This is a genomic window from Wolbachia endosymbiont (group A) of Opomyza germinationis (assembly GCF_964264765.1).
In the GTDB taxonomy this organism is placed as follows: domain Bacteria; phylum Pseudomonadota; class Alphaproteobacteria; order Rickettsiales; family Anaplasmataceae; genus Wolbachia; species Wolbachia pipientis.
The window spans coordinates 461,371-576,713 of sequence record NZ_OZ183482.1 but is presented as its reverse complement, the minus strand read 5'-3'; the positions used below and the strand labels follow the sequence as shown (position 1 = coordinate 576,713).

Here is a 115,343-nt window from a genome sequence, read left to right as displayed (position 1 = left end):
TTATTAACTAAATTTATCCGTATTAGTGAGGAAAAAAGTGGAAAGGCAGTAAAAATGGAAGTGGCAAAGGGTTTAGTTAAGGAAGGAGTTTCTGCTCATGTTATCTCTCGAACAACCAATTTATCTGTTGATGAATATGATAATGATGAGAAAAAAATTTCCATTCCGTATAAAGTAGGTCAAAGAATAAAAGAATGGAGGTTGAGAAGAGGATACACTCAGGAAGATTTAGCAAGTAAAGTGGGCATAATAAATCAAAGAATATATGAATATGAACAAGGACGAGCTGGTGTTTCACTTGAAATGTTAGATGAAATAGCAAAGGTACTATTAATTAATATTACAGATCTGCTTCCAGAAACAAGAGAAAATGAGAATAGTGAAGCAGAGCTATCAAGGTTAATAGAAGAATATAAAAAGATTAAAAGCCAAGAACTACGTCATGTACTAATAAAATCTCTGTTTGAAAGCATACAAGTTTGCAAAGAGAAAGTGAAGAAAGTAGAAAAGATGAAAATTGCAAAGAATTTAGTTAAGGAAGGAATTTCTATCAATATTATTTTAAAAACAGTGGGCATCTCTTTAGACGAAATTCAACAAATTTAAAATAAAAAATCAGTATCTATTAATATATTTACTTTTTAATGAAAAAATAAGTAAAAAAGATTGAAAAATTGATTTGACTTCACTCAAAAGCTATGGCTCTATGCCAATGCTGATAAAAAACAGCAGTAAATATCTAAAAAAAGTTTGTTGTTAGTGAAAGGTAAATTATATGAATAATAATAAGAATAAAGAAGAAATAGAATTCAGAATATTAGAAAGCAAAGGCAAAGCACTACTTGATCGTGAAATAATGGAAACGTTTCTAAGTGCAGTACATGAAAGACCACAGGCTCAAGAAATTGCTAAAAATCTGGTGAATACTTATACGGGAGTAGGAAGGATTTTAGGTAGAGAAATGGATGACCTGAAAGTTATAGAAGGAGTAACTGATTCTGCAGTAGCAATGATTATGTGTGTTAAGGAAACACTAGAAAGGGTACTGAGAGAAAAGCTCAAGAGTGAGCCAATAATGGACTTACAAGGGCTAGTAGAGTACTTAAACGTAAGTATAGGACACTCAGAAAGGGAATGTGTAAAAATACTGTACTTGAATAAAAGGCGCCAATTAATCGGAGAAGAATCCTATATTGGTGAAATGGAAAAAGCACCAGTATACATAAAGGAAATTACAAGAAAAGCATTAATAAAGAATGCAACATTAGTAATAATGTCACACAACCACCCTGGGGGAAGTTTAGAACCTTCAGAAGAAGATCAAGCAGTAACGAAGAGCTTAGCAGCAGCGTGTAGTACTGTAAGTGTTAGATTATTTGATCATATTATCATTACAAGTGGGGGTTATTTTAGCTTTAGAGAAAACGGATTGTTATAGCAGAAAGTATTTGCAAATCTACCCACTATAATTTATAATGAGTAATATAATGTATAATAACAAAGTTTATTGTACACTTAAAAAGTATTTTTAATATGAGGTTTATATGACTAGTAAAGATCAGAATAAAAAGACTAATGTTAATCACAAGAAAATATTTGGTGCTCTTGAAAGCGTTGATATAGAGCAGTCTAAATTTGTGAGTAAAATTAATAGCCAGAAGGAGATAAAACTGGAAGATACAATGCCTTTCCCTAGCAGAAACGTTCGCGAAAACAAAATCAACTATGGAAAAGGACTTGATTATATATATGGTACAAAACCTGTAAGTGATCAAGAAGATAAAAATCCATTTGCCTCAGCTTTGCAAAAAATAAAGCCAAATACAGAGAAGCTGAGCTGGTTTAAGAGTTCTATAGTAGAGGCAAAAAACGTAAATGAATTGCACAAAGTTATAGACAAAGTACTAGCTTCTGGAGCAAGGCTAAATGCATGTAATGATGGAGAATGGAGCTTCGCGGAATATGTGATACTGGGCACACATTTTCATAAATTTGATAAGGCTGATCGTAAAAAGCTAATACGTAAATTAATGCTAAGTGGTGCAGAGTTTCATGATACTCTACTGCAGAATAAACTGATAGGTGAAATCTATAATGAGCTACAGCCAGAAGTTCAGCCACAGATAGATAAGCAACTAGAAGAGCTAGAGGAAGCTGGCGAAAATGCTGTGCAAGAAGGAGAATTAATAGATGTTGAGATAGATAATACAACATCGTATATAGAATTTTCTGGGAATAGTAAGGTAGAGGTAGCCAAAATACTGGAAGCAAACAGAAAGTTAGGAAGTAATATCTTAAAAATTGGTAATGATGCAGTTGAAGTTAAAAGTGAGAAGGGAGGTATAAGAAACTATACCGATATTTCAGATGGCAGCTCTATCATGTTAGAATTTCCTACAAGCATTGGTAAGCTAAATATTATATTGTACCACGATGTAAAAAAATATGATCAAGTACAAGTCAGAGTAGAAAACAAGGAAATGTGGGCTGAACTACAACAAAGAGGGGAAGAATTTGGAAAAAATTGCCTTTTTGCTGGAGTAAAACTTAAAGAAGCAGTAGAAAAGGGAAGTTTTATGAGATGTGGCATATGGAATAGCAAGCAGCTTATGAAGGAGGTTGATAGCCCAGGTGAAAAGCTGTCTTCATGGGTAGATAAAGTACGTGAAAAAAGTAAAGAAACTTGTAGGAAGCTTTAATTATGGCTAACTTTGAGGTTCCAGAGTTTACTGGAGCCTTAACAAAATTGAGCTATAGTAGAAAATATTATATGTAAGGTTCTTTGCGTGGAAAAAAGTCTAGACTATGAAGTAGGGAAAAAAGTAAAAAATTGGAGGTTAGAGCGAGGGTATACTCAGAAGGATTTAGCGAGGAAAATTGGTGTAAAGTACTGGGTGATACTGCAATATGAGAAAGGGAATCGTAGAGTTCCAATTGAAAGGTTATATGCTATAGCTGAGGCACTATCAATCAGTATTACCGATCTTATTCCTATATCAAAAAGCTGTCTTGAAGATGAGGGAGAGGAAATATTAGATCTAGTAAGAGAATATAAAAAGATTAATGATCAGGAGTTGCGTAGGATGTTTTGTTTGCTAACCAAATTTGTCCAAGTTAGTGAGAAAAGTAGTAGAAAATCGGAAAAAATAAAAATTGCAAAGGATCTAGTTAAAGCAGGAATTTCTATTGATATTGTTTCACAAGCAATTGGCCTCTCTGCTGATGAATGTGTTGAAGAAAAGGTTGGTTCTATCTACTACCAAATAGGAAAGAAGATAAAAGAATGGAGGCTAGTGAGAGAGTATACTCAAAAAGATTTAGGAGAGAAAATGAGTACAACACGTCACGAAATAAGCAACTATGAACAAGGAAGGACTGCTGTTCCACTTGATAAATTATATGAAATGGCAGAAGCGTTATCGATTAATATTACAGATCTACTAATAGAGAAAAATGAAGGTAGTAAAGTGGAAAATGAGCTGCTTGATTTGATTAAAGAATACAAAGAAATTGAGAGCCAAGAACTACGTAATGCATTAATAAAATCTTTGTTTGAAGGGATGCATATTTGCGAAGAAAAAGTGAGGAAAGCGGAAAGGATCAAAGTTGCAAAGGATTTAGTAAAAGGGGGAATTTCTATTGATATTATTTTGCAAATAGTTGGTTTATCCGCTGATCAAATTGCATGAAAATTTATTTCTAAGTAAGGTATATATGTTTGTTTCTGTAAGAGATGTTAGTTCTATACACTACAAAATAGGGCAAAAAATAGAAGATTGTAGATTAATGCAAAGGTGTACTCAAGCAGAGTTAGCAAGTAAAATCGGATTAGCATATAAAGAAGTAACCAATTATGAAAATGGGTATATTCCTATTACGATTGAAGTACTATATGTAATAGCAAGAGTATTGTCAGTTAATGTTGTAGATCTATTACCTAAACCAATAACAGTAAGAGAGTATGAAGATGAAGACGAAGAAATATTCTATCTAACGAAAATATATGAGAATCAAAAGTTAGGCAAAATAGTACCTTCATTAGTCAGGTTTGTTCATATTAGCGAAAAAATTGATCAAGAAGAAGCAAGGTTGGAAATAGCAAAAAATCTAGTTAAAGAAGGAGTGTCAGTTGACATAATTTCCCAAGCAACCGGCTTATCTATTTACGAGTATGATAATACAGAGAAAGAAGTCTGCACTGATTCTATATACTACAGAGTAGGGCAAAGAATAAGAGAATGGAGATTGATAAGAAGGTATACTCAGGAAGATTTAGCAAACAAAGTTGGTTTAACACTCAAGGAAATACACGAGTATGAAATAGGATACACTGCAATATCATTTGACAAATTATATCAAATAGCAGAAGGATTATCAGTGAATATTAAAGTTCTGCTGCCTAAAACAAATGAAGATAGTGAACTACTTAATTTACTAAGAAAAACTGAAGAGCAAGAATTAGTGAAGAAATTTTTATCTAGGGATATGAAGAATAGCAAAGAGAAAGTTAAAAAAACAGAAAAGATCAAGGTTGCGAAAAATCTAGTGAAGGCGGGTGTTTCTACTGATGTTATTTTGCGAGCAAGTGGCCTAACTGCTGATGAGTGTGAAAATTGAATTGTGTTAAAAACAGTTAGGAGTAAAAAATAATATATTAAGATATAAGTAAAGATAGTTATATATTTAATACATCTATCCCAAACCCTTGTTTAGCTCTGCAGGATTTGACGTATCAAGATACAATATCACAGAATTTATCGACTACTTTTTGATTATCCTCTATCATTGCATTTGCCTCCTTCTGTAGAAATTTAATATTTTTAGGTGTTACATTATCCATCTCAGCAGACGCTATTGTCAGGTGTGATTGTATTCTTATATACTTGTCGTCCATTACATTACTCATCTGATAATTTACTACATCAAGGCTCGAAGCAAACATCACATCTAGTAACGGCTTTATCCAAGCTATTTTCCCTAATTTCCTGTACTTGATTCGATTAGATAGCCGACCTGTGCCAATTGACACCAGAATGATCTCTTCATTAGGGAAAAGTTTTTTACTGTTTGCGTATGCACATGTCGCTGGATTATTTGCAAAAACCCCTCCATCCACTAATACTCTGTCTATCTGGTCAATTTTTAGATGTTTTGGTATGAAATAAGTAGGTGCAGCCGTTGCAGCTCTGAGTGCATCTTTCAGCTTAATATTACCTTCTTTCCAGCTTTTAAAGAAAAATGGGCAGTTATTCTGAATATCGTAACTCGTAATCAACACATTACTTAAAGTGTTTTTTAGAATATCCTCTCCAAAATATTTATCCAGTACAGATTCAATATTTTTATGTGGATATTGTGCGCAGTTAAACCAAGATAGTATTGATCGCCTAAAAAATGAAGACTTAAAAATATATGGTCCATATTCCCGATAGAACTCGACTAAATCATTAGCAGAATATTGAGGTTTATCTTTTTTACATAATCCTGCTACAACAATCCCACCGGTTGAAGTACCTGTCATTAAGTCAAAGATCTGGAAAATAGGCTTCCTTGCTCTCTTTTCTATTTCTGCTAGAATAATGGCTGGTATTATCCCTCTAATGCCACCTCCATCTACAGATAAAATGTACTTTGTCACTGTAAAATTTATTTGTGTTTGTGAATAGCTTCAAGTTCATTGACTTCTTCAGTGAGGTTTTTCACTCTCTCTTCAAGTCGATAGACTATTTCGATTAGTCCTTGGTTTTTTTCTATAAATTTATCATGGATGTGTACACGTAAGTCAAGTTTTGCCAACCACCATATGAATCCTACAGTCTGTAGAACTATTGTTATTATTACCGCTATTGGGATTTTTTGCTTTTTCATGTGAAAATATTAACTTGTTATGGATAGTTTTGGAAATTTATATGCAGATTATAGAAAACTTACAGCTTTAGTGATTACTTTTTGTTGATTCGTATCGGTCCTCTGCTTCTGCAAGTAGCTTAATGATTTCATCATAAGGTTTGTCCTTATTATGCCGTGATCTTAATACAGCAATTTTCCTTGGTGTTTTTCCATCTGTATCTCTAATGGTAGGGTCTGAACCTTTGTCTAATAAAAATCTAATTATCTCCAATTTGCCTTCATATGTAGCTGCATGTAAAGGTGTCCATCTTTCATATTTCGTAGCATTTATATCAACTCCTTTTTCTACTAGGAATTTTACAACCTCTGCACATCCCTCTTCTGCAGCATAATGTAGTGCTGTTAATTTAGGGATCTGCACATTAATATCTAATAGATTTTCTACTAAGAATTTTACAGTCTCTAAGTTACAATTTTGAGAAGCAATGCGTAACATCGTTTTATAATTATCTGCAGCTCTTGCCTTCATGTAGGAATAGGTAGCAATAATACATACTATTACTGTTATAAGCCACCAAAAATGCAGCTTGTTTTTTGTATCTTGACCCAATTTATCCATATTCAACATCTTTTTAATATTAAATAGATCATTTACTCATTTTTTATTAACATTACTTACTCAAAGATGCTGACAACATAGTAAGGTAACCTGAGCTATTTAAAGTATGCTCCGCTCTGTTAACTATCCATTCACCATCTACCGCTTGATTAAAAGCTATAAGATTAAGTTTAGCTTCTGCAAATAACTCTGGATTACCAGGTATAGTGATATCCAATACTGCATTATTTCGCTTTAGTTGTTTTAACTTAGCATTTGCTGCACTTAGTGCTGATTCTGCATTTGAGTACATTTCTAACATAATATAACTTGGCTCGCCGCTACCAACTGTTTCTTTAATAGTTTCACCCTTTTCATAGCTATGCCACTTTGCCACTACTGAATTATACTTATCACGTACGGTAAAATGCACTTTCCAGTTAATTGTATCTTGAGGTCTAATAGTCGTTGTTCCTAAAGCTTTTCCTGTGGCTGATTTTGCCATATTCTTTGAAATAAACAATATATACCCACCAGCTAATTTTGCCATTGCTTCACGCTCTGTTGCGATCTTTGTTAACAGACTTATATCACTTTCATCTGCCTGATTAATATGGGGTATTAATACATTCTTAAATTCCTCAGCGACTTTGTATCCATATCCATGTTTTTGGGCTATTTCTTTTACTAAGTTTTCTATGGTAATTTGGCGCCATTCTTTTGATACTTTTGCCTTCAAAGATATTCTTAAATTTGTTGCATGAGCTTTGATTAGTAGAGTCTTAGGTGGAGCCTGTATAGTCACTTCGTTGACTGTATACATACCCATTGGAAAGATTCCAAATTCCTTATAACCTAGTGCTATGTTCAATTCATTCGGAATATCTATGTCTTCATCCCTGTAATCAACACACACTTCAACTACATCATCTATTATTCCTGATTCATCTGTAAGGTGCAATGATATAACTCTATCTTTAATTGATTCACATTTATCTATTATAAAATCTGGCTGCATTTATTCCCAGACCTTTAATTTTGACTTTTGTATTGTTTTCTGAATAGTAGGAAGCTTTATCTTTAATCTTGCAGGCAAAAAGCTTCCGTATTCTGCAAGGCCTGGATTTTCAAGCAATACTTCCTCCACTGCTCCACTACTATACCCATAATGCTTCCAGCAAATCAGGTCTAGCATTTCTCCTTCTTTGGTTAAGTAATATATAGTCATCTATAGCTCTTCAAACTCAAACTAAATTCAACTTTTCTTGGTAGTCCATTAGGTAAAAAATACATCTGCTTTTCTTCTAACCTGGTAATTACGAACTGTCCTAAAATATTACCTAAACTATCTACTAAAACATGTGGTTTTTCAGCTTCTTTCATATTCTTTAATTGATTTAGCCCATTGAGATTATGTAGATAAATCGTTCCTTCTAAATCTATATCTTCTATACCTTGACCGATATTTTGTAATAGTGGCATATTTTCAATACACTCAATTGTGCTCCAACGATTTTCTCTATTATACTTTAAACTTGTTGGAGCAAATTTATACGGGCCAAGAGACAACATTTTAATAAACAGGGTCTATGGTATCAAACAGAACATCACGTGATTTTTCTCTTATCCTTTTTATTACTTCATCAGCAAGGTTACGAACATCTTGATTTGGTGCTGCTTGTACACTTATGTTGAAATAATTATGTTGAGTTTGGTTAAAAGTTTTATTTTCATATTTGCTTTTTACGTACTCTTTCAGATTGAGATCTTTCTCATCTACTATAGATTTCTTTTCTGCAATAGCATGTTTAATTTTAACATTATTCCAGCTATTTTTAGAAATTCCTTTCATCACACTATTATTTGATAAAGGATTCCCATTATTAAAAACACTATTTTTAGAAAGTACATTGCTAGCTTCTCCATCAACTAACGAAATAACAGTTTTTCTTCTCTCAAATTCTTTTATTGGACTATTTTCTGACACTTTCCCAAATACGCTACTAACTGTATCTCCCATCCATGAAAAAGCCTCTCCTATCGGTTTTATGATTGATTTCCAAAAACTAGCAAAGAATTCCTTCACTTTTTGCCAGTTAGTTATCACAAGTGCTGCACCTGTGATAAGTCCAGTAATTAAAAGTCCTATAGGATTACTCATTACAGCAAGTGTTATTGCTCTTAGTCCTGTTATTACTGCAGGAAAAACTGTAGCTGATAAAAATGAAAATACTCCGATTAGATTTGCTTTCAGACCAAAAATCGCACTTCCTAGCAATGTAAATACATATCCTAGTCCTACTGATGCAATTTTTAAACCTATCAAAGCTGCTACGGTACCCATAATTGCTGTAGTTAAAGTTGGATATTTTTCTGCAAACTCTGCTATATATCTAGTTTTTTCTTGTAAAAATTCAGCTATAGATTTTAAAGTAGGCAGCATCACTGAGCCCAGGTTCATACCAACTTCAGCTATTGCATTTCGAAGAAGTCGTAATTTATTAGCTGTAGTGTCTGCACGATTTTTGAATTCTTCTTGTAGAGAGCTCTTGTACTTTTCTGTATTAGCCAATAACTTTATTGCATCCTCATACTTATTAAAACTTCCAGCTAATAATGCAATATCATCTTGATATTCCTGACCGAAAAGTTTCATAAGGATTGTAGAACGTTCCTGGTTATCCATTTTCTTTAGAGTTTGAAAAAAATAGAGTAATGCTTCTTCGCCGTTTTCGCTTATTCTTTGTACTATTTCTTCTGCAGTTATTCCCATTTGCTCTAATGCTGCTTTAAAATCCCCTCCTTGTTCTTCAGCAGTCTGAAGTTTACTAAGTAGAGCATTTATAGCAGTTGCAGCTTTTTCAGGTGTTTTACCTAAGCTAATGAAAGCATTTGCTAAACTACTTGTTTTCTCGATATCCAAACCAAACTGCTTTGCAGTACCACCAACTATTGCTAGAGTTTCAACCATATCTCTTGCTTTAGCAGCAGTGTTATCTGATAAGTGGTTGATCACATTACCAACATGTTCCATTTTACTAACATCAATTCCATAAACGTTAGAGAGTTTAGCTATAGAATCACCTGCTTGCTCTGCAGACATATCAAATGCTGTAGACATTTTTGCCACTGCTTCTGTAAACATAAAAAGATCTTCTTTCTTGATACCAAGTTGACCACCACTTGCAGCTATTTGTGCCAGTTCTGCGGCTGATAATGGTATAGTGCGTGACATCTCTTTTAACTTCTTTGCAAATTTAGTTGCTTCATCCGTTCCTTTTTTAAAATCTACCACTTTTGTAACATCAGCCATAGCACTTTCAAAGTCAATCGCAACTTTAACTGGAGCTGCAAGCGTTAGCCCTAGCCCAATAGTTTCTATAATTTGTGACTTAAAATGTGCTTTGCTTGCTAAAAAACTTTGGTGACTACGTATTGCAGATCCAAGCTTACCATACTTACCTTTTAATACTTCAATAGAAGAGCCAAGTTTATGTTGGTCACTTACTAAGTACTTAATATTTCTTCCACTTTTTCTTACTTCTTCATTGAATGAATGCAAAGCATCTCTCTTTCTTAAGTACGCCTCTTTTGCTTTTGTTGCAGAAAACTTAGCTTTATCAAACTCAACTTTTAAGGTTTTGCTTGGTTTCTCTATTGCTTTCATTTGTTTAGCTAAAGATTTTACTTGATCTTCAAAGCCCTTCCACGACCTCCTGCTGGTCAAAACATCATGACCTAACTGTTTAAACTTTGATACTGACTTTAAAGATGAATCAAGCTTTCTTATATTCTCACCAAGATTAGAGAGTTGACTACTACTGCCCTTTATTACAGTATTAAAACTGCCATCAAGCACTGCACCTATTTTTATCGATAATACTGACATTTGAACTCCCTAGCTAATTTACTCCATGACATGAACTCATTAATCTCCATTTCAAGTAAGTGCTCAACTCCACCACCTATGATAGAGCCAAGCACTAGTATTTCTAATCTCAAGTTTTTTGGACAATCGGTGAAAAAAAATCCTTTAATACCTCTTGTACTTTCACATAATCAGCAATATCTAGCTCTTCAATTGATTCTTTTGCAACTGATGTCAAATTGGCAGTCAAAGTTACTTCCTTACTTAGATCACTACCATTAAGTCTCTCAATAGCTAGATAATCTCTAACTTTTGGACGTCTAACGGTAAGTTCTGAGACAGAAATACCATCAACTGTGATTGGGTTGTTTAGTGTTATAGTTTGCATAAAATTCTCCTATAAAAAATAAAATCTTGTAAAATGTTTTTGATCAACATCTAAAAAATAGAATTCTAAAAATCTTCATATTCCAAGCACCGTTTGAAGTAGTGCCATTTGATCAACACCATTTATCTTTCTAATCATATTTTCAGCATCGATCTCTATCAGTTCATTACCACCTATCGTAAGTTTATAATAATGGGCAGCTACAGTACACTTCAGCGTTGCTTTTTCAGCAGGTTTCCAGTTACCAAAATCAAATTCTTTAAAAATGCCTCTTAAATTGATTATTACTGCTTCAATATCATTACTTCCACTACCTTGCATTCCACCTCTGAGTGTCAAAGAAACTGAATTTCCATTTATCAACCCAAATAGCCGAAAGAGTTCTGTATCGTATTCAGAAAAAGTAAAGTCTGCTTCTAACTTTTCCATACCCATGTCAATATTTATTGGAATATCCATACCACCAGCTCTATATTCATCTGTTTTAATGGTGAGCTTCGGCAAGGTTATTTCATCAATTTTTCCTGCATAACCACGACCATCAACGAATACATTAAAATTTCTCAGTATTTTGGGTAACACTTTGCTTTCTCCTAACTTATATTTACAAGATGAGACCTGAATATTATTTGCTCAGCAGGATATGGCGGTGTAAACTCAAAGTCAAAATACACTTTTCCATTTGCAATATTTGCTGGTGTGTTTAATTCTGGAGTTGCATAACATTTTCCGCTGATAATTGCTCCTTGCGCTTTTAAATTGGCCAAATAAGAATTCACCCCCTCAATCACATCATCTATATAAGTTTTGGTAATATTGCGATCAACTGCCCATAGATGAGCTCGCAGCAGACTATCGTTGATTAAATCTGCAGTCCTTCTCACTGACAAAAAAGCCCATTTTGAGTCATTTGAACATGTCCTATTTCCCCAAAGTCTGTAGCCGTTTTGATGAATTATCGTTGTTACTTCATTTTCATTTAAATGGTTTGCTCTACAATTTGCATAACCTAAGCTAAAATCAATAGGCCTGCTTGTTCCAACAATACCATTTATCTCTTTATTTGAAGGCGAATGCCAAAATCCTTGCTCGCTGTCTATCTTAGCTATTAACCCAGCTACAAATGGACTCGATGGCAAGATTTCTTCTTTTCCTTCAATAAATACCTTAACCCAAGGATCAACTACGTAAACTCTTGAGCTGCCTACACTTTTTCTCCATTTAATTGCTTCTTCATCATTAGTATTTGGTCCATCTGCTACTATTATAGCTCTTAATTTTTCTGCTATAGAAATTAATGCTGCAACCACTGCATCTTCTGGTAATTGATGAGTAAACTGAGGTGCAATTAATATTCTTGGAGCAACATGAACTATACTTTCACTGCTGAGAAATGCCTCTATCCCTTGATATTCTCCAGTCTCTTTATCAACTCCACCGATTATACTTTGAATAGTTTCACTTTCTTTGAGCTTTGGATCGCTGTTTTCACTTTCTTTAACTCGAATAACTACTACTGTTGCACCAATCTGGGAAAATATTCCATTTATTGCAGAAGGTAAACTGCCACTCTTTCCGAGCTTTGCTGTTTCCTTTAAGCTTCCTGCAACTAACACTGGTTTATTTAGCGGAAATTTTTGCTCATCTGCTTCAGGTGCAGTACCAATTACACCTATCACTGATGATTTAGCTGTACGTACTGTCTTTGCTCCTGAGGTTACCTCAATAACATTTACGCCATGTAAAAATTCTTCAGCCATTTCTTTGTATTTTTTTCCTGAAATCATCGAGCAAAGTCTGTAGCTCTACTTCACTTTTAGCTTCTGCAATTTTCTTCTTGGTAATGTCTTCCAACTCTTCACATTTAATTATTTCTTTTACTGCTTTTTTTGCTTTTTCTTCAATTATTCTTGCCATTTCAATAACTGTAATACCACGGACTTTTGCTAATGGTTCTATAATTTCTGTATCCTTTTTACTTATAGACTCTGGTGCTGCTAGAATGCTTTTTGCTGCTTTTTCTTGTATTTGATACGATTTAGCTTTTTGGTGAGAATTTCCAGCGTATTCGTTAGTATAGTTATTAAAATAAAAACGCACACTATCAAGTGCAGAAAGTTTCGCATTTTCCAATAATTCCAGCTCAATATCTTCCTTATTCCTTTCAACAATTTTCTCTCCTTCTGTTAAACAATAACTTTTTTGCCAGTCAAAATTCTTTGGTGCTTCATACCAATCATTTCCAGTTGGCTTGTTTTCAAGTGTTGTTGTTTCAATCTGCTTGTGGTTTTCAAAACGTATATAAATAGTCACAAATTCCTCCTTATTGCCATATTTGATCAGTTTGTTCTAATCCTGGACATTGCCAAGCTTTTAGCGTTCTCTCTACATCTATTTCAAGCCCCGTGGTTAGAAAATTGCTACGTATGTTATAAATCCCCCACTGAATAAATTGACCATAGTTGTGTACATAATTTGATGCAAGCATACCTTGACTAACTTGTGTTCTGGAATACAGATAAGATGATGTGTAAAGTAATATTGCAACTGTTTTTCCTGCTGGAATCTCCACATTACCAGATCCGGCTAACTTGCTATCAGAACTCGTGTATTGGTAAACATTTTTCCATACTATTTTTGAAATACTTGATTTATTAGAATTAGTATTATCAGGAGTTCCCACAAATAATCCTGCTCCCCCATACTCCGTACTCGAATACGATGATCCAACAAATTCCATTGTCTTATTTATGTTCACATTGGTTGTATTTTTTACAAATACTACTCCAAGTGCAGCATACGGGTAATAGTATATCTCATCATAACTACCCGAAAAACTTTTTGTGCATGACTCTCCGTAAATAAATGTTCCTTTACTTCCCTCTATAAAACTTAGTTGTCTTGGCCGATAAAAACTAACGTAATCTGTATCGTATGTATGGCTACCTGCTAGTAATTGCAACATATAGTCGGTTTTTGTTATATCACTACTCCACTTTCCAAGCTCTGTCGTAAAAGTTCCGTGGCCAAAATAATTATTTTTTCTGCCAAGTACACCAAATAAGAAAGGTAATGACCCTGGTTCAACCATGTTGCGCTTTCTTATTTCATTTATAAGAGACGCTTTTAACTGTTCATCCCGAGTTTTTACCTCATTAAGGATGTTTTCAATTCGAGTTTCTATTTCCCTAATAATTGATGAGCCACTTGGCACATCATTAACAGTACGGAAGTTATTCACTAAACCTTTAAGACCATCTTTATGACTGTTACTAATGCTATTTATTGCTGCAATATTGGCATTCTTTCTCGTATCAAGTAGCGATAAATTTGTTGTTCCTTTTTCATCAATTCTCTTTAATAACTGCTTCTCTGATTCAGAGATCACTGCTAAAGAACTAGCTTTTTTATTATCCAGATCAGTTAAGTGTTTTTTTGCACTATCAAGAAGTTCTTTTAGCTTACCATCTGTCATCTGTACAATTTCAGAAACTGCACTTTTGTCGATTATTGATTCCAATGCTTTAGCAAGATATGCTAATTGATCTGGTGTACTGTTTTCTGCTAAATCCTTAAGCCTCTTTTGTAGTGCATCAATTATCTCTTTTACCTCAGTCATCTGCACAATGTCAGCAATAGCTTTTTTATCTGCTATCAATTCCAGCGATTTTGCAAGATATGCCAGTTGATCAGGTGTGCTATTTGCTGCTAAATCCTTTATCCTTTGGTATATTGCTTCTTTCATTTCCAAAAATTTAAAAAAGTCTCAAAATTAAACCGCTCAAAATTACTCTTAAGTTGATTATGCTCATCTTCTCTTTCGGTAATATCTTCATCTATTTTCTTAATTGTGGTACGGATACGAACAACATCCTGCACAGCAATATTTTCTGGATGTGGTAGTGTATATCCTCGTTTGCTTTGGTCATTTGGCATTGATTCAAGTAATAATCACTCGCAAATTTTTGACTTTAGGACGATAGACAACTGTTCCACTTAAAACCAATTTTATCCTTGTCTCATTGCCATTAAAGTTTGTCAGTATGTGGACTCTCTCTACCCAATTTTCTCCAATTGGTTTTCCTGATGTTAAATTTACTAATTGCCAATCCACATTTTTTTGCACATATGCTTTTACATCTGCAGTGCCAGGTATTAGCGCATCATATGTTATGGTGATCTTAGTGTTAGCTCCTGCTGTAATGCTTCTAGTTACATAATCTGCACTCTTAGAAAGATTACCCATAACTAGCTGTAACCCAGGATATAGCACTGGACTTTTCTCTCGCCCTCCTTTTAGGCTTGCTTTTACCGTTAATTCCCCATTTATTCTTTCACGCAGTGCAAGCGGCAAATTATCAGACAAAAAGTTTTCTCTTCCCTCTTCATCTGTTAAGATAAATTCTACATTGGTATCAAATGCTACTTTTTCGACGTTTGTCAAAACAATTAAATCTGAAGTATTGGTTGCTGTAACTTTGCCAAGATCAATAACATGAGAATTTTCGCTAAATTTTGCAGCTAGTAGTCGAAACGTTAAATCTAAATTTTGATGTGGAGTCCAGGTACTTGCATTGCTAGATGAAAGTAATACTCCTACTTGATATGGCTGACTTGTTACCCAACGGCTATTTACTGCATCATATTTGCCAAGTTCTGCTATTTTGACTGCAGTACCCTGATCATCAGTAAGCAGTACTATTGCATACTCCTCTCCTGCATGGCAAAACACTGGTGGCCATTCTATACGTGTTGCTGTGCCATCTACTTTTATATCTTTCGGCTCAATATAACTTTCAGCAATGACAGTCTGCGAGGGCATTCCCACTGCTGTTTCTCTAATCTGCACAACAACACGTTTTTTGCTGCTATTTACGAACCATAGCTCCACGCCTCCTATGTGTCTGCTCTCATTTAGCGTAAATGTTTGGGCTAAAGGATCAACTCGTCTTGCTGCGATCACTCTTCTTCTTTCCTCTATGGTAATTGTTTTTTTACCAGTATACGTTGCTTCTCCATAACTTCCTTTATCACCGAAGAACTGCACTAACTTAGTCCCAGCAGGAATGTTTCTTGGTACAGTAAATCTTCCTTTTATTTTTCCTCTGTTATCAGCAATAAATGTTGCGATCATGTTTTTCTTTCAAATATTTTCTATGCTTGAGGTTGAATGCTTATGCCATCAAATTTTACTTCCTTAAGCTTTTCACCAGTTGCAAAACCTTCAATCTCAAAATTTTGAGTTGCTTCTCGCATAAATTCAGTTTCGTATGAGGTACTTGACAGCAGCTCTGTTGTTTCTTTAACATTAAACACTCTGGTTACTGGACTTTTCCAATTCGTGGTAACCTCCGTCCAGTGATCTATATTTTTATTTAGAGTAATTTGTGCCGGGACTGGATCAAAAGCTTGATATGGATTGATCTTTTCTCCTTTAGTCTGTAAAAGCTGCTCCAGTACCGGTTCAAGTTCATATGGCAACAAATAAGTTTTTTCTCCTCCATCAATATCAGCAATCGTTACATCTATTGGTAAAATTAGTTCCTTATTTACTATTGCTGCAGACTGCAAAATTCCTTGATCGCGCATATCATCATCAAAGAATGAATCAACAAATACTCCTTTTTTGGTGGTAGGTTCTCTTGAATTTGCATCATTGCGTAGACGTTCCTCTGCAACCAGCGCATAAAGATCATTTATTCCTTTTTTCATTGCTTCAAGCTCATTCATCGGTACAGCATGAATAGCATTATTCACTATTTTTACCCCTTCGCCTTTTTTCCACGTCTGATGAATGTAGCAGAGCAAAAGTTGTCCACTAGGCGCTCTAGGCATTGATGGTCGCCAAGGGTGAGAAATTCCTTTTATTCTTCTTACCACTCCTTTGCTATCGATAGTAATTAAATCATAGCGGGGCATTTTCCAGGTGTAATCAATCAGAACCAAGCTGTTATCAACTGCTCCTTTTACTTTGCATCCCTGTTCACTTATATCTTCAGGGCTTACATGAGTACGACAGCGGTAGGTTATTTGATAACTACTTCCAGGAGCTGGTTCTTTACCTGGTAATGACCAATCAACGTTTCCTGCGTTTAATTTGTAATCTATACTATTTTCATAAATAACATTGCCTCGTTTAACTTGAATAATCTCAAGTACTGCAGAGTCAGGTATCGGATCAATAGCTCCAGAGTATGAACCATGAGTAACAGTAATGGTTTTCTGAACAGTTATATCTACTTTTTTAATTTCACTTATTGGAAAATCATTAACCTTCAGTTCCATTACTCTTTGGCTATTTGGCTGAAAAGTATGTGGTTCTGATTCAACTGATTTTATATCCGGATCTTCATCAAAAGAAACACGAATACTGTGAGGAAGTTCAATCTCATAGCCATCAACATGAGCTTTGCCCTCATTAATCACAAATATTTCTTTTTTACCTTTTTTTACCCCTTCTTCTCCCTTTTCTTCTTTGTGGAGGAACATCACTTCAAGGCCATTTACAACGTAGGAACCATTTGCCTCTTTGTCATAACGAGCAAGAGCAGTAGTTACTATGTTTGCTTGTGGTGGCGGTGAATACTGAACAAGAACTCCGTTTTCAATGTTATAGATTGGATAAAACTCTCCTTCAGAAAAACGTGGAGAAAGACCTTCTGCTTGATAACCCCAAATGGTGGAAACTTTAAGCCTTGCAGCTCCTACTTCCTGATAGTTTCTTGTACCAATAGCAGGATCACGAAGATTTTCGTCCTCAAGTTCTGTAATGGTAGATTCTACGTAATAAACACCTATACGCACTGTGGTACTCAGTGGAATAACAAATTCTTCTTTTTCAACTTTTCTAACTGCACCGCGCAGATAGATTTTTCCTCCCTCAAGTGTAGCTTTACCAGTTTTTGCATCTATAATACAATTGCTTCCTGTTATAACATCACCATCGCGGAATATCGCATCTCCTATGCCTTTGAGCCTCAAAAGGGCATAATCTTGAATCTCATTTAATTCTGCAGACTGTAGACCTCTTCCTGCAAGGAACAAACTTTTTTCGTACTCTTTGTCAGGATTAAAGCGGTTATAATAGGCGTTTAAAGTCATTTTATTCTAAAAGGTTACAACAAATGAAAAAGTTTCCCGAGTTGCAGATGTTCTGATAAGTGGTACAGTGTGTTCTAAAACTAATAAGATCCCTGGGTCTTCTATATCTTGTGGTTCAAAATACCTCTGTCCTATAGGTAATTCTTCTTTTACTTTAGTACCAACCATAACCCCTAATTCCCGTATAACTTGATTTGCTGCGTTTGTGAAATCGAAAGTAAATTTGAGATAGAGATACCGTCTTGCATGTCAATAAAAATGAGCTTAGATTTTGTTGATTCTTCTGATCTAAGTGTTTTTCTTTCAAAAAATAGACTATTGCCATATGTCAAAATGTTACAACAAAGGAAAAAGTTTCTCTTGTAGCTGCGGTTCTGATAAGTGGCACAGTGTGCTCTAAAACCAATAAAATCCCAGGATTTTCAATATCTTTAGGTTCAAAATATCTTTGCCCTGGTGGTAAAGCTTCTTTTACTTTGGTGCCAACCATAACTCCTAGCTCTTTGATTACTTGATTTGCTGCATCCGTGAAATCGAAGGTAAATTTAAGATATAAATTATTGGTTGGCATATTTGAAGATTTAAACCTTCCCGAAGGAGTTATAAGTTCTCCATTTTCATCACCTGTGCAAAAAAGGACTTCATCAACAATGCGTCTTCCAAGTTCATTAAGCAGCTTTGTAGAAGTAATAGGCTCTGCTGGTGTATTTTGAGTATACTCTACGGTAACTGTGCTACCTGCTGCAATAGAGCTATTTTCAAGACATTTAACAATACCAGTGTTACTATCAACTGTGTAGTCCTTGCTTGGTTTATAGACTGCCAACTCTTTAGAGATCTTTACCTCTTTAATAGGGTTATGATCAAGCGTTAATTCACCATTTGCGAAGATTTTTTCTACCTTGTGGCTACTTTCCCAGTTTGAATCACCTGTTCCCCAAGCAAGATATATAGATTGCTCTTTGATGCTTAGTGCAATAGCAGCTCTGCCTGATTGTGTGAGTATTGACATACAAATTTTACATTTAATCTCTATCAAACAAGGAAGCTTTTCATAGATAACCTTGTTTTGCGGTTTTTTATATGATCAGGATCAAAAGCCTTTTTTGAGCTTAAAACACCAAAAACCATATGGAGTAACTTACGCATTGCAGCTCCCACAACGGCCATATTATGCTTGCCTTTCTCTTTTAGCCTCTCACAAAAAGTCATAATGATAGGGTTGTGATTTTTAGCTACTATAGCAGGAAAATATATTGCCTTACGTAATGTTTGTGAACCGGCTTTGCTTAATCTGGGCTTGGCATATACAGAGGAACCTGACGTTATATTTTGTGGTATAGTTCCTGCATATGCTGCTAATTGCCTGGCATTTATAAAAGCTTTTATATCAGGAATTTCAGCTAAAATAGCTATTGCTGTTTCCTCTCCTATTCCTGGAATAGTTAATAGGAGTTGAAAATCTTCCAGCAATTCTTTGTGTTGTCTTAATAGTTCACGTATGGAGTTTTTTATTGTTTCTATTGATTGTTCTATGTTCATTGCAAGGTTTTCCCAAGCATTTACAACTTCTTCATGCAGTCTCTCTTTCTTTTCTAAATGATTATTTACGAATGTTAACTCATCTTTTAATGCATCTGAACAACGATAAAGATGCTTTAATTTTTTCTTCTCAGGAGAAGGTGGCGTCCAACGAGAAGGTTCCTGTCTTTGGCAATAATCTACTATAATTTCTGCGTCAGTCTGATCATTCTTTTGCCGTACAAGCTTACTCCTTGCATAAGATTTTATGCAATAAGGATTTACAATGCTAACAAAATATCCAGCATTGTGCAGAAATTCAGCCAAAGCTTCGCTATAACAACCAGTGGATTCCATGCAAGCTTTTACTTCTTCTACGTTATGTTTTTGTAGCAAGTTCAGCAGGCCTTGAAACCCAGTATTATCGTTTTTAAATTTCCTTTTTCTAGTTTCACGTTTTCCTTTTTTACTTATGAATGAGAGAGAAACATCAAAGTGTTCTTTTGAAACATCTATTCCTAAAAAGTTGTTGATCATATATCACTCCATATGTTACCATTAAAATGAAAAGTAAGGCTAACCTTGTGAATACAGAATTAGAACCATTTAGGTCTTTCTAAGATACCGTCCAGCCTTAACTTTTGAGAAGGGATTCTTAACTCTATCACAGATTTTATATCTAAGATTATTAACAAAATTTTCCCTTCTCCATCCAATGCTTAAGCTTAAAACACTAGATGCTTTTTTCAAGATACAAGATTATTAGTTGGTACATTTGAGGGCCTAAACCTTCCAGATGGAGTTATAAGTTCACCGTTTTCATCACCTGTGCAGAATAGCACTTCGTCTGCAGTACGTCTGCCAAGTTCATTGAGCAGCTTTTCAGAAGTTATCAGCTCTGGTGGTGTGCTTTCACTATACTCTACAGTAACTTTATCACTTACTGGAATAGAGCTATTTTCCGTAAGTTTTATTACACCAGTACTGCCATTAACTGTATAGTCAATACTTGGCTGATAAGTTGTTTGCCCTGTAAAAACCTTCACATCTTTAATAGGTTGACGATCAAAAATAGGTTGATGATCAAATTTTATTTCACCCTTAACGAAAGTTTTTTCTACTTTGTGGCTACTTCCAGAGCTTGAATCACCACTTCCCCAAGCAAGATGGATAGATTGCTTTTTGATGCTGGCTGCTATTGCTGCTCTTCCTGACTGTGTGAGTATTGACATTTTTAATTAAGCCCCCTATATTATATATGTACGGTGAGTTCAAAATTCGTCCGCAAAAATCAAAATATTTTTTTATATCAGAAAAATTTTTTAGGAGAATAGCTCAGCTCCACAGCTAAACTTTCCAACGCCGCGAGCAAATGGTCCGCTAGGAATGTCAAGCCATTTATCTTCTTTTGAACCAGTAGCCATTCCCTTAACCAGCTTCCGTGTTTGTAACAGCTCTTGAACTATACGCTCCATTCTATCTCTTCCTATACTGTGAAACTCCTCAGGTAGTCTATGCCGCTGTTTATACACTCCTGTACTTCCTGTATGGGTAAATGGATGTCCAGAAATTGCTGCTCGTGTAATTGCAGTTATAAGATGCTGCTTTGAATCTTTTTCGTTCATATTTTTTATTCTTAATCTTTCAGTTATGTCCTCTAACAATCCTGTTTCTTCATTTCTTAAATAAGTGCGTAAAGTGCGATCAGCCAAACCGTTTGCTTTAACAATTGCTCCATAAAATAATGCGTTCTGTCTTACAGATTCTCCTATTGATTTAAAAATTGTCGGTTTAGCTGCATCTTCTACAGACCAAAAAGCGTATGAACACCTAACACCATTAACAAGAGCAGATGTACCTCTAATGGCATCACGTGCTTGCTCAACAGTCGATATAGGTTTTTCACTTTTTGGCTTTCTCATATGATGGGCAGTAATTATTGATGCTCCAGTGCTACCTGCTAAATCAGATAATAAAGACATCAAATAATCGCCTACGGCTGGGTCAGTATTTAAATCAGCATGCACAAATGATGCAAGTGGATCAAATACGATTAATTTTAAGTCTTTTATTTTATTAAGTTGTTTTGTTATAGATTCAAATTCAGGAGAAGTCTCTATAACTTTACCTGAAACACTCTTTATGATTGTAAGTGATCCACTAACATTTGGTAATGGTACAATAAAGAGCCTATCTTTATATTTTAATCTTTCGCATTGCGAATCAAGACGCTCTAAACGACGATGTATTTCACTCATATCATCTTCTGCTGAGAAAATTACCACAGATCCATGTTCAGTAACTAAAGGACCAAAACCACATGGCTGATCTTTTCTACTCGCAACTTTCAGTGCTAAATCAAGCAGAAGCATACCTTTACCAGTATCTCCCATTGCAGCTAGAATAGATGTCACTCCTAAAGGAAATAACCCTTCAACAAGAAACTTTTGCTCTGGTACTGGACCTATAAAACGTTCCACACTCCATTCTTGAATATTAAGAAATTGCTTAACGATGATTTTTTTCGAGTTATTTTCAATGAATTCAGGAATATTCATCTTTTCTTCTATACCATCAGCTGAATCCCATCCTTTTGGTTTATTCTCCGGTATTTCAAGAAGAGTAAGTGATAAAACACCAAGAAAAGTAAGCTTTTTCACAACTTTCTCAGCATATTGTTTACCTGGCTCATCATTGTCTGGCCAAATAATAACATGCTTACCCTTAAGTGGTGACCAGTCTGTTTTTTCTATTGGTGCATTTGCTCCTAACATTGCAGTTGTGGCAGTTATACCTTGCTCTATCAGAGCATCTGCACACTTTTCACCTTCAACTAAAATCACCTTATCAGATTTCATGATACCTGGAATATTATATAAAGGCCTGGTCTCTGGTAGAGTAAAACTAGACCTTTTTACATCAAAAGGAAGATATCTTTTTCCTGAATCAGTGTTATAACGATAAACTGTAACAATCACTTGATCACTTTCATCGTAATAGTTCCATGATGCCGTTGGTTGCCCCAGAGTGTTATTTTTTTCCGAATAACCAATCCACTTAGCAATATCTTCTATCGTATCAGTAAATTGATTTTTTCCAGTAACAGCAGCCCAAAGATCAAAAATATCTCCTCCTTCTCCGGTAGAAAAATCATGCCATAATCCGGCTTTACTGCCAGTTAACTCCACTATCATACTTTTTCCTTGATTGCCTTTTAGATCACCTACATAGAACTTATCACCACGAAAAGTTCCTCTTGGCAGTAAATAAGAAAGACATGACCTTATATTTGATAGGAGTTGAGTTTTTAACTGTTCTTTCTCCCCTAATAATTTATAACGTCCATTTCTTTGTGAACAATAAATATCCATACCTACCTGAAGAATTTTTATGTTCTAGCTATAACGTTAGCAGATTTCCAACATCCATTAATCTTATTGATGAATTTTGTTGGTATAGATCTACCGTTTCTAAGTTCATATACTACTTGCAAGATATTTGTACGTTTATTGGGTTGAAATATTACTATTCCAGATGTATAAAAACTTCTTAGAGCGTTAGCACCAACGAGAGCTTGAAATGGATTCTTTTCCAATATAGAGACAGGTACTTTTTTGGTGTGATTTGTGATGATTATTCCAGCCATAGGATTAATCTTGGAACGTAGTTTTTCTATTGCATGCTGCAGACCATGGTTAACGGAATTATAAGGAGAATCAATCACAACTAAATCAAACTTTTCCTCTACCATATTTTTTATTTTTTCTATACCTTCTTCATTTAAGGTCAAATTCATCTTGTTCGTCACAATTAAGTTTTCTGTTGCTAAATGAGGAAGTTTGTTGAGTTGTTGTATACGTTCTCTAATGTAATCATATTCCATTTCGTTTTGTAGATAGAATATTTTTAGCGGTCTTGTAGGCTTCATGCCAAGAAATGATCTTCCTGCTGCCAGATGTACTAATAGAGAAAGAAGAAAATGACTTTTGCCAATCTTTGGAGTACCACCTATGACCAAAAGACCACCTGGTGTCAAAATTCTTGGGCCTATTATATCTTGTGGCATTGGTGATTTGTCATTTAAGTAATGGTTTACAGAAAATGCTTTTCCTTCGTTTTGTTTTTCTTGTAATATGGAACTTCTTTCATCTTTACTGTTCAACCATGTTTCAGCAGAATCTATATTACCTTTAACTAAAGTCCAAAGGTCTATTATATTTCCTTTCTTTTCTTCGATCAGGTTGTACCAATTTCCTGCATTTTCTCCTTCCATTTCAACTATTATCTTATTTCCATTTCTACTGCCAATATAGAATTTATTTTGGTAAGATTTGCCTTCAGGTAACAAATAAGATAAACAATCTTTGATATTATTAATTAATAATGATTTTATTTTTAAAGCATTTTTAGATGAAAAATCCATAAAATTCTCCTTGTTTATTCCAAATTTGTTCAACATATTTTTTAGACGTTTAAAGTCAAGATTAGCCAGCTCACAAACAGTTTCAAAAGATCGTGAGCGAATCCATTGACAAGCCTCTTTTTTAAGTTTAGGGTTTTTTCCTGCTGCATCCTGAATAGCTCTAGTAATAACAGCAGCCCACAACTTTCCTTCGTCATACTTCAAAATGGCAACCAATCATCTTGAAAACTTTTTTGTAATTCTGGAGTAATAACTGTAGTAATCCTATTCCTATCTCCGTACGTATTATTAGTTTCAACGCCTACTTTTGCTGTAAACTCTAAATCGTTGAAATCAGCTATAGAGTTTATTCTTCTAGCAGTAACTGCTTTCTCTGAAGTGTCATTTGCATGAATATTTCTGGATGATTCCAAAATACTACGCAGCATAGAACGTCCAGATTCTCCCCAGATGTCTTCTTCACCTTCTGCTTTGCCATTTTTGATACCTATAATCTGAAAAATCTTGCGTTTTGCATATGGGCCTTCAGTGACGGTAAATTCTACATTTAAATAGATACTGCCAGTAGTGTAGTTTTTAGTGAACCAATTTTCATAACCTCCAGGCTTTATTGCCATTTTTACCTTGACTATTGTACCTTTTGGTATTAAACTGCTTTGCAGTTTCGCGTTATTAAAATCAGTTAAAAAATCTTGTAGCATACGCTCTCCTATAAGTTGACTTTAAAGTGAAAATTAGCTATTCCATTAGCTGCCAATGACCATTTATCTTATCGACAAGTTTATTTTGCACGCGTTCACCATTACGAAGCTCAAATACTATCTGGCGTACACTACTTTCTTCATCATGAGCAAACATCACCATACCAGTACTGTAAAATCCACGTAAAGATCCAGCACCACTTAGGCCTTGAAATGGATCTTCTTCGAGCATCTTTTTTGATAATTTTTTTGTATGATGAGTAAGTACAATACAAGCATCTGGATTGATAGCACTGCGTAGCTTTTCAAGAGTCTTTTGCAGAAAAAACAGCATAGCACTATTGTCATTTTCATTTCCATATTCACTGCTAAAGATGTTACGTAATGGATCTATGGCCAAAACATCAGGTTTAAAGCGTTCATTTACAATCTCCTTAATTTCACTTATTTCATCATGATTAAATGATAAGTGCACTTTTGGCGTAATGATTAAGTTGTTAGCAGCTACATTCAAAAGTTCATTATCAAGTTGTTGCAAACGTTCTTTCATATATTCATATTCAATTTCAGTTTGCATGTAGAAGATTTTCAAAGGTCTATTTGGTGTCATACCGAGAAATGATCTACCAGCAGCCATGTAAACAAGCCAAGAGATCAAAAAGTCACTCTTGCCGATTTTAGGTGGGCCACCCAGTACCAATAAGCCTCTTTTTGTTAAAATTCTTGGTGAGATTATATCTTCTGGTATTGGCGATTGATCATCCAAGTATTCTTTCACACTGAAAAAAGGAATTTTTTGACCAATAGTTAAAAAGTTTTGTAGCATATAATAACCTCCTATATGTTGTGCGTGATAGGTTGAATTGCAAAAGCTTTGGTTTTAATCTTTGTAAGAAGTTTTCCTAGATGCGGTTCTTCAACCATATTCAGGCATCCACTTCGATCTTTAGCAGGATATCCCCAAGAATTAATTGTCTGACAGACAAATGAACGAACCTCTGTACCATCATCTTTCTTGATTCCAACCATACTGATTACTTCGTCAACTATCCCAGGAATTTCACTTGCAGTTTTAGCTCCTTCACATTGAGGTAGCCAAGTTGAGCGATTGAAATCATCAAGGTATTGCCCAAGAGTTCCAACTGTAATGATGTCTTTATTTGGAATATGTTGAAACTGATTGAGCCAAGCCATCATCTCTTGAGCAAGTAACCCGTAAGCAGCTCTCATATCTTGTTTTCCTGATCTTTCAGAAAAAGCTTCAGGTTGCATTTTTGACCATAATATACATAAACGCGAGGCTACTGTAATACTATCGATAAAAATACATCGATACTTGAGAAACTCTGAAGAAAGCTCTTTGTATTTACTGGATACATGCTCATAGTGTCTTTGGCTATATGCTGAGTCAGATTTTAACGCAGGATTAGGACCACCTATGAGACATGCAATATCTCTTGCCTCATTCCAAGTACGAATACTTACAGAATCCCCTTGCCAATCTTGAACAGCAAGTAAACCTGCCTCAAAATCAAGACAAAGTGTTGGTTCATTTATGGTCTTTAAGAGACTAGTTTTACCTATACCATAAGGACCAAAGATGACCATTTTTATACCTGTTTGAACTTTTAGCCGTTCATTGCTGTTCATTATTTTCATTTTTCTCCCAGTACCTAAATATATATGTACGATGACCTAGGCAATTCGTCCGCAATTTGCAAAAAAAAATTTTTGAGCAAATATAATCGAGAGCTTATAACTTCTCTAAAACTGAGAATTTATTGCGTATTCGTTCTAGTGTGCGATAGATAGTTGTCTTTGGTATTTTGGTTATTACAGAAACTTCAGTAATAGTAAATACCTTAAGTAATTGACATAAATTACTATCTTTTTCAGACAAAGTTGAAATTATATTATTTATATCAGTGCGAATTATCGCTTCGATTTCCGAGTTCCTATGATCTGGAATATCGTCGTTTATATCATCAAAAGTTATATTACGTTTTAGACATAACTGATTGCGTAACATATTGCGAGCACAATAATTAGCTAATCTAGCAACGAAAGTACTAAAACTACTTCTTTTCTCATCGTGCCGGTTAAGATATTGCCAAACCTGACAAAAAAGCTCTTGTTCTATATCTTCGAGACTTTCGTTAATAAAACAGCTTTTGGATTTAAGGCGCGAAGCTTGAAATCTCACATGTTTAACAATTGTAGAATCGATTCCTTGATAAGAATTCTTCATAAAAACTCCAAAAGTTTCATGAATAGAGATTTTTACCAAGACTTTGTATGACTAATTTATTATAAAAAAGTAGTAATAATTTTTTTATCTAAAAGAATAAAATCTTTAAAAATTAAAATAAGATTTAAACGTTTTGATACACTACTGAAGCTACTTTTTCATAGGTAAAAAACTACCAATTTCGTACCTAATTTCTGAGTTACTAATTAGTATTTCAGAAAGCAGTGATCGTTAAGTTATTGATAATATTGTCTTTTTTATGTTCTATTCCTAAAAGCCGTTTCTAAAGTTAAGTGGCTAAAATCGGCCAGTAAAGAGGGTTTGCGGATTACTGAAGTCTTATATATATTATATATATATTTAAATACAGGTAAAATATAATATATGATAATATAATAATATAAATATTGGCGTAATATAAGTTATGTAAAATAGTTATTAAGATAAGTAAAGATGAAAAAAACTCAAATGGCAGGATATGAAATTTTTTTTAATTTTTTTTCAAAATTGCGGACGAATTTGCGAGTCATCGTACATATATATTATACAGGGCATTGAACTTTAATTACACAAAGGAGTTTTTGTACGTCAATCTTAACGCTAGATCTCGGCAAGCAAACAGGCTGGGCAATTCTAACAGATGGAATAATTGAAAGTGGGAGCAAAAGCTTTCATGGTAGTCGTTTCAGCGGAGGTGGAATGTGTTTCTTAAACTTTTGCAATTGGCTCAATTCTTTGAAAGACATTTCTGCAGTGTACTTTGAGGAGGTGAGAAGACATTTAGGAACTGATGCAGCCCATTGCTACGGTGGGTTTCTTGCAGTGCTGTCTGCTTGGTGTGAAGAGAACAATATTCCCTACCAAGGTGTTAATGTTAAAACTATAAAACGCTTTATAGCAGGCAAAGGTAATGCAAGTAAGAGTGAAGTTATTGAAGCTGTAAAGGAAAAAGGGGTTTTGCCTAAAGATGATAATGAATCTGATGCTTTAGCATTAATGTTCTATGTTATGGATTTCAGTAAAGATATTAATAAGATGAAAAATCCATAAAAAGTGGGTCCTTTCGGCCATAATGGCGGGTTTGGTGGGTCAGACCCCAGGCCTTCTCTAGCGTCAGAGATATTTTAATTATTAACTTTTTAATTAGTATAGCAATTATATGAATTTAGCAATCCACTATTATCCTACTCGAAACCTAGTTGAATATGATCGTAATCCACGTAAAAATGACGATGTAGTCAACAGAATGTGTGCTTCTATTCGGGAATTTGGCTTTCGTATTCCAATAGTTGCAAAAAGCGATGGAACTGTGGTTGATGGTCATTTAAGACTTAAAGCAGCAAGAAAACTTGGTATGGAGAGTATTCCAGTGGTCTTAAGTGATAATCTAAATGAACCACAAACCAAAGCTTTTCGATTACTGGCAAATCAATCAGCTAATTGGGCAAAGTGGGACGATGATCTTTTGAGAATGGAAATTCAAGAGTTAGAAGATTTGCAGTTTGATCTTAAAATGACTGGATTTGAATTGGAAAAAGTTCAAAACTTTCTTGATGATTTAGATGGTGAAAAAGAAGATCTTTCTGACTTAGTTGTTGATGACAAAAAGGTAGAAATAACAAAGCCAGGTGATCTTTGGATTTTAGGTGATCATCGAATCTATTGTGGTGATAGCTCTGTAGTTGAATCATATAAAGCGCTGTTAGATGATAAAATGGCAGACATTACTGTTTGTGATCCTCCATATAACGTTGATTATGGTAATAGCCAAGACAAAAAGATATTAAATGATAATCAAGGTGAAAAGTACGAACTTTTTCTCTATGACATCTGTTCCCATATTTTAGCATATACGAAAGGAGCAATTTACATCTGCATATCATCATCAGAGTTTTCAACGTTGCAAAAAGCATTTGAGGAGGCAGGAGGAAAATGGTCAACATTTATCATTTGGGCAAAGAATCACTTTACGCTAGGCAGATCAGATTATCAAAGACAATACGAAGCAATGCTCTATGGATGGAAAAGCGGCAATAAACGTGAGTGGCATGGAGGAAGAAATCAAAGTGATCTGTGGTTTTATGATAAGCCAACGCACAATACACTACATCCAACGATGAAGCCAGTAGAATTAATGGAAAGAGCAATAGTTAATAGCAGTAGACCAGGAGATATAGTACTTGATCCATTTAGTGGTTCTGGTAGCACATTGATTGCATGTGAGAGAACAGGAAGAATTTGCAGAACAATAGAGCTAGATTCAAAGTTTGTAGATGTAACGATAAAACGTTGGCAAGTATACACGGGAAGAGATGCCATTTTAGCCGGTACTGGTAAAACCTTTTCAGAGACTCAAGAAGAAAATTCGTAAAAAATAGGCAAAAAAAAGTGAAAAAAATAACACAAACAGAATGGGCAAGAGAGATAGGAGTATCAAAGCAATATGTCTGTTATTTAGTAAAGAAAGGGATAGTTGAGTTGGAGGATGGTTTGATCAATAGAGAACAAGCAAATGAAGCAGTAGCGGCAATAAGAGATCCAAGTCAGCCACTTAGGAGGAAAAATCCAGAAAACGAAAATACAAGTAACCTTTCCACGATGTTGCTAAAAACTCGAATAAAAAATGAAATGGAACGAGGTAAACTTCTTGAGGCGAAAGCTAAGGCTGAGATTGGTGAACTTGTAGCAGTAGAGGAAGTAAAGCGCGATGCATTTAATGTAGCAAGAGTTGTACGTAATAATTTGCTTAATATTCCAAATAGAGTTTCAGCACTACTTGCATCACTGAGTGACACTGAAAAGATTCATATGGCGCTAACCGAAGAGATTACAAACTCATTACAAGAATTATCTAATATTAAGTTTTAAATAATGTCTGCTAACTTAAGTTTAGAATTAATAAAGTGTCTTATTAATCAACCAGGAGTGGATGTAAATGTTAGAGGATTAAATGGGAAAACCCCACTACATTATGCAGTAGAAATTAACGAGCTTAGTATGGTTGCTCTCTTACTAAATAGGAAAAATATTAATCCACTGATCACTGATGATGATGGTAAAAGTGCGCTCTCTTGTGCAAGAGAAGAAATATTACAAGCACTAATCAATCACAAATACGGATCAGAGGAAGATAGTTTGCTTCACTTAGCTGCGATGTTGAATGAAGCAAATGCTGTAAGGTTTTTACTCAACAAAGGAGTTAATGTTAATGAGCAGAATGCTTTACTACATACACCGTTACATTTAGCGGCAGGAGCTGGGCATGAAGGGATAGTAGAAATTTTAATTAGAGAAGGAAATGCGGATAAAGATGTTCTTGACGTGAGAAATCATGCAGCAATGCATTATGCAGTAAACAACAAGAAGCTAGAAGTAGTAAAATTACTTTCAAATCTTGGTGCGAATGTCAATATAGCTGGTAGCGGCAGAAATGCAATGAAATTATCTTCTTTGCACGTAGCTATAAGTAGCAGTAATTACGACGAAAGAGACTTATGTTTAGATATTGTAAGATGCTTAATAAATGTTCCTAATGCTGGGGTCAACTTACAAGATTATGAAAATAAAACGCCACTACATTATGCTGAAAGACTTAAAACAATAGAAGTTTTACTAACGCGAGAAGATATAGATCCTTTGATTAAAGATGATAATGGCAAGACACCGTTTTGTTATGCGAAAGAAGAGAACAAATCTGAAATAGTAAAAGCTTTAATAAGTAATAGGTATGGAGTAGAGAAGAACAATTTACTTCACTTAGCAGCAAAAAAAGGATATGAGGAGATTCTGGGGGCGATTTTAAAAGAAGGAGTTGAAGTAGATGTTTTAAACGATCAAGGAGAATCAGCAGTATATCTTGCAGCAATAAATAGGCATTTTAATATAGTAAAATTACTGCTAAAGAAAAGAGCAGATGCTACAGATGTTTTTGAGTACGCAATAACAACAAATAATGTAAAACTGATAAAGTTACTAAGCAAAGAAAAAGATATAGTTTTATTTGGAAAAAATGACAACTTTCCAACGTTTCATTTATTGAGCAATAAATATTTTGAAGAAAGGAAAATAGCAGACAAAAAAATAAAGAAATATACCAATATCATCTGTGTCACTATAACAATATGCGCAATAGCGATAGTAGGAATTTACCCTAACATTATAGCTGCGGTAATGGTGGGAATAGTTGCACTCATAGCTGCAATAATGATGAGTAATTTAACTCAGAAATACGTAGAAGAAGCGCTTGAAAAGAAAATGTTTACTGAACTCGAAAGTGAGAAAACAAGTGAGAGCGTAAGTCCTATTTTAAGTGATGTTGAAGTATCATCTAATGATGGTGAAGAGCTAGAGGTATGATATACGCCACATCTTTTTCTGAAGGTTTAAGACCAGATCCGCAGCTTAAAGTGTCAGAGTGGGCAAATGAGTATCGAGTTTTAGCAGCAACTGCAGCATCAGAGCCAGGGAAATGGAGAACGGAAAGAACTCCTTATTTAAAAGAAATCATGGATTCACTTTCTCCGTCCTCACCAGCAGAAAAAGTAGTATTCATGAAAGGAGCGCAGATTGGGGGAACAGAAGCTGGTAACAATTGGATTGGCTATATCATCGATCAAACACCAGGACCAATGCTAGTAGTACAGCCAACAGTTGAAATGGGAAAGCGTTGGTCAAAAGGAAGATTTGCGCCACTGATTGAAAGTACACCATGTTTAAAAAGTAAAGTAAAAGACCCAAGATCAAGAGATTCAGGCAATACTGTACAAAGTAAGGAGTTTCCAGGTGGAATTGTAGTAATAACCGGAGCAAACAGCAGTGTGGGACTTCGCTCTATGCCAGTAAAGTATCTCTTTCTTGATGAAATAGATGCATATCCAGGAGATTCAGGAGGTGAAGGAGATCCAGTACTGCTCAGTATTGCACGAACTAATACATTTGCACGGCGAAAGATTTTTTTAGTATCAACACCAACGATTCATGGAATAAGCAGAATTGAGAAAGAATTTGAAGCAACAGATAAGAGATATTTTTTTGTACCATGTCCATATTGTAATTACTATCAAGTTCTGAAATGGTCACAAATTAAATGGGAAGATAATGACTCAAGAACAGCACATTATGTCTGCACTGAATGTAGCGGCAAAATAGAAAATCATCAAAAAACAGAGATGCTTGAGCGTGGAGAATGGAGGCCTACTAATAGAGTAAAAGGTGAGAAAAAAGGATTTCATCTTTCAAGTCTTTATAGTCCAGTTGGGTGGTATAGTTGGCAACAAGCAGTAGAGGATTTTCTCCATGCAAAGGAAAGTGAACAATTACTGAAGGTTTGGATAAATACCACTTTAGGAGAAACCTGGGTAGATAAAGGAGAAGTACCAGACTGGAAGCAATTATTTAACAGGAGAGAATTTTTTCAGATTGGCACAGTACCAAAAGGCGAAGTAGTTTTGACAGCAGGAGTTGATGTTCAAAAAGACCGCTTAGAAGTAGAAGTTGTAGCATGGGGAAAAAGCCGTGAAAATTGGTCAATAGACTACCGAGTATTTGAAGGAGATACAGGAGGTGGAGAAGTATGGGGAAAACTCTCTGAGCTCTTAAATCATCATTTTATCGGTGAAAATGGGCTTGAATACATGATAAGCATGATGGCAATTGATGCTGGGTATGCAACGCAGGAAGTTTATAACTGGGTGAGAAGTCATCAAGGGTCGGGAAGAGTAATGGCAGTAAAAGGTGTAAATAAAGCGCTAGTACCACTTAGCAGCCCAAGTAGAGTAGATATAACAGTTGGTGGTCAAAAGCTAAAAAGAGGAATAAAGCTCTGGCCAGTGGGAGTATCGATTTTAAAGTCAGAACTTTTTCAATTACTTAATGTTTTAAAGGACGGTGAAGAAGCTCCAGCAGGATACTGTCATTTTCCCGAGTATGCACCTGAATATTTTAAGCAGCTAACGGCAGAGCAATTAGTCAGCAAAGTAGTAAAAGGTTATACCAAACAAGAGTGGCAAAAGGTAAGAGAAAGAAATGAAGTATTAGACTGTAGGATTTATGCAAGAGCAGCATCTATTGCGCTTGGAATCGATCGTTGGCCAGAGAGTAAATGGAATAGTTTAAGTGAAAAACCAGAAAGTAAAAAATCAAAGAAAATAGTGAAAAGCAAATGGATCAGCGAGTAGTAAATGTATAACGAAGATTATCTAATTCAAGTCGAAGAAGCGATAAAGAAACTACAAAACGGAGAGCGAGTAGTATCAATTGCATATGGTGACCATGTTGTAAGATATGCTGAAGTAGATATAAATGATTTACTAAGCTTAAGACAACGTATTAAGGCTGAATTGAAAATTGCAGGTATGAAGCCAAAGAGAAAAATTGTTTTTTCAACAAATAAAGGGGTTGACAAAATTATGTAAAAATGTTATAGTTTAGAGTTGATATCTTACAGTGAATAATATGGATCAAAGTCAAGGAAGGCTTAATGTTAATGTAAATTTTGAGGGGGAATTTGCTCAGTATCTTACAGAAATGGCAAAAGTTCAAAATAGAACTATTGAAGAAATTGTAAAAGATCTAGTAGAAGAAGAACTTGAGGTAAGTAAACTATCTGAAGGTGACGAAATGGATGAAGGAGAAATAGCTCTACTTGAACTTGCTGCTAAACGTAATGTTCCTGGAGCAAAAATAATTAGACATGAAGATATCAAGTGGGAATAATTTACCAAATTGGTTATTTAGAAGGTGTAGATACCGAAGATCTTCCTTCTCTTCCGAAAACAATACGGTTAAGGGTGCAAAAAGCTATAGAAAAACGTCTCACAATTATTCCTGATAAAGTAGGTGAGGCTTTATCGCATAAATGGGTAGGCTACTTTAGGTTGCGTGTTGGCGATTATCGAGTCATATACTTAATAGATAACTCAGAGCACATGGTCAAAATTGCAGCAATAGGACATCGAAAAGAAATTTATAAACGTAGTCCAGAGTAATGACTCTCTACATACAATCTGTTGACCAAATTCTCTAGCAACTTGCTATAATTTTTCAATGTCAAATTGTGCAACAACTTGTTGCATAATCAAAGAGGCAAAATGTTATTAAAATCATTCAAACAACTATTTAACAAACCAAAGATAAAAAGCTCAGCCTGGGATGCTGCAGGCTCAGGAAGAAGATTTTTTCACTTTCAACCAGAGTTAGGAAGTATAAACAATTTGCTGTCTCAAAACCTTGAAACTTTACGTAGTAGATCACGTGATATGGTGAGAAAAAATCCATATGCAGCAAATATTATTGATACAATAGTAAGTAACTCTATTGGAACAGGAATAAAACCGCAATCAAAAGCAAGGGATGGGGAATTTCGAAAGAGGGTGCAAGAATTATGGCTAAGATGGACAGATGAAGCAGACAGTAACGGAGTAAGTGATTTTTATGGATTACAAGCTCTAGTATGCAGAAGTATGATAGAGGGAGGAGAATGTTTTGTACGTTTAAGAACGAGAAAGCTGGAAGATAGATTTTCTGTGCCATTACAACTGCAAGTACTTGAGTCTGAACATTTAAATAATAAAACAAATCAAACTTTAGGAAATGGTAATGTAATAAGAAACGGGATTGAGTTTAACAAGCTTGGGCAAAGAGAAGCATATTACCTATTTAAAGAACACCCTGGTGAAGGCTCATTTGGTGAATCAGTGAGAGTGCCAGCAAATGATGTTTTACATATTTATAGACCATTAAGACCTGGGCAAATTAGAGGAGAGCCATGGCTTTCGAGTATACTGCTAAAGCTCTATGAACTTGATCAATATGATGATGCAGAATTAGTGAGAAAAAAGACAGCAGCGATGTTTGCAGGGTTTATTACAAGGCTCGATCCTGAAGCAAATATTTTAGGAGAAGGTGAAAGTAATGAGCAAGGAGTAGCACTATCAGGTTTAGAGCCAGGAACAATGCAGCTTTTAGACCCAGGAGAAGACATAAAATTTTCAGAGCCATCTGATGTAGGAGGAAGTTATGAAGCATTCATGAGACAGCAGCTGAGGGCAATAGCAATAGGCACAGGGATAACATATGAGCAACTAACAGGAGATTTAACGGGCGTTAATTATTCATCCATTCGAGCAGGATTAATAGAGTTTCGTCGTAGATGTGCTATGCTGCAACACAACATTATGGTATTTCAATTTTGCAGACCAGTATGGAGTAGATGGCTAGAATTAGCAGTACTCTGTGGAGAACTGAGTATAGATAAAAAAGTAGCAAAAGCAGCGAAAGAAGAAGTAAAATGGATACCACAGGGATTTGATTGGGTGGATCCTTTAAAAGACCAGCAAGCACAACAAATGGCAGTAAGAAATGGATTTAAGAGTCGATCAGAAGTGGTTTCAGAGCTAGGTTATGATGTAGAAGAAATAGACCAAGAAATTGCAGAAGATCAAAGACGTGCTAGTTCCTTGGGTTTAAGTTTTGATTCCGACGTTACTACTAATCAAGAGATAATATGAAAAACCAAGCGATATGGCTAAACAGATGTGTAATGGTAGAACCAAGGAGTTTTGAATTACTGTCACTACAAACAGGAAAGCAGCCTATCTTTAAAAATATAAAACATGCGGTAAGAAATAGTGAAAGAGGAATAATACCAATACATGGAATCTTGACGAAAAAGTCAGAAGTTTTTGATGATGTATTGGGGATGACATCGTATGAGAAGATAAGTGAAGAGATAGAAGAAGCTTTAATAGATAAAGAAGTAGAAACAATAATTTTGGACATAGACAGCCCCGGAGGAGAAGTAAACGGTTTATTCGACCTTTCCGACTTTATTTACCAAGCAAGGAGAAAAAAGAGGATTGTGGCAATAGCAAATGATGATGCGTATTCTGCGGCGTATGCAATTGCATCAAGTGCTGAAAAAGTATTGGTAACTAGAACTTCAGGAGTTGGAAGCATAGGAGTAATAGCAAGTCATATAGATCAAAGTGGGTTTGATGAAAAACAGGGAATAAAATATACGACAGTATTTGCAGGAAGTAGAAAAAATGATTTAAATCCACATGAGCCAATAACTTCTGAGAGTTTAGAAAGCCTAAAAAGCGAAGTGAATCGTTTATATGGAATGCTGGTTGAGCTAATAGCACGCAATAGAAACCTTTCTGTAGAGGCAATAAAATCAACAGAAGCAGGGCTATATTTTGGCGAGAAAGCAGTAGAAATAGGTCTTGCAGATGGAATTACAATTCTTTCAGAGTTTAAATCTATTAATAAAAAAGGGGATATTACTATGAATGAAAAAACTACAAATGACCTAGAAACTGACAATTTAACTAAGTATCGTACTGAAGTTCTTGAATTAATACGTTTATGTAACTTATCACGAATGCCAGAAAAGATAGGAGAATTTATTGAGCAAAGCGTAAGTGTTGAGCAAGCTAGGGAAGTTTTAATGGAGTTACTTGCAGAGCGAACGAAGAAGACAGAAATACTAAGTGCAATACCACAGAATTCAGGAGAAGAGTTGATGATGCAGGTAGCGAAAAGTCGTGCGCAATCAAACATTTAAAGTATGTGTATAACCGCCGTGTATAACAACCACAAATATGGCGGTAAAAAAATAAAAAAAGGAGAGAAAAAGACATGATAAGTATAACTGAAGGAAATAATTTAGGCGATCTTCTGAAATATGAAGTGTCCAACCTATATTCAAGAGATCAAATAACAGTAGCCAAGGGACAAAATCTAAAGCTGGGAAAAGTAGTTGGTTATGATACTAAAGATGGTTTTATTAAAGCTTTAAATCCAACTGCCACAGATGGGACACAAACGGCTATAGGAGTGATAGCAAGCGATGTAAACGCAAAGGAAAATAGTAAAGGAGTAATTATTGCTCGTGGTGCAATACTAGCAGATCATGCAGTTGTATGGCCAGCAAATATCATTGAAGAGCAGAAAACTGCAGCAATAAAGCACCTTGAAGGACGAGGGATCATTATCCGCAAGGGAGCTTAAAAAAACTATTAAAAATACAAAAGGGGGAAAAGAAAAAATGCAAAATCCATTTACAAATACAGCATTTAGCATGACGGCACTAACAAATGCGATAAATATATTGCCGATAAATTATGGACGAGTTGAAAATTTAAATTTGTTTCCAAGTAGGTCAGTAAGATTTAGACATATTACTATAGAGGAGCAAAATGGAGTATTAAGTTTACTACCAACGCAGTTACCAGGAGCACCAGCAACAGTAGGAAAACGTGGAAAACGAAAAATAAGAACTTTTACCATTCCACATATACCACATGATGACGTAGTGTTGCCTGAGGAAGTACAGGGAATAAGGGCATTTGGGTCAGAAAGTGAACTGAAAGCATTGGCAGATGTAATAACTGATCATTTGCAGCTAATGAGAAATAAACACGCAATAACGTTAGAACATTTGAGAATGGGAGCGCTGAAGGGAATCATTCTTGATGCTGATGGGTCGGAGTTATTAAACCTTTACAACGAATTTGAAATTACACCAAAAGTAGTAAATTTTGCATTGGGGACTGCGACAACCGATGTAAAGCGTAAGTGTCTGGAAGTATTGCGCCATGTTGAGGACAATTTAAGTGGTGAATATATGACGGGGATTCATGCACTGGTAAGTCCAGAGTTTTTTGATGCACTAATTTCGCATAGTAAAGTGAAAGAGGCATATGAAAGATGGCAAGAAGGAGCAGCGCTGAGGAATGACATGAGATCAGGATTTACGTTCTGTGGAATAACATTTGAAGAGTATAGAGGGCAAGCAACCGACCCTGAAGGAACCGTAAGAAGATTTATAGAAAGAGAAAGTGGAAACTGTTTTCCACTAGGAACAGCGAGCACATTTACAACGTATTTTGCACCAGCAGACTTTAATGAGACAGTAAATACTCTTGGACAGCCACTTTACGCGAAACAAGAGCCAAGAAGATTTGATAGAGGGACCGATTTACATACTCAGTCAAATTCTCTGCCAATGTGCCATAGACCGGGAGTATTAGTAAAAGTCGTTGTAACATAACAACACAGGTAGAGCAACTATAAAGTGGTGAGGCAGAAGAATGCTTTACCTGTGTGCCCCTTCTTAGCATGTAAAGGTTAGTATATAGCAGAAAAATATGCAAGAAAATATTAAGAGATTATTGCAAGATTGTTTTGCCCATTTAGGAAAAGTAGCTTTGTATGAATCAAAGGATAAGTCATATATGGTACAAGTACTAAAGCAACAGCCAGATAAATTATACGAGATTGGTGAAGGACAATTTGTAGGAGAAATTTTATTGTTGGAAGTAAGTGTGTTTGATGTATTAAAGCCAATGGTAGATACCGTCTTGCAAGTCAACAAAAAAATTACAAAAATTGTTCAAGCTGTATCATAAAATTAAAAAATACTTCCAATTCACATTTTGTGTAACGGTACACAGATTATAGTTAGTGAATATGTTGATAAGTAAATTTCCGCTTTTTTGTACGTATAAAATTAATTTACTTATCAACATATTCACTAACCAGTTACAAAATTTGTGTAAGATACTATTTTACATAATTGGAGCGTTTTTTGATTTTAAAGCACTAAACTTTCAGCCAAACTCCTAGCTCTGTAGTTTTTGATATGATCTGGATCAAAAGCCTTCTTTGACCTTAAAACACCAAAAACAATATGGAGTAACTTACGCATTGCAGCTCCCACAATGGCCATGTTATGCTTGCCTTTCTCTTTTAACCTTTTGCAAAAAGTCATAATAGTAGGATTATGATTCTTAGCTACTATGGCAGGAAAGTACATTGCCTTACATAATGTTCGTGAACCGGATTTACTTAATCTGGGCTTGGCATGTACAGACGTACCTGACGTTATATTTCGTGGTATAGCTCCAGCATATGCTGCCAATTGCCTGGCATCCTTGAAAGCTTTTATGTTAGGAACTTCAGCCAAAATAGCTACTGCTGATTCTTCTCCTATTCCTGGAATGGTCAATAGAAGTTGAAAATTTTCCAACAATTCTTTGTGTTTATTTAATAGTTCACGTAAGGAGTTTTTTATTCTTTCTATTTTTTGTTTTATGTTCATTGCAAGGTCTTCCCAAGCATTTGCAACTTCTTTAGGCAGTCTCTCTTTTTTTTCTAAGTGGTTATTTACTAATGTCAATTCATCTTTTAACGCAGCCGAGCAACGATAAAGATGCTTTAATTTCTTTAACTCAGGAGAAGGTGGTGCCCAACGAATAGGTTCCTGTCTTTGGCAATAATCGGCAATTATCTCTGCATCAGTCTGATCATTCTTTTGTCGTATAAGCTTACTTTTTGCATAAAATCTTATACAAGCTGGATTAACAACACTCACAAAATGTCCAGTATTGTGTAGAAATTCAGCTAAGGCTTCACTATAACAACCAGTAGCTTCCATGCAGGCTTTTACTTGTTCTACATTATGCTTTTGTAGAAAGCTCAGTAAACCTTGAAACCCATGATCATTATTCTTGAAACTCCTTTTCCTGGTTTCACGTTTTCCTTTGTTGCTTATGAATGAAAGAGAAACATCAAAGCGATCTTTTGATATGTCTATACCCAAAAAGTTGTTGATCATATATAACTCCATACGTTACTATTAAAATGAAAAGTAAGGCTAACCTTGTGGATACAGAATTATAACCATTTAGGTCTTTCTACGATACCGTTCAGCCTATACTTTTGAGAAGGGAACTCTTGTCTACCACACAGATTTTATATCTAAGGAGATATTCAAAGTTCTTCCCTTCTCCACCTAATGCTTAAGCTTAAAACATCAGATGCTTTTGACAAGATACAAGGAGATATCTTTATTATTGATAAGCGTAAGTACAAAGTATATTCACCACCACTTAGGGACAATTCGGGAATGCTATGGAAAATTCAAGCGTCAGGGGTGTAGATGCGTATTAACATCGAAGTCACCGGTAGTATTATACAAAGTATAGATGCTGAAAGGAAAAAAGTGGAAAAAGCAACGGTGAGGGCACTAAACAAAACAGCACTATGGGTAAGGTCACAAACTGTCAAACAAGTTAGCGAAGAAAAACAAATACCAAAAAAAGCAATGAGAAAAAAGTTAAGTGTGGATAAAGCAAATAGAAAGCGCTTATGGTCAGTAGTAAAGCTCAGTTCGCAGTGGATAGGAGTAGCAAAACTTGGGAGTATAAAACAGACAAAGATAGGAGCAAAAGTAGGAAGCCGTACGTATGAAGGAGCATTTATAGCAACAATGAAAAATGGTCATATAGGAATCTTCAGACGAAGGTATACCACGTCTTTGCCAATAGATGAAATTAAAATAAATACCCATGCTCGGGAAACAATGAAAGAGTTAGTCTCTAATGAAGTAGAGAGAGTATTTGAGAAGTATTTTGACCATGAACTTAATTTTATTTAAGAGCGTATGTTTTGGAGAGATCTACATCAGAAGATTTGTAAAACGCTAAAAGAAGAAATCCCAGCAATACAAACGTGCGAAGTGTATCCAGCAATACGTAGGGAAATAATAGCGCCAGCAGCATTTGTAGAGCTTGCAAGTTTAGAACCAGGGAAAGATCCGGGGACTGAGGAATTAGCGTTGAGGGCAAGATTTGAGGTAAGAGTGGTAGTTGATGGAACAGTTGAGGATTCTCAGGTAGTGGTAAGGTCACTGGCAGCGGAAATTGCAAGGGTAGTGAATAAGAATACTTGGGACGTGGAAAATGTTTCAGCAGGTGAATTTATATCAGCAGGAGGGGATGATTTTAAACCAGAGTTGGATGCATATTTGGTGTGGTTGGTCGAATGGGTTCACGAGCTACATACAGGTCAATCAATGTGGTTAGAAACTGGTATCATACCACATACAATAAGTGTTGGCGAAAATGTTAGAGCATAATTTTGCAATTTCAGAGCTGAATAGGAAGTTAGCGAACATTATTCGTATAGGTCTAGTTAAAGAAGTAGATTATGAAAAAGCAAGAGTGCGGGTAAAAATAGGGGAATTTTTAACGGATTGGCTTCCGTGGGTAACGGCAAGAGCAGGAGAAGATAGAAGTTGGTTTGCGCCGAATATTGATGAGCAAGTAATAGTATTATCGCCATATGGAGAGTTGTCATTAGGGGTAGTATTACCAGCAATATATCAGGAGAAATATCCCCCTCCGGAGAATAAAAAGGAAATAAATAGTGTAAAATTTCAAGATGGGACAAAGTTATCATATGAGCAAGAAAAGCACCATCTTAAGATAGATGTAGTGGATAAAATAACGTTGAAAGTAGGAGAATCAAGTATGAAGATTACCAAGAGAGGCATAAAACTCAAAGCAAAGAGAATCGACCTTAATTAAGTATGGCTAAAGCTGTGGTTTGTATAGGGGATTATTGCAGTGGAATACCAGCACATGTTTGTATGAGTGGAAGCAGCGATGTTTTTGTAAACGGTAGATCTGTGTGTCGAAAAGGAGATATCTTAACTCTAGGGGAGAAACTAACTCAGGGATCAAATAGCGTATTTGTTAATGATATTGGCATAACAAGAACAGGTGACTTGGTATCGTGTGGTTTTCATGTGATGGGTGATAGCAAAAATGTATTTGCAGAATGAGAGGCATGAATGCTAGCACGGGAAAGGAATTGGAAGGATTAAACCATCTAAAGCAATCGATAGTTGACATACTGACCACGCCGATAGGATCACGTGTTATGCGAAGGGATTATGGGTCAAGACTACTTGAATTAGTAGATAAGCCAATTAATAGGGATTTAACTTTGGAAATCTATGCAGCAGTAGCAGAAGCTCTACAAAAGTTGGAGCAAAGATTTAAGTTAGAAAAAGTAAAAATTACAGAAGTGAAAGAAGGAAAGGTCAATATTTCATTAGATGGTATTTATCTACCAAATGGGAAAAATATTCATTTTGATGGGATTATGGTATAGAGATGGAGCAGCCAAATATTATCGAACCACTGAACTTTGAAGAGATTTTTTCCCGGATGAAAGAAGAATTAGTAAGTCGTGATGAAAGTTTTACGGCATTAGTAGAAAGTGACCCAGCAATAAAGATTTTAGAGGTAGCAGCATGGCGAGAACTTTTGCTGAGAGAAAGAATAAACGAAGCGGCAAGGAGCAACTTACTGAAGTTTGCAAGGGGGGAAGAACTTGATAATTTAGCTGAGTTTTATGGAGCAGAGAGGCAAGATGGAGAAGAAGATGAACGATTTAGAAAAAGAATCAAGGCAAAAATAAAAGGCTGGTCAACTGGAGGAAGTAAAGAACATTATCGATATCATGCACTCTCAGCAGATAGAAGAGTAAAGGATGCGCTGGTTGAATCAAAAGTGCCAGGGAGTGTAGAGATCTCGATTTTATCCACGGAGTTATCCACAAATGGCATAGCATCTGAAGAACTACTTGATATTGTAAGAAAGCGAGTCACCAGGGATGATATAAGGGTATTGACAGATACGATAACAGTAGTTGGTTGCAATATTATTGAAATAGATATCCACAGCAAAATTAGCATTAAAAGACCGGATATTATTGAAACGGTGAAGAAGAAATTTATCGAAAAATTTGAAGCAACGAAAAGATTGGGATGGAAGGTGACAAAATCATGGATCATAGCAAATCTATTTGTAGAAGGGGTAGAAAACGTGGAATTAATAGAGCCAAGAAAAGATGTTGTGGTACTGGGGAATGAGTGCGTTTGTTTAGGCAAGCTAGAAATCGAATTAATGGGCAAAAGCTAATGTTACTTCCACCTAATAGCACAAAAGAAGAAAGAGCCATAGTAGAGGCTATCGATTACAAAGTTGATCCAAGCAGGATAAAAGGATTTAAGTTTAATTCTAAAGATGAAATACTACCGTGGATAATAGAAGAATATGGATTGGGGGAAATTCTGCGTTGGGTAAAAGACAAAGGAAAGGCGATAAGAGAAGGAATAAAATTTCAAAGACTGCGTGGCACACCTGCCTCACTGAAAATAGCATTAAAGTGGGCAAATATAGAAGATATTACGATCATTGAAGAGCCACCCGGTAAACACTTTTTTGAGTTGCAGGTAGGGATAAGAGATGTTCCGAACGACTTCTTCGTGGATGCAGTAGTAGAACTAGCAAAACTATCATTGCCAGCAAGATCGAGGCTAATGAGGCTTTTCAATGACCACTATAATATTGGAAGATTTATTTTAGATGAAAGCTTTTTTGGCAGCTTATTATCAGACTACTCTGGTACAAAGATCGAAAAAGATGGACCAGTGTTATCATTTGGGAGAGTAAATTTTTTCAGGTCTAGTGGTCCAGTTGTTAGGATTATAGAGAACTATCTACGCAATCATTATGAACAAGCTTTGAGCAATGATATATATCGCCTAGATGTAGCAATACTTGGAGAAACCGAGCCTCATACTAAGAACTATAACGGTATTTATGAAAGGAATCATGTGTGGTATAACTTCAAAGCGCTATATCCGCTACCACAGAGCTTATTACCGGCAATTAAGTTTGCTAAGGCACAAATAGTATTATCAGATAGCTGGAACTTAGGGGAAATAAACGCATGTTTTCCGGTTACTAGTATAGAAGAGGAAGGGGATAAATTTTTATTGGGAAGTAGCAAACTATCTGAACAACTGTGGAATTTAAAATATAAACCAGTTTTAGAAAGGTTTAGCGTTACTCACCACTACAAGGTAGAAGATTTTACCAACCAGAAAGTTATAAGATTTGGTTTAGCAGAACACAATGTTCATTTTGAAAGCGATTTAGATTCAGAGCAAAAGGATTCAATACATGAGTTAGAAAGGTACATTTTAGTGTTTTACCCAGGTGTACTAACATGGCACGAACATCGACATTTGAACAGAAGTTGGGAAGAAAAACAGGTCGTATGTTTAATGAGTTAAATACATATACTTATATCTTCATACACTACATTAATATTCGGTAAAAATGTGTGTTTTTTGAAAAAAAGAAGTTGCTTTTCCATGCCAAAACAGCTATAAATTAGGTAGGTGTAGGTAAACAAAAAAGATTTACCAAACGCTAGAAGTTAGGAAGTTTTATAGTGAGGTACATCATGTGGATTAGTCAAGAAGAAAGGGATGATTTTAATGAATTATTTCAAGAGTTGCTTGCAGGCAAATTGTCTAAAAAGCATATAAATAGAAAAAATGAAAACGGTGAAACAATGTTGCACCGAGCAGCAAAAATGTCGACGAGAAAAAAAGTAAACTGGCTGATATGGGAAGGAGCAGATGTAGATGCAAGAGATAACGAAGGTTATACACCACTGCACTCAGCAGCGCTTGGAATGCGTCTGGAAAACGTAAAAGAATTAATAGAAGCCAGAGCAGATATAAACGCAACCGAAGAAGATGGAAATACGGCACTACATCTAGCGTGTATGGTAGGTGGAAAAAAGATAGTAGAAGAGTTAATAAAAGCAGGGGCAGAAATAAACCTGGTAAGTATATCAGGATTTAGCCCAATGTATTACGCAAGTGATGAAGAGACAAGGGAGGTATTAAAGAAAAAAGGAGGAAAAATAGTGAACAAACAGAGGGAGTTAATGGAAAAAATAAGTAAGGTATCGGAAAAGCAGGTGGTAAATGGTGGAAAGAAGCTAAATGATGTGGAGGAAAGGGCTGTAGATGTTTGCAGACTTTTTGTGAGGAAATAAGAGGCTAAATATATGGAAAAAATAGAAGAGAAAAGCTGGCAACAGCAGGAGAGGAATTGCTATTATTTAACAGATTAAATATATAGATTTATATCTTAATATAATATGCTGAAAAAATGTGTATATTTTGTAAAAAAAACTTGCTTTTTATGCCAAAACAGCCCTAAGTGAAAAAGTAGCTGGTAAACAAACAAAGTTTGCTAAGCGCTAAAGTGAGCCAAATTGGAGCCACTTTATATTGCATTAATAGCTGAGGAACTTATGGTAAAATTTAGTAAGAAAGAAAGAGAAGAATTTAATAAGTCGTGGAAAGAAGTATTAGATAACTCAATAGAAAATATTAACAAAAAAGACACAAAAGGAAGGACGATACTACATTACGCGGTGGGAATGCCAGATCCGAAAAAAGTGAAATTATTAATCAAAAAGGGAGCAGATGTAGATGCAGCAGATGCCGGGAAATATAGACCACTACACCTAGCAGTGATGGGGCAACGTCTAGAAAATACAAAAGAGCTGATAAAGGCAGGAGTCGATGTAAACGCAGTGGAACGAAGTAGCAAATTTGCCGCGTTACACCTTGCGTGCATGGTAGCAGAGATAAAAATAGTAGAAGAGCTAGTAAAAGCGGGAGGGAATGTGGAACAAAAAGATAAATTTGGCAAGACCCCAATGGATTATGTGAGAAATAATAAAGAGATAAAAGAAGTGTTAGAGAACGTAAAAATGGCAAATAAACAGAGGGAATTTATAGAAAGAATAAGAGTTGTATCGGAAAGTACAGCAGCAGGTGTGATAGTAGCAAAAGAAGAGGTGAAAGAGCTAGAAACTATGGATGAAAAAGTGCTATGAGCCGCAACTTTTTTTTAAATTCAGAAGCTAGGATGGAAGGAATAGAAAAGAAAGTATTGAATTTAGAGAAAAAAGCGTTGGAAGAGCTGAGAAAAATATGGAGGAAGGTCTTTGTGGAAGAAGCGCCTAGAAACTCAAAGAAATATTTGATACCAAGATTGGCGTATAGGTTGCAGGAGAAAGCGTATGGAGAAATATCAAGAAAAGGAGCAAAAAGACTAAAATACCTGGCAGATCGGCTAGAACAGGGAAAAAGGATAAGTAGCGATAAACTGCCAGCAGTAGGAACGGAGTTGATATTAGAAAGAGGTGAAGAAACGCATGCAGTGATGGTAACAGATAAGGGTTTAATCTACAGAGAAGAATTTTTTACGTCATTATCAGCGGTAGCCGGAAAAATAATGGGAATGAGCTACAACGGTCCTTTATTATTTGGGATGCGTGATAAAAAGGTAAGTTGAGAATGCTAAAAGAGGTAAGGTGTGCGATATATACGAGAAAATCAAATGAAGACGGGCTAGAGCAGAAGTTTAATAGTCTTGATGCACAGCGAGTAGCATGTAAAAAATATATAAAAAGCCGAGAAGGGTGGGTAGCATTAGCCAAAAGGTATGATGATGGAGGCTATTCAGGAAGTAATTTAAATAGACCAGCGATAAAGGAATTATTTGAAGATGTAAAAGCCGGAGAGGTAGACTGCGTGGTAGTATACACGTTGGACAGGTTATCAAGGGAAACGAAGGATTGCATAGAAGTAACGTCATTTTTTAGAAGGCACCGGATAAGTTTTGTAGCAGTGACGCAAATATTTGATAACAACACACCAATGGGAAAATTTGTACAAACAGTGTTATCAGGAGCGGCACAGCTAGAAAGAGAAATGATAGTAGAGAGAGTAAAAAATAAAATAGCAACATCGAAAGAGGAAGGATTATGGATGGGAGGGAATGTGCCACTAGGGTATGATGTAAAAGAGAAGGAATTAATAATAAATGAAAAAGAAGCAAAAGTAATAAAGCATATATTTGAGAGATATATGGAGCTGAGATCAATGGCAGAATTGGCAAGAGAGTTAAACAGAGAAGGATATCGAACGAAAGCAAAATCAGATATCTTTAAAAAGGCCACAGTGAGGAGAATAATAACAAATCCGATATATATGGGAAAAATACGGCATTATGAGAAGCAGTATAAAGGAAAGCATGAGGCAATAATAGAAGAAGAAAAATGGCAAAAGGCACAGGAATTAATAAAGAATCAGCCATATCGAGGCAAAAAATATGAAGAGGCGCTACTAAAGGGGATGATAAGATGCAGATGCTGCAAAGTAAACATGACGCTGACATACTCAAAAAAAGAAAATAAAAGGTATCGATATTATATATGCAATAACCATTTAAGAGGAAAAGGTTGCAAGTCGATGAACCGAACAGTAGTAGCCGGAGAAGTGGAAAAAGAAGTAATGAAGAGAGCGGAATGCTTATATGAGAATTGGGAAAAAGGGGCAAAAAAAGAAAAATGGGAAAATTTAAGTTTTGGAAAACAGAAAGAAGCAGTGAAGAAATTAATAAAAACAGTGTGGGTAAGAGAAGATGGAATAGAGGTGTGTTCTGAGTCAGAGGAAAAATTTATACCAATGAATTTAAAGAAGAAAGGAAACAAATGCACAGTAGTGGAACCAGAAGGAAAAACAAACAATGCGCTACTGAAAGCAGTGGTAAGAGCCCATCTTTGGAAACGTCAACTAGAGGAAGGAAAATATAGAAGTGTGAAAGAGCTGAGCATTAAAATTAATATAGGTACAAGACGTATACAACAAATTTTAAGATTAAATTATTTAGCACCAAAGATCAAAGAAGACATAGTAAATGGGAGACAACCGAGTAATTTGCGGTTAGTTGATTTAAGGGAAATACCGATGCTATGGAGTGAGCAAATGGAAAAATTTTACAAATTAGCGTCTTAAAAATCACACAATTAATACGTTATTAACGCAACTAACTTATAAAACAAACATTATACGAAGGGAAATACTATGCCAGTAAAGAAAAAAGAGCGTACTGATAAATTATGTGGATTAACAGAAAAAGAGAAAGGTAAGTTTGATACTCTGAAGCAAGAAATAGAAAATCTAGGGAAAAAAAAAGTCCTTTATGTTCTGGAGAAGGACGAAAAATGAGAATAGCATTGCTGAAAAATTTAATGATGATACATTACAGAAAATTTTAACAACAAAAATACCTTATAGTGAAGAAGGGAGGAAAGGAGTATTTACGCTACCGTGTTATGCTATATCTCTTAAGAATAATCAAGCTTTTGAGACGTTTTTACAAGAAGCAGCAAAACGAAAATTTTTAAAAGATCTTCTGAATGACGAATTAACCGGAGAAATTCTGGGTGTTCAAAAAACAACCTACACGGTACTAGCATACTGTATTTCAGAGAAAAATAGCAAAGCTGTTAGGGCAGTTTTAGAAGTTTCTAAAGAAAACGGTATTTTGAAAGAAATCCTCGACCAGAAAATGATAAAAGAAAAAGCAAATAGCCAGAAGATAAGCTATACACTAATTGATTATGCTAATAAACAAAATTGTAAAGAAATTGTAGCAACTCTCAAGGAATTTAAAGAAAGTCTTAATATAGAAGTTAAACCTGTAAGTGGTAATGCTGAAACTAGCTGTGAAGATATCAATAAAGACTGTGAAGATCTTGAAATACATGAACCTATGCTTGCAAGCAGTGAAGAAGCTAAAAATATTTTAACAAAAGATGATATAGATCAGACACAAAGTTCCAGTATTTCTACAACCACTTTTACTGAAGTTGTGAAAAGAGATCAAACGCAATCGTGCTCTCACAGAATCAAGAGAGAAGTTGACAGATAATTTAACATGGGAAAGTAAAGCTACAGCTCAATTGCGTGGAGATATTAATAAAGATAGCGAGCTAATATTTGAAACCAGTGAGAAAGCTCAAAATGCTTTAACAGAAGAAGAGCCTGATATCCCATCTCCAACTGAACTATATTTTGATAGTAAAGGAAATTCTGTAGACGAAAAATCATCAAAAAAGGCAATTCAACCAATTGTAGCTGGTGTTGTTGGTGCAGTGTTATTGGCAAGCGGTGTTGCATTGTATATCATGAAAATGCCTGTAATAGCAGCGGTTGTGGGAATAGCTGGATTGGTGTGTCTGAGCTTTGCGTTGTATAATGTGCTAAAGCCCAGCACAAAGCTAGAAAAAGTGGAAAGTGTGGAGCAGCCTATTCAGTCTTCTTTGAATCTAGCATAAAAGGCTATGCTCAAAAAATCATAAACAACAAGATAACTTCTTTAGAAGATTTCTTAAACTATTAACTAAGAATTACCTCCGTTAGTCCTGCTGCTATTTTTAACAATAACTTGACGTGTATAACCTATAGAAACATCCTCCCTTTTTTGCTTATATCAATTCATACAGTCCTTTTTCTTGGTATAGAGAGTTGAGATACCGATACATCTGTCACTTTTGTATTTATACTGCTTAACATATTTACAACTTCCGTACTTCCTCCTTCTCTAGCGAGATCTAAAGGCGTTTCACGTCCATTGTTTTTAGTATGAATGCTAGCTCCTTTGTCAATTAAAAACTTTACAGTTTCCAAATTACCATTAAAGGCAGCATAGTGTAGGAGTGTCCAACCCTCTTTATCAATATCATTAACCTTTCCTCCTCCTTTATTTAGAAGAAGTTCCATAATGCCTTTATATCCATCATCTTTACCATAATGAATTAAATCTATAGGCTTTTGACCATAAGCGTTTTCAGCACGAACATTAGCCCCATTAGCAACCAAAAGTTTTGCTATTTCCAACTCACCACCAAAGGCAGCATAGTGTAGAGGTGTCCAACCGCTGTTATTGGTATCGTTAACGCTTATCCCTTCATTTAAGAAAAACTCTACGATATTTTTGTTCCCTTTCTTAACAGCAATGTGTATAGCTTTTTTACTACTAATTTCTCTAGCATGAATATCAGCCCCATTTCTAATAAGCTCTTTAACCTTATCAAGGTTATTTTGTTCTACAGCATAAAATAGCTTGCTATTTAAATCTTTCTCTGCTGCAGTAAGTTTAGATGTGTGCATAAACCCTCCTAAAAATATTATTATTAAAATAAAAAAAATAAAGTAAAACCTTTTTGAAGCAGTAAAAACCATACCAACGTTTTTGTCTACAAAGCTTAGTACTATCCAATTTGTGCTCCATTTTTTCTTGTATATCGTACTTGATCTGCCCATTTACCATTTTGTAATTTTTCTTCCTGGACAATTCTTGAAGATGGAGCAGGCTTTTCGAAGTACCCACGTTCAATAGCATCATAAACTGAGTGATAACCAAGTGAGCAATTTTTTCCTATTTCTTCTCCACAATCTTTTAATTTTTTCAACATCCCTTGATCTCTTGCTTCTACCCTAATCCTGTTTTCATTTTGCTTATCAGAATACAATCTAACTTCTAATTCTCCAAAAGAGGTACAGAAAATCAATGCTATATTACTATTGGCTGTAAGGTCTGTGTAATGCCTTTTACCATTTTGCGTTATAATTTCCACCTCACTTTCACCAATCTTTACTATATTTCTTTCATATCCTGCATTTTCATGAGTTAACCATAAACTTCTCGCTCCATCGGTGATCTTTGCAATATCTATTTTGCTCTCCTCCGAATATTCTAAGTAAAGAGTAGTATTACCTATTGCTATATCATTCAATTTACTAGTGGTTGCACTTTTCGCAACTTTAATAAACCTATGGGCATCATTAATGTAACCTTCAAAAGCTTTTATCATATTGGCTTTGTGATCTTTGCATTCTAATCCCAGTTCATCAATTACATCAATGCTCTCTGGGCTACCAAACACTGCTCCTTTTGATACCAATTGACATATTATACCACTAGCAACTTTAGGATACTTTTCTAATTCACTAATTCTTTTTATCACATAATCTGTGAAACTATAACCTTCAAAAGGTGAAGGAACGGTGAAACGATAATTAAGTCGCACTCCAGACTTGATAGCTATCTTCACGAATTTTTCCAATTGATTTATGTCTTGAATTTCAGATAAAATACCTAAGGATCTACTTAGCTTTTCCTTCTGAGCTGGTATTATATTACCCCACAAAACCCCAGATTTAGGTAAGCATTTTTTCCTTTCATACGTGAACTCTTTTGCTCCCGCTTCCAAAAGTAATTTCTTTATTTCATCAGCAGCTTGAAAGCCGGAAAAAGCATTTTTTACATGTTCCAGCACTTCTGACTTTCCTGCTATGTCCCGAGTATTTAAAACTACTTTTAGGTCTTTATTATTCTTATGTTCATGTAAAAACTCCTCTAGATCTTCGAGAAACTGAAATAGAGTGAGTGTAACAATATAGCCTAAATTGCCTTCTTTGTAGCGATGTTCATTAAGTATATTATTTAATTCTTTTCGCAACTTTTTTTGATTGTCAGTAAAAAAACACCTTTCAACATGGTAATTATGATTATCAACTGCAGTTTGTTGTGGAGTTTTCCCTTGTCCATCACATATATTGGGGTCAGCATTTCCCCTTAAGAGAGAATATATATTTTTATCATAGCCCATAGCAGAAGCGCGATGCAAAGGTGTTTCTCCTTTATCATCCTGTATATTTGGACTGGCTCCTGCTTCTAAGAGTAAATTTATAGGTCGGTCTTCTTGACGGTAAGATGCACCTATATGAGCTCCCGCAATCGCATGCAATACTGTTGACCCAGATTCTCCTCTTTTGACATTTAGAACGGCTTTTAGATCTGGATTGCCTCTATTATTTTTTAAAAATTCTTCAAGCTCATCGACCTGACCATTATCATAATCAAAAAGAGCACCTTCATCATGCCATTCTAGATACTTTAAAACATTTAGTAACTCTATGTTTAACTTCTTTTGACTTTCTGTGAGATTATGATCTAAAGCGGACCAAACAGATACCTGTTTACTCAGTGAATATTTACTATCCATTAAAGACGGTGGACTATTATAACTTCGAAATGACGATATGGTTGATTGAGTATACCAAGAATCCCCCTGACTAAACATTTCATCTATGTCACTCTGTGAATGTCCTTGCTTTCGTAAAATTTCTAACCGATCATTAGATGGTGGAATCTGCAACAGATATTCTATAATCAACTCATATTGATCATCAAACGATCCGCCTATTTCTGACTGCCCTTGTCGAGTATTTGATTTCTCTTCTAGCTTTTTTAATAGCTCTTTTTTTTCGCTTATTTCTGCTCCACTAAAAACCTGCTCAGGCCTTGAAATATCTCTAGTTAACATACTCCCCCCATTCTACAAAGATATTATGTACAGCACATAGCACAAATAAAAACTAATGCAAGAATAATTTTTCTAACTTTGATATTTTTTAGAGATCTGTGTTTTCTTTCCTTCTATACCCATTCTAACTTCATAAACTTCACTGACATTGTGAACCTGCTATTTGGTTCTTTTTAGCTATATAACAAGCTACCCTGCAAAATTTTTGTCAGAGTCCCAATTTCCTTGTGTCATTACTGCTCCTTCTAAAAAAACACTTTTATTATGAAAATTTTTCTTTCTTCTTCTCTTGGGTAAGGTCAATTTTTTCCTACCATGAACCCACAGTTTGCTCAATGATCCTATTAGAGAGAAAGAGCCTGATCAATTACTCTTGTTACCCTTGGTTCACTTAATTGACACCCATGCTTAAATGCAATTACTCCTAACTTAGGAACATCATCTCTCTTTTCAACATTTTTTAAATCTACAAAGTTTTTCAGAGTTATTCCTCCATTTCCTAGCTTTTCTTTAAAATCATCCCTGTGAACAACTTTAAAAAAGTTTTCTATACCAGCAAATGTCATTGTTTTTATATCACATTTATAATGTGCTGATAAAGCATCAATTAGCGGCTTATGATTGTGCAGAAAAATTTCTTTTTTCACTTCATTAGCTTTATTAATTAAAATATGAGCGTATTCTGGATATTGCTCTTTTAGGTTATCGTGATTATCAATCTGATTCTGTATGTCTGCATTCCTTTCCCACACACTAATTAGTTCATTAATATCACTTTTTTTCAAAAAGGAATGTAGTTCCTGACTTTCTTTTTCAATCTTTTTGACTTCTTTTTTACAGTTTTGAAGATGTTGTGGATAACTACTGTGTAGATCGTGCAAATCACCTATCAATCTATTCTTTTCTTCTAAGTTCTTTTGACTAACATACAGATCAGCAGCTTCTAGTTTTGTTACGTAATTTATTAGAGCTTTCACTGTATCTATATGGCCATTTCGATCAGCAAAACGCAGAGGTGTATCTCCATTACTATTCACTGCATTAACATCTGCCCCTTTTTCTATTAGAAGTTTTACTATCTCTTCATGGCCATAAGCTGTATGTAATGGAGTACCGTCACTATTTCTTGCGTTAACATTAGCACCTCCTTGTATTAGAGCTTTCACTATATCTATATGGCCATCTCGAGCAGCAAAACGCAGAGGTGCATCTCCATACTTATTCACTGCATTAACATCTGCCCCTTTTTCTATTAGAGCATTTACTACCTCTATACCACCTTTGCTAGCAGCCAAATGTAAAGGAGTCCTTCCCTGTCTATCTTTTGCATTAATCTCTGCTTTTTTGTCTATTAGAGTATTTACTACATCTGTCCTGCCAATTTGAATACTCAAATGTAAAGGAGTCCTTTCCTGATTATCTTTTGCATTAATCTCTGCTTTTCCTTTTATTAGAGCTTTTACTGCACTTGTACGATCAATTAGAGCAGCCCAATGTAAAGGAGTCCTTCCCTGATTATCTTTTGCATTAATCTCTGCTTTTCCTTTTATTAGACCATTTACTACATTTATATGACCAACTTTAACAGCCCAATGTAAAGGAGCCATTCCCTGATTATCTTTTGCATTAATCTCTGCTTTTCCTTTTATTAAAGCTCCTACTACTTTAATGTTTAATAGTTTGTCTAGGAAAGACTCTATAATATTTTTGCATGCTTTAATATATATAGGTTCCTCACTTCCGGTTTCTCTAGCATGAATATCATCCCCGTACATTTGAGCATTTACTACCTTTGTATAACTTCCGGTAGCAGCCAAATGTAAAGGAGTCCATCCCTGTTCATCTTGTGCATCAACATTTTTTCCTCCTTTTATTAGATCATTTATTTTACCTACATTGCCATTTTTAACAGCATAATGTAAAGAAGTCCATCCCTGTCTATTTCTTGGTACGTTAACTAAGTCCTTCATATTGTTACTAATATTGTTACCATCTGAGTTAAGTAAAGCAAGAGTTAAAGCCTTACCGCCAGCTAAGAACTCTACTAAGCCATTTGGACCTTGGCCACCAATATTACCATCTAAGTTAATTTTAGTATAACCTAAAAGCTTACTGTTAGCTAAGGCCTCTACACCTTTGTCACCAATATTGTTACCATCTAAGTTAATTTTAGTACAACCTAAAAGCTTACTGTTAGCTAAGGCCTCTGCACCTTCGTCACCAATATTGTTACCACTTAAGTTAAGTGAAGTAAGATTTGAAAGATTCCCATTAGCTAAGGCCTCTGCACCTCCGTCACCAATATTGTTAGACTGTAAGTTAAGTGAAGTAAGATTTGAAAGATTACCATCAGCTAAGGCCTCTGCACCTCCGTCACCAATATTGTTAGACTGTAAGTTAAGTGAAGTAAGATTTGAAAGATTACCATCAGCTAAGGCCTCTGCACCTCCGTCACCAATATTGTTAGACTGTAAGTTAAGTGAAGTAAGATTTGAAAGATTACCGTCAGCTAAGGCTTCTGCACCTCCGTCACTAATATTGTTAAACTGTAAGTCAAGTGAAGTAAGATTTAAAAGATTATCTTTAGCTAAGTTCTCTGCACCTCTGTCACCAATATTGTTACTACTTAAGTTAAGTAAAGTAAGATGTGAAAGATTCCCACCAGCTAAGACCTCTGCATCTGTGTCATCAATATTGCAATACCGTAAAGAAAGCTTTGTAATGTATGTCCTACTCCGTAAAAAGATTACCAATTCGCTTGTATTTATTGTGGTGTGAGATAATGCTAAAGCGTCACCTTCGACATATTGAGAAAAGTCCATTTTACCCTCCATATTAATACTATCATGTAACATATAAACATTACATAATAAACATACTAATGCTAACGCTATCATAAGACAGCTAAACTATAAGTCAACCACTTTTTTAAAAAATATTTTCAATAAAAATGTAAGCCAATTAGCATCACAAAAAATCTAATTATTGACTTTTTCTAAAAACATAAAATAGTACGTATATTTGTGAGAGCTTTTTACGTAAAAGGGGTGTTTCAAAAATAAAAGCGTAAAATTGTTACAACAAAGTTAGGCAAATCAGTTCGTACCTAAATGTGGCAAAAGTAGGCTAAAATAGCTGACTTTGCGATATAGTAAAATTATTATAAATAAAAGTTCGCACGGATCTAGCGGTAGTCCAATCCATCCCAAAACAAACTCTTCTCACGACCCTTGGTTTTGAATGCTGGAAATGGTTGTGTTATTTGAGTTAGTGGTAATTAATGTTAAAGAGTGAAAATTAGTTTATTTGGAAATAAAAGGAAAATTCATTGCAATTCTATATTTAAAATAGAATAAAGCTCTTTTTGCATCATGTATTAATAAAAAAATATATTTTTTTGCGTATCCTTTCGTTTTAATTAATATGAAGTGATATGACACCTAATGTAGAGTTTAAAGATAATCACGGCACATCAATATCAAATTTGGAAAATGTTAAAATTATAACCTTGAGCGATGAGAAAGGTAATAAGTATACTTTAGATGCAAGCAATGGTAGTCTGGAATTAAAATATAAACAAGATGGTCAAGGTGAAATAAGCTATAAAGTAGGAGGTTTAGCGGCAGCTTTTAAAAGTCTACTTGATATGAAAAGTACTAACAATGATGAACATACAGTACTTGAAGAGAAGTTAGCAGAAAAGTCCATAGTGGAGGCGATATTTTATGCAAAAGATTTTGATAAGGGTGATAGAATCTCTAACTTGATACTAGATAGTACATTTTCTAGGCGAGATGTTCTGCCTGCTTACCTAAATAAAAAGGCTGATGTTGAAAATGTATATACTAAGGAAGAAGTAGATGAAGGATTAAATAAAAAGGTTGATGTTGAAAATGTATATACTAAGGAAGAAGTAGATGAAGGATTAAATAAAAAGGTTGATGTTGAAAATGTATATACTAAGGAAGAAGTAGATGAAGGATTAAATAAAAAGGTTGATGTTGAAAATGTATATACTAAGGAAGATACAGATAGAGGATTTATTTCTCGTGACAGTGACGGAATCAATAGATTAGCAAGGGAATTATTTTATAAACATGATCCCAATGCAACTTCAATTTTAGTTAATACATTAGGGAAGCTTCTTGATGAAAAATATGAAATATATGGTGATAATAAAACAGCAAAAGATTTTTTGGCAGAAAAGGGTAATTTTGCTAAAGCTGATGGCTCTAATATAAAAATTTTAGAATTCACGAAAAAAATACTTGATGCAACAGAGGATATAGGAGATGGGAAAAAGAAATCAATTTTAGTGGAGAAATTAGGCAGATTTCTTGATCAAACTGCTGATAACGAAAATGCTTATGATGGTAAGATAGCAAAAGCTTTTTTAGGAGACAAGGGGGTGCAGGGATCAAAAGGTGCAGATGGTCCTCAAGGTCCGGCAGGTAGAGATGGAAAAAGCCCATCAATTGAGGAAGTCGCTGTACAGCTACTTACTGATGAAAATAAAGATATATTGGGAAAAACAGTACTTGATATAACTGATAGCACTGGTCAAAATCTTGCTACTCATGTTGCTAATAAAATAAATCTTAATTCGCAGGATTTTATAAATAAAGCTGATCCAATAAAACTCGCTGAGTTGCTTTTTAATAAAAGTAACTTAGATCAATTTGCAGCCAAAAAGATTGCCGAAGATAAAGTTAGCTCGTATAAGATTTCTGAACTAGTATTTAACGATGCTAAGAATGCACTAGCAGAGAATTATCAGTGGGATCAAAAGAGCTTTATTGAAGATATAATAAAAAATGTCGGCACTTCTAGGTTAGCTGAGTTGTTATTTAATGCTGGCAGTATAGAGAAAGGTGAAGCAAAAAGAATTACTGAAGGGAAGGTTAGCCCTGAAAAATTAGCTGAATATTTGTTTAATGCAAGTGGCTTAGGCGATAATATAGATGAGTCGAAGACGTTAGTCAATAACGTAACTCAGCACCTTTTGAATACCAAGGTAGATGAAATAGGGAAAGCGGTTGTGAAGGATAATGAAAATAGAGAGATCTTAGCAGGTAGTCGTATTTTGCAGGAAGGAGTGGCAGAAAAATTAATTAGTAGCAACACAAATAAATTGGGACAAGCTATTCTGAATGTGAAAAACAAATTTGGTAATGACGCAAAACCTGTGCTGGAAACTCATCTTGCCAATAACAGCAGCTTTCAGGAAGCTGTGGCAGGAAATCAAGATTTAAGGACTGCAGTAACAGCTAATTTTGGGAGCAATAGAGATTTTTGCAATATTGTAACAAGAGATCTTAGTAGAGATGAAGAAAGTCTGTTAATTGATAGGCTGCCTTTTTATGAAATTCCAGATGATCCAAATGCTCCGCTTTCTTGGAATTAGTAATGTAATTTTTGCTAGACCAACCGATTCCAAGAAAAATTGTTCTCACGCTTGCTGGTTTTGGGTGCTGGAAATGGTTATATTGTTTAGGTTTTTAACAGTATATATTGCTAAATTAGTAGCAATATATTAAAGACTTTCATCAAAAATTATTCCATAAAAAATTTCTAAATAGGGGTTGATAAGTTTTAAAAATGGAGTATTGTACTGAGTAGGAAAATAGTTTTTTTTATATAGTTTATGAAAGATCAAACGAGCCTTACAACGGATTTTACGCATGCTATAGAAAATGACGACTTTAAACGGTTGGAGGAATATATTGATCAACATATTGATAAATATAATGTTAATCGTGAACTTTTAGATAAGTTGCCTTTGCTGTCCTGGGCTGCCTGTAAAAATAGTGTAAATGTAGCTCAACTTCTTCTTAGTATTGGTGCTGATATTGACATTAGATGTGACCAAAATTGGACACCTCTACACTATGCTGTTAGTGCAGGTCAATACGATATGGTTAGATTTCTTGTTGATCAAGGTGCCAGCATTTTAGCTAAGGATAATAATGTTAAGACACCTTTACGCATAGTAAATGAGCTTGGTAACACAGAAGTAGCAAACTTTTTGAGAGCAAAGCTAGATAAATATTTATTTTCTGCTATAGAAAGAAAAGATATTAGAAAGGTTAGTGATTTTCTTGATGGAGGTGCTAATATTGAGGCTAAAGGTATAAACAATCAAACGCCTTTGTGTGTAGCTTCTTGTAAGGGTAATTTGTATGTCCTTAAACTTCTTCTCAGTAGAAATGCTAAGGTTAACGTTCAAGATGATAGTAGAAAAACACCTTTACATTATGCTGCTAGGGAAGGTCATTCAGATGTAGCTGAACTTCTTCTTGGCCGTGGTACTATGATTGATGCTGAAGACTGTTTTGGTATGGCTCCTCTACACTATGCTGCTTACCACAATAGAAAAAATATGGTTAGCTTTCTTATAAAACAAGATGCCAAAATTGAGGCCGTGGATAAAGAAGCTAAAACACCTTTACATTATGCTGCTGGGAAAGGTCATTTAGATGTAGCTGAACTTCTTCTTGACCGTGGTGCTATAATTGATGCTGAAGACCGTTTTGGTATGACTCCTCTACACTATGCTGCTTGCTACAATAGAGAGGATGTGGTTAGCTTTCTTATAAGCCGAGATGCTAAAGTTGAGGCCATGGATGAAGAAGATAAAACACCTTTACATTATGCTGCTGGGGAAGGTCATTTAGATGCAGCTAAACTTCTTCTTGACCATGATTCTATAATTAATGCTAAAGACCGTTTGGGTATAGCTCCTCTACACTATGCTGCTTACTACAATAGAGAGGGTATGGTTAGCTTTCTTATAAGCCAAGGTGCTAAAGTTGAGGCCATGGATGAAAAAGCTAGAACACCTTTACATTATGCTGCTAGGGAAGGTCATTTAGATGTAGCTAAACTTCTTCTTGAATGTGATGCTATAATTGATGCTAAGGACTGTTATGATCGGGATCCTTTATATTATGCTGATTCGTATAATAAATTAGATGTAGTTAGACTGCTTGAAGGTAGGAATGGTGTGAACACTTGTAACCCTCTTACTAATTTTTTAAGTGCATGTATCCATTCCCCTATTGCTCGTTACTTCGGAAGTGTTTGCGTAGAAGGAGCGCCAATTTTATACAGAAGGCGACGTGCCTCTGCAATTGATCACAATGCTTTGGAAGGTAGTTTACGACTCTTCAGTATCTGTAAAGGAGGAAGAGAAGGTATAGATAAAACACGTTTCAATAAAGAGATTAGTTATCTACATGAAAATGCTTATTTGTATGATGTTTTACTGTTACAAGATGAGGAAAATCAAAACACACTTTTGCATGTGGTTATTAAAGAAAATCAGGTTGATCTTGTAAAAGAACTTTTGTGTATTCTTAAGGAGCCATATCGTTCGAATAAGGTGTATAAGTGCAAGTATTTTGAAGATAAGCAAGAAAATGAAAAGCCGCTTTCTAAAGTTATTAATTCTAAGGATAAAGACGGAAAAGATGCAATTACTCTGGCTATTGAAGGTAATGACCCAGAATGTATTTCGGCTCTTTTCAAGTATTTAACTTATGAAAATATTAACAGAAGGAAAGATGTTAAAAGCGATTACACACCTCTACATGAAGCTGTGCGTTCTAGAAGTAGTAACGCAATTAGTGCGCTTCTAAAATCAGAGCATGTAAACGTTGAGCTCATAGATGGAAGATCTTACAGAGCATGGAAATATGTTAATAATGAAGAAACAAAACAATTGTTTATTAGGTATTATAGTGATAAAATTAATGATTTGCGTAAAGAATTAGCACATTGCAATGAAAAATTAGCGCAAGTCGAGTATTTCCTGTGCAGAACAAAACTTGCTTTTGTATGCTCTGCAGCTTTTGGCTCTTGTCTTAATATGTATAAAAATTTTCATGATGCAAGAAGTGGAGATATGCCAGGTGTTACCATTCATCCTCTCTTGTTGTTATTTTCTAGTGCTACAGGTCTAATAGTGTTGTGTAATCATTTTATCGATTTAACACTTTCAAAGTATAAAGAAGAAAGTGTTAGCTTGCAAAAAAAATTGGACAGTTTTAGAGAAGCAAGAGATAAGTTGGAAAATAAATTACTTCATTTTCAAGAAGGTACATCTCAGGGTATTAGGACGAATTCAATTTCTACGCAACTATCTGATTATGATGACGTACCTGGAACATTAGAATCACCTACCTCTATAAAGAGCTTTGAAAGCTCAGCAAAGGTATCCGTTTATAACCTGCCTAAGGAATTTAAGTAGCCTAATTTAGTAAGTACATAGAAGTAATCATATTAAAGAAGATATTGGTTTTTGAAGTAAGAGGAGAAAGCTCACAATCTTTGCTCATGTGTCTAAATTGGAGAACCAAGAGAAAGTTTGTTCCACAATAGAGATGTTCAAAAAAGTGTGTCAAATCAAAAAGAAAGTAATAAATTGATATAAAAAGGTGAAATAGAAAACCACTTATTGGCTGAAAGTGAAGAAAATAATAGAAAAAATGGGAGAAATGCAAAGGCTTTACGTACAAGTGCAGATTCATTTGAACTTTTAACACCAAGAGATAGAGAAGGAACCCCAAATAGTCAAAAAAAGGCAAATAAATTTACATCCAGGGCTTGAAACGAAGATTTTAAGCATATTTGCAAGACCAATCGATTTCCAAAAAAATCTTCTCATGCTAGCTGGTTTTTATTGCTGAAAGTGGTTGTATTATTTAGGTTCTTAGTAATATTTAATATTAAATTAATAGTAATTCATTAAAAATTTTCATCAAAAATTATTTCAAAAAAATTTTAAATTAGGGGTTGACAAGTTTTAAAAGTGGAGTACTATTCCTGAAATACATTAGATTACTAATTTTTTATGGTATGTAAGTGTGTGATGGCTAAGGTAATTTTACTTTTGTGAGCGGGCTATGTTATGTGAGGGCATTCCAGAATTCTTGTTTGAGGGAAGATGGTCCTTTCTGTGTTGCTTGAGGAAAGAAAAAAGCTCAGGGTAAGAGTGGCTTGTTATAGTGTGATTGCTTAGTTAAGTTAGGTAAGTTTTTATAAATGTGGAGGGACAAATGACTTTAAACAATGATGATTTATTAGTTAGTGCTGCAGGAGCAGGACGCCTTAGTGACGTTAGAGAACTTCTTGAGAAAGGGGCTAATATTGAAGCTAGAGATAGTGATGGTTACACATCTTTGCATAGGGCTGCTGAAGGAGGTCATTTAGAGATAATTAGATTTCTTATAGATAAGGGGGCTAACATTGGAGCTAAAAATAAGGATGGTGGAAAACCTTTAGATGTAGCAAATACCTCTCGTCAGTCAGAAGTAGTAAACTTTTTAGGACCAAAGCAAAGTGAGTATGATAGACTTTTATTTGCTGCTGTAGAAAGTGGGAATGTTAGTGAAGTTACAAATCTTCTCAATATTGGAGCTAGTATTGAAGTTAAAGGTGTAGAAAATGCGGAGTTTAGGTTAGCCCGTTATGTAAAAAGAATTATGGAGATGAGTAATTACCATAATGTTCATTCGGAAAAAAAATCTGAGCTTGAAAGGATAAAAGGAGAATTACCAGAGTCAGTAAAGAATGCAGTATTTTCATCGGAGGTATGTATTAAAAGTGTTTACTATAGTAATGAGTATTTATATCCTGCTAGTGATTATCTTAGCCATGATAGGGATAGAAGGAGAGTATTTACTTGGAGGCCAGGGGGCAAAGATAGTTCATGTCAATGGAAATTTGAACCTGAAGGTAACAACATATATATAAAAAGCACTTATTTTAATGAGTATTTATATCCTGCTGGTAATGGTCTTAGCCATGATAGGGATAGAAGGAGAGTATTTACTTGGAGGCCAGGGGGCAAAGATAGTTCATGTCAATGGAAATTTGAACCTGAAGGTAACAACATATATATAAAAAGCACTTATTTTAATGAGTATTTATATCCTGCTAGTGATTATCTTAGCCATGATAGGGATAGAAGGAGAGTATTTACTTGGAGGCCAGGGGCAAAGATAGTCCATGTCAATGGAAAATTGAGGATTGTGGATCTACTCGCAAGAAGCGTGATGTACAATATAGTATTACAAAAGAAGCTAAGTGTGATCTATCTTATGATAATGCATCAGACAATTCATCGCAAAGTGACGAAATAGGCTATAACAAAATAGGAGCTACAAGCGGAGCAAGTAAGCCGTCTTCATGGATAGATGCTGTTAAAGGTGTTTTTCAGTTTATCTCTTCCCCTTTAAGGGCTGCGTTGCCTTCATTTTCAGAAAATAGCTCTAGCCGTTCTGGTACAGCAGGAAGTAGCTCCAATCATTCTGATACAGTAAGAAACCCAAATATCCAATATACTAGCCAATTTAGTCGTGAAGTTTGTGCGAGTAATAATGCTAGCTTGATGTTTTTCTTGTTACAAGCTTTTCTAGATAAAAAGTGTCCTCTTCCTAAGTTTTCTGATGTTAATCCTGTAAAGGCTCTTTTTTACACATCGGATATTATAAAGTCGTTCAAGGAAGTATTAGAGAAGCAAGCTGAATCGAAAGGTGGTATAAAAATGCACCGCTTAGATATTAATTTTGAGAAATTATTTGAGAAGATTAATGAAAAAATTAGGAGTGGTGAATTTAATGAAATTTCAGGGATTTTAAAATCATACGCAGAGGAAGCATTGCCTGGTAGAGAACCCGGAGATCCCGGTAGATTAAGTCCGAAAAAGTTTGATAAGTTTATGGCTGAATTTAATAGAAGAATAGACCCAGTAATAAATCAATTAATGCAACAAATGTTAAGCAGATTAGAAGTGAGTGACGTAAAAGAACAACAAATAAGCTTGGAGCCTAAAAGTTATCTAAATAATACTTCTGTTCAATGTCATTTAACTCAAGCTAGAGGTCAAGGTAAAGTATTAATTCCTTAATTTTTGAATTTCATCTATCGAAAGGCCGGTAATTTGAGCGATAACATCAATAGAGACACCGGCCTTAAGTGAGTTCTTTGCCACTTCGATTTTCTCTGCTTTTCTGCCTTTTTCATGTCCGATTTGGATGCCTTCTTCTTTACCTTCTTCTCTACCTTTTTCAGTAGCATCATCAAGTTTTTGAGCGAGGACAGCCTGTTCATCAAGAATACGTTTTATTTCCTGTTCATAGGCAATAAATTCTTTTTCTGACCAGTTGAATCTATTTAGCTCTTCATAGGCCTTTTTAATTATTACATCACTACCTATTATTTTTTCCAGCTCTTCTTCACTAGTCTCATCTGCATATCGAAAAAAATAAACCCATTTTTCAACTATATTTTCCAACTGATCTTCCTTATTCTTTGGAAATTTTGGCAACTCAATAAATATAAAATAGAAATCTTTTAGATCATGCTCATTAGTGTCTTCATCTCGAATAGTATGCTTTGATTTGTACTCAGATTTATTAGGAAACAGTACATAATCTGCTATAGCAATGAAGATAATTTCCTTAAGGTTATGATACTGGTCACCTTTATCAGCTTGCCTTGAGTAAGCTTTAGCAGCATAGTATGGGGCACGTTTTTCAAAGCCTTTAGTTTTAGCGACCTGCATTTCGCAAATGTATTGAGCACCTGTAGAATCTCTACAGAGAACATCAACAATACTTTGCTTTTTAGCGGCGATATCGGGGTCTTGAATAGTACTTAAAAACTCTATATCCTTTATTTCATTTTTACCAGTAAAGCCAAGAATATCATTGAGGAAGTGAATAAGGATATCTCTATTTTTTTCAGTACCGAAGATACGCTTAAACGATACATCATTTTTGGGATCAAGAAACTTAGAAAAAGTCATAAGAAAGAACCTTAAAAAGCATTAATAATTATACATAATTCTGAAGAAATGTTCAAGTTTTTTATTTTTTTAAGTTTTGAATGCGTTGATGAAAAAAATGTCTCCCATAGATGGCTTTAGAATGCTACTACGCACCTTAGACGTCCTTTTGTACATCTTTTATTAACCCTTCTATAAAGCGCCTTAAAAGGCCGGCAAATGGATGCTATGAGTTTGGAGCTGTAGGAGACATCAAAGATACCCTTTTTGGTGTATAAAAATACGAATCTACGACAACATCGTTTAAAGAAATTAGCAGCTATTAATATCTTCTACCTTTTCATAAAAAAATAAACAAAAAAAAATTGAAAATTTGATTTGACTTCACCCAAAAGCTATGGCTTTATGCCAATACTGCTAAGAAAATAACAGTAAACATTTAAAAATAATTTATTATTAGTGAAGGGTATATTATATGAACAATAAGAATAAAAGTAAAGATCGTAAAAAAGAAATAGAGTTCCGAATTGACCTTACCCAGAAAAAGTGGAGAGAAAGAAAGGAGTTTTTTCGGGTAAAATAAAATTTTGGAGGATTAGAAATGGCAAGAGAATATACAGCAGAATTCAAATTGGAAGCTGTTAAGCTGGCAAATGAACAAAGAAAGGTAGGTCAACCAGTTGCAAAAGTAGCAAGAGATCTAGGAATAAGGGATAGTGTATTAGGAAAATGGATGAAGAAATATAACGAAAAAAAGTCAGCGGCAAATGCATTTCCAGATGTAGCACCTTATGACAAAGAGAGATTTGATTTACAGAAAGAGTTAGCAAAAGTAACAAGAGAAAGAGACATTTTAAAAAAAGCCCTGGCCAGTCAAAAAGAGTAAAATATTTTTTTATATAGTAACTGCTATAAAGTACAGGAATTATGTAGGATTTTCTGCTAGTGGCTACTATAAGTGGACCACAAGAAAAATAAGCAGTAGAGAATCAGCAAATAAAGAGTTATTAGCAGATATTCAAAAAATATATCAAGCTTCTAAATGTAGATATGGAGCTCCTAAAATTCATGCTGAATTGAAGGCTTTGGGTAAAAGTTGCAATTTGAAAACGGTGCAAAGTATTATGCAGAAAAATGACATCAGGGCTATACTGAAAAGAAAGTTTAAAATTAAAAAACAACAAACAGATAATAGAGCTGTAGCTCCCAATATACTAGATCAAAACTTTATTGTTGATCAACCAAATAAAGTATGGGATTACTTATATAAAAACCAAAGAAGGATGGCTATATTTGGCAACAATAATCGATCTATATTCACGCATGGTAGTTAATGAGCAGTTCAATAAATAAACAATTGGTTATGGACTCTTTATTAATGGCCGTTAACAAGCGTAAACCTGCCAAAAATCTACTATTACATAGTGATCAAGGTTCACAATATACTTTGCAAGGTTATCAATATCTCTTATCCATAAAAAACATAGATGAGTCATAAAGGTTGTTGTTACGACAATTCTGTTGTGGAAAGCTTCTTTAGCTCATTGAAAAGAGAAATACTTATTGATACTTCACAACACTCTGCTCAACAAATTAGAACTGCAATATTTGAATACATAGAAATTTTTTATAACAAACAACGTCACTATTAACTATTGCATTCCTGAGCATTTTGATTCATCATTCTCTTTGTGAAAAACATTCCAAACTTTCTCTCCACTTTTTCTGGATAAGGTCAAAAAAAACGCCGATATTTTAGTACATAGTAAATAGCCAACCACCACGGGGCTTCTTTTGCCTTTTTTTTTATTTGGTAAATTTCTTAATGTTTATGGCTAAACGACAATCGTCATCCCGCTACGTGTTAGCGGGATCTATGCTTTGAGATACTGCGAATGAATCGCGGTATGATGGTTAAGTAAGGGATCTATGCTAAGAGATGCCAAAGACCTTCATGAAACTTTGCCCATTTGGCTTCTCTAAAGATTTCGTTGTATAATGAAATAAAGAAACTTGTAAGACTTTGATCTTACAGATTATAAACTTGTCATAAAGTTTAATAGTGTCTGTTACTGCTTTTAGGTGTGAGGCTAGAGGGTTATTAGCAGTAACAGACACTATTAAACTTATTATAGAACTTACTTAAAGTAAATACTTAATTTAAAATATTATAATATTTTTACTTACAATAGATTTATGTAAATGCTTTTTTCCTCAATTAGTATTGTACTATTATACTTGTTGAATGCTAAAAAATTATTAACCATCACTAATCTCTATTTGCATAGTAAGTTTATATATACTATTATACAGTATATCACTTAGTTTTATAGCAAACAAACAAAAGATATGGTGAAGTTATTTGCACTATTGATAATATTTTACTCAAATATATCTGTTGCCTCTGCTCCTACTTCCTGGCAATTTGGATTTCCTGCTCCTGCAACTGAAGTAATGGAGGCTGTAGTTAGGTCACATTCGTTTGTGATGCTTGTGATGGTTACAATAATGCTTTTTGTGTGGGCGCTGCTTGCTTATATAGCGTTTCGCTTTCGTAAAAGCAAAGTAACAAACATAAGTAAAACTACCCATAGTGTTCCTTTAGAAATTATTTGGTTTGTTATACCAACTATCATTGTTGGAATATTAGCCTTTGAAAACGCTAAATTACTGAAGCTACAGGAAGAAATACCGAAAGCTGATATAACACTGAAAGTTATTGGCCATCAATGGTATTGGAGTTACCAATATCCAGAATATCAAGGTGTGTCATTTGATAGTTATATTAAGGGAAAAGAAGACTTTATCGAAGGAGATTTAAAGCTATTCTCTGTTGATAACAACATCATTTTACCCGTTAATACTAACGTTCGTTTACAAGTTACAGCAGGAGATGTGATACACAGTTGGGGAGTACCGGCTTTCGGTGTAAAAATTGATGCGATACCAGGTAGGCTGAATGAGGCGTGGTTTAATATCAAAAAGCCTGGTGTTTATTATGGGCAGTGCTACGAATTGTGTGGTCAAGGCCATGGATTTATGCCAATTGTTGTTGAAGCAGTAAGCAAAGAAGATTTTAATAAGTGGATTGAAAATAGAAAATTAGTGAGTTAAATTTGGAGTATAGATATGAGTGACGTACCAAAGGGCATAAAGCGTTGGTTGTTTTCCACCAATCATAAAGATATAGGGACACTGTACATTATTTTTTCCATATTAGCTGGAATTATTGGTGGATTATTATCGGTGATTATTCGCACTCAGCTAATGCACATTAATATACTTAACAATAACTATCAATTATATAACGTAATGGTTACAGGGCATGCGTTGATAATGGTGTTTTTTATGATAATGCCAGCCCTCATGGGAGGATTTGGTAACTGGTTTGTACCTCTCATGATTGGCGCACCAGATATGGCATTTCCTCGTATGAATAATTTAAGTTTTTGGTTATTAGTGTCATCTTTTATTTTGCTCATTCTCTCAGTGTTTATTGGTGAAGGTCCAGGTACAGGTTGGACTTTATATCCACCTCTATCACAGGTAATGTCCCATCCAAGTGCAGGAGTTGACATTGCTATACTTGCACTTCATGTTGCTGGTATGTCGTCAATTGTTGGGGCGATCAACTTTATAGTTACTATATTTAACATGCGCACAAAAGGAATGTCATTAACTAAGATGCCACTGTTTGTTTGGTCTGTCTTGCTAACAGCATTTATGTTGATTGTTGCCTTACCAGTGCTTGCCGGTGCTATAACTATGCTTCTTACTGATCGCAATATTGGTACTTCCTTTTTTGATCCTGCCGGTGGCGGCGATCCTGTGTTATTTCAACATCTATTTTGGTTTTTTGGCCATCCAGAAGTTTACGTAATTATTTTTCCTGCATTTGGCATCATAAGTCAGGTTGTATCAACTTTTTCTCACAGACCTGTATTTGGTTACATAGGGATGGTTTATGCAATGATAGGTATAGCAGTATTTGGCTTTATGGTTTGGGCTCACCATATGTTCACTGTTGGGCTTAGTGCTGACGCTGCTGCATTTTTTAGCACTACCACAATTTTTATCGGTGTTATAACTGGTGTAAAAGTCTTTAGCTGGATTGCAACTATGTGGGGTGGAGCAATTGAGTTTAAGACCCCTATGCTATTTGCACTAGGTTTTATTTTCATGTTTGTTGGCGGTGGCATAACGGGAATAATTCTTTCTCATGGTGGAATAGATAAGCTCCTGCACGACACCTATTATGTTGTTGCTCACTTCCATTATGTCATGTCACTTGCTGCATTATTTGGAGCTTTTGCTGGCTTTTATTATTGGATTGGTAAAATGTCGGGTAAACAATATAATGAGCGCTTAGGTCAAATCCACTTTTGGCTTACTTTTATTAGCACCAATATCACTTTTTTACCTCAACATTTCTTAGGATTAGCTGGTATGCCAAGGCGTATACCTGATTATCCTGATGCGTTTATCCCTTGGAATTATATATCCTCAATTGGTTCGTATATGTCCTTTGTTTCAGTTATGTTTTTTGTGTTTATAGTTATACATCTTTTTAAATGGGGCAAGAAAGCTGGAGATAATCCTTGGGAAGGTGACACCTTGGAATGGACGGTATCTTCACCACCGCCTTTTCATACTTTCGAAAAGCCACCAGTGGTAAAATAGAATGTACACAAGTGTTTTGCTAAATGTTGAATCAACAATACTGGATTTTTGGCGTTTGCTGAAGCCAAGGATAATGTATCTTGTGGTATTTACTGCAGTTGCTGGTATGGTTACTGCACCAGGTAGTATGCACCCTTTTCTAGCACTAATATCTCTTATATGTGTTGCTCTTGGCTCAGGATCTGCAGGTGCTATAAATATGTGGTATGACAGAGACATAGATCTGCTCATGGAAAGGACAAAAAACCGCCCTATACCCTCAGGTAGAGTTTCTGCAGAAAGTGCGCTTGAATTTGGTATAACTCTTGGAATATTGTCAGTATTTATCATGGCAATAGCAGTAAACTATATTTCTGCTGCTTTGCTTGCTGTTAGCATATTATTTTACGTTTTCATATATACAATTTGGCTAAAAAGGCGTACTCCGCAGAATATCGTTATCGGTGGTGCAGCAGGTGCTTTCCCTCCAATGATTGGCTGGGCAGCTGTGACTAATTCTGTCAGTTGGGAAAGTTTCATTTTATTTTTAGTAATTTTTATGTGGACTCCACCACACTTTTGGGCCCTATCTTTAAATAAGTCTGAAGACTATGCAAAGGCATCGATTCCAATGTTCAATATTGTTTATGGTCCGGAAAAAACAAGAAAATATATATTAATTTATAGTGTTTTGCTGGTGCTAACTAGCTTGCTTCCGGCTCTATTTTTGAAAAAGGCTTTACTTTATCTAAGCATGGCAACCTTTGAAGGTTGCGTTTTTATTTGGTACGCTGTATCTGTTATGAAGTTCAAGAATCACAGCTCACAGAAAAAAATGTTTTCTTATTCAATTTCTTATCTATTTTCCCTATTCGCCAGTATTATTTTTTGTTCTATTGGTTTATTTTAGTTATGAAAGAACGGCAGAAGCATAAAAACTATTTTTTACTTTTCCTTTTGGTAATGCTCGTTGTCACACTTTTTTTTGTTTCTATAATAAAATTTAAAGGTGCAGCTTAAACTACCTTTAGAAATTGTGCTTTCATAAAAGCAACTATATACTTTGTTAACCGATATAAACAAAGATGAGTAAAAAAGAAGTGATAATATATACGGATGGGGCGTGTTCTGGTAATCCTGGAGCGGGAGGATGGGCAGCTATCATATTATTTCAAGATTACAGAAAAGACATTTATGGTAGAGAAGAAAATACCACAAACAATAAAATGGAGTTAACAGCGGTGATCAATGGGCTGAAAGTATTGAAATTTTCTTGTAATATTAATTTATATACGGATAGTCTTTATGTTAAGCATGGCATAACAGAATGGATAAATAAGTGGAAAATGAATGGCTGGAAAACAAGTAATAAAAAATCAGTAAAAAATATGGAATTGTGGAAAGAGCTAGACAACGTTGCTTCACAACACGAAATTGATTGGAAGTGGGTTAAAGCACACAGTGGCGATAAGTATAATGAGGAGGCTGATAGTTTAGCAAGAAAAGCAATAATCGATGCTTAAAAAAATTACTATATTATTTTCCGTAGCTTTATTATTCATATTGTGCTTCTTTATTTTTTTTAAGCCTTTAGAAATCAATATTAATTATATTGATTTTTATGTTAAACATAAAATATCAAAAATATTTGTTGGCTCAAGCGTTAATATGGAGAATACCTCAGTTGTTTGGCAGAAAGATGGCAAAGATCCGTATTTAGTCATTACGGATTTGGCAATAGCAAACCCTAATTTTACTATAAAAGTTCCTGAGCTTTTTGTACATTTTAAGTTAAGTTCCTTATTTAAAGCTAGCACAAATCTCTCTCAGGTTTCAGCTGATAATGTGCATGTATGTATCAAGAGAGAAGAAACTAATGTTAATCCGCAAAACTCATTAGACCTTTTGGATAATCATTATTTAAGTAGTAACCGCCTTCCTTCGGTGTCATTCCAGCGCGTGACGCTGGAATCTAGAAAAAAAGAAACAAGTAGTCAAGCTACTTGGATGACAAGGACGAGTGCTGGGATGACAGGAAAAAAAGATACTGGGATGACAGGGAAGAATTTCAAGATGACAGAAAGTAGTGCAAAAAATCTATTAAAAACAATAAGGGAATTTTTTTTTGACTTAAATGCGGATTCAAAAATTGAATTTACTAACATCGCTATTGATAAAAGCACAGAAGATGAATTTTTTATTGATAAATTATATATAGGGAAGGGGGAAGATTTTAATGTTTTAGATATTCATGTGAATACAAAAGATGGAAAGGGATTTTTGGATGATTTATCAATTACGATAAAAAATCGCAACAATTTGCTAAATGTGTACGGGACATTTTATGATCTAAAATTGGGACTATTGAGCAAGTTTTCTACATTAGTTAAAAGCTACAATTTGGACAAAAATATAGGATTCAAAGGAAGCTTCTCAGTGAAAATTAATAAAAAGGATGAAATTGTAGATGGAAATATATACGTATTGAATACAGAAAATTATTTGAACAAAAATTTGGCCTTAACTAATGTAAATATAAATTTAACATATAGTGATGGAATTATTAGTGTAAAAAACTTCCATTTTAAGTTAAATGACACGTATCTCTCTTTGATAGGCAAAATGAACTTTAGTACAAGTCATGCTTTGCTTAGAATTAATATTAGTAAGTTTGCTGCAAAGGATTTATGTACTTATATACCAGATAGTGTAGTAAATAGTAAATTTAAAAGCTGGTATTGTGATAATATTGATGGGGATGTTTTAAATACCATTGTAAGTTTCAATGGCAAAATTAACAATTTGGTTGATGACGATCTGTCAGACATTGTAATTGTTGCTGATATAGAAAACGGTAGCGTAAAATTTGATGAAGATTTTGAGCAAGTAAAGGAATTAAAGGGTGATTTGATCATCAAGAATAACGATCTTGAAATTACTGTAAATAGCGCTAAGTTTCAGAATTTCACTGTTAATGGTGGTGATATTGAAATGAAATCTCTAAATAAGGAAGATTCAGTTCTAACCATTAATGGCAAAGCTGTAAGTGATGCGTATGGTTTATATGAGCCTATAAGATTTAAGCTGGATGATGTGGTGAAGGTTGAAAGGGATAAAGTAAGTGGAATGGCAAAATCCGTATTTAATTTTCGCATTTTTAATCTAAATGCTGATGACAAAAAAGTAGACTTCTCAGCAAATTTTCATTCTGAAATTGACAATTTGGCCGTCTATAATGCAAGTCTTGGTAAATATGATATTAAGCTTAGTTTTGGCAGTGACTTTATAGATTTAAATGGTAGTGGTATGGTGAATAACACACAGCTATTATTTGACCTGAAAAGTAGCAATAGGAATGAAAGTTTCGCCTGGAATTTGACCGGAGATTTACCCGCTCAAATATTTAATTTTGATAGTGGCTATGTCAGTGCAAATTTAGAGTCAGTGATAAATCAAGATAAGACGGGGTATGTTAATGGTGATATAGATTTATCAGAATTTGAATCACATTCAAGCTACTTAGGGTGGAAAAATCGCTTTGAAGATCACAATAAAATTTTGTTTTCTACAAGGTTAAAAGGAGCAGGTGAATTGTTAGTAGATAAATTAGACATTGTAGGAAATGACCTAGATATAAAATTCAGCGGAAGAGTAGAAAATGGAAATTTATATTTAAATTCTAGTAGCTTTAAATTGCCTGATAATGATTTTAGTATAGAAATTGAATCAGGTAAGGAGAAAAATGCCATAACTATTTATGGTGAGGAAATTAACTTAAGTGATATTTTAGGCTTGCTTGGCAAAAACAGTAATGGATTAAATAAAGATATAGAGATTAGTATGAATGTTGACAATGTAATTATGAAAGAAGGCATCGTTATCAAAAATGCTAAGCTGAATGTAACCTGTACTAAAGGTAATTGCAATGGAAGTCAATTTACAGGGCAGTTTCTGGAAGATAGCAGCAACATACTAGCAGAATACAGTGGAATAGGGCTCGAAATATATGCGGATAATTCAGGTATGCTTTTGCGTTCCTTAGGCATTAGTAAATCAATTAAAAACGGCAAATTGTCTTTTTATCTCTCTCCTCAGAGAGAAAGTGGAGAACATTATGGTACGTTATCCATTAGCAATTTCTACATCAAAGATGCTCCACTACTTACTACTTTATTGTCGATGTCTTCATTGCCTGGCATTGTAAATGCCATAAAAAATGAAGGTGTATACTTTTACAAATGTAATGCACCTTTTTCATACAAAGATGGCACTATTGAAATTGAAGAATCTTGGCTTGAAGGGGCGGAGTTAGGTATTAGCACTGGTGGTAAGCTCGATATTAGAAATTATAAATTCCAGGTTGCAGGACAAGTAATACCAGCATATTTAATTAATAAATCTTTGTTAAAAATTCCTATAATTGGAAAACTTCTTACTGGTGGGAAAAGTAGGGGAATCGTTTCAATAGACTATAAAGCAAGTGGTGATGACAAAAACAATAACGTATCTGTTGATCTTATCTCTTCGCTAACTCCAAACCTATTAAAGAGGTTATTGGGAGTGTTTGATCGCATTATGACAAAAACTAACGAAAGTGGCTTAAAAGGTGGTGTGAAAAAGAAATTTGGTTCGATATGACCAAAAGGGAAGTTATTTAACAAAATTATGGACAAAAATGCAAGAATTTCAGAATGATCTACCTGGTTTTTTATTTAGTTGTTTAAGTAATACCACTCCCTTTAACCTCTCTATATTTGCTGAACAACTAAAAAGGGTAGGGGGGTGGTTGTAAATTGTATCTGTTCAGCAGAGTGGCAAAATAAGGTAGACGAGAAAAGACAACTATAGGAACAAATGGGTGTCATGCCAGTGCGTGACACTGGTTTCCATCCAAAAGGGTGTCATTCCAGTGTCAGCTACTTTCATGACATCGTTTACTATGTGCCATATTGTAATGTTCGTACAGTTGTGGAATGAATCGCGGTATGACGTGTTGCTTGGGTCAGCTATAGTATAAATATACTAGGGGTTATAGTTTTCTTATGCTGCCTTTTTGTTATTAGACAACCACAATATAAAGGAGTGAAACGGATGCAAACAGTAGTGCATTTCTGCACCAAACGTATTACCTTTAACGAATAGTAAAATGTGAGATTTTTTGGAACTACCGTGGAGCAATTGCTCCACGGTTTCATTCTACTTAGAATCCACCCATGCCACTCATTTCTCCTGCACCCATAGGAGATGAAGCATTTTCTTTGCTTGGTACATCAACTATCATAGATTCAGTAGTTATCAGCACACTCGCAACAGATACCGCTGTTTCAAAAGCAATACGCACCACTTTTGCTGGATCAATCACACCAGCTGTAAATGCATTAGCGTAATTCATAGCCTCAACGTTGTATATAAGCTCTTTATCATTCTGCTTAATCAAATAGTCAATTATAACAGCAGATTCAAGACCAGCATTTTTGACTAACCTTCTAATTGGAGCACTGAGAACTTTCTTGATAATGTTTATGCCTATTTGTTCCTCGTCACTTGCACCTTTTAATTTGTCGAGAACAGATGAAGCATAAAGAAGCGCAACCCCACCACCTGGAACTATACCTTCTTCAATTGCAGCTCTTGTTGCATGCAGCGCATCTTCGACTCTATCTCTACGTTCTTTAACTTCCACTTCAGTTGCTCCACCAACTTTGAGCACAGCAACGCCACCTGATAATTTCGCTAAACGTTCTCTTAGCTTTTCTTTATCATAATCAGAAGTTGAAGTTTCAATTTGAGATTTAATCTGCTCGATTCTAGCTTTCACACTGTCAGAATCGCTATTTTCGCTGACAACTGTGGTATTATCTTTAGTAATTTTAACATTTTTAGCCGTACCAAGATCATCAAGCGTGAGATCTTCCATCTTGATTCCAAGTTCATCTTTTATGACGTACTTAGCACCAGTTAAAGTTGCTATGTCTTCGAGCATCTCCTTTCTTCTGTCACCAAAACCTGGAGCTTTTACTGCAGCAACTTTTAAACCACCACGCAATTTATTGATAACTAAAGTGCTTAATGCTTCACCTTCGATATCCTCTGCAATAATAACCAAAGGTTTACCAGATTTAACAATAGCTTCAAGAATAGGAAGTAAAGGTTGAATAATATTTAATTTTTTCTCTGTAATTAATAGATAAGGATTATCAAGCTCCACGATCATTTTTTCATTATTTGTAATAAAATACGGAGAGAGATAACCGCGATCAAATTGCATGCCAGTAGTCAGCTCAACTTCTAACTCTTTTGAACCTTTACTCTCTTCAACAGTTATTACACCCTCTTTTCCAACTTTTTTCACGGAATCAGCGATACTGTTACCTATATCCTTATCACCATTTGCAGAGATTATTGCAACTTGTGCCACTTCGTCTATTTTCTCTAGAGAAATTGTACGAGACATTGACGCAATTTCCTTTAATATTACATCTTTTGCCTTCTGTATTCCGTTTTTAATACCAACACGATCGTTTCCAGCAGCAATTGATTTTGAAGCTTCCATTATCATGTTGCTAGTTAGTATTGAGCACGTTGTTGTACCATCACCAACTTTATCGTTACATTGAGAACAACTCTGTGCAAAGATGCTTGCTATCGCAGCGTTTAATGGTTTTTCAGGCTTGATACCCTTCATCACCTTATAACCATCTTTTGTAATTTCTGGTGCTCCATAGGGCTTATTAATCCCTACTGTTTTTCCTCTAGGTCCTGCAGTTATTGCTACCGTTGAATCCACTATTGCTGCAACTTCACGAAAGGCTTCTTGCAACTGCTCACCTGATACTACTACATTAGTCATTTTTATCACCTCTTGTTAATAAAAAATTTAGAAAACTATAATAAAATCATTTACAATGCGCTATGTTGCGCTTTGTTTCAGTTTAGTAAAATAAAGACTGCTACTTAATGACAGCAAGTATATCGGACTCTTTCATCACGATAAGCTTCTCATTATTATGTTCTATTTCTGTACCAGCCCATTGGCGATAGAACACTTTATCACCAGCTTTCACAGTTAAAGTTACGCGTTCGCCACTTGAATTGCGTGAACCTTCACCAATTGCTATAACTTCACCTTTAGTAGGTTTCTTTTCAGCACTTGATGGAAGCACAATTCCACCTTGCTTTTCTTCGCTAATAGGCTTGATCAGCACGCTATCATCTAATACATTTAAACTTATACTTGACATTTGTTTTTCCTCATCAACAAATTAACTTATGAGTTTATATATATATACTCGTAAGTTAGATTTCAAGGGCTGGAGCTTGTAAAATATGCACGCCAAAAGCAGTTTCTAAAAGAGCCTAATGTTATATAATAAAATTTAGATTTATTTATAGAGATTTCATGAGTTATATACCATTTTTAAGTCGTGGTGTGATAGTGCTATATGGGCCTGACACTAGAGATTTTCTGCAGGGTATTATAACCAATGATATTAATAAGTTGGATAGCCAAAAAGCCATTTACTCTTTATTGCTTAGCCCTCAGGGAAAATATCTATATGATTTTTTTCTTATTGAATATGGTAAATACACCCTCTTGGAGTGCGAAAACATGCACTTGCAGCAAATAATCGAGAAACTAGATTTACTTAAAACTTATTTGAGGGTAAAGATTAAAGACGTTAGTGCACTATATAAGGTTGGGGTTTTGTTTAATACTAAGTTGGCGGAGTGTAGTAGTAAGTCACAAGTTATTTTTCAAGATCCAAGGCACAAGCTGCTAGGAATGAGGATCATACATAAAGATGAAATGAAAGAGCCGGTTGGGGATTTTACTCAGTATGAAAAAGTCAGAATTCAAAATCTCGTTCCAGATGGAGCGAAAGATATGGTGCAGAATTCATCGTTTCCGCTGCAATTTTTAATCGATAAAGTAAACGGTATAAGCTTTAATAAGGGGTGTTATATAGGTCAGGAAGTTGTAAATCGAATGAGCAGACAAGAAATATTCAGAAGAAAACTTTACCTTGTTGAGGGGGATAACGCACTTCCAGATATTGGCACTAAAGTGACAAATGAAAACAATGAGGAAATAGGGGAACTGCGCTCTAGTGTAGACAACATTGGATTTGCATTGCTTAATACTGGAAAGAGCCATGCAAATTTATATGCTGGTGGGGTCAAGTGCGTTAAGACGTTGAAGTCTTAAGGTAGCCCATATAGAAACGAAAAACTTGCTTGACAAACTCCGCCAGCCCCCTTATCATGGTATTGAAGGTATTCAGTTATCTTCATCTGTGCAGATTAAACAGCAAGAAAACAACGTAGTTGGCGTCTTATTTTTAATTTTTTGCACTATGTGCACCTTATGTCTTCACAACATTTCTGGGTTTTTACCTATATAAGCTGAAACGCGCTTATAAGTCGTTTAAGACAGTATAGTACGCCAATTTGCAGGATTAGAGAGTGACAACTAGCTAACACGGGGTTTCTTTTGCCTTTTTTTCTGCTTAGTAAATTTCTTAAACATTTGCAGCGTAGGTTAGTTGCATTCAAAAGCAGCTAAATTGCAGTGTTTAAGACTTAAAAACGCCAATACTGAAAATAGACAATGACTAGGGTTTCTTTTGCCTTTTTTTTCATTTGGTAAATTTTTTAATGTTTATGGCTAAACGACAACCGTCATCCCGCTGCTTGTTAGCGGGATCTCTTGTTAGCGCCGCGGCGGTATGACGGTTCGTGGCGGCGTGACGATAAGCTCGTCATCCCGCTGCTTGTTAGCGGGATCTAGAGATACCGCGAATGAATCGCGGTATGACGGTTCGTGGCGGCGTGACGATAAGCTCGTCATCCCACTGCTTGTTAGCGGGATCTAGAGATACCGCGAATGAATCGCGGTATGACGGTTCGCGGCGGTATGACGGTTCGCAGTGGCATGACGATAAGCTCGTCATCCCGCTACTTGTTAGCGGCTAAGAGATACCGCGAATGAATCGCGGTATGACGGTTAAGTAGGGTGTCATCCCAGTGTCACGCACTGGGATGACATTATAGGAGCACTGGGATGACACCCTCTTGGATGGAAATCAGTGTCAGATAATTTCATGACACCAGTTGTTGTAAACTCACTTTTTCTCGATTTTTTGGTTTATCTTGTCTACCTATTTTGCCACTCTGCTGAACAGATACACTCAACTTATGGTCAATACATCTTCTATTAAAAATTGTACAAATTCATTGCCATTCCAGTAATTCATAGAGATTTTACCCAAAATAGCTTTAACATTACCCTGCATGATAGCAGAGCCAAGATGAGTATTTGCAGAACGAAATGCAATAGCTCTTACCATAACATTATCATCAGCAATAAAACATTTTATATGGTCAACTCCTATAACTTCAGGCTTTCTTATCTTTGCTCCTTGGATAATAAACCTTGGTTCAGGATTTCCAACTCCAAATGGTCCCAAGCGTTGCAGTTGGTTCCACAGAGATAAGTTTATTGCTTTAGCAGTTACTATACTATCAGCTTTTAAAGTTTTCTCATTTATAGAGTTTGAAAATCTTTCAGTAAAAAAATCATGCAAATCATTTATTTTGTCTTCTTTAATTGAAAATCCTGCCGCCATACTATGGCCACCACCTTCAATAATCAAATTTATAAACTTTGCGGAAAGGACTGCAGCACCGATATCAACTCCCAAAATTGATCTACAGCTTGCTTTTCCTATTCCATTATTTAAAGATATCACTACTGTTGGCAAGTGAAACTGCTCCTTTAGCCTTGATGCAATTATACCAATTATTCCCTGGTGCCAATTGCCACTTATCATTATAAAATTCGCACCTGATTGGGCAGACTTTTCCGCTTGTGCTGTAGCTTCCAAGAGAGCCTCATTTTCTAACACTTTTCTTGCATTATTCAAATCTATTAATTTTAGCGCGATTGAATGTGCCTCTTCATCATCATCGGTGGAAAGCAACCTTGCACCAAGCGATGCTTCTCCAATTCTTCCTCCAGCATTTATGCATGGCCCAATACTAAACCCTAATCGAGAAACACTTGGTTTTTCAAGGATTCCCAAAGCATCAAATAAAACACGCAAGCCAACGTTTTTTCTTGTTGACATAACTTTTAATCCTTGTGAGACAAGTGCTCTATTGAGGCCTGTGATCTGCATAACATCACAGACAGTTCCCAGGGCAACCAAATCCAACAGATCAAATAAATCTGGTTCTTTTTTGTTGGTAAAAAATCCTTGCTCACGTAGGCTTTTATTAAGAGCAACAATTAGCAGAAATGACACTCCAACTGCTGCTAGGTTATTATAAGGAGAGCTCTCATCAAGGCGGTTTGGATTCACAACTGCTACGGCGCTTGGTAATTTTTCCGTACCAAGGTGATGGTCAACAACTATAATATCAAGACCAAAAGCCTTTGCATCTTCTATTGGTTGATATGCAAGCGTACCACAATCAACGGAAATACATAAATCAATTCCATTCTTTTTAAGTTGTAATAAAGCATCTGTGTTTAATCCATAACCCTCATCAACACGATCTGGAATGTAGATTATAGAGTGTATATCGATTGCTCTCAGGTACCTGTTAATCAATGCTGACGACGTTGCACCATCAACATCATAGTCACCAAATATTGCAAGGTTTTCATCATTTTTTATTGCCCGTATTATACGAGAAACAGCTTTATCCATATCAAGAAGGTGAAAGGGATCTGGTAATAGCGATCTGATTAGTGGATATAAGAAGTCGCTTGCATTTTCTATGTTAACACCACGAGTAACCAATATTCTTGCTAATATTTCTGGTAACTCAAATCTCTGTGTAAGAGTTAAGATTTGCCTTTGATCTGCTTCTTGCAACTTCCACAATGCATTTGTTATGCTGCGCTTTTCAATTTCAAGTAGCATATTCTTTCTTTGTAAATAAAACTACTTTACCAGAATTTTTAAGCTTGTTCTATAATTGTATTAGACTTCTGCATAACCTAAACTAAGTAGAAAAAAGGTATCATCTAAGTAGCTGACACTGGTCTCCATCCAAGAGGGCAGTAGCCCCTTCGGTGTCATTCCAGCGCGTGACCAGGTCTTTTTAGCTATCATAGGATGACAGAAGCAGACACTCCACTTTGTCGTTCCAGTGCCTCCTTTTTTTGTCATTCCAGTGCCTTGACTATTTGGATCCAGGAAAAAGAATGGTGTCATCCCAGTGCCCCTATGATGTCATCCAAGTAGCCTCCCTCTCCTGTCATCCCAGTGCTCCTTTTTTTGTCATCCGAGTAGCTGACACTGGGATCCAGGAATTTTATTAAGTTGGTAAGCATAAAAGTGTTATGTAAAATACAACGTTCTTGATGGGATTGCGTGAAATGCTGGATCCCAGTGTCTGGGCACTGGGATGACAAAGGAGGACAGTGTCAGCTACTCGGATGACAAAAAAAGGAGCACTGGGATGACATCATCCTTTTTTTGGGGTTCCAGCGTCACGCGCTACCTTCCGTATAAATATTAAAAAATTTACCAAATGAAAAAAAGGCAAAAGAAGCCCCGTGGTTGGCTAATTACTTACATTATACTTTCAAGTATGGCGTTTTTTTATTCTAAACGCTTAATAACCGCGATTTAGTTGCTTTTAAGCCGCAACTAATCTAAATTATAAACATTAAGAAATTTACTAAACAGAAAAAAAGGCAAAAGAAACCCTAGGGTAGCTAGTTATTCACTATCCATTTTTTAAATCGGCGTTTTTTGATGTTTTAAATGCTTTATAAGCGCATTTCAGCTTATATTAGGTAAAAACTTAGAAATTTTATAAAGACATAAGGTGCACATAGTGCAAAAAATTAAACATGGGACGCCAGATACGTGAGTTTTTTTGTCATTTAATCTGTACAGAGAAGATAAATAAATAGCTTCAGTTTCATGATAAGGGGGCTGGCGGAGTTTGTCAAGGAAGTTTTTTTTGTTTCTATGGGTCAGTTGGTACGCGCTTTGCCTTTTAACAGATGTAAAAGCACAATTATTACGAACAACATTCCACCAACAACTGATATAGCGCCACCTATAATGAAGCACGTGCGTGCTAACATTGACGAAATACTTGGCAGATCTGCAACCTTCCTTAAAGCACCATATCCACCAAGCCACACAAGGCCAGTGATATGGAGAAAATGCCCTATACTGTAGGCATAAATCTGTAATCTTACCATGGAACTTTTTATCTCTTTAAAGTTTAATTTAGGTAACATCCAGTAGACAAAATTCATAAAAGCTATAGTGATACCAACTACAGAACCGTGATAATGAGCAGGAATCGTGACATTACCTTCAATAGTCAACACTCCGAGCACATCTCCATAAGTGAACAACAAAAATGAATGTAATAAATAGTTGCTTTTATCATTAATAAAAGTTCTGATGTTGTAGCACACTAATATTATCAAAAAGCACGGCAAAACTGCTCCAGCAATCCTCATATGCCAAGTAAAAAACTGTATTAACTTGGCACTATCAACTGGATAAACAAAATATACAAACGGTGCGCCTACAGCTAAAATCGTGTTTATAAATAGTGGTAAAATAGTAATTTTATTGTTTGAAGCTAAACTAATATCATTGGAACTTAGCATTATTAAATAGACTAAAAACATTCCTTGAGTAAAAGCAAACTGCAATAAATGTCCGCCTCCCCAAAAGAGATATTCGTAAAATAAATTATTATCTGAGTGATATAGACCTGGAGGCATATTATTATATGCTAAAACAAAGCAAAGAAATGACGATACAAGTATAATAACTAGCCCAATTTGCCCAACAGAGAGAAATGAAACCTCTTTTTTTGATGTGTATGCTAGCATTGTATTTACTAATATACTGGCAATAAATAAACTGAGTCCAAGTAAAAATAATTTGTTTTGTAATACGGGAATATAGTTACTTTTGATAACTTCAGTGTTTGGAACGAATGCGGATATAAACATGAGCAGCATCGAAAGGGTTGATAGAACCCATGAAAAGTTAAACCAACTATTGGTATTTTGTAGGTTTATGATAAAGAGCAGAGATATTATAGAGCACATCCACACTAAAATTGACAAGTTCACGTGTATTACCAGCGCATTATCAAAAATATATTGTGCAGAAGGAACAAGAGAGGAGATAAAAGGCAATCGTAGAAAAATAACAATTATTGACAGTAACCCAGAGCAAGCAAGAGCACATACTGCCAAGAACATCCATTTTCTACAGAGCGGAGCGTTGTCTTGTATATTAAGCACAATCTTTTTTCTCAATTTTGTTCAATACAATATATAACACTGCAATAATACCTAAAACATAGCAATAGTATACGTGTGGCACGACTGCCAAAGGTGAAACTCCAGCAATAGTGCTAGCCAAAAGCAATTGAGCGCCATACGGTATTAATCCTTGAAATACACAAGAAAATATGCCTAGCCATGCTGCACTATAGTGAGGCGGTATTTCATATTTCTTAGCAATATCTCTAGCAATTTCACCACTAAAAATTATAGCGATGGTGTTATTTGCAAGTAAAATATCAAATATGCTGACTATTTTTGCAATAAATAATTGCGCAGTTTTTTGTCCACCACGTTGTATCATAACCCAAGATGAAAGTTTATCTGCAAGCTCCTTAGAATTTTTACCTACCAGTCCTGAAAGCCCGCCAACCATCAATGACAGTAGCATAATTTCATGCATACTCATAAACCCTTTGGTGATGTTTTGGCTTAAAAACAATAAACCATGATTGTTGTTATTTATAAATCCAATGATTCCAGCAAAAGTTATGCTTAAAACCAATGCCGTAAATACATTTATTCCAAAGTTTGCAAGCAATATAAGTATTATGTAAGGAGTCACAAGCAATAAAGAATACTCCTTAACTGAAATAGCAGCACTATTGCTTGAGCTATAAAATAATATAATTATTGTGAATATAGAAGCAATTAGTGCCACTTTTGCATTCAGTTTTAATTTTTTCTTTATATCAGCCTTTTGAGACATCACAGATGCAATTGTAGTATCAGAGATAATAGATAAATTGTCGCCAAACATTGCTCCTCCTACAACGGTTGCAACTCCTAAGGAAGGAGAAATCCCAGCTTGTGTCAGTTCAACTGCAATAGGAGCAATTGTTGCAATGGTGCCCATTGATGTACCAATAGCAGTGGAGATGAAAGCTGCTACAAAAAATAATCCTATGAGTAAAAATTGTGTTGGTATAAATGAAAGAGCCAAATTAACTGTGGCATCAGCACTACCGATTGCTTTAGTTACTTCACTGAATGCACCTGCAAGTAAGAAAATGATACACATAGTGATAATATTACGATCTCTTACCCCATCTAGAAAGGCATACATTTTTTCTTCAGTATTGCCCTTGTATAAAACCCAACCCAGAGCTATGGCAGGAACAATGGCTACCAGTGGAGATAACTGATAAAAAGCATTTGACACGCCAAGAATAGTAAAATATATACCACTTCCTACAAAAAGAAATAGGAACAGTAAAATAGGCAAAAAATTTGTAAGATAAAACATACCTCTACTCCAGCTCTGATAAACGCAAATCAACTATGATATGATTTATATTATTATAAACCACAGTTAGCACCTTGACCAAGGTTTTTCTAGAAAGCAATCTACCAGAAAAGGTTTCCATGAAAAGGACTATTATAATATATCATCTACTTGAATAAAACTGGGAGATAGAATAAGTAAAAAATATGAATGACATAACAACAAAGCAAGTCATATCCTTATGGAATGCACAAGCTGGTAGATTCTTGCCGGATAAAAGAGAAATGGAGATTGATAATATTTTCTTAATCTAATGCTTCAATGTTTCCGATATAGGAAAAGTATCATCTTTATTTTCTATAGAGGAAGGCACACTATTTTGATTATCATCACCATTAATTGGAGTAGTAGGGTGCATTAAAGCAACTTTCATAACTTCATCAATATTCTTAGCAAAAACTACGTTGATCCCTTCTTTGATGCTTGCCGGAATTTCTTGCATATCTTTCTCATTTTCACTTGGTATAATCACAGTTTTGATTGATCCTCTGAGCGCTGCAAGCAATTTTTCTCTCAAGCCCCCGATAGCTAAAACTCTACCACGCAATGTCACTTCGCCTGTCATAGCAACATTTTTGTTAACTGGTATATTTGTCATAAGAGAAACAATAGACGTACATACCGCGCCGCCAGCAGAAGGGCCATCTTTTGGTACAGCACCCTCAGGTACATGCAAATGTATATCATTATTTTGGAATTTTTCGGGCTTTATACCAAAAAACAAACAATTTGATCGAATATAACTATACGCAGCTTTTATAGATTCTTGCATAACCTCTCCAAGCTTTCCTGTGTATTTTATTTCTCCCTTGCCCGGAATTAGGACTGATTCTATCATCAAAATATCACCACCTGTTTCAGTATAGGCGAGCCCAGTTACTATTCCTACTAAACTCTCATTTTCCGCAATGCCAAAGGTATATTTATGTACCCCTAAATAATCTTGTAAATTGTCAACCCCTACGGATATTTTCTTATTTTTATCAGTCAATATTTCTTTAACTGCCTTTCTCATGAGCTTTGCAAGCTCCCTTTCCATACTCCGCACACCACTTTCACGTGTATATAAACGTATCAACTCGTATAACGCCTCATTAGTTATGTCCCATTCCTTCTGATACAAACCATGCTCCTTCTTTAACTTCGGAATAAGGTGGTGTGTAGCAATACTGATTTTTTCATCTTCAGTATACCCGGACAATTGTATAATTTCCATCCTATCACGCAAAGGATGTGGTAAATTTAAGCTGTTTGCCGTAGCTACAAACATTACACTTGAAAGATCAAACTCAACTTCCAAGTAATGATCCGTAAAGTGTTTATTGTGCTCAGTATCTAAAACCTCAAGTAATGCAGACGCAGGATCGCCACGCGAATCAGAACCCATCTTATCTATTTCATCAAGCAGAAAAAGCGGGTTGCATGAATTAGCTTTTTTCATGTGTTGAATGATTTTACCAGGCATTGAGCCAATATAAGTTTTCCTATGCCCTCGTATCTCAGACTCATCACGCACACCACCAAGAGCTATGCGAACAAAATCTCTTCCTACTGCTCTTGCCATAGACTTAGCTAAAGAAGTTTTACCAACACCTGGCGGTCCAACTAAGCAAAGTATAGGACCTTTTATCTCTTTTACTCTTTTTAATACCGCTAAAAATTCTATTATTCTATCTTTTACTTTCTCTACGCCATAATGATTTTCATCTAAGATTTTCTTAGCTGCATTTAAGTTAATTTTTGCATCTTTGTACTTTCCCCATGGCAACTCAAGCAACCAATGCAAGTAACTAGATATAACTGTAGCTTCAGGAGAAATGGGATTCATTTTCTTGTATCTCTTCAAATCAGTTATAGCTTTCTCTCTTGCTTCCTGAGAAAGCTTTGTTTCATTTATCTTTTTTTCAAATTCATTGAGTATATTCCCTTCATCACCATTCTCAAATTCGCCTAATTCTTTCTGTATAGCTTTCAATTGCTTGTTAAGGTAGTAAACTTTCTGAGTGCTTTCAACTTGCGATTTAATTGTCTTATATAAACGGTTTTGTGCGTTCAAAATACTCATTTCTCTCTCAATAAAAGCAAAAGCTTTTTTTAAACGCTCTTCTGGGTCATAAGCCTCAAGTATACTTTGTTTATCTGATACTTTTATATTTAAATGTGAAGCTACCGTGTCTACAAGTTGATCAACTTCTTTGATTTGATCAATGGAGTTAATGGCAACCTCGGGTTGATTTTTCTTGTTTAGCTTACACCAGCTATCGAACGCGTCTACAACAGACCGCCTTAAAGCTTCTAAATCAATATTGTCTTCATCTTCTTTATAATAATTGTCTAACTCTACCCTGGCTTGTAATAAAGTATGAGAGCTAATATATTCTACAACTCTTCCCCTTCTTATCCCCCGGATTATAACTTTTACTGCATTGTCAGGTAATTTTATTAACGGTTGTACAATGCTTGCTAACACACCTACTTCATAAAGATCTTCAGGCTCTGGATTATCAACAGAGCCATCTTTCTGTGCTACAAGAAAAATCTCATTTTGGTGATTACTACTACTTATTGCATACTCTAGTGCATTAACAGATTTTTCTCTGCCTATGAATAAAGGCACCATTATATTTGGAAAAATTACTACATCTCTTAAAGGTAATACTGGCAATGCAGTAAAACTAGAGCTTACAGCACGTTCAATGTTCATAATATATGCCTCAAATTAATCATTAACCGTTATAACATTGCCATTGTTATTATGATTAACCGTTGCTTTTCCTAATTCTACCATTTTCTTAGTGATTACTATAGTGCTACCTTCAAAGCCTCCGTTTCCAGATGTATACATAATGTCAAGCAAAAGTGACTCCAAGATAGCACGTAACATTCTTGCACCTGTTTTGTAGCTTATAGCCTTTTTAGCAATAGCTGATATTGCTTCATCTGAAAACTCAAGGTTTACTTTGCTAAACGCAAGCAATGCTTTGTACTGTTTTATTAGTGCATTCCTTGGCTCTGTCAACACATGTATTAAATCTTCATGATCCAGCTCATCTAAAACAGCAGTTATTGGAACCCGCCCTACAAATTCGGGTATTAAACCGAATTTGATTAAATCTTCAGGTTGAACATCATGTAAAGCATTCTTTTTCTTTTGCTCTTTAGACTGACTTATATCTGCTCCAAAGCCAACTGACGTTCCCTTTTTTCTCGCTTCAATAATTTTATCGAGGCCTTCAAAAGCTCCTCCACAAATAAACAGTATGTTACTAGTATCCACTTGTATAAACTCTTGTTGTGGGTGTTTTCGCCCTCCTTGTGGCGGAACATAAGCAACTGTACCCTCCATAATCTTAAGCAGAGCTTGCTGGACCCCTTCACCTGAAACGTCACGGGTTATTGAAGTGCTTTCAGATTTTCTTGTAATTTTGTCTATTTCATCTATAAACACTATACCACGCTGTGCTTTTACAACGTCATAATTTGCAGCTTGTAATAAACGCGACAACACGCTTTCTACATCATCACCCACATAACCTGCCTCAGTTAAAGTTGTCGCATCAGCCATAGCAAATGGCACATCTGAAACTTTAGCAAGTGTTTTGGCTAGCAAAGTCTTACCAGAACCAGTGGGACCAATAAGCATTATATTTGACTTCTCGATTTCAATATCACTTATAGCATGAAATTGTACCATGGATTGACAATGGTTATACATAGCTACAGATAAAACGTGTTGCGCGTGTTCTTGACCTACAACATGCTTGCTGAGAAAGTTTTTTATATCCTCAGGTTTCTTTAGTAATAGCTTCATATCAGATATACGATCTGAATTAAAAGATCTATCTTTCTTTTGACTTATTGCTTTATGGGATAATTCTATGCACTCATTACAAATAAACACCTTTAAACCATCCGAAGAGTTAGTAATCAATTTATCTACTTCATCTTGCGCCTTGTTGCAAAAAGAACAGTAGTGTAAATCATTATTGTTATCCATTAACCCACCTTTTGTTTAACTTTAATATTTTCAATTTCAATATCTGTACGCTCAGCTATCACCCTGTCAATTAAGCCAATTTTCCTTGCTTCTTCAGGATCCATGAATTTATCTCTTTCCATCATTCCTTCAATTTTCTTCAGTGAATTTCCAGTATGTTTTTCATAAATTTGATTTAGTTTTTTCTTAACCCGCAAAATTTCATTAGCATGTATTTCTATATCAGTTGCTTGACCATGATAACCACCAGATGGCTGATGTATCATAATTCTTGAATGAGGTAGAGAGTAGCGCTTACCTTTTGTACCAGCTGCAAGCAATAAAGAACCCATAGACGCAGCTTGACCTATACATAAAGTTGAAACGTCTGGGTTTATATACTGCATTGTATCGTAGATCGACAAACCAGCAGTTACAACACCACCTGGTGAGTTGATGTACATACAAATGTCTTTATCGGGATTTTCCGATTCTAAAAATAAAAGCTGTGCTACTATTACACTGGCCATATTGTCTTCAATAGGACCTGTTACAAAAATTATTCTTTCTTTCACTAGTCTTGAATATATGTCATAAGCGCGCTCACCGCGACTAGTTTGTTCAACTACAATTGGTATAAGAGTCATACCTTTCCCTATTAAATATTATCAAATAATTCCTTTAATTCTTTCACAGAAACAATCTGCTCTTCTTTACTAACTTTTTCTATTATATAATCTGTCACTTTATACTCAAGCGCTTGCCCTCTAACTAATTCTTGAAATTGTTTATTTGATTCAAAATGCTTAAGTACTCTGTCAAATTGCACATCTTTACTGACATATTGATTTACAATAACACTCAAAACATCATTTTGAGTTAATGATATTTTATGTTCTGCACTAAATTTCATAAATAACATAGCAAGCTTTACACGTTTTTCAGCTTCTTTACGAGAATCATTTTGAGCACCCAATTCTCCTTCCATTCTTTGTTGCTCCTGTTTTACTATGTCTGTGGGTAAATCAAAACTATAATTAGCATCCAAATAATCAAACAGCTCCTTTTTAATTAAGAGATTTCTCATTTCGGTGCACTGATCACCAATCATTTTTTTTGCATGATTTATTAGCAAAGAATAATCTTTAAACCCAATACTCTTAGCTATTTCATCATCATTTTCAAAATCTTTGGCAATTTGAATCTCATTAACTCGCACAGAAAAATCAGCTTCCTGTCCTGCAAGGGAAATGGCTTGGTAATTTTCAGGAAATTTCAACTTAAAGTTCTTTGTTTCTCCCTTTTTCATACCAGTTAATTGATCTTCAAAACCATTAATAAATGTGCCAGACCCTAAATTAACGGCAAAATTTTTGCTACTTCCACCTTGAAAGAGCTTATTCCTAATCCGCCCTTCAAAATCAATTATCAATTTATCCCCATCTTTCGCTTGATAAGAAGCATCATCAACAGAGGCGAAATTGGGGAACTTTGTTTTAATAGAATCAATAAATTCTTTTATATCTTCCTCTTCAATCTTTGCTTCAATTTTCTTTAAGTTTATTTTGTCAAGATCTATCACTGGTACTTCAGGCATCGACTCAAAAGATAGCTTGTATACAAAATTGCCCTCCTCATTTTCTTTGCCCAGATCTGGTAATGATATAACATCAACCTTAGGATAAATGTGAGACTTGACTTCAATTTTTTTCATCAAATCACTTGAGCAATAATCAATTGTATTATTTATCACATATTCCAAAGCCTCGTTTTTATAATTTGCAACAACAAGGTCATAGGGCATCTTTCCAGCCCTAAATCCAGGTGATTTTGCATTTTCTGCTATCTCTTGCAACCTGGAATTTACCTTTTGTTTTATATAATCACTACCAACTGTGATTTCATACTCATACTTTAGTTTATCTATACTAAGCTCTTTGTAGGTATATACGCTACTTACTTCGACTGTATTTTGAGGTATATTATTAGACATCATAATTCATTTATTAACATTTTAATTCATATCTTAATAGAGTCATTTTACCAGAATTTAAGTTAAACACAATCCTTAAGAACAGGTTTTTACACAAACAAAAGTGTATTTAGTGATTATAAATTTTCCCTTAAAACCTAAGTTACATGACTTTAAAGTGCGGATAGAGGGACTTGAACCCCCACGAGCAAGCTCACCAGGACCTAAACCTGGCACGTCTACCAATTCCGCCATATCCGCAAGAAATTTTTAGTACCCTATTATAGGTATTCCATTAAAAATATTCAAGGTTTAAAGTCTTACTTAATTTATGGTATTTACACAATCAAAAAAGCTTATTAACATTTCTTAATGAAAGCTCTAAACCCTGAAAATCAATAATGAGATTAATAACAAGCTTCTTACTCGCAATTTTTTTGATTACACAAAGTGGTTGCACAACCCTTATAATAGGTGGTGTGGTGGCTACAGCGGCAGCAACAGCAATAACAATGCAGGACAAATCCTTGGGAAATATCATTGATGATACGACTATGGTCATCAGAATTAATAAGGGGCTCTTAAAACATGGGCTATTTTCATCCATAAAGGTTAAAGTAAGTGAAGGAAGAGTATTGCTCATTGGAAGTGTTGACACTCCTGAAAAACAACTTACAGCAGAAAAAATAGCTTGGCAGCAAAAAGAAATTAAAGAAGTGATAAATGAAATAAGAGTAATACCAATTCAAATGGCTTCCATGCTAGACACCACTGTAGATGGCATGATAACAGCGGAAATAAGAACAAGACTCCTGGGAAAAAGAAATATTAAGTCAATTAATTATAGCGTTAATACGGTTGATAGAGTTGTTTATTTGATGGGTATAGCCCAAAATAAAGCGGAATTAAAAGCTGTAATAGCAATTGCAAGAAAAGTAAAGGGAGTAAAACAAGTTGTAAGTTATGTACGATACAGGTACAGTAAGTTACGCCATTAGGCAAAAATCGCTTTCAAATTATAACATTTGTACAGTTGTGACAATAGGTAGAGAACATAAATGAAAATTGCCTTTCAGATGGATGAAAATATAAATTTTGAAACTGATACTACATTTGCGCTAATAAAAGAAGCACAAAGGAGGGGGTATGAAATTTTTGTTTATACTCCTGATAATTTAGCACTAAAGCTAAACTATCCAATTGCTTTTGCTCAGAAAGTCAGCGTTGATGATTTTAGTTTTATCTCCAAAAAAGATGTAGCTATCAACTTGAATGAAATGAACATCATATTTATCAGACAGGATCCACCTTTTGATATGCGTTACATTACAACAACATATATCTTAGAAAAAACTAGCGCATTGGTAATTAACAATCCAACAGAAATAAGAAATTGTCCTGAAAAATTGATAACTTCATTATTTCCAGAACTAATTCCGCCAACTTTGATTACTGAAAATATATCAATGATTAGAGATTTCTACTACAACTATCAAGATATTATTCTGAAGCCATTGTATAGTTATGGAGGAAACGATGTGATAAGAATACAAGATGAGAATAGTATTCAAGTAGTAGTGGATCTCATGATAGCAAAATACGAATGCCCTGTGATTGCACAATCATTTTGTAAAAACATAGATAAAGATAAAAGAATATTGCTACTTTATGGCCAACCAATTGGTGTAATGAAACGAATTCCAAAAATCAGTGGAGAGATCAGAACAAACATGCGACTTGGAGCAAGTTTTGAGCCCGCTCAAATGAACGATAGAAACAATGAAATATGTAACAAAATTGGTCCTGAATTAAAGAAAAGAGGGCTAATATTTGTTGGTATTGATATTATAGATGACTTCCTGCTCGAAATTAACACAACTTCACCCACGGGAGTAGTTTATATCAATAAATTGTATAATATATCGCTAGAAAAGGATCTTTGGGACGTGTTTGAAGAAAAAGCAAGCAGCCATCAACTAAACCTGTGAACAATCACCTTAACAAACTCAGTAGTCCCATTCTTTATCCCTGTTTTTTCTGTACTATTGGTCATATCACGCAATTTTTGAGAATTATTTAATAGATCAAATAGTACCTCTGTTAGATTTTTTTTTGCTTCACTATTCTGCTTAACTATTATAGCTGCTCTCGAGTCTTCAATATATTTTGCGTTATAAAATTGGTGATTATCTTTTGAGTAAGGGTAAGGAATATATATAGCAGAACGCCTAGCAAGAGTGATCTCTGCTATTGAAGTTGCTCCTGCTCTGCTAATTACCAAGTGAGCATTGGCCAGTCTATTCTCCATATCATCAAAAAATTCACTCAATTCACAATCGATCTTTTCACTTTTGTATAGACTTTTGACCTTGTTTACATTTTTCTTCGTACATTGCTGCGTCACTCTAATTTTCTTTTTCATTTTAATAGGTAAATCACAAATTACGCTGCTTACTACATCATCAAAAAAATTTGCACCTTGGCTGCCTGCTATGACCAATATATTTAGGATTTTCTCAGTGCTAGAATGGCTCTGTGCTTTTATATCAACAAAATTTCCTGTAAAAATACATTTATTGCCCTCTGCATATTTAGTCTCCGGAAAGCTGGTTGCAATTAATTTTGCACTCTTGAAAAAGAATCTATTTACTCTCCCTAAAACTGTGTTTTGTTCATGTAAAATTATAGGTATAGAAAGAACTCTTGCTGCAAGAAGAGTTGGAAAAGAAGCATAGCTACCAAAACCAATGACCGATTTTGGTTTTAATTTTCTTACTTGATACAGTGCTAACATAGAGCTGTATATCAAGAAAAGGAAAAACTTAAATTTGTTGCTGCTTGGTCTACGTAATGGTAAGGTGTAGCTTTCTATGTCGGTATTTTTATTTGTTTTTTTATCAGTGAATAATATGCAATTGTATCCTTGTGTCTTTAGTGCTTTTGCTAAAGCTATGGCCGGAAAGATATGCCCACCTGTGCCACCTGTTGCTAAAATAATATCCATCTGTAAATAATAAATCCTAGATTGTTAACTGTTATTTAACAATTTGCACGTAGAATTTTATTAAGCGTTATGATAGTTGAGTTAAAAATGCCTAAAAGTAATAGTAAAAAAGAACCTAATGAGAAAAATAAACCTCAAGAACAAAGAGAAGGCAGAAGCGGAGGTTTTTTAGAACTGCTAAAAAATATAATAAAAATTCTTTTCAATTCGGTCGTTGACCTACCTGAGCACGAGCAGCATAATAAAATGAAAAGCACTAATCTACAACAAGGTTTGGATACTAAAGGAAAAGGCCCAGAAGATCTTCATCCAAAGGCAAAGCTTGAAGTTAAAGAAGCAGCTAAGGGATTGAAAGAAGAGTTACAGAATTCTGATGCTGGTGGTAATCAATCTATTGAAACTAAAGTGCCTAATCAAACTACTACTCAAGACATTGACAACTCTAAAACGATGGAACGTTAGTTCAACTATTTAACATCTGCAGCAAGCACTGATTCATGTATCATCTCTGAAATGGTTGGATGAGGAAAAATCGTAGATTTTATGTCGAAGTCTGTTCCTTCTAGTTGCTTTGCAAGAGCAAAATTGCTAATTAACTCCGTTACTTCTGCACCTATCATGTGGCTACCCAGAATTTCTCCGGTTTTTTTATCTATAATCGTTTTCACTAACCCTTCAGTTTCACTGAGTGCAACAGATTTACCATTAAAGTTAGAGTGAAATTTTCCTATTTTTATATCATACCCACCTTTTATTGCCTGTTCCTCAGTAAGGCCGATGCTCGCTATTTGTGGATGAGAATAAGTGCAATTTGGTATGCATTCTTTTTTTAACGCATGAGCATTTTTACCAGCAATCTTTTCAATGCAGATCACGGCTTCATGGCTCGCTTTATGTGCTAAACATGGTGGGCCAGCTACATCACCTATTGCATACACATTTGATTCACTAGTTTCATACCATTCATTCGTTTCAATAAAGCCAGAAGGGCTTAATTTAATTTTTGTATTTTCTAAACCTATATTTTCAATATTTGCTTGAATTCCAACCGCAACAATCACCCTCTCAAATTCTTTGCTCTCACCACTACTTAGTAGCACTTGAGCAGAGTCTTTACTTTTAGTAAGAGCTTTTACGCTACTGTTTGTATATATTTTTATCCCCTGTTTTGTGAATATTTCTTGTGCTAAATCTGAAATGTCCTTATCCTCCAGCGGCAAAATAGTGCTCTTTATCTCTATGATTGTTACATCAACCCCCAAAGTACTATAAAAACTTGCAAATTCTATTCCAATTGCACCAGACCCTATAATTAGTAGCGATTTTGGTAATCTCTCTGGAGTCATAGCGTGCTGCGCATTCCATATTAAATCTCCATCTGCCTCTATTCCAGGCAGATTCCGTGCCCTCACGCCTGTTGCTAAAATGATATGCTTGGAAACAATTTCTTGTTCTTCCTTATCGCTAACGACTTTTATAGTACCATTGCCTGCAAGTTTACCAAAACCTTGATGAACTTTGATATTATTTTTTTTCATCAAATATGCAACACCGCTTGACAATTTATCAACAACGTTTCTTGAGTATTTCACTATTGATTGTATATCAAAATTCGCTCCCTTTACTTCTATACCAAACTCTTTTGATCTTTTTATTAGCCTATAAACCTCAGATGCTCTAAGCAGTGATTTTGTTGGTATACATCCCCAATTTAAGCATATACCGCCTAAATTTTTTTCTTTTTCCACAATTGCAGTTTTAAACCCAAGCTGTGCCGCCCTAATTGCCGCTATATAACCACCAGGACCGCTACCTATAACCGTAATATCATACTCATTCATCAGTTTTCTTCGTATTCAAAAAGATTATATATAACAGATGGAACCCATACAATCAATGGTCTGTCATCTACCGTCTTAAGAGTCAAGATAAAAGTTGTTATTTTTTATCATGGCATTTAAACAAACGATAATTTTTCTCATGACAGCAACTAATGCAACCTTAGCAGCTTTGCCAGAATCAACCAAACGCTGATAAAACGCTTTCATTTTTCTGTTGTGGCGCATAGCAACAAGAGCTGACATGTATAGTGCTTTCCTTGCATAAAACCTGCCTCCTTTGATTTGAGCTTTGCCAACTTTTCTTCCACTTTCACTAGTTTTAGGTGCAACTCCAACTAAGCATGCAATTTCTCTATTCTCTAATCTACCAAGCTCAGGCACCTCTGTCAGTAGAACGCTCGCCGTCTTTGATCCAATACCTTTATAGCTGATTAAAAGCTCATTTTTTCCTTTCAATTCAGCTATTGCGTCTTCTATGTCTTGCCTAATTTCTTTCAATTGTTTTTCAGCAAACCCTATCTGTCTTTCTATGTATTCTCTAGCTTTTCCCGTCGCACTTTGCAGGCGACACTTGTTTGCATGAATTGCATCATTTAAATTACGCTCAACTGCCCCCAGCTCCTTTAATTCCTCTTGCTTTTGTGAAATTATACATCCTTTTACTTCACCGTCTTTACTGACAAATTCAGCGTATTTTTCCAGTAATTTAGCATCTAACTTGTCAGTTTTTGCAAAATGATTGCAAGCTTTGGCAAATGCATATACCCGATTCGGGTGAGCTTTATGGACAGTTATCTTGCAACAATTTTATAATGAGCTTTTCATAGCCACCAGCTTACACATAACTTGATGGGTAAATCGACTATATTTGTTTCTATAAACTTAGATATAGCATCACTCACGTTTGCTATGCGCTTATGCTTGCCATTAATTGAGATGTCCAATGCTTCCTTGGAAACATCTACTCCCATGAAAATTATTCTAGCCATTTTTGTACCTATAAATATAATCAAACAATAATGCAAAATGCTGTATACAGGATTGTAATTCGATCTTTTAGATCCACCTACCGTTCGTACTACATTTTGCTTTAAGCCTTACTATTACCCACAAATAAAAACATAGTATTGTATTTACTCAAATAATTTAATTTTATTAACCTGAAAGCTTATTAGATTAAAATTATTAAACTAAGAGTTATAATTTTAGCAACTAAAAGCTGTAAATTGCACCATATAAACAGTTATTTCAAGCAAAAGTTATGCCATTAAGAGCTATGCAACAAACATTTATATTTGTGGGTAATAGTAAGATCTAAATCCGATAGAGCATTGTTGGCACACCATCAAAAGTCGCCTCAGACCTCTAATGCATCAATGTACAAACTTACACCTTTTAGTTGGTAATACCATTTTAGACGTTTATCATTCGTTTTAGAAAATACTATAGGAGGTTGTCCGGAAACTAGTAAATTCAAGCATATTCCCTCTTTAACATAACCCTACTCATAGCTAGGTATATGAAATTCTCAGTGGATGTTGTGAGTAAATCATACTCCTTCGATAGCCTTCTATTCCTATTAACCCAAGCAAAAGTCCTTTCTACAACCCATCTTCTTGGCTGTACTTTAAACCCTTGTTCTCTTGTTGGTAGTAGCTCAGGTGGCGTATCTTTGTGCACCCAAAATCTACATGGAGGCCTTTTAACAATTTCAATATCTATGTCATATTCTTCCTTTATGTGATTCTTTAAATTTCTTCCTTGGTATCCCATGTCAGCCCACATTTTTTTAACTTTAGTATATTTTGTTCTCATATTGTTTAATGCTATTTTAATACCATCTCTATCATTTTCGTTAGCAGCGCCTACGTAACAACCTAGTATAAAACCCTGAGTGTCTGTAATTATATGCCTTTTTCTACCCTTTACTTTTTTACTTCCATCATAGCCTTTGATCCCCCCTTTTCTGTAGTCTTTACAGATTGACTATCTACTATACAGGCACTCGGCTGCTCATTCCTTCCTATTTTTCTTCTACTATATTTTGTAATTTCATAATTCATTTTCTCAAAAATTCCCTGCTTCTTCCATTGCCTGAACTGCTCATACACAGTCTTCCATAGCGGAAAATCATTTGGTAAATACCGCCATTGACACCCTGTACGCAATACATAGAAAATTGCTTCTAATATTTCTCTTTTGCTATACTTTGGCGGCCTTCCTCCTTTCTTGTATGATACTCTGAAGTGTTTTTCTATTCTTGCCCATTCCCTTTCGCTTAGATCTGTTGGATACTTTTTTCTCATCTTTACCCCGTACTAAAATTTCAGATATTATAGCCTTTTACTTGTTTCCGGACAACCTCTTATAGCCTTTTACTTGTTTCCGGACAACCTCTAGTAGCGGAATGACGAATTTTTGTTTTTCAAATTGTCAGTAAATCTAAGTCAGTTTAGCTATATAAAACATAGTATAAAAAGAGCTATTTTAGCAAAATTTTAAACAAATAAAGTTAATTACTTCACAATTGATACCTTACGAGAAAAGCACATTTGATACAGATTTAAAATACAAGTTAACGAATTATTATGATTTTTACCAAGATAATAATATAGTAAGGTTTGGTAGTGAGGTATCAAAATGGAAAAATACACCAACGCATGGTTTAATAAGAAAGATAATCATGATTGTGCAAATGATGGCACTTGCGGGCAATCTATAAAGGATTTTAGGATTGGTAATTCTGATATTTCTTTTTTTGATAGTAACAAAAACTTAATTGCCAAAGTACCTAAACTACCAAAGTATTCTAGGGATAAATATGGGCATCAATTGTATAAGGAAGCTGAGTCAAAGCAGTTCAATTATTTTTCCACAAATATACATGATGTTTTGTCTAACAGCTTTACCGTTAAATACGGGTATATAAATTGTACTATAAAATACGACAACTTATCTGAGCAGGAACAAAACCAAATAGAAACAGACATTAAAACTGCCTATGAAGCATTTAAAGAAAAGTTTTGCTTGAAAAATAGTAATGCAAGTTACAATATAACGGTTCACATTTTTAATAATAGAAGCGATTATACAAAGTATAACAATCTTCTCGGCTTAGATGAAGATGGTGGTCCAGGATATATTACACGAGGAGTAACAGATTGTCAGAATATTCTGACATATAAGCAAAGTGCCATGGATTTTGTTCTAGGTCATGAGCTAGGCCACATATTTCAATTGTGTTTTTCACCATCGGCAACAGTCCAAACTTTGAGTATTCTGGATACTGAACTCATAGCAAATGTTGTTGGACGAGAAGTAGAAGAAAAAAATTATAAAGCTATTTGCAAGCAGATGGGTGTAGATGAATATAAATACGATGGATGGAGTTTTATTTTTAAATACATAGGTACAACTGGTAGTGTATACCGCCTAAACCTTTCAGAAGAAGAGAAATTTCAAATTATACAACGTGTCAAGAGTTCTGGACTAGATGAATATGAAGACCATGGATGGATGTTTAAATTTAAATATAAAGATACAACTGGTAGTATATACCTCAAGGACCTTTCAGAAGCAGAGAAATTTCAAATTATACAACGTGTCAAGAATTCTGGACTAGATGAATATGAAGATCGTGAATCAATGTTTAGTTTTAAATACAAAGGCACCACTTATAGAGCAGAACACAGAGATTATCTTTCAGCAGAAGAAGAAAAACTTCAATTTATCAAAGACATTAAGAACTCTCATGAATCGCTCGTTAGTGAATGTGATGGATTGGGGAATGAGAATACAACTTTAGTGATTTACGTTGATGAAAATAAGGAGATAAGTCAAATGTATTTTCATAATCTAGACAAGAATATATTCAAATGGTTAGATAAGACACTTATAAGCAGAAGTAAACCTGAAGAAGATGTGGATGACACAGCAGGAAAAGAGCCTGAACCAGAATCAGCCGAAGAGGATACTCAGCAACCCAGTAATTTCTTATCCAATATTTTTTCAACAATTAAATCCATTATTGATTCTATCTCATCACTCTTTTCATGGTTATTTGGGTCGAAAGAGAAAGAGTCTAATCAACAATCTGATGATAATCCTTCTTTGTTTAAGCTCGATGCTAATGAGTTAGATCACGAAGTTAAGCCTGATGCCAATGAGTTAGGTCACGATGTTAGAGATCACTTATCAGACAATTATAACCATTACAACTCATCTGATGGGCTAATGTAATATAGCTAATTTACAGTATCTGTTCAGATGCATGGCTAATGTACAAATATTGAAACAAAAATTCCAGTGCCCCTGTGATGTCATTCCAGTGCTTGACACTGGAATCCAGCTTTTAATCGAAAATGTTGTATAGTACACAATCAAATTTTCTGGATCCCAGTGGGCTTTGTTGCATCGCTCAAGTGAAAAGAACTGGCAGTTACTGACAAAATTCATTATAAATAGCCATTTAACTGTTGAAGAAAAAATATGCCACAAAAAATGAGAGTCAGTAACTGCCATGAATATAACAAATTTCTCCAAGAAAGAGGAAGCATTTTTTGTTATATCAATGACGCCATAGAAAATTGGTACGAGAATTGTCCAAAAATGCAGGGCGGCAACTATATTTATAGTGATAAAGTTGTGATTTTGGTGCATATAATCGTCAGTTTCTTTAGAATTGGTTTAAGACAAACAGTCGGGTTTATAAAAGGGTATTTGCAACAAATAGGAAGAGATTTGCAGCTATTCACAAGCATCAAAAGAAACTTAATATTAAGATAAATGATTGCAGAAAATAATATGGAAGATATCGAAATTGCTATAGACAGTACAGGAATTAGTATATACAACAACACACAGCAAGGAAAATAGCACTGACAGAAAATATCGTGGCTATGAGCAAACGAGAAAATTGCACGTAATGTTGAATATAAACAACAAAAAAGCCATAGCTGTAAAATACAGTAACGGTGTCTACTCTGATCACTATGGAGCTTGTGATTTGCTAAAAGAAGTTGATTTTCAGCATGCCATAAAAGCACTATATGCAGATAGAGCATGTGATAGGCACAAGTTTTATAAGTTGTGTAACGAATATGATATAAAGACAAAAATTCCACCAATAAACAATGCGGCAGAACATCCAGAAATAGATTATATGTCTGACAGGAATGCTGCTATTAGGTTAATAAAATTATACGGTGAAGATGGCATGAAAGAATGGAAAAAAGAAGTAAATTATGGGAAAAGATCTTATATTGAAGGGTTTTTCTCAAGATTAAAGCAAATATTCGGATTTAGTTTTAGGAATAAATCTGAGATAAATCGAGAAAAAGAACTAAATGCTATTTGCTTAATAAATTCACTGATATTGGTATGGCTAAATTTGAGATAGTTACATGAATTTACCATAAATCACCATCTCATAAAGTGTGATGCAACAAAGCCATCCCAGTGTCAAGCACTGGGATGACACCCTCCTTATGGGCCAAAATCACAATGTTCGTACAGTTGTGGATTCATTCGCGGTATCTCGGCATAGATTCCGCTAACAAGTAGCGGAATGACGAATTTGTCGTTTTTCAGATTGTCGTAAGTCAGTTTAGCTATAGCATAATGCTATATTAATAAATAATCTATATAATACTATTAAATATAATAATTAAAATCTAAATTACTTTCTCTATAAAAGGAGAAATTTACCTTAATGAAAATATATATATATTTAATATTATTTTTATTTTTTTCTTGCGCTCAACTATATGCTGACGAGGAAATTGCAAAATTTGATTTACTTATTGGCGAGATAAATGAAGCAAGCTTCACTCTTAAAGGTGCAATAAAGGTTACAGTAGAACCAGGCTGGCACATATATTATAAAGATCCTGGAGATTTTGGCCTTCCCACGTCTATTAGTTACAAAGGTAATGCATCAGATATAAATATTCACTGGCCTATTCCAAAGGAACATAAAGATAAAGTAGGGAGAGAGACGTTTGTAAGTAACGTATATGAGGATATGGTATTATTTCCCTTTAAGATGAATATATTTTTAAATCAAGGGTATATTGACCTTAACTTCCATATAAATTATGCGATATGTAAAGATAGGTGCATCCCTAAAAATGTTGAGATAAAAATCAGGCAACCATTAAAGGATTTTATAGATTCTGATATCAATAAACTTATAAATGAGTGGTATGAAAAATAGAGTTCTCATGGGGTAGGTGTCATTCCAGCGCGTGACACTGGAATCTCATTTACTTTTTTGTTCACTATGTGAGGAACTTGGGCCTACAAGTATATAAACATAATGGTTTCGCATAAAAAATTTAGATCCCAGATACTGTTTCTGCTGTCAAACAAATTATCCAACAAAATTACAATTAAATGGTTGATTATTTTTAAGAATACCAAAAAAGACATGCATTAATTTTCGCATTAACGCAAGAACTATGACTTTTGGACATTTGCCTTTACTTGCTAGACGCTGACAAAACTTTTGAAAATGATTATTATGGTTTTTGACTACTATAGCTGGCATATAAAGAGCTTTTCGAATACGCTCAGATCCTATTTTGCATATGCAACTTCTCTTACTTACTGACGATCCCGATTGATAATGTCCTGGATTTAGACCAGCAAAAGCTGTAAATTGTTTAGCATTGTCAAAGTTATCAACTGATGGCATTTCTGCGACAACAGCAACAGCAGTAAGATATCCTATACCTTTTATAGTCTTAAGGTTTTCCACCATATTTTTTAGATGTGGATAGTTATTTATATGCTCATTAATTTCTTTTTCGAGAACAATAATTTGCTCCTCTATTGCCAAAATTACTTTAGATATAGCTTCTTTGCAACTGGAATGCATATTTTTGTTTTCCAAGCGATTTGTCTGTTGCACCTTATCATCTTTTAGCGATTGCATGCAACGGTAAAGCTCCCTCAAATGCCTCATTTCAGGTGCAATGGGCTTCCAAAGAGCAGGTTTGTTGGCGATACAAAATCTAGCTATCATAGCTGCATCTGATTTATCTGTCTTATTTCTGAGCAGCTCACTTTTGCCAAAAGCTTTCTGGGTTTACTATACTGACATTATGTCCTAAATCGTGCATAAAAGTAGCCAAATCTTCTCCATACCAACTAGTTGCTTCAAGACATAAATGAGTAAGATTTGCTCCATGGCCATTGCACCAAACTACAAGTTTTGCAAAACCATCTTGATTATTTTGAAAGACTTTGTGTCGTTTTTTACTGTCCACTAACAAACAAACATCAAATTTCTTTTTTGAAATATCCACACCCAAAATAGCATTTACTTGCATAAAATTGCCTCCAAGACTATAAATAAACTGAGAGTTTAGACTAACCTTGTAATACGGGATATAATTCCAAAAGATACTGTTCAGTCTTTAACTCTATGGGAGGGAAGCAAAATCTGGCTTAATGGCATTAGTGTCGCATCAGCTTCACCCTCCCTGTGAGGTATTTTAGCTCTAATGCCTCACATCATAAAGATACAAGTGTCACGCACTAACTGTACGAACATTGAGATATAAGAGTAATTTGTACCAAGAAAAAAGATGTCATCCCAGTGCCCAGACACTGGGATGGCTTTGTTGCATCGCTCTTCGGATAGTAGGTAACGCACAATAAATTTATGAAGCTATCTCAAATTTAGCCATGCCTATTTCAGTAAATTTGTTAAGCAAATAACATTTGAGTAGCAGTTCCCTCTCACGATTCATTTCAGATTTGTTCCTAAAACTAAATCCAAATGTCTTTTTTAATCGCGAGAAAAAACCTTCTATATAAGATCTTTTTCCATAACTCATCTCTTTTTTCCACTTCTTTATACCATCTTCATCATATGACTTTATGAGCTTGACTGCAGAATTTCTCTCAGCCATATAGTCTAACTTTGGATGCTCTGTTGCGTTGTTTTTCGGAGGAATTTTCGTTTTTATACCATATTGATTACACAGCTTATAGAGCTTTTCTCTGTCATATGCCCTATCTGCATATAGTACTTTTATGACATACTGAAAATCGACTTCTTTTAGCAAATCACAAGCTCCATAGTGATCAGAGTAGACACCGTTACTGTATTTTACAGCTATGGCTTTTTTGCTGTTTGTATTCAACATTACATGCAATTTTCTTGTCTGTTCATAGCTGCGATACTTTCTATCTTCGCTATTTTCTTTGCTATGACCAGGAGTGTTGTTGTATATACTAATTCCTGTACTGTCTATAGCAATTTCGATATCTTCCATATTATTTTTATCAATTCTGCAATCATTGATCTTAATATTGAGTTTCTTAAACCTTCTTGATGATTGTGAATAGCTGATAACTTGCAAATTTTTCCCAATTTGCTCAAGGTATCCTGCTATAAACCCAACTGTTTGCCTCAGGCCTATTCTAAATAAACAAGTTATTATGTGCACCAAAATTACAACTTTATCGCTATAAATATTGTTGCCACCTGGTATTTTTGGACCATTCTCGTACCACTTTTCTATGGCTTCGTTGATATAATGAAAAATATTTCCTCTTTTTTCTAGAAATTTGTTATATTCGCTATGGTTACTGACCCTCATTTTTTGTGGCATATTTTTTCTTCAACAGTTAAATCGCTATTTATAATGAATTTTGTCAGTAATCACTAATTTTTCTGCTGCTATGCAACAAAGCTCACTGGGATCCAGATTGGACACTAAGTTGGTGAGTATAAAAGTAGCTAACCTTATGTTAAAACACAATATTTTTGGTGAGGGGTTGCATTAAAAGCTGGATTCCAGTGTCAAGCACTGGAATGACATCGTCTTAACATTGTACCATATTACAATGTTCGTACAGTTATGTGTCACGCTACTTGGATGACAAGAAAAGGTTTCTAGAATGACGGAAACGAAGTCATACATAGAAAATAGGTTAGGTATTTTCAATTTTTGTTGTATACTCAAATAAAAATCTCACTTTTACAGATGGATACAGTAAAGTTTGTTTTATTACTGCCAACAATATTACTCATGCTAGTTGCTGGTGTTTACCTATCGATTAAACTAAAATGGCTACAGGTATTTAGATTACCATACGCCCTTTCACTCCTTGGAGCTAAAAAAGGAGAAAATAAATTTTCTTCTATAGCCGCTCTGTTTACAATTTTAGGGGGAAATTTAGGAGTAGGAAATATTTCAGGAACTGCTGTTGCTCTAAAAACCGGAGGACCGGGCTCTATTTTATGGATGGCAATAATTATTGTTATCACTTCTGTGATAAAATATGTCACTTGTTATCTAAGTATAAAAACCAGAAAGGAAAAGAACGAACGGTTTATAGGTGGCCCTGTAGCCTACATGACTGATGCGTTTAACTCTAGGAAGGCCACAATTGTCTTTCTAGTTATCATGATGATGGTTTCAATAACAGTTGGTAACCTTGTTCAGGTAAATTCTCTATCAATACCACTTAATATGATAGATGTGCCTGTAGTTGTTGGTGGCATTGTAATGGCCATAATATTTTTTGTTGTTGCAGCTCTCAGCTTAAAAAAAATTAAAATTTTTATATCGGCTATGATACCGATAATGACGGTAAGTTACCTCACACTTTGCGGTATCATATTATTTAAATTTAGTGAAAATATTCTTCCTTCTCTAAAACTAATAACAAGCAGTTTTTTTACAACTAGTAGCTTTAACTCTGGTTTATCTCTAGGTTTGATTTTAGAAATGTTGACTATTATTCAAGTTGGAACTTTGCGAGGTATTTTTGCAACAGATATAGGGCTTGGCCTCGAAGGAATCGTACATTCTTCAATTGTTCCTAAGAAAAATAATAATAAATTTATTATTGAACAGAGCCTAATCACAATAATATCGCCTTTTATAGTTGCATTCATAGTGTTTATTACAACAATGGTACTGCTTGTCACAGATTCTTGGGTCACTGATTTAGAGAGTACTAACATGTGCATATTTGCTTTTAGAAAAGCTATGAATTGGCCCTATATTGACTATTTAATTATGGCCATAATGTTTTGTTTTGCCTTTACTACTATTTTTACTTGGTTTTTTTGCTCAAAACAGACAATACGCTATGTGTCTATGGATAATAAATACACTAAAATCTGGATTGTAATTTTTACCATGATCATTCCGCTTGGTGCGATAGGTAAAGTCCGGTTGCTATGGGATGTTGCTGATATCTCGATTGCTGCTTTGTTGTTTATCAACATACTCGCTATACTCAAGCTAACCTCTCAAGATCCAGAAGTGTTTACTATGAGTAGCAGATATTTGAAGTTGCAAAAACAGAGCTATAGCTAAAGCAATTTAGGCTATGCAGCTGTTGTGATATAAGAGTGATTTCCGCCAAGAAGGATGTCATCCCAGTGCCCAGACACTGGGATCCAGGAATCTTGATTGGCACTAAGTTAGTGAGCATAAAAGTAGCTAATCTTATGTTAAAACACAACATTTTTGATGGGGTTCGTGAAAGGCTGGATTCCAGACTGGAATGACAACTTAAATCGTTTGATGTTACCATAAAATAGCTTGTGTCATCACATTAGTAACACAACCTTCCTTAATAAAAATTCAACCAATGCTTGTGATAATTATATTAGCTAGTATTAGCTAGAACTAAAGGCAGAGGGTTATTAGTGAGGGATATATGGGCACTAACGATACACAACAAGAACACATTTATAATGAGCGCATTCAAGAAATTTTTCCTTTATTTGATAAAATAAAAAAGGAAGACGACCCAATTTATAATGCTAGAGTTGATTTTAACACAGTAAAGTTTTTAACAAAACACGCCAACTGGAATTGGGACGAAGAAGAAAACAAAGATAAAGCATATGGAGTTATTCTTCAGAAATGCGACAAGACAAAGAAAGCTGGACAAGACCTTGAAAGTGAAGTTAAAGAAAGGTTGAAAGAGTATGTTGATGATGTTGCAGGAGTTTCAATATACGGTAATCACGCAAGTATTACGCTGGGAAATAACAAAAAAGAGTTTAAAATCAGCGAATTTTTAAACAGTGATTTTTGTGAGAAGAATGAAATCTCGGGATTTTCAACATTGCATAGTGATGGAAAGAGCGGAATGCATGGTTTTGTTGCCGAGGAAGAAGGGAAAAAAATAAGACATTATGTCGTAACTGATGGTTCATATGAAATGACTTTAAAGTGGTATGCGGAGGGGAAGGAATGTAAGATCAAAATTAAGATTGATGCTAACGGTGTAGACCTTGTTAAAGGTGATGATTTTTCTCTAGAACGGTTAGAAGTAAACAGAGATGTAAAAATAGGTGGTTTATTCTTGCATGAAATACAATTCAGGGAGAAAGGACAAGGAAAAGCGAATGAGATGCAACATAATAAAGACAGTAACGAGCTATCATCTGAAACTACAACAAGAATTGATGTTAATAGAGGTGTTAGCGTTCAAGCTACTGATATAACTCAAAAAAAAGAAGACCACCATTCACATTTTGGACTACAATCTAACAGCAGAAGGCAGTCTTACGATAGCGGAATTGGAAAAGATTTTGACGATAAAATTAATTCTCAGGAGGCTAAAGAAAAGCGTGAGCTTAGACAAGCAGCACGAGAAGCAAATTCGGGAGGTCAAGTTTATAACCTACAATCGCTTTTTGAGGAGAATCCTCAGAACAAAAAAACTCCTCCGCCACTTCCACCTAGAACTAGTTCACTACCACCTAAAAAAGGTGTTTTCGATGAGCAAGGGGGAGCCAAATCTGGAAGCCAAAAACCAGATGACTTGCGCGAAAATGAGCAAACACCTAATAATCAGCAAAAAGGTGCAACTTCTGATTCTTCAGATAGTTCTACTTTCACCAAGTCTGTAAGCCACAATCAAGATAATAGGCAAGAAGATGAACGGTATGACAATCCTACATTTGGACATGCTGTACCTGGAAGCCAAAAACCAGATAGAAGTGAGCAAACACCTAATGATCAGCAACAACCTAAAACCCAGCAACAAGAAGGAAATAGCAAAGGCGATCTGTTACAAGACATCAGAAATTTCAAGAAAAACAACTTACGGCACATTGATGTTGATGATAGAAAAGCATCAATTGCAGGAAGTAGAAAAAATAACCCATCACCGTTAGAGACATTAAAGGACATAATTCCTTATTCATCTTCTCCAGATAACAGTGATAACCAAGATGCTAGTGATGCTAAGTGGAAAGAAAGTGAACAGCCGCTCTCTGCTACAGCACTCAATAATAAAAGTGACTCGGGCTATTCATCTCCAACTCATGACAATAATGAACAATCTCAAGTAAATCCTGAACAGTTAAAGAAGAGCTTAGAGAACATTGAACAAAGTGATCAAACTCCACCTGAAAATCTTCTTAAAGAAATCAGAGATAGATCACAGCAGGATAATAGAGGATTAAGGCAAGTTGATCCTACTGATAAACTGTCACAAGATAAAGAAGATGGATTGCAAAAAGACGATTTAGCAGATGTAAAAATAGTGGAAGGTCCAACTATTAGTGTCTCTGCTTCAACACCAAATAGTATAAGTGATTCAGGCTATATATCTCCAACTAATAGTGATAGTAAATCTCAAACAGATTTAAAACAGGTAGGAAGGAAATTAGAAGAACATATTAGACAAAGTAATCTAACTCTATTTGAAGAACTTAAAAATACATTAGGTCAAGAAAATCTCGGGTTAAAATCAGCTGATCAGAGTCAGATTAGCGAAGAAACTAAAAAACGCTTGAGAGAAGTTGGGTTGCTAAAAGACAGCTCAACAGACATAAAAGCAAACGATTCGGGCTATTCATCTCCAACTCATGACAATAATGAACAATCTCAAGTAAATCCTGAACAGTTAAAGAAGAGCTTAGAAAACATTGAACCAAAAGAAATCGGAGATACGAGTGAGTTAAAAGGAGCATTGGGAAACCCGGATAAAGGGTTAAGAGAACCGGCACAACAGGCTACTAAAGAAAATATTCCTAAAGATTCATTCTCAGAAAACATTTTAGAAAAGATAGGAGAAGGTAAACAATATGACCCTATACGTAAGTGGTTAGAAAAAACAGTGGCAGAACGAGAAAATAATGACACTAATCCAACTGTAGATAAAAATAGCGAACTATATAAATTACTAGAGAAAGATGAAGCACAACTGAAAGCTGGAGTAATAGAAGAAGAAAGAGGAGATACTTTAACAGAACACACTGATGGTTATGATCGCAATAGAATTGCATTAGCTAACAGAAATAAAAGACCACTAGATTGGGCTAAACAGGTTGCTGAGTCACAACAAAAAAAAGATACTAATAAAGGTATTTCAATATAAATTGAAGTTAAAATAATTGCTTAGCAAACAATAGGTTTCATGTAATGGTAACCCTATAACGGAAGAGTAGGAGCCGCGTAAGAACAATACGAACACTCCAGCTAGGCCTTGTATATTGCATCCCCCCGCCCTATTTTTCCACTCTTCTGATGCTAAATAATACTTAATTTCTTGTTCACTGAGACGTTTAAATTTCACTATTGTAACCACAGTCCTGATATGTTGTTTAGATTGATCGGGAGTTAATAGACATACACTGGTGTATACTCTATGCCTTCTTCCTGATAACAAGCGGATACATTTTTCTGCTTGCTCAACGTTTTCAGCTTTGAGCAATATCCTTCTACCACAAGCAACAACTGTATCAACACCAAGCACAAAATAATTTGGATTTAAACTTTGTATTTTCTCAGCTTTACTTTTTGCCATACGGATTGAGTAATCCTTCGGAAGTTCCTTTTTTAAAGGGGCTTCATCTATATCTGCTGGCAAAATTAAACCTGGCTCAATGTTTATTTGTTTTAGTAAAGCTATACGCCTTTTCGATGATGAAGCAAGAATAAGATTATTTAGAGATCGTTCTGTCACTTGTACCTTTAAGCCTTCTAATGATCCTACCCTTTCTCGCATTCCTATCGTAAATGCTCATCTCAACTAACACCCTATCCCCTATAATGATGCGTATTTTACTTCTTCTCACTTTCCCTGATACATGACAGATAATCTCATGTTCATTGTCCAGTTTCACTCTAAATTCTGCTGCAGGTAGTAAAGCAGTTACTGCCCCTTCCACTTCAAAAATTGTTTTCGATTTCTCGTCTTTTATCATATGTTATATTATAATTTAATAATCTTTTTTAGTCTACTATAGATTTTAAATTATTATCAACACAAAAGACCTTTTGCGCCCCACTTAAGTTGCAACTTAACCCCAACCATCTTCACAATGATACCCTACCTACGTTTCTACTCTCTGCCACCTTCTCAATAGAACTTATAGGACTTATGTTGAAAGATAAATCATTATCACAATTTTCTTCATCGCTATCAAGTCCACTATCAACGCTTAAAGATCTGAGTAATGTTGTCTTCTCTCTCAGTGGAACATAAGACTCATTATCAACGCTTGAAGATTTGGATAACCTTTTCTTCTGTCGTGGAGCATTACCAGACTCATTAGAAATTTCTCCCGTTAATTGATTGTTGAAGCTCCTTTGTTCATCAGCACGAATTTTTTCTTCCAGTCCATCAAGCATTCCTACCAATTCATCACCCCATTCATTTTCTTCTTCTAATAATTGTTTACACTTTTCTTTCTCACGCTCTAGCTCGTTTCTTAACTCTTCGACTTTATCTTCATCTTTAGTGAGTTCAAGTGTAAGCACCTTATCTCCTGGAAATTCCTCGTACTCGTTTTCTAGTTCTTCAATGTTGAGTTTTAGTCTCTCTTCTCCAAGTGTATCTTGTAAATCGCTATCCTGCCTATCTGATTCTTTAATCTTTTGCTCAATTTCTACTTGTACCTTATATTCCTGATCTAATTCTCTTAGCTGATCTTTCAAGCGCTCTTTCTGCTGGCGTCGTTCAACCATTATCTGTTCCGCATCTTCTCGTGCTTGATTTAGCTCTTTTTCCAAATTCTTCTTTCCTGCATTAACAATTTTCAGCTCTTCCTTTAGCTTTCTTTTTTCTTCATATACACCTTTAAGTTCTTGTGCTTTCCCTTGTAGCTCTTTTAACACACCTGCTAATTCTTCATTTTTTTGTGCCAGTTCAGTTTGCAATTCCGTGTTTTTTTGCTCCTCTTTTTCAAACCTGTCTTGTAAATTGCTATTCTGCTTCTCTAACTTTACAATTGTTTGATTAGCTTCTGCTTGGGTTGTTTCTAGTTTCTCCTGTAGTCGCTGATTTTCTTGTATTAATTCATGGTGCTTTTTATTTATCACTTGCAACCCTGCTTCTATTTTTTGCTTCAATTCAACAGCTTCTTTTTTCAAATTTGACATTTCTTGCTTCAATTCAACGTTTTTTTCGGACAGCATCTGATTATTTAAAATCAATTCATCCATTTGTTGTGAAGCAAATTCTGTCTGAGTTCCAGTGTGCTGTAAATTGACTTCCGTTTTAGTTTCGATTTGTTGTGAAGCAACTTCTGTTTGAGTTTCAGTGTGTTGTAAATTGACTTCCGTTTGAGTTGATGCATTGCTATTAATAGAAGGAGGAAGGCTATTGTCAGCATCAACTTTAGGGTCTAATTCCCCCTCTGGTTCCTCGCGATAGGCCGCTATAGACTCATTTTGAAAATTATTATTAGCAGTAGGTACAACATCAGCAGCCTTACCTTTTTCTAGTACAGCATCATATAAGGAGAGACCTTGAATATATAATTCATCGTTTTGCTTTATTAATTCTAAGATCTCATCCGATAGCACAAAATCTTCATCATTAAATTTTAGTACTTCAGTTATGCCATCGCTACTCACATTCATAATCATGGTACACATTTCGGATCCATCCTTTACAGGCCAAGTGCTTTTCATTTCATAATATGCGCCCTCTTTAAATTCATAATATCTTTCCTTACCTTTCCGATGAGAGTGTATTTCATGTTTTTTATTGCAATAGATATTCAGCTCTTTAATATCTTTCTCTTGCTGTAAAATGTCACTAATCCTGGTTTGCTCACTTCTATTGTAATTAATAAGATTGATATTCAAAACTCTATGAGTGTTATCAGTTTCTGTGTAATAAGCTCGAAACTCTACGCCTTTCTCTCCAAGATATTTACTTGCAGCTTCTTTTCCCTGCTCTGCCAACTTTATGCATTTATCTATATCTTCCTTAAAGCTCTTATTAGCAGACTCTGTTACTGCTTTATCTATGTACGTTTTTTTAAAATCTCCATCATTTATTAGGTCATAAAAACTCCACTTATCCCCAAAAGCCCTCTGCACGTAAGTGAAATTCTTTTTTTCCTTTAGTTTTCCTAAGAACCACACCTTTTCTTTCAGATTTTTTAGTTGAAAGCTTACCCTTGCCTTTACACTAGAGTTTTTGGCAGGAATACTAACTTCTTCTAATTCTTTAAGTAATTTGTTATTTTTTATAATTGAGGAGCAAAACTTTACAATAGCAGAATTTGCAAACGAAGGATCTTTTTTTATATCTTCATCAATAATTTCTTTAAAACGTGCAAATTGAGGTAGAACATAAAAATTGATTATTTCTTTTTCTGATCTTGTTTTATTAGCATAAGAGATATCACCTAATTGTGAATATAACTCTTTTAATGTATAGTAGATAAGCGTAGAGTAATAAACCTCCCTATTCAGTGAAGTTGGTCCAATACACTTTTCAAGTTGATCACCTGTTTTTCCTGCCTCTGCTGTTTTTTCTTCTTTAGCCAAACTTCCAATCATAATACACCTCCTTAACTATATTTATATTATACCAATTAACATATATTAAAAGAAATCAAACTGTATAACCTCGCCCTACACTAACTTTTATGATTACTTAATTGTGTAAAAATAACTGCAAGTGTTAAACTTGAGCTTTTATTTTTCATTATACATTTCTTACTACATGTTTATACTGTTGTCTTGCATAATAGACTATTCGAAGTTACACAAGTATTTTTTTTATTAGATAAGAGTTAGTAAGAGCCTGTTCATAATTTTTTCAGAAGTAAGGCAGTGAAAGCCAGAACTACCATTTGTAGGCTAGTATTGAGTTTTCGCTCACAATTTTTCCACAATCTTCTACATTTTTCTAACCAAGCAAAAGATCGCTCCACAACCCATCTTTTGGGCAATACAACAAAGGAACGTAATTCATTTCTTTTGATCACTTCAACGGTTGCACCAATAATCGTTTTTATTTGAGTTACAAAATTCTCTCCAGTATAGCCTGCATCAACCAGTACATTTTTAACTCCCGAGAGGTTTTCTTTTGCATTTTCGACCATTCTCACAGCACTGCTACGGTCAGTTATCTCTGCTGTTGTTGTATAAATTGCATGCTTGCGTATCTACTGCAATACGGCCCTGAAATCTTCTTGCCTGCATCATAGCTTCAGCAGTATCTGCATTTTTTATACTCTGTGCATCAATTATGCAGAAGCTTTTCCGACCATTGTTTTGTCGCAATTATTTTTTTTTAATACCAGCTCCAGAACACTTTCTTTATTTACATCTGGTTTTTCACTCCACTTCTTAAAATAGTCGTAACAATTGCGCCATTTTGGGAACTCTTTTGATACCATTCTCCACTGGCAACCACTTTTTAACACGTATAACACTCCACAAAATATATCATGTAAATCAAGTGTTCTTGGTTTTGTCTTCTTTCTGCAAGATTCCAGATCTGCTACAATAATCTCAAACTTTTCTCGACTTATGTCACTTGGTTATAAACTTCGCATATCCTACTTTATATACTTTATCCTCTCACTTTATCTCTTTTTTGAGATTACGTACAGGCTCTAAGATACAAAGACGTTTTCAGAAATCTTTAAGCTTAATAACATCCTCTCTCTTTGGACTAGTTGAGATTAGATGAATTGGTACACCTATTAATTTTTCTAACCCTTCTATATATTTTATTAAATTGATAGGCAATGTTTCAATCGACCTTTTACCTTGAGTGTTTTCTTTCCAGCCAGGAAACTCTTCATATATTGGCTCTAATTCCCCTTGTATTGAATGCGATGCGGGTAAATAATCATACATTTTTCCGCTATACTTGTAACCAGTGCATATTTTAATTGTATCAAAAGAATTAAGCACATCTAATTTGGTTAATACAATGCTTGAAACTCCAGAGAGTTGTACGGCCTGGCGCACTAAAACTGCATCGAACCATCCGCAACGCCTTCTTCTATTGCTCACTGTTCCAAGTTCCTTACCTATAGTAAACAAGCTATCTCCTACTTCATTTTTCTGCTCAGTAGGAAATGGGCCATTGCCCACTCTTGTTGTATAAGCTTTTACCACACCAATAATGTAAGCATTGGAGGATAACCCTGAGCCTGTTATTGCTTGCGATGCTACAGTATTACTTGAAGTAACAAAAGGGTAAGTTCCGTGGTCGATATCTAAAAATGCGCCTTGGGCACCTTCAAATATTATTTTCTTACCTTCTTTCATCAAGTCATTTAATATCTTCCACACAGGTTTTTTATATGAAAGAATTTTTTCTGAAATCTCTTGAATTTCCTTTAATATTTCTTCTTTTTTAACCACCTGGTAGTTAAGGCCTTTCCTGATAGCATTGTGGTAATTCAAAAGAGTATCCACTCTTTTATTGAGCTCATCTGCGTTTTCTAAGTCACAAAGGCGTATAGCTCTCCTTCCAACTTTATCTTCATAACATGGCCCTATCCCTTTGTTTGTTGTACCAATTTTGTGATTTCCATTTAAATCTTCAAATAGCTTTTCCTTGTCCTTATGTATGCTAAGTATTAATGGACAGCTCTCGGATACCATCAAGTTGTTATAGTTTACGTCTACTCCTTTAACTTTCAATGACTCTATTTCTGAGATTAGAGCGTGTGGATCAAGAGCAACGCCATTTCCTATGATAGATATTTTGCCTGGCCTCAAAACAGCAGAGGGCAGTAAATTTAATTTATAAACCTCATCATCTACTACTATAGTGTGCCCTGCATTATTTCCTCCCTGAAATCTCACAACTACATCTGCATTCTCAGAAAGATAATCTACTATTTTACCCTTGCCTTCGTCACCCCATTGCAGACCAACAATTACAATGTTATTCATCATTATTTTCTAGATTAATACATAAATATTAATGCAGTACGCTACAAATGGAAAGAGAAATCTACGCCTTTCCTACACCCCTTAAATAAAGAAATATACTGTCGATTTTCTTAATATATTACCAAATTATTCATCATTATATGATATAACTTACAGCATATTTACAGTAAGGTGTTATTTATGAAAGAGACAAAAGGAAAAAATAATAAGAGTCCAGTAGTTAGATTAAAGGCCACAGCTAAAGAGTTCAATTTTAGTAAATTAAGAGCAGATCAAGATAATAAATTAGCGAATTCCGGTGAAACAATGTTCTTAGATTTTCAAAGGATGAATTTTATTATTAACGGAAAAGAAATAGATAAAAATCTTATTATTGCATTTAAGGAAGGAGCTAAGCACCGCAAAAGCGAACTTTTTAATAGTGATGATATATATAATGACGAAATATTTAACAAAAAAGGAACAAGAGAAATAGATACGGATCATGGCAAAGCTTTTGTTGCTTCAGTACTCGAAGATATTGAGAAAGAGCTTGTAAGTAATGCATTGGGTGAGCTATGGAAAAATCACTGTGAAAATTCCAAAACTGCCAATCATCAAAAAACCGATTCATATAAGAAAGAATTTGAAGAATTTTACAATGCTGGCCAAAGGTATATCCATCTATTACCAACAGAGAAAGATGAAAACAAGGATTACCGTTCCTTTGCAAAAGAAGTTTTCAAAAAAATGTTCAGATACGCTGGGGCAGAAGTTCCAAGTGATGCTATTTTAGAAGAGCTAGTTACCAATTGTAATCAAGCAGGGTATGAGGCTGCTCCATTTATACAAACCCAACTTGCACTTGGACAGTCGTTCATAGTAGAAAATCCTAAAAAAGTAATAAATATTGATTGTGCTAACCAAAATAATGTGAGAATTAGATCTGATATGAGGCTACCAATACTCTCTGTTAAAAATCAAGTTATGCATGGCGATAAGATATGTAATCTGTCTAGTTCATTGGAATTTACAATTGAATCTCACAATGGTGAAGACTTTGTAACATACAGAGATGGTAAATTGTCACTTACTATTCCTAAAGAGTTAAAAAATTATAAAGATAATGGCAAGAGCTTGTTTGACATTATTAAAGAATATTTTCAGAAATTCTGTGCAAAATTAGGATTTAAACCTGAGACAAAAATACAAATAGAGCATGGCTTCGGTGCTCAAAGTAACTATTTAGATGGTACAATATCAACCACAGGATCAGATGCAAATGAAGAATTTATCAATCTTTTAAGCGAAAATCTCAGAGAGAGGTTATTGGGGTCAGGAGTTGCTCTAGAAGATGAAGATGTTGATGATGTTGTTGAAGTCAGAGTATCTACCGTTATAGATCTATTGAGTGATTATGCTAAATTGGAAGATAATAAAGAACACAGAGAGTTATTAATAAGTAAAGTAGCAGATAATTTAGGACTTTCCACTCAAGATAAAACAGCACCAGAAGTATTGATGGAATTAGGCTCTTTACCTTCTTTGACAAAAGGTCAGGTTAATCATAATCAAGTGCAGTCTGTTGTAAATACTTTTATTAAGTTAATTATTGAAGGGAAAAGCGAAGTATACAAAAAAGGAGGTGCGATTAATGCAATTGATGCAATTCATAAGGAGATAGATAAGGCAATTGTTGAGCAAGAAAAAAAAGCAACCAACAAACAAGATATAGAAAATGATAAATGGACAGATAGAATCAAAAAACAGAATTATTCTGCGGAATCACATGAACATTTACCTTAAAGATATTAGTAGGCTCTTTAAATATTTTAGAGTTCATGGTTACAACGGTTGCTATTTTACAGTGCATCTCACAACACTTTCTTCAAAAATATACATGTTAACATACCCTGGACGTACAAGATCACACTTATACCCAAGCTTTTCATAAAATACTTTCGCTTTTTGAAAATTCATGGTTGCAACGGTTGCTATTTTACAGTGCATCTCACGACCATAATCATGAACTTCTTCCATTAGCTGCTTTCCCATACCTTTTCTTCTATAATCAGAGTGCACCCAAAGCAAGTCAGTGTAAATTGAACCATAGATAACAAAACCGCTACAACCTACAATAATTTGTTCAGTATCATCGCGAATAAAAAAAGCAAATGGGTTACACGTACCTTTATCAACGGTTTCTTCATTAATCTTTTTGAGTAGGAATTCAATGTCTTTGCTACTTGGTGATGTGGTGTGTTCTATTTTCATCTCTCGGCCTAATACCGCATACTGATTTCTCTCTTTATCTTATATAAATTAATTAAGTAAAGTGAATACAGTATCCACACTACTAAAAAAAATGTGGCACAAAACATAAACATTGCAACCAGTGGCAACAGCAGGGAACTTTCTATTGCTATTCCACCTTTTCTCAAAATGCTTGCTGGCTGATGGAGAGTGGACCATAAATTCACGGAAAATTTTACTATAGGAATATTTATAGCACTAAAGATGGCAAATACTGCTGCTGATTTTTCTGCCCTCGCTTCATTATCAAAAGCGCTCCACAATGAAAGGTAGCCAACATATAGGAAAAATAAAATCAGCATTGAAGTAAGCCTTGCATCCCATACCCACCAAGTGCCCCAGGTTCCTTTTCCCCAGATGCTGCCTGTGATTAAGCATATTGCCGAAAAGACTGTCCCTGCAGGAGCAGCAGCATGTGCCAAGACACTAGCAATGCTATTG

The 115,343-nt window shown here is 35.0% G+C and carries 113 protein-coding genes, 1 tRNA gene and 6 pseudogenes (2 of these 120 only partly in view); 60 read left to right on the top strand and 60 right to left on the bottom strand.

The window, feature by feature from the left end; translation table 11 throughout:
• The 5 genes from ACFEL3_RS02835 to ACFEL3_RS02815 all read left to right on the top strand — a co-directional run.
• Positions 1-606: the 3' portion of a helix-turn-helix domain-containing protein gene (locus ACFEL3_RS02835; protein WP_265017968.1), read on the top strand. It extends 303 nt beyond the left edge of the window; 606 of the gene's 909 nt are visible here — the last part of the coding sequence; the start codon falls outside the window, past its left edge; the stop codon is at positions 604-606.
• Between the two features lie 169 nt (positions 607-775).
• Complete coding sequence (locus ACFEL3_RS02830) at positions 776-1,438, top strand: RadC family protein (RefSeq protein ID WP_265017967.1); 663 nt, start codon at positions 776-778, stop codon at positions 1,436-1,438.
• Between the two features lie 106 nt (positions 1,439-1,544).
• Positions 1,545-2,699 carry a hypothetical protein gene (locus ACFEL3_RS02825; protein ID WP_265017966.1) on the top strand — a complete coding sequence of 385 codons (1,155 nt, stop codon included), beginning with the start codon at positions 1,545-1,547 and terminating at the stop codon, positions 2,697-2,699.
• Positions 2,700-2,786: 87 nt separating this feature from the next.
• Positions 2,787-3,689: a helix-turn-helix domain-containing protein gene (locus ACFEL3_RS02820; RefSeq protein ID WP_265017965.1), complete on the top strand. Its 903-nt coding sequence runs from the start codon at positions 2,787-2,789 to the stop codon at positions 3,687-3,689.
• Between the two features lie 25 nt (positions 3,690-3,714).
• Positions 3,715-4,617, top strand: coding sequence for a helix-turn-helix domain-containing protein (locus tag ACFEL3_RS02815; protein ID WP_265017964.1), 903 nt, complete (start codon positions 3,715-3,717; stop codon positions 4,615-4,617).
• A 115-nt stretch (positions 4,618-4,732) separates the two neighbouring features.
• Here the strand turns inward: ACFEL3_RS02815 and ACFEL3_RS02810 are convergent, their stop codons facing one another.
• From ACFEL3_RS02810 to ACFEL3_RS02685, 26 genes and pseudogenes are all read right to left on the bottom strand, one after another.
• Positions 4,733-5,638, bottom strand: a complete 906-nt coding sequence (locus tag ACFEL3_RS02810; RefSeq protein WP_265017963.1) for a patatin-like phospholipase family protein — start codon at positions 5,636-5,638, stop codon at positions 4,733-4,735.
• 8 nt (positions 5,639-5,646) lie between these two features.
• The gene (locus ACFEL3_RS02805; RefSeq protein ID WP_015589022.1) at positions 5,647-5,868 is read right to left on the bottom strand and encodes a hypothetical protein; all 222 of its coding nucleotides are present in this window, start codon (positions 5,866-5,868) and stop codon (positions 5,647-5,649) included.
• Between the two features lie 67 nt (positions 5,869-5,935).
• Positions 5,936-6,469 (bottom strand): ankyrin repeat domain-containing protein, encoded by a 534-nt coding sequence (locus ACFEL3_RS02800; RefSeq protein ID WP_265017962.1) that lies wholly within the window; start codon positions 6,467-6,469, stop codon positions 5,936-5,938.
• Positions 6,470-6,521: 52 nt separating this feature from the next.
• Positions 6,522-7,466 (bottom strand): contractile injection system protein, VgrG/Pvc8 family, encoded by a 945-nt coding sequence (locus tag ACFEL3_RS02795; RefSeq protein ID WP_264337381.1) that lies wholly within the window; start codon positions 7,464-7,466, stop codon positions 6,522-6,524.
• Positions 7,467-7,676, bottom strand: a complete 210-nt coding sequence (locus ACFEL3_RS02790; protein ID WP_265017961.1) for a tail protein X — start codon at positions 7,674-7,676, stop codon at positions 7,467-7,469.
• On the bottom strand, positions 7,673-8,020 hold the full coding sequence (locus ACFEL3_RS02785; RefSeq protein WP_151807927.1) for a phage tail protein: 348 nt from the start codon (positions 8,018-8,020) through the stop codon (positions 7,673-7,675). Before ACFEL3_RS02785 ends, ACFEL3_RS02790 begins: the two co-directional genes overlap by 4 nt.
• 1 nt (position 8,021) lies before the next feature.
• On the bottom strand, positions 8,022-10,337 hold the full coding sequence (locus tag ACFEL3_RS02780; protein WP_265017960.1) for a phage tail tape measure protein: 2,316 nt from the start codon (positions 10,335-10,337) through the stop codon (positions 8,022-8,024).
• The gene (locus tag ACFEL3_RS02775; RefSeq protein ID WP_255703166.1) at positions 10,319-10,450 is read right to left on the bottom strand and encodes a hypothetical protein; all 132 of its coding nucleotides are present in this window, start codon (positions 10,448-10,450) and stop codon (positions 10,319-10,321) included. Before ACFEL3_RS02775 ends, ACFEL3_RS02780 begins: the two co-directional genes overlap by 19 nt.
• A complete protein-coding gene (locus tag ACFEL3_RS02770) occupies positions 10,447-10,704 on the bottom strand; it encodes a phage tail assembly protein (protein WP_236514624.1) in 258 nt (85 codons plus the stop codon). The genes ACFEL3_RS02775 and ACFEL3_RS02770 overlap by 4 nt, the downstream gene beginning before the upstream one ends.
• A 75-nt stretch (positions 10,705-10,779) precedes the next feature.
• A complete protein-coding gene (locus ACFEL3_RS02765) occupies positions 10,780-11,286 on the bottom strand; it encodes a phage major tail tube protein (RefSeq protein ID WP_265017574.1) in 507 nt (168 codons plus the stop codon).
• Between the two features lie 11 nt (positions 11,287-11,297).
• Complete coding sequence (locus tag ACFEL3_RS02760) at positions 11,298-12,464, bottom strand: phage tail sheath subtilisin-like domain-containing protein (RefSeq protein WP_265017959.1); 1,167 nt, start codon at positions 12,462-12,464, stop codon at positions 11,298-11,300.
• Positions 12,457-13,017, bottom strand: coding sequence for a hypothetical protein (locus ACFEL3_RS02755; RefSeq protein ID WP_265017958.1), 561 nt, complete (start codon positions 13,015-13,017; stop codon positions 12,457-12,459). Before ACFEL3_RS02755 ends, ACFEL3_RS02760 begins: the two co-directional genes overlap by 8 nt.
• A gap of 10 nt (positions 13,018-13,027) precedes the next feature.
• Positions 13,028-14,449, bottom strand: coding sequence for a hypothetical protein (locus ACFEL3_RS02750; RefSeq protein WP_265017957.1), 1,422 nt, complete (start codon positions 14,447-14,449; stop codon positions 13,028-13,030).
• Entirely contained in the window at positions 14,446-14,640 is a 195-nt protein-coding gene (locus tag ACFEL3_RS02745) for a hypothetical protein (RefSeq protein WP_265017956.1), read from the bottom strand. The genes ACFEL3_RS02750 and ACFEL3_RS02745 overlap by 4 nt, the downstream gene beginning before the upstream one ends.
• Before the next feature lie 4 nt (positions 14,641-14,644).
• On the bottom strand, positions 14,645-15,838 hold the full coding sequence (locus ACFEL3_RS02740) for a hypothetical protein (RefSeq protein WP_265017955.1): 1,194 nt from the start codon (positions 15,836-15,838) through the stop codon (positions 14,645-14,647).
• 20 nt (positions 15,839-15,858) lie between these two features.
• Complete coding sequence (locus ACFEL3_RS02735; RefSeq protein ID WP_265017954.1) at positions 15,859-17,805, bottom strand: DUF4815 domain-containing protein; 1,947 nt, start codon at positions 17,803-17,805, stop codon at positions 15,859-15,861.
• Positions 17,806-17,811: 6 nt separating this feature from the next.
• Positions 17,812-18,039, bottom strand: a pseudogene (locus ACFEL3_RS02730) (hypothetical protein); the annotation flags it as partial.
• A gap of 94 nt (positions 18,040-18,133) precedes the next feature.
• Positions 18,134-18,817 (bottom strand): hypothetical protein, encoded by a 684-nt coding sequence (locus ACFEL3_RS02725; RefSeq protein WP_264706695.1) that lies wholly within the window; start codon positions 18,815-18,817, stop codon positions 18,134-18,136.
• Positions 18,818-18,840: 23 nt separating this feature from the next.
• A complete protein-coding gene (locus ACFEL3_RS02720) occupies positions 18,841-19,863 on the bottom strand; it encodes an IS110 family transposase (RefSeq protein ID WP_265017953.1) in 1,023 nt (340 codons plus the stop codon).
• A 218-nt stretch (positions 19,864-20,081) separates the two neighbouring features.
• Positions 20,082-20,558 (bottom strand): annotated as a pseudogene (locus ACFEL3_RS02715) (hypothetical protein); the annotation flags it as partial.
• A gap of 90 nt (positions 20,559-20,648) precedes the next feature.
• On the bottom strand, positions 20,649-22,697 hold the full coding sequence (locus ACFEL3_RS02710; RefSeq protein ID WP_265017951.1) for an AAA family ATPase: 2,049 nt from the start codon (positions 22,695-22,697) through the stop codon (positions 20,649-20,651).
• Positions 22,698-22,714: 17 nt separating this feature from the next.
• Entirely contained in the window at positions 22,715-23,953 is a 1,239-nt protein-coding gene (locus ACFEL3_RS02705) for an AAA family ATPase (RefSeq protein WP_265039525.1), read from the bottom strand.
• Positions 23,950-24,450, bottom strand: a complete 501-nt coding sequence (locus ACFEL3_RS02700) for a hypothetical protein (RefSeq protein WP_019236461.1) — start codon at positions 24,448-24,450, stop codon at positions 23,950-23,952. The genes ACFEL3_RS02705 and ACFEL3_RS02700 overlap by 4 nt, the downstream gene beginning before the upstream one ends.
• A 37-nt stretch (positions 24,451-24,487) precedes the next feature.
• Positions 24,488-25,276 carry an AAA family ATPase gene (locus tag ACFEL3_RS02695; protein WP_265017949.1) on the bottom strand — a complete coding sequence of 263 codons (789 nt, stop codon included), beginning with the start codon at positions 25,274-25,276 and terminating at the stop codon, positions 24,488-24,490.
• Positions 25,277-25,287: 11 nt separating this feature from the next.
• Positions 25,288-26,109: an ATP-binding protein gene (locus tag ACFEL3_RS02690; protein ID WP_265017948.1), complete on the bottom strand. Its 822-nt coding sequence runs from the start codon at positions 26,107-26,109 to the stop codon at positions 25,288-25,290.
• A gap of 94 nt (positions 26,110-26,203) precedes the next feature.
• Positions 26,204-26,698 carry a sigma-70 family RNA polymerase sigma factor gene (locus ACFEL3_RS02685; RefSeq protein ID WP_190321275.1) on the bottom strand — a complete coding sequence of 165 codons (495 nt, stop codon included), beginning with the start codon at positions 26,696-26,698 and terminating at the stop codon, positions 26,204-26,206.
• 591 nt (positions 26,699-27,289) lie between these two features.
• Here ACFEL3_RS02685 and ACFEL3_RS02680 point away from each other — a divergent pair.
• The 13 genes from ACFEL3_RS02680 (at position 27,290) to ACFEL3_RS02620 (ending at position 38,109) form a co-directional block, all read left to right on the top strand.
• A complete protein-coding gene (locus ACFEL3_RS02680; protein ID WP_265018095.1) occupies positions 27,290-27,748 on the top strand; it encodes a crossover junction endodeoxyribonuclease RuvC in 459 nt (152 codons plus the stop codon).
• A 109-nt stretch (positions 27,749-27,857) separates the two neighbouring features.
• The gene (locus ACFEL3_RS02675) at positions 27,858-29,069 is read left to right on the top strand and encodes a DNA modification methylase (RefSeq protein ID WP_265017947.1); all 1,212 of its coding nucleotides are present in this window, start codon (positions 27,858-27,860) and stop codon (positions 29,067-29,069) included.
• A 17-nt stretch (positions 29,070-29,086) separates the two neighbouring features.
• The gene (locus ACFEL3_RS02670; RefSeq protein WP_264378236.1) at positions 29,087-29,566 is read left to right on the top strand and encodes a hypothetical protein; all 480 of its coding nucleotides are present in this window, start codon (positions 29,087-29,089) and stop codon (positions 29,564-29,566) included.
• 3 nt (positions 29,567-29,569) lie between these two features.
• Positions 29,570-31,054 (top strand): ankyrin repeat domain-containing protein, encoded by a 1,485-nt coding sequence (locus ACFEL3_RS02665; protein WP_264378237.1) that lies wholly within the window; start codon positions 29,570-29,572, stop codon positions 31,052-31,054.
• Positions 31,051-32,874, top strand: a complete 1,824-nt coding sequence (locus ACFEL3_RS02660; protein ID WP_265017946.1) for a phage terminase large subunit family protein — start codon at positions 31,051-31,053, stop codon at positions 32,872-32,874. The genes ACFEL3_RS02665 and ACFEL3_RS02660 overlap by 4 nt, the downstream gene beginning before the upstream one ends.
• A 3-nt stretch (positions 32,875-32,877) precedes the next feature.
• Positions 32,878-33,111: a gpW family head-tail joining protein gene (locus ACFEL3_RS02655; protein ID WP_010962704.1), complete on the top strand. Its 234-nt coding sequence runs from the start codon at positions 32,878-32,880 to the stop codon at positions 33,109-33,111.
• 40 nt (positions 33,112-33,151) lie between these two features.
• Positions 33,152-33,412 (top strand): hypothetical protein, encoded by a 261-nt coding sequence (locus ACFEL3_RS02650; RefSeq protein WP_012673197.1) that lies wholly within the window; start codon positions 33,152-33,154, stop codon positions 33,410-33,412.
• Positions 33,403-33,684, top strand: coding sequence for a type II toxin-antitoxin system RelE family toxin (locus ACFEL3_RS02645; RefSeq protein ID WP_010962706.1), 282 nt, complete (start codon positions 33,403-33,405; stop codon positions 33,682-33,684). The genes ACFEL3_RS02650 and ACFEL3_RS02645 overlap by 10 nt, the downstream gene beginning before the upstream one ends.
• A 102-nt stretch (positions 33,685-33,786) precedes the next feature.
• Entirely contained in the window at positions 33,787-35,205 is a 1,419-nt protein-coding gene (locus tag ACFEL3_RS02640; protein ID WP_265017945.1) for a phage portal protein, read from the top strand.
• Positions 35,202-36,263: a S49 family peptidase gene (locus tag ACFEL3_RS02635; RefSeq protein ID WP_006280203.1), complete on the top strand. Its 1,062-nt coding sequence runs from the start codon at positions 35,202-35,204 to the stop codon at positions 36,261-36,263. The genes ACFEL3_RS02640 and ACFEL3_RS02635 overlap by 4 nt, the downstream gene beginning before the upstream one ends.
• Before the next feature lie 74 nt (positions 36,264-36,337).
• Positions 36,338-36,709 (top strand): head decoration protein, encoded by a 372-nt coding sequence (locus ACFEL3_RS02630; protein ID WP_010082142.1) that lies wholly within the window; start codon positions 36,338-36,340, stop codon positions 36,707-36,709.
• Between the two features lie 37 nt (positions 36,710-36,746).
• The gene (locus ACFEL3_RS02625; protein WP_006280204.1) at positions 36,747-37,751 is read left to right on the top strand and encodes a major capsid protein; all 1,005 of its coding nucleotides are present in this window, start codon (positions 36,747-36,749) and stop codon (positions 37,749-37,751) included.
• Positions 37,752-37,848: 97 nt separating this feature from the next.
• The gene (locus tag ACFEL3_RS02620) at positions 37,849-38,109 is read left to right on the top strand and encodes a hypothetical protein (RefSeq protein ID WP_275019377.1); all 261 of its coding nucleotides are present in this window, start codon (positions 37,849-37,851) and stop codon (positions 38,107-38,109) included.
• 185 nt (positions 38,110-38,294) lie between these two features.
• Here the strand turns inward: ACFEL3_RS02620 and ACFEL3_RS02615 are convergent, their stop codons facing one another.
• Entirely contained in the window at positions 38,295-39,317 is a 1,023-nt protein-coding gene (locus tag ACFEL3_RS02615; protein WP_070357039.1) for an IS110 family transposase, read from the bottom strand.
• A gap of 324 nt (positions 39,318-39,641) precedes the next feature.
• On the opposite strand from ACFEL3_RS02615, the gene ACFEL3_RS02610 reads away from it, so the two are divergent.
• From ACFEL3_RS02610 to ACFEL3_RS02545, 14 genes are all read left to right on the top strand, one after another.
• Positions 39,642-40,139 (top strand): phage tail protein, encoded by a 498-nt coding sequence (locus tag ACFEL3_RS02610; RefSeq protein ID WP_010962479.1) that lies wholly within the window; start codon positions 39,642-39,644, stop codon positions 40,137-40,139.
• 6 nt (positions 40,140-40,145) lie between these two features.
• On the top strand, positions 40,146-40,619 hold the full coding sequence (locus ACFEL3_RS02605) for a hypothetical protein (RefSeq protein ID WP_015588919.1): 474 nt from the start codon (positions 40,146-40,148) through the stop codon (positions 40,617-40,619).
• Positions 40,606-41,070 (top strand): phage baseplate assembly protein V, encoded by a 465-nt coding sequence (locus ACFEL3_RS02600; RefSeq protein ID WP_015588920.1) that lies wholly within the window; start codon positions 40,606-40,608, stop codon positions 41,068-41,070. The genes ACFEL3_RS02605 and ACFEL3_RS02600 overlap by 14 nt, the downstream gene beginning before the upstream one ends.
• 2 nt (positions 41,071-41,072) lie before the next feature.
• Positions 41,073-41,327: a PAAR domain-containing protein gene (locus ACFEL3_RS02595; protein ID WP_010082109.1), complete on the top strand. Its 255-nt coding sequence runs from the start codon at positions 41,073-41,075 to the stop codon at positions 41,325-41,327.
• Entirely contained in the window at positions 41,324-41,659 is a 336-nt protein-coding gene (locus ACFEL3_RS02590) for a GPW/gp25 family protein (RefSeq protein WP_015588922.1), read from the top strand. The genes ACFEL3_RS02595 and ACFEL3_RS02590 overlap by 4 nt, the downstream gene beginning before the upstream one ends.
• 2 nt (positions 41,660-41,661) lie before the next feature.
• Entirely contained in the window at positions 41,662-42,471 is an 810-nt protein-coding gene (locus ACFEL3_RS02585; RefSeq protein WP_010962482.1) for a baseplate J/gp47 family protein, read from the top strand.
• The gene (locus ACFEL3_RS02580) at positions 42,471-43,631 is read left to right on the top strand and encodes a phage tail protein (protein ID WP_015588924.1); all 1,161 of its coding nucleotides are present in this window, start codon (positions 42,471-42,473) and stop codon (positions 43,629-43,631) included. The genes ACFEL3_RS02585 and ACFEL3_RS02580 overlap by 1 nt, the downstream gene beginning before the upstream one ends.
• A gap of 173 nt (positions 43,632-43,804) precedes the next feature.
• On the top strand, positions 43,805-44,407 hold the full coding sequence (locus tag ACFEL3_RS02575; RefSeq protein WP_010962484.1) for an ankyrin repeat domain-containing protein: 603 nt from the start codon (positions 43,805-43,807) through the stop codon (positions 44,405-44,407).
• Between the two features lie 261 nt (positions 44,408-44,668).
• Positions 44,669-45,259, top strand: a complete 591-nt coding sequence (locus ACFEL3_RS02570; RefSeq protein ID WP_010962485.1) for an ankyrin repeat domain-containing protein — start codon at positions 44,669-44,671, stop codon at positions 45,257-45,259.
• A gap of 32 nt (positions 45,260-45,291) precedes the next feature.
• Entirely contained in the window at positions 45,292-45,720 is a 429-nt protein-coding gene (locus ACFEL3_RS02565; protein ID WP_015588926.1) for a DUF2924 domain-containing protein, read from the top strand.
• A gap of 2 nt (positions 45,721-45,722) precedes the next feature.
• A complete protein-coding gene (locus tag ACFEL3_RS02560; protein ID WP_010962487.1) occupies positions 45,723-47,225 on the top strand; it encodes a recombinase family protein in 1,503 nt (500 codons plus the stop codon).
• Between the two features lie 69 nt (positions 47,226-47,294).
• Entirely contained in the window at positions 47,295-47,438 is a 144-nt protein-coding gene (locus tag ACFEL3_RS02555; RefSeq protein ID WP_010962488.1) for a hypothetical protein, read from the top strand.
• Entirely contained in the window at positions 47,413-48,144 is a 732-nt protein-coding gene (locus ACFEL3_RS02550) for a hypothetical protein (protein WP_265017939.1), read from the top strand. Before ACFEL3_RS02555 ends, ACFEL3_RS02550 begins: the two co-directional genes overlap by 26 nt.
• The gene (locus ACFEL3_RS02545) at positions 48,134-48,550 is read left to right on the top strand and encodes a hypothetical protein (protein ID WP_265039532.1); all 417 of its coding nucleotides are present in this window, start codon (positions 48,134-48,136) and stop codon (positions 48,548-48,550) included. The genes ACFEL3_RS02550 and ACFEL3_RS02545 overlap by 11 nt, the downstream gene beginning before the upstream one ends.
• 160 nt (positions 48,551-48,710) lie before the next feature.
• Here ACFEL3_RS02545 and ACFEL3_RS02540 read toward each other — a convergent pair whose 3' ends face one another.
• From ACFEL3_RS02540 to ACFEL3_RS02530, 3 genes are all read right to left on the bottom strand, one after another.
• The gene (locus tag ACFEL3_RS02540) at positions 48,711-49,385 is read right to left on the bottom strand and encodes an ankyrin repeat domain-containing protein (protein WP_244226857.1); all 675 of its coding nucleotides are present in this window, start codon (positions 49,383-49,385) and stop codon (positions 48,711-48,713) included.
• Positions 49,386-49,486: 101 nt separating this feature from the next.
• Complete coding sequence (locus ACFEL3_RS02535; RefSeq protein WP_015588928.1) at positions 49,487-51,604, bottom strand: ankyrin repeat domain-containing protein; 2,118 nt, start codon at positions 51,602-51,604, stop codon at positions 49,487-49,489.
• A 344-nt stretch (positions 51,605-51,948) separates the two neighbouring features.
• Positions 51,949-54,426, bottom strand: coding sequence for an ankyrin repeat domain-containing protein (locus ACFEL3_RS02530; RefSeq protein WP_375316778.1), 2,478 nt, complete (start codon positions 54,424-54,426; stop codon positions 51,949-51,951).
• 611 nt (positions 54,427-55,037) lie between these two features.
• On the opposite strand from ACFEL3_RS02530, the gene ACFEL3_RS02525 reads away from it, so the two are divergent.
• From ACFEL3_RS02525 to ACFEL3_RS02505, 5 genes and pseudogenes are all read left to right on the top strand, one after another.
• Positions 55,038-57,008 (top strand): hypothetical protein, encoded by a 1,971-nt coding sequence (locus tag ACFEL3_RS02525; protein WP_265017936.1) that lies wholly within the window; start codon positions 55,038-55,040, stop codon positions 57,006-57,008.
• 240 nt (positions 57,009-57,248) lie between these two features.
• Positions 57,249-59,852, top strand: coding sequence for an ankyrin repeat domain-containing protein (locus ACFEL3_RS02520; protein ID WP_375316777.1), 2,604 nt, complete (start codon positions 57,249-57,251; stop codon positions 59,850-59,852).
• Between the two features lie 183 nt (positions 59,853-60,035).
• Positions 60,036-60,255: pseudogene (locus ACFEL3_RS02515) on the top strand (transposase); the annotation flags it as partial.
• A 405-nt stretch (positions 60,256-60,660) separates the two neighbouring features.
• Positions 60,661-61,746, top strand: a complete 1,086-nt coding sequence (locus ACFEL3_RS02510) for an ankyrin repeat domain-containing protein (protein WP_264329545.1) — start codon at positions 60,661-60,663, stop codon at positions 61,744-61,746.
• The gene (locus ACFEL3_RS02505) at positions 61,674-62,513 is read left to right on the top strand and encodes a hypothetical protein (RefSeq protein WP_265017885.1); all 840 of its coding nucleotides are present in this window, start codon (positions 61,674-61,676) and stop codon (positions 62,511-62,513) included. The genes ACFEL3_RS02510 and ACFEL3_RS02505 overlap by 73 nt, the downstream gene beginning before the upstream one ends.
• Here the strand turns inward: ACFEL3_RS02505 and ACFEL3_RS02500 are convergent.
• Positions 62,502-63,413, bottom strand: coding sequence for an Rpn family recombination-promoting nuclease/putative transposase (locus ACFEL3_RS02500; RefSeq protein ID WP_265039623.1), 912 nt, complete (start codon positions 63,411-63,413; stop codon positions 62,502-62,504). The genes ACFEL3_RS02505 and ACFEL3_RS02500 overlap by 12 nt on opposite strands.
• Positions 63,414-63,993: 580 nt before the next feature.
• Here ACFEL3_RS02500 and ACFEL3_RS02495 point away from each other — a divergent pair.
• The 10 genes from ACFEL3_RS02495 to ACFEL3_RS02450 all read left to right on the top strand — a co-directional run bounded on the left by ACFEL3_RS02495 (position 63,994) and on the right by ACFEL3_RS02450 (position 73,028).
• Positions 63,994-64,278: a transposase gene (locus ACFEL3_RS02495; protein ID WP_038198869.1), complete on the top strand. Its 285-nt coding sequence runs from the start codon at positions 63,994-63,996 to the stop codon at positions 64,276-64,278.
• A gap of 1 nt (position 64,279) precedes the next feature.
• Positions 64,280-64,726, top strand: coding sequence for an IS3 family transposase (locus ACFEL3_RS02490; RefSeq protein WP_320109417.1), 447 nt, complete (start codon positions 64,280-64,282; stop codon positions 64,724-64,726).
• 29 nt (positions 64,727-64,755) lie between these two features.
• A complete protein-coding gene (locus tag ACFEL3_RS02485; protein ID WP_338482380.1) occupies positions 64,756-64,890 on the top strand; it encodes a hypothetical protein in 135 nt (44 codons plus the stop codon).
• Positions 64,880-65,044 (top strand): IS3 family transposase, encoded by a 165-nt coding sequence (locus ACFEL3_RS02480; protein ID WP_375316776.1) that lies wholly within the window; start codon positions 64,880-64,882, stop codon positions 65,042-65,044. The genes ACFEL3_RS02485 and ACFEL3_RS02480 overlap by 11 nt, the downstream gene beginning before the upstream one ends.
• Before the next feature lie 697 nt (positions 65,045-65,741).
• A complete protein-coding gene (coxB, locus tag ACFEL3_RS02475) occupies positions 65,742-66,506 on the top strand; it encodes a cytochrome c oxidase subunit II (protein WP_010962498.1) in 765 nt (254 codons plus the stop codon).
• A gap of 15 nt (positions 66,507-66,521) precedes the next feature.
• On the top strand, positions 66,522-68,072 hold the full coding sequence (gene ctaD, locus ACFEL3_RS02470) for a cytochrome c oxidase subunit I (RefSeq protein ID WP_010962499.1): 1,551 nt from the start codon (positions 66,522-66,524) through the stop codon (positions 68,070-68,072).
• 1 nt (position 68,073) lies between these two features.
• Entirely contained in the window at positions 68,074-68,961 is an 888-nt protein-coding gene (locus tag ACFEL3_RS02465) for a heme o synthase (RefSeq protein WP_265039624.1), read from the top strand.
• A 175-nt stretch (positions 68,962-69,136) separates the two neighbouring features.
• Positions 69,137-69,574, top strand: a complete 438-nt coding sequence (gene rnhA, locus ACFEL3_RS02460) for a ribonuclease HI (protein ID WP_010082655.1) — start codon at positions 69,137-69,139, stop codon at positions 69,572-69,574.
• The gene (locus ACFEL3_RS02455; RefSeq protein WP_010962501.1) at positions 69,567-72,689 is read left to right on the top strand and encodes an AsmA-like C-terminal domain-containing protein; all 3,123 of its coding nucleotides are present in this window, start codon (positions 69,567-69,569) and stop codon (positions 72,687-72,689) included. The genes rnhA and ACFEL3_RS02455 overlap by 8 nt, the downstream gene beginning before the upstream one ends.
• 216 nt (positions 72,690-72,905) lie before the next feature.
• Positions 72,906-73,028 carry a hypothetical protein gene (locus ACFEL3_RS02450; protein ID WP_255703183.1) on the top strand — a complete coding sequence of 41 codons (123 nt, stop codon included), beginning with the start codon at positions 72,906-72,908 and terminating at the stop codon, positions 73,026-73,028.
• Between the two features lie 223 nt (positions 73,029-73,251).
• Here the strand turns inward: ACFEL3_RS02450 and groL are convergent, their stop codons facing one another.
• Together groL and ACFEL3_RS02440 are read right to left on the bottom strand one after the other, a co-directional pair.
• Positions 73,252-74,901 carry a chaperonin GroEL gene (gene groL, locus ACFEL3_RS02445; RefSeq protein ID WP_010962503.1) on the bottom strand — a complete coding sequence of 550 codons (1,650 nt, stop codon included), beginning with the start codon at positions 74,899-74,901 and terminating at the stop codon, positions 73,252-73,254.
• A gap of 100 nt (positions 74,902-75,001) precedes the next feature.
• Entirely contained in the window at positions 75,002-75,283 is a 282-nt protein-coding gene (locus tag ACFEL3_RS02440; RefSeq protein WP_173862895.1) for a co-chaperone GroES, read from the bottom strand.
• 167 nt (positions 75,284-75,450) lie between these two features.
• Here ACFEL3_RS02440 and ACFEL3_RS02435 point away from each other — a divergent pair, with 167 nt between their 5' ends.
• Entirely contained in the window at positions 75,451-76,257 is an 807-nt protein-coding gene (locus ACFEL3_RS02435) for a YgfZ/GcvT domain-containing protein (protein WP_010962504.1), read from the top strand.
• Positions 76,258-77,239: 982 nt separating this feature from the next.
• Here the strand turns inward: ACFEL3_RS02435 and recJ are convergent.
• From recJ to ACFEL3_RS02415, 4 genes are all read right to left on the bottom strand, one after another.
• Positions 77,240-78,979: a single-stranded-DNA-specific exonuclease RecJ gene (gene recJ / locus ACFEL3_RS02430; RefSeq protein WP_010962506.1), complete on the bottom strand. Its 1,740-nt coding sequence runs from the start codon at positions 78,977-78,979 to the stop codon at positions 77,240-77,242.
• A gap of 60 nt (positions 78,980-79,039) precedes the next feature.
• Positions 79,040-79,273, bottom strand: coding sequence for a hypothetical protein (locus tag ACFEL3_RS02425; protein WP_010962507.1), 234 nt, complete (start codon positions 79,271-79,273; stop codon positions 79,040-79,042).
• Positions 79,270-79,392: a hypothetical protein gene (locus ACFEL3_RS02420; protein ID WP_264374369.1), complete on the bottom strand. Its 123-nt coding sequence runs from the start codon at positions 79,390-79,392 to the stop codon at positions 79,270-79,272. The genes ACFEL3_RS02425 and ACFEL3_RS02420 overlap by 4 nt, the downstream gene beginning before the upstream one ends.
• 651 nt (positions 79,393-80,043) lie before the next feature.
• Positions 80,044-81,249 carry a cbb3-type cytochrome c oxidase subunit I gene (locus ACFEL3_RS02415; RefSeq protein ID WP_375316783.1) on the bottom strand — a complete coding sequence of 402 codons (1,206 nt, stop codon included), beginning with the start codon at positions 81,247-81,249 and terminating at the stop codon, positions 80,044-80,046.
• Between ACFEL3_RS02415 and ACFEL3_RS02410 the strand changes: the two genes are divergently transcribed.
• Positions 81,134-81,382, top strand: a complete 249-nt coding sequence (locus ACFEL3_RS02410; protein WP_375316782.1) for a hypothetical protein — start codon at positions 81,134-81,136, stop codon at positions 81,380-81,382. The genes ACFEL3_RS02415 and ACFEL3_RS02410 overlap by 116 nt on opposite strands.
• On the opposite strand, the gene ACFEL3_RS02405 is transcribed toward ACFEL3_RS02410, so the two are convergent.
• The 6 genes from ACFEL3_RS02405 to ACFEL3_RS02380 all read right to left on the bottom strand — a co-directional run bounded on the left by ACFEL3_RS02405 (position 81,338) and on the right by ACFEL3_RS02380 (position 88,881).
• Positions 81,338-82,633, bottom strand: a complete 1,296-nt coding sequence (locus ACFEL3_RS02405; RefSeq protein WP_010962510.1) for a Na+/H+ antiporter NhaC family protein — start codon at positions 82,631-82,633, stop codon at positions 81,338-81,340. The genes ACFEL3_RS02410 and ACFEL3_RS02405 overlap by 45 nt on opposite strands.
• Before the next feature lie 289 nt (positions 82,634-82,922).
• Positions 82,923-85,376, bottom strand: coding sequence for an endopeptidase La (lon, locus tag ACFEL3_RS02400; RefSeq protein ID WP_375316775.1), 2,454 nt, complete (start codon positions 85,374-85,376; stop codon positions 82,923-82,925).
• Positions 85,377-85,391: 15 nt separating this feature from the next.
• A complete protein-coding gene (clpX, locus tag ACFEL3_RS02395; protein WP_006279985.1) occupies positions 85,392-86,669 on the bottom strand; it encodes an ATP-dependent Clp protease ATP-binding subunit ClpX in 1,278 nt (425 codons plus the stop codon).
• Positions 86,669-87,295, bottom strand: coding sequence for an ATP-dependent Clp endopeptidase proteolytic subunit ClpP (gene clpP / locus ACFEL3_RS02390; RefSeq protein WP_006280254.1), 627 nt, complete (start codon positions 87,293-87,295; stop codon positions 86,669-86,671). The genes clpX and clpP overlap by 1 nt, the downstream gene beginning before the upstream one ends.
• A gap of 11 nt (positions 87,296-87,306) precedes the next feature.
• Complete coding sequence (gene tig / locus ACFEL3_RS02385) at positions 87,307-88,641, bottom strand: trigger factor (RefSeq protein WP_010962514.1); 1,335 nt, start codon at positions 88,639-88,641, stop codon at positions 87,307-87,309.
• A gap of 158 nt (positions 88,642-88,799) precedes the next feature.
• Positions 88,800-88,881, bottom strand: a tRNA-Leu gene (locus ACFEL3_RS02380).
• Between the two features lie 140 nt (positions 88,882-89,021).
• Between ACFEL3_RS02380 and ACFEL3_RS02375 the strand changes: the two genes are divergently transcribed.
• Both ACFEL3_RS02375 and gshB read left to right on the top strand, forming a co-directional pair.
• Positions 89,022-89,618, top strand: coding sequence for a BON domain-containing protein (locus ACFEL3_RS02375; protein ID WP_010962515.1), 597 nt, complete (start codon positions 89,022-89,024; stop codon positions 89,616-89,618).
• Between the two features lie 60 nt (positions 89,619-89,678).
• Positions 89,679-90,608 (top strand): glutathione synthase, encoded by a 930-nt coding sequence (gene gshB / locus ACFEL3_RS02370; RefSeq protein WP_038198626.1) that lies wholly within the window; start codon positions 89,679-89,681, stop codon positions 90,606-90,608.
• Here the strand turns inward: gshB and murG are convergent.
• Complete coding sequence (gene murG, locus ACFEL3_RS02365) at positions 90,593-91,624, bottom strand: undecaprenyldiphospho-muramoylpentapeptide beta-N-acetylglucosaminyltransferase (RefSeq protein ID WP_007549072.1); 1,032 nt, start codon at positions 91,622-91,624, stop codon at positions 90,593-90,595. The two genes, gshB and murG, sit on opposite strands and share 16 nt — an antisense overlap.
• Before the next feature lie 69 nt (positions 91,625-91,693).
• Here murG and ACFEL3_RS02360 point away from each other — a divergent pair, with 69 nt between their 5' ends.
• Positions 91,694-92,086, top strand: coding sequence for a hypothetical protein (locus tag ACFEL3_RS02360; protein ID WP_006279962.1), 393 nt, complete (start codon positions 91,694-91,696; stop codon positions 92,084-92,086).
• Positions 92,087-92,091: 5 nt separating this feature from the next.
• Here the strand turns inward: ACFEL3_RS02360 and lpdA are convergent, their stop codons facing one another.
• From lpdA to ACFEL3_RS02340, 4 genes and pseudogenes are all read right to left on the bottom strand, one after another.
• Positions 92,092-93,465, bottom strand: coding sequence for a dihydrolipoyl dehydrogenase (lpdA, locus tag ACFEL3_RS02355; protein ID WP_010962518.1), 1,374 nt, complete (start codon positions 93,463-93,465; stop codon positions 92,092-92,094).
• A gap of 75 nt (positions 93,466-93,540) precedes the next feature.
• The gene (locus tag ACFEL3_RS02350) at positions 93,541-93,963 is read right to left on the bottom strand and encodes an IS110 family transposase (RefSeq protein ID WP_049973639.1); all 423 of its coding nucleotides are present in this window, start codon (positions 93,961-93,963) and stop codon (positions 93,541-93,543) included.
• A gap of 323 nt (positions 93,964-94,286) precedes the next feature.
• Entirely contained in the window at positions 94,287-94,454 is a 168-nt protein-coding gene (locus tag ACFEL3_RS02345; RefSeq protein WP_155968863.1) for a hypothetical protein, read from the bottom strand.
• Positions 94,455-94,938: 484 nt separating this feature from the next.
• Positions 94,939-95,771: pseudogene (locus ACFEL3_RS02340) on the bottom strand (IS5 family transposase).
• A gap of 334 nt (positions 95,772-96,105) precedes the next feature.
• On the opposite strand from ACFEL3_RS02340, the gene ACFEL3_RS02335 reads away from it, so the two are divergent.
• On the top strand, positions 96,106-97,704 hold the full coding sequence (locus ACFEL3_RS02335; protein WP_264374374.1) for a hypothetical protein: 1,599 nt from the start codon (positions 96,106-96,108) through the stop codon (positions 97,702-97,704).
• On the opposite strand, the gene ACFEL3_RS02330 is transcribed toward ACFEL3_RS02335, so the two are convergent.
• The gene (locus ACFEL3_RS02330; RefSeq protein ID WP_244226859.1) at positions 97,696-98,124 is read right to left on the bottom strand and encodes a WPE palindromic element domain-containing protein; all 429 of its coding nucleotides are present in this window, start codon (positions 98,122-98,124) and stop codon (positions 97,696-97,698) included. The genes ACFEL3_RS02335 and ACFEL3_RS02330 overlap by 9 nt on opposite strands.
• Here ACFEL3_RS02330 and ACFEL3_RS02325 point away from each other — a divergent pair.
• The 3 genes from ACFEL3_RS02325 to ACFEL3_RS02315 all read left to right on the top strand — a co-directional run bounded on the left by ACFEL3_RS02325 (position 98,020) and on the right by ACFEL3_RS02315 (position 99,679).
• Positions 98,020-98,250 carry a transposase gene (locus ACFEL3_RS02325; protein WP_227738638.1) on the top strand — a complete coding sequence of 77 codons (231 nt, stop codon included), beginning with the start codon at positions 98,020-98,022 and terminating at the stop codon, positions 98,248-98,250. The genes ACFEL3_RS02330 and ACFEL3_RS02325 overlap by 105 nt on opposite strands.
• 139 nt (positions 98,251-98,389) lie before the next feature.
• A complete protein-coding gene (locus ACFEL3_RS02320; RefSeq protein WP_250296353.1) occupies positions 98,390-98,863 on the top strand; it encodes a transposase in 474 nt (157 codons plus the stop codon).
• Positions 98,864-99,175: 312 nt separating this feature from the next.
• A complete protein-coding gene (locus ACFEL3_RS02315) occupies positions 99,176-99,679 on the top strand; it encodes a protein-disulfide reductase DsbD domain-containing protein (protein WP_015589109.1) in 504 nt (167 codons plus the stop codon).
• A gap of 156 nt (positions 99,680-99,835) precedes the next feature.
• Here ACFEL3_RS02315 and ACFEL3_RS02310 read toward each other — a convergent pair whose 3' ends face one another.
• The 4 genes and pseudogenes from ACFEL3_RS02310 to ACFEL3_RS02295 form a co-directional block, all read right to left on the bottom strand.
• The gene (locus ACFEL3_RS02310; RefSeq protein WP_182183164.1) at positions 99,836-100,159 is read right to left on the bottom strand and encodes a transposase; all 324 of its coding nucleotides are present in this window, start codon (positions 100,157-100,159) and stop codon (positions 99,836-99,838) included.
• Positions 100,160-100,411: 252 nt separating this feature from the next.
• Positions 100,412-100,796: pseudogene (locus ACFEL3_RS02305) on the bottom strand (IS110 family transposase); the annotation flags it as partial.
• A gap of 179 nt (positions 100,797-100,975) precedes the next feature.
• Positions 100,976-101,122 (bottom strand): hypothetical protein, encoded by a 147-nt coding sequence (locus tag ACFEL3_RS02300; protein WP_190321476.1) that lies wholly within the window; start codon positions 101,120-101,122, stop codon positions 100,976-100,978.
• Between the two features lie 7 nt (positions 101,123-101,129).
• On the bottom strand, positions 101,130-102,086 hold the full coding sequence (locus tag ACFEL3_RS02295; RefSeq protein ID WP_264374375.1) for an IS5 family transposase: 957 nt from the start codon (positions 102,084-102,086) through the stop codon (positions 101,130-101,132).
• Between the two features lie 375 nt (positions 102,087-102,461).
• Here ACFEL3_RS02295 and ACFEL3_RS02290 point away from each other — a divergent pair, with 375 nt between their 5' ends.
• From ACFEL3_RS02290 to ACFEL3_RS02280, 3 genes are all read left to right on the top strand, one after another.
• Complete coding sequence (locus ACFEL3_RS02290; protein WP_038198671.1) at positions 102,462-103,805, top strand: alanine:cation symporter family protein; 1,344 nt, start codon at positions 102,462-102,464, stop codon at positions 103,803-103,805.
• 35 nt (positions 103,806-103,840) lie between these two features.
• Positions 103,841-103,999, top strand: a complete 159-nt coding sequence (locus ACFEL3_RS02285) for a hypothetical protein (protein ID WP_153296804.1) — start codon at positions 103,841-103,843, stop codon at positions 103,997-103,999.
• 152 nt (positions 104,000-104,151) lie between these two features.
• Complete coding sequence (locus tag ACFEL3_RS02280) at positions 104,152-106,830, top strand: hypothetical protein (protein ID WP_095742669.1); 2,679 nt, start codon at positions 104,152-104,154, stop codon at positions 106,828-106,830.
• Here the strand turns inward: ACFEL3_RS02280 and ACFEL3_RS02275 are convergent.
• From ACFEL3_RS02275 to ACFEL3_RS02255, 5 genes and pseudogenes are all read right to left on the bottom strand, one after another.
• Positions 106,822-107,418 (bottom strand): Maf family nucleotide pyrophosphatase, encoded by a 597-nt coding sequence (locus ACFEL3_RS02275; RefSeq protein ID WP_010082554.1) that lies wholly within the window; start codon positions 107,416-107,418, stop codon positions 106,822-106,824. The genes ACFEL3_RS02280 and ACFEL3_RS02275 overlap by 9 nt on opposite strands.
• Positions 107,396-107,659, bottom strand: coding sequence for a translation initiation factor IF-1 (gene infA, locus ACFEL3_RS02270; protein ID WP_007550159.1), 264 nt, complete (start codon positions 107,657-107,659; stop codon positions 107,396-107,398). The genes ACFEL3_RS02275 and infA overlap by 23 nt, the downstream gene beginning before the upstream one ends.
• Positions 107,660-107,771: 112 nt before the next feature.
• Positions 107,772-110,249 (bottom strand): hypothetical protein, encoded by a 2,478-nt coding sequence (locus ACFEL3_RS02265; RefSeq protein ID WP_208571758.1) that lies wholly within the window; start codon positions 110,247-110,249, stop codon positions 107,772-107,774.
• Positions 110,250-110,500: 251 nt separating this feature from the next.
• A pseudogene (locus ACFEL3_RS02260) lies at positions 110,501-111,229 on the bottom strand (IS5 family transposase).
• A gap of 103 nt (positions 111,230-111,332) precedes the next feature.
• Complete coding sequence (locus ACFEL3_RS02255; RefSeq protein ID WP_070357042.1) at positions 111,333-112,610, bottom strand: adenylosuccinate synthase; 1,278 nt, start codon at positions 112,608-112,610, stop codon at positions 111,333-111,335.
• Between the two features lie 180 nt (positions 112,611-112,790).
• Between ACFEL3_RS02255 and ACFEL3_RS02250 the strand changes: the two genes are divergently transcribed.
• On the top strand, positions 112,791-114,395 hold the full coding sequence (locus ACFEL3_RS02250; protein WP_174515883.1) for a hypothetical protein: 1,605 nt from the start codon (positions 112,791-112,793) through the stop codon (positions 114,393-114,395).
• Between the two features lie 51 nt (positions 114,396-114,446).
• Here the strand turns inward: ACFEL3_RS02250 and ACFEL3_RS02245 are convergent, their stop codons facing one another.
• Positions 114,447-114,863 carry a GNAT family N-acetyltransferase gene (locus ACFEL3_RS02245; protein WP_083250453.1) on the bottom strand — a complete coding sequence of 139 codons (417 nt, stop codon included), beginning with the start codon at positions 114,861-114,863 and terminating at the stop codon, positions 114,447-114,449.
• Between the two features lie 8 nt (positions 114,864-114,871).
• Positions 114,872-115,343 carry the 3' portion of a heme ABC transporter permease CcmC gene (gene ccmC / locus ACFEL3_RS02240; protein ID WP_010962525.1) on the bottom strand. The gene runs 239 nt beyond the window's last position, so 472 of the gene's 711 nt are visible here — the last part of the coding sequence; its start codon lies beyond the right edge, outside the window; its stop codon occupies positions 114,872-114,874.

Bases quoted from the DNA above. Each gene is read 5' to 3' on its own strand.
- lon (WP_375316775.1), bottom strand. From the start codon at position 85,376: ATGAACATTGAACGTGCTGTAAGCTCTAGTTTTACTGCATTGCCAGTA.
- ACFEL3_RS02530 (WP_375316778.1), bottom strand. From the start codon at position 54,426: ATGGACTTTTCTCAATATGTCGAAGGTGACGCTTTAGCATTATCTCAC.
- ACFEL3_RS02280 (WP_095742669.1), top strand. From the start codon at position 104,152: ATGGGCACTAACGATACACAACAAGAACACATTTATAATGAGCGCATT.
- ACFEL3_RS02520 (WP_375316777.1), top strand. From the start codon at position 57,249: ATGAAAGATCAAACGAGCCTTACAACGGATTTTACGCATGCTATAGAA.
- ACFEL3_RS02375 (WP_010962515.1), top strand. From the start codon at position 89,022: ATGAGATTAATAACAAGCTTCTTACTCGCAATTTTTTTGATTACACAA.
- gshB (WP_038198626.1), top strand. From the start codon at position 89,679: ATGAAAATTGCCTTTCAGATGGATGAAAATATAAATTTTGAAACTGAT.
- ACFEL3_RS02555 (WP_010962488.1), top strand. From the start codon at position 47,295: ATGCCAGTAAAGAAAAAAGAGCGTACTGATAAATTATGTGGATTAACA.
- ACFEL3_RS02630 (WP_010082142.1), top strand. From the start codon at position 36,338: ATGATAAGTATAACTGAAGGAAATAATTTAGGCGATCTTCTGAAATAT.
- ACFEL3_RS02510 (WP_264329545.1), top strand. From the start codon at position 60,661: ATGACTTTAAACAATGATGATTTATTAGTTAGTGCTGCAGGAGCAGGA.
- ACFEL3_RS02675 (WP_265017947.1), top strand. From the start codon at position 27,858: ATGAATTTAGCAATCCACTATTATCCTACTCGAAACCTAGTTGAATAT.
- ACFEL3_RS02725 (WP_264706695.1), bottom strand. From the start codon at position 18,817: ATGTCAATACTCACACAATCAGGCAGAGCTGCTATTGCACTAAGCATC.
- tig (WP_010962514.1), bottom strand. From the start codon at position 88,641: ATGTCTAATAATATACCTCAAAATACAGTCGAAGTAAGTAGCGTATAT.
- ACFEL3_RS02815 (WP_265017964.1), top strand. From the start codon at position 3,715: ATGTTTGTTTCTGTAAGAGATGTTAGTTCTATACACTACAAAATAGGG.
- ACFEL3_RS02265 (WP_208571758.1), bottom strand. From the start codon at position 110,249: ATGATTGGAAGTTTGGCTAAAGAAGAAAAAACAGCAGAGGCAGGAAAA.
- murG (WP_007549072.1), bottom strand. From the start codon at position 91,624: ATGGATATTATTTTAGCAACAGGTGGCACAGGTGGGCATATCTTTCCG.
- ACFEL3_RS02790 (WP_265017961.1), bottom strand. From the start codon at position 7,676: ATGACTATATATTACTTAACCAAAGAAGGAGAAATGCTAGACCTGATT.
- ACFEL3_RS02740 (WP_265017955.1), bottom strand. From the start codon at position 15,838: ATGATCGCAACATTTATTGCTGATAACAGAGGAAAAATAAAAGGAAGA.
- ACFEL3_RS02425 (WP_010962507.1), bottom strand. From the start codon at position 79,273: ATGACACCATTCTTTTTCCTGGATCCAAATAGTCAAGGCACTGGAATG.
- ACFEL3_RS02665 (WP_264378237.1), top strand. From the start codon at position 29,570: ATGTCTGCTAACTTAAGTTTAGAATTAATAAAGTGTCTTATTAATCAA.
- ACFEL3_RS02330 (WP_244226859.1), bottom strand. From the start codon at position 98,124: ATGCACCAAAATCACAACTTTATCACTATAAATATAGTTGCCGCCCTG.
- ACFEL3_RS02570 (WP_010962485.1), top strand. From the start codon at position 44,669: ATGGTAAAATTTAGTAAGAAAGAAAGAGAAGAATTTAATAAGTCGTGG.
- ACFEL3_RS02345 (WP_155968863.1), bottom strand. From the start codon at position 94,454: ATGGCTAGAATAATTTTCATGGGAGTAGATGTTTCCAAGGAAGCATTG.
- ACFEL3_RS02595 (WP_010082109.1), top strand. From the start codon at position 41,073: ATGGCTAAAGCTGTGGTTTGTATAGGGGATTATTGCAGTGGAATACCA.
- ACFEL3_RS02615 (WP_070357039.1), bottom strand. From the start codon at position 39,317: ATGATCAACAACTTTTTGGGTATAGACATATCAAAAGATCGCTTTGAT.
- ACFEL3_RS02620 (WP_275019377.1), top strand. From the start codon at position 37,849: ATGCAAGAAAATATTAAGAGATTATTGCAAGATTGTTTTGCCCATTTA.
- ACFEL3_RS02700 (WP_019236461.1), bottom strand. From the start codon at position 24,450: ATGCTACAAGATTTTTTAACTGATTTTAATAACGCGAAACTGCAAAGC.
- ctaD (WP_010962499.1), top strand. From the start codon at position 66,522: ATGAGTGACGTACCAAAGGGCATAAAGCGTTGGTTGTTTTCCACCAAT.
- ACFEL3_RS02295 (WP_264374375.1), bottom strand. From the start codon at position 102,086: ATGCCACAAAAAATGAGGGTCAGTAACCATAGCGAATATAACAAATTT.
- ACFEL3_RS02565 (WP_015588926.1), top strand. From the start codon at position 45,292: ATGGAAGGAATAGAAAAGAAAGTATTGAATTTAGAGAAAAAAGCGTTG.
- ACFEL3_RS02245 (WP_083250453.1), bottom strand. From the start codon at position 114,863: ATGAAAATAGAACACACCACATCACCAAGTAGCAAAGACATTGAATTC.
- ACFEL3_RS02720 (WP_265017953.1), bottom strand. From the start codon at position 19,863: ATGATCAACAACTTTTTAGGAATAGATGTTTCAAAAGAACACTTTGAT.
- ACFEL3_RS02495 (WP_038198869.1), top strand. From the start codon at position 63,994: ATGGCAAGAGAATATACAGCAGAATTCAAATTGGAAGCTGTTAAGCTG.
- ACFEL3_RS02650 (WP_012673197.1), top strand. From the start codon at position 33,152: ATGGATCAAAGTCAAGGAAGGCTTAATGTTAATGTAAATTTTGAGGGG.
- ACFEL3_RS02465 (WP_265039624.1), top strand. From the start codon at position 68,074: ATGTACACAAGTGTTTTGCTAAATGTTGAATCAACAATACTGGATTTT.
- ACFEL3_RS02795 (WP_264337381.1), bottom strand. From the start codon at position 7,466: ATGCAGCCAGATTTTATAATAGATAAATGTGAATCAATTAAAGATAGA.
- ACFEL3_RS02660 (WP_265017946.1), top strand. From the start codon at position 31,051: ATGATATACGCCACATCTTTTTCTGAAGGTTTAAGACCAGATCCGCAG.
- ACFEL3_RS02635 (WP_006280203.1), top strand. From the start codon at position 35,202: ATGAAAAACCAAGCGATATGGCTAAACAGATGTGTAATGGTAGAACCA.
- ACFEL3_RS02560 (WP_010962487.1), top strand. From the start codon at position 45,723: ATGCTAAAAGAGGTAAGGTGTGCGATATATACGAGAAAATCAAATGAA.
- ACFEL3_RS02480 (WP_375316776.1), top strand. From the start codon at position 64,880: ATGAGTCATAAAGGTTGTTGTTACGACAATTCTGTTGTGGAAAGCTTC.
- ACFEL3_RS02800 (WP_265017962.1), bottom strand. From the start codon at position 6,469: ATGGATAAATTGGGTCAAGATACAAAAAACAAGCTGCATTTTTGGTGG.
- groL (WP_010962503.1), bottom strand. From the start codon at position 74,901: ATGACTAATGTAGTAGTATCAGGTGAGCAGTTGCAAGAAGCCTTTCGT.
- ACFEL3_RS02770 (WP_236514624.1), bottom strand. From the start codon at position 10,704: ATGCAAACTATAACACTAAACAACCCAATCACAGTTGATGGTATTTCT.
- ACFEL3_RS02540 (WP_244226857.1), bottom strand. From the start codon at position 49,385: ATGCACACATCTAAACTTACTGCAGCAGAGAAAGATTTAAATAGCAAG.
- ACFEL3_RS02585 (WP_010962482.1), top strand. From the start codon at position 41,662: ATGGAGCAGCCAAATATTATCGAACCACTGAACTTTGAAGAGATTTTT.
- ACFEL3_RS02255 (WP_070357042.1), bottom strand. From the start codon at position 112,610: ATGAATAACATTGTAATTGTTGGTCTGCAATGGGGTGACGAAGGCAAG.
- coxB (WP_010962498.1), top strand. From the start codon at position 65,742: ATGGTGAAGTTATTTGCACTATTGATAATATTTTACTCAAATATATCT.
- ACFEL3_RS02435 (WP_010962504.1), top strand. From the start codon at position 75,451: ATGAGTTATATACCATTTTTAAGTCGTGGTGTGATAGTGCTATATGGG.
- lpdA (WP_010962518.1), bottom strand. From the start codon at position 93,465: ATGAATGAGTATGATATTACGGTTATAGGTAGCGGTCCTGGTGGTTAT.
- ACFEL3_RS02550 (WP_265017939.1), top strand. From the start codon at position 47,413: ATGTTCTGGAGAAGGACGAAAAATGAGAATAGCATTGCTGAAAAATTT.
- ACFEL3_RS02695 (WP_265017949.1), bottom strand. From the start codon at position 25,276: ATGCTACAAAACTTTTTAACTATTGGTCAAAAAATTCCTTTTTTCAGT.
- ACFEL3_RS02655 (WP_010962704.1), top strand. From the start codon at position 32,878: ATGTATAACGAAGATTATCTAATTCAAGTCGAAGAAGCGATAAAGAAA.
- ACFEL3_RS02590 (WP_015588922.1), top strand. From the start codon at position 41,324: ATGAGAGGCATGAATGCTAGCACGGGAAAGGAATTGGAAGGATTAAAC.
- ACFEL3_RS02580 (WP_015588924.1), top strand. From the start codon at position 42,471: ATGTTACTTCCACCTAATAGCACAAAAGAAGAAAGAGCCATAGTAGAG.
- ACFEL3_RS02250 (WP_174515883.1), top strand. From the start codon at position 112,791: ATGAAAGAGACAAAAGGAAAAAATAATAAGAGTCCAGTAGTTAGATTA.
- ACFEL3_RS02450 (WP_255703183.1), top strand. From the start codon at position 72,906: ATGGGTGTCATGCCAGTGCGTGACACTGGTTTCCATCCAAAAGGGTGT.
- ACFEL3_RS02750 (WP_265017957.1), bottom strand. From the start codon at position 14,449: ATGAAAGAAGCAATATACCAAAGGATAAAGGATTTAGCAGCAAATAGC.
- ACFEL3_RS02805 (WP_015589022.1), bottom strand. From the start codon at position 5,868: ATGAAAAAGCAAAAAATCCCAATAGCGGTAATAATAACAATAGTTCTA.
- ACFEL3_RS02625 (WP_006280204.1), top strand. From the start codon at position 36,747: ATGCAAAATCCATTTACAAATACAGCATTTAGCATGACGGCACTAACA.
- recJ (WP_010962506.1), bottom strand. From the start codon at position 78,979: ATGCTACTTGAAATTGAAAAGCGCAGCATAACAAATGCATTGTGGAAG.
- ACFEL3_RS02610 (WP_010962479.1), top strand. From the start codon at position 39,642: ATGCGTATTAACATCGAAGTCACCGGTAGTATTATACAAAGTATAGAT.
- ACFEL3_RS02785 (WP_151807927.1), bottom strand. From the start codon at position 8,020: ATGTTGTCTCTTGGCCCGTATAAATTTGCTCCAACAAGTTTAAAGTAT.
- rnhA (WP_010082655.1), top strand. From the start codon at position 69,137: ATGAGTAAAAAAGAAGTGATAATATATACGGATGGGGCGTGTTCTGGT.
- ACFEL3_RS02525 (WP_265017936.1), top strand. From the start codon at position 55,038: ATGACACCTAATGTAGAGTTTAAAGATAATCACGGCACATCAATATCA.
- ACFEL3_RS02605 (WP_015588919.1), top strand. From the start codon at position 40,146: ATGTTTTGGAGAGATCTACATCAGAAGATTTGTAAAACGCTAAAAGAA.
- ACFEL3_RS02640 (WP_265017945.1), top strand. From the start codon at position 33,787: ATGTTATTAAAATCATTCAAACAACTATTTAACAAACCAAAGATAAAA.
- ACFEL3_RS02290 (WP_038198671.1), top strand. From the start codon at position 102,462: ATGGATACAGTAAAGTTTGTTTTATTACTGCCAACAATATTACTCATG.
- ACFEL3_RS02320 (WP_250296353.1), top strand. From the start codon at position 98,390: ATGTTGAATATAAACAACAAAAAAGCCATAGCTGTAAAATACAGTAAC.
- ACFEL3_RS02485 (WP_338482380.1), top strand. From the start codon at position 64,756: ATGGACTCTTTATTAATGGCCGTTAACAAGCGTAAACCTGCCAAAAAT.
- ACFEL3_RS02690 (WP_265017948.1), bottom strand. From the start codon at position 26,109: ATGAAAATAATGAACAGCAATGAACGGCTAAAAGTTCAAACAGGTATA.
- ACFEL3_RS02455 (WP_010962501.1), top strand. From the start codon at position 69,567: ATGCTTAAAAAAATTACTATATTATTTTCCGTAGCTTTATTATTCATA.
- ACFEL3_RS02500 (WP_265039623.1), bottom strand. From the start codon at position 63,413: ATGACTTTTTCTAAGTTTCTTGATCCCAAAAATGATGTATCGTTTAAG.
- ACFEL3_RS02405 (WP_010962510.1), bottom strand. From the start codon at position 82,633: ATGTTTTATCTTACAAATTTTTTGCCTATTTTACTGTTCCTATTTCTT.
- ACFEL3_RS02360 (WP_006279962.1), top strand. From the start codon at position 91,694: ATGATAGTTGAGTTAAAAATGCCTAAAAGTAATAGTAAAAAAGAACCT.
- ACFEL3_RS02575 (WP_010962484.1), top strand. From the start codon at position 43,805: ATGTGGATTAGTCAAGAAGAAAGGGATGATTTTAATGAATTATTTCAA.
- ACFEL3_RS02420 (WP_264374369.1), bottom strand. From the start codon at position 79,392: ATGCTTACCAACTTAATAAAATTCCTGGATCCCAGTGTCAGCTACTCG.
- ACFEL3_RS02315 (WP_015589109.1), top strand. From the start codon at position 99,176: ATGAAAATATATATATATTTAATATTATTTTTATTTTTTTCTTGCGCT.
- ACFEL3_RS02310 (WP_182183164.1), bottom strand. From the start codon at position 100,159: ATGCCATCAGTTGATAACTTTGACAATGCTAAACAATTTACAGCTTTT.
- clpX (WP_006279985.1), bottom strand. From the start codon at position 86,669: ATGGATAACAATAATGATTTACACTACTGTTCTTTTTGCAACAAGGCG.
- infA (WP_007550159.1), bottom strand. From the start codon at position 107,659: ATGATAAAAGACGAGAAATCGAAAACAATTTTTGAAGTGGAAGGGGCA.
- ACFEL3_RS02760 (WP_265017959.1), bottom strand. From the start codon at position 12,464: ATGGCTGAAGAATTTTTACATGGCGTAAATGTTATTGAGGTAACCTCA.
- ACFEL3_RS02710 (WP_265017951.1), bottom strand. From the start codon at position 22,697: ATGGATATTTATTGTTCACAAAGAAATGGACGTTATAAATTATTAGGG.
- ACFEL3_RS02780 (WP_265017960.1), bottom strand. From the start codon at position 10,337: ATGTCAGTATTATCGATAAAAATAGGTGCAGTGCTTGATGGCAGTTTT.
- ACFEL3_RS02600 (WP_015588920.1), top strand. From the start codon at position 40,606: ATGTTAGAGCATAATTTTGCAATTTCAGAGCTGAATAGGAAGTTAGCG.
- ACFEL3_RS02735 (WP_265017954.1), bottom strand. From the start codon at position 17,805: ATGACTTTAAACGCCTATTATAACCGCTTTAATCCTGACAAAGAGTAC.
- clpP (WP_006280254.1), bottom strand. From the start codon at position 87,295: ATGACTCTTATACCAATTGTAGTTGAACAAACTAGTCGCGGTGAGCGC.
- ACFEL3_RS02535 (WP_015588928.1), bottom strand. From the start codon at position 51,604: ATGTTAACTAGAGATATTTCAAGGCCTGAGCAGGTTTTTAGTGGAGCA.
- ACFEL3_RS02830 (WP_265017967.1), top strand. From the start codon at position 776: ATGAATAATAATAAGAATAAAGAAGAAATAGAATTCAGAATATTAGAA.
- ACFEL3_RS02745 (WP_265017956.1), bottom strand. From the start codon at position 14,640: ATGCCAAATGACCAAAGCAAACGAGGATATACACTACCACATCCAGAA.
- ACFEL3_RS02825 (WP_265017966.1), top strand. From the start codon at position 1,545: ATGACTAGTAAAGATCAGAATAAAAAGACTAATGTTAATCACAAGAAA.
- ACFEL3_RS02685 (WP_190321275.1), bottom strand. From the start codon at position 26,698: ATGAAGAATTCTTATCAAGGAATCGATTCTACAATTGTTAAACATGTG.
- ACFEL3_RS02335 (WP_264374374.1), top strand. From the start codon at position 96,106: ATGGAAAAATACACCAACGCATGGTTTAATAAGAAAGATAATCATGAT.